Source organism: Bradyrhizobium nitroreducens (assembly GCF_002776695.1).
In the GTDB taxonomy this organism is placed as follows: domain Bacteria; phylum Pseudomonadota; class Alphaproteobacteria; order Rhizobiales; family Xanthobacteraceae; genus Bradyrhizobium; species Bradyrhizobium nitroreducens.
This window is the reverse complement of the sequence record NZ_LFJC01000003.1, coordinates 5653394-5765466: the sequence shown is the minus strand read 5'-3', so window position 1 is coordinate 5765466 and position 112073 is coordinate 5653394. Positions and strand designations below refer to the sequence as shown.

The 112073-nt window shown below is 58.4% G+C and carries 105 protein-coding genes, 1 tRNA gene and 2 pseudogenes; 63 read left to right on the top strand and 45 right to left on the bottom strand.

Translation table 11 applies throughout. The annotated features are described in order from the left end of the window. Nucleotides 1-889: 889 nt before the first annotated feature. The 4 genes from TSA1_RS27635 to TSA1_RS27620 all read left to right on the top strand — a co-directional run bounded on the left by TSA1_RS27635 (nucleotide 890) and on the right by TSA1_RS27620 (nucleotide 4747). Nucleotides 890-2452 (top strand): 2-isopropylmalate synthase, encoded by a 1563-nt coding sequence (locus TSA1_RS27635; protein WP_100179104.1) that lies wholly within the window; start codon nucleotides 890-892, stop codon nucleotides 2450-2452. A 224-nt stretch (nucleotides 2453-2676) separates the two neighbouring features. Then, nucleotides 2677-3681, top strand: a complete 1005-nt coding sequence (locus TSA1_RS27630) for a TRAP transporter substrate-binding protein (protein ID WP_100179103.1) — start codon at nucleotides 2677-2679, stop codon at nucleotides 3679-3681. A gap of 209 nt (nucleotides 3682-3890) precedes the next feature. Continuing rightward, nucleotides 3891-4502: a Spy/CpxP family protein refolding chaperone gene (locus TSA1_RS27625; RefSeq protein ID WP_100179102.1), complete on the top strand. Its 612-nt coding sequence runs from the start codon at nucleotides 3891-3893 to the stop codon at nucleotides 4500-4502. A gap of 169 nt (nucleotides 4503-4671) precedes the next feature. Then, nucleotides 4672-4747 (top strand) — tRNA-Lys (locus TSA1_RS27620). A gap of 312 nt (nucleotides 4748-5059) precedes the next feature. Here TSA1_RS27620 and TSA1_RS27615 read toward each other — a convergent pair. Then, entirely contained in the window at nucleotides 5060-6586 is a 1527-nt protein-coding gene (locus tag TSA1_RS27615) for a site-specific integrase (RefSeq protein ID WP_145984380.1), read from the bottom strand. A gap of 850 nt (nucleotides 6587-7436) precedes the next feature. Between TSA1_RS27615 and TSA1_RS27610 the strand changes: the two genes are divergently transcribed. The 6 genes from TSA1_RS27610 to TSA1_RS27585 all read left to right on the top strand — a co-directional run bounded on the left by TSA1_RS27610 (nucleotide 7437) and on the right by TSA1_RS27585 (nucleotide 12386). Beyond that, a complete protein-coding gene (locus TSA1_RS27610; RefSeq protein ID WP_100179100.1) occupies nucleotides 7437-8162 on the top strand; it encodes a hypothetical protein in 726 nt (241 codons plus the stop codon). A gap of 83 nt (nucleotides 8163-8245) precedes the next feature. Next, nucleotides 8246-8449: a helix-turn-helix domain-containing protein gene (locus TSA1_RS27605; RefSeq protein WP_100179099.1), complete on the top strand. Its 204-nt coding sequence runs from the start codon at nucleotides 8246-8248 to the stop codon at nucleotides 8447-8449. After that, nucleotides 8442-9584, top strand: coding sequence for a ParB/RepB/Spo0J family partition protein (locus tag TSA1_RS27600; RefSeq protein ID WP_161497266.1), 1143 nt, complete (start codon nucleotides 8442-8444; stop codon nucleotides 9582-9584). Before TSA1_RS27605 ends, TSA1_RS27600 begins: the two co-directional genes overlap by 8 nt. A 114-nt stretch (nucleotides 9585-9698) precedes the next feature. Beyond that, on the top strand, nucleotides 9699-10505 hold the full coding sequence (locus tag TSA1_RS27595; RefSeq protein ID WP_145984379.1) for a hypothetical protein: 807 nt from the start codon (nucleotides 9699-9701) through the stop codon (nucleotides 10503-10505). A 69-nt stretch (nucleotides 10506-10574) separates the two neighbouring features. Continuing rightward, nucleotides 10575-11147 (top strand): hypothetical protein, encoded by a 573-nt coding sequence (locus TSA1_RS27590; RefSeq protein ID WP_145984378.1) that lies wholly within the window; start codon nucleotides 10575-10577, stop codon nucleotides 11145-11147. 738 nt (nucleotides 11148-11885) lie between these two features. Then, complete coding sequence (locus TSA1_RS27585; protein ID WP_145984377.1) at nucleotides 11886-12386, top strand: hypothetical protein; 501 nt, start codon at nucleotides 11886-11888, stop codon at nucleotides 12384-12386. A gap of 319 nt (nucleotides 12387-12705) precedes the next feature. Here the strand turns inward: TSA1_RS27585 and TSA1_RS27580 are convergent. The 3 genes from TSA1_RS27580 to TSA1_RS27570 all read right to left on the bottom strand — a co-directional run bounded on the left by TSA1_RS27580 (nucleotide 12706) and on the right by TSA1_RS27570 (nucleotide 15774). After that, a protein-coding gene (locus TSA1_RS27580; RefSeq protein ID WP_100179094.1) for an IS630 family transposase occupies nucleotides 12706-13654 on the bottom strand; the annotation gives its coding sequence in 2 pieces (ribosomal slippage) (nucleotides 12706-13317 and nucleotides 13319-13654; 948 coding nt in all). Between the two features lie 763 nt (nucleotides 13655-14417). Beyond that, entirely contained in the window at nucleotides 14418-14759 is a 342-nt protein-coding gene (locus tag TSA1_RS27575; RefSeq protein WP_145984376.1) for a hypothetical protein, read from the bottom strand. 43 nt (nucleotides 14760-14802) lie between these two features. After that, a complete protein-coding gene (locus TSA1_RS27570; RefSeq protein ID WP_145984375.1) occupies nucleotides 14803-15774 on the bottom strand; it encodes a dienelactone hydrolase family protein in 972 nt (323 codons plus the stop codon). 554 nt (nucleotides 15775-16328) lie between these two features. On the opposite strand from TSA1_RS27570, the gene TSA1_RS27565 reads away from it, so the two are divergent. Then, nucleotides 16329-16538, top strand: coding sequence for a helix-turn-helix domain-containing protein (locus tag TSA1_RS27565; RefSeq protein WP_245448429.1), 210 nt, complete (start codon nucleotides 16329-16331; stop codon nucleotides 16536-16538). 10 nt (nucleotides 16539-16548) lie between these two features. Here the strand turns inward: TSA1_RS27565 and TSA1_RS27560 are convergent, their stop codons facing one another. From TSA1_RS27560 to TSA1_RS27545, 4 genes are all read right to left on the bottom strand, one after another. Then, entirely contained in the window at nucleotides 16549-16881 is a 333-nt protein-coding gene (locus TSA1_RS27560; RefSeq protein WP_100179090.1) for a DUF3768 domain-containing protein, read from the bottom strand. Nucleotides 16882-16981: 100 nt separating this feature from the next. Next, on the bottom strand, nucleotides 16982-17569 hold the full coding sequence (locus TSA1_RS27555) for an SH3 domain-containing protein (RefSeq protein WP_145984374.1): 588 nt from the start codon (nucleotides 17567-17569) through the stop codon (nucleotides 16982-16984). 222 nt (nucleotides 17570-17791) lie between these two features. Further along, nucleotides 17792-18730: a hypothetical protein gene (locus TSA1_RS40755; protein WP_245448428.1), complete on the bottom strand. Its 939-nt coding sequence runs from the start codon at nucleotides 18728-18730 to the stop codon at nucleotides 17792-17794. Between the two features lie 133 nt (nucleotides 18731-18863). Beyond that, nucleotides 18864-19439, bottom strand: coding sequence for a tyrosine-type recombinase/integrase (locus TSA1_RS27545; protein WP_100179088.1), 576 nt, complete (start codon nucleotides 19437-19439; stop codon nucleotides 18864-18866). Nucleotides 19440-19619: 180 nt separating this feature from the next. On the opposite strand from TSA1_RS27545, the pseudogene TSA1_RS40750 reads away from it, so the two are divergent. Further along, nucleotides 19620-19838, top strand: a pseudogene (locus tag TSA1_RS40750) (transposase); the annotation flags it as partial. Between the two features lie 234 nt (nucleotides 19839-20072). On the opposite strand, the gene TSA1_RS27540 reads toward TSA1_RS40750, so the two are convergent. The 6 genes from TSA1_RS27540 to TSA1_RS27520 all read right to left on the bottom strand — a co-directional run bounded on the left by TSA1_RS27540 (nucleotide 20073) and on the right by TSA1_RS27520 (nucleotide 26318). Then, nucleotides 20073-22880, bottom strand: coding sequence for a hypothetical protein (locus TSA1_RS27540; protein WP_145984373.1), 2808 nt, complete (start codon nucleotides 22878-22880; stop codon nucleotides 20073-20075). A gap of 27 nt (nucleotides 22881-22907) precedes the next feature. Continuing rightward, nucleotides 22908-23450, bottom strand: a complete 543-nt coding sequence (locus tag TSA1_RS27535) for a hypothetical protein (RefSeq protein ID WP_100179086.1) — start codon at nucleotides 23448-23450, stop codon at nucleotides 22908-22910. Further along, nucleotides 23447-24481 carry a hypothetical protein gene (locus tag TSA1_RS27530; protein ID WP_100179085.1) on the bottom strand — a complete coding sequence of 345 codons (1035 nt, stop codon included), beginning with the start codon at nucleotides 24479-24481 and terminating at the stop codon, nucleotides 23447-23449. Before TSA1_RS27530 ends, TSA1_RS27535 begins: the two co-directional genes overlap by 4 nt. Next, nucleotides 24429-25040, bottom strand: coding sequence for a hypothetical protein (locus TSA1_RS39010; protein ID WP_145984372.1), 612 nt, complete (start codon nucleotides 25038-25040; stop codon nucleotides 24429-24431). The genes TSA1_RS27530 and TSA1_RS39010 overlap by 53 nt, the downstream gene beginning before the upstream one ends. Nucleotides 25041-25135: 95 nt before the next feature. After that, entirely contained in the window at nucleotides 25136-25903 is a 768-nt protein-coding gene (locus TSA1_RS27525) for a hypothetical protein (protein ID WP_100179084.1), read from the bottom strand. Between the two features lie 127 nt (nucleotides 25904-26030). Next, a complete protein-coding gene (locus TSA1_RS27520; RefSeq protein WP_100181364.1) occupies nucleotides 26031-26318 on the bottom strand; it encodes a hypothetical protein in 288 nt (95 codons plus the stop codon). A 1084-nt stretch (nucleotides 26319-27402) separates the two neighbouring features. On the opposite strand from TSA1_RS27520, the gene TSA1_RS27515 reads away from it, so the two are divergent. Next, complete coding sequence (locus tag TSA1_RS27515) at nucleotides 27403-27603, top strand: hypothetical protein (RefSeq protein WP_100179083.1); 201 nt, start codon at nucleotides 27403-27405, stop codon at nucleotides 27601-27603. Nucleotides 27604-27662: 59 nt separating this feature from the next. Continuing rightward, on the top strand, nucleotides 27663-27821 hold the full coding sequence (locus tag TSA1_RS39365) for a hypothetical protein (RefSeq protein WP_161497265.1): 159 nt from the start codon (nucleotides 27663-27665) through the stop codon (nucleotides 27819-27821). A gap of 337 nt (nucleotides 27822-28158) precedes the next feature. Here the strand turns inward: TSA1_RS39365 and TSA1_RS27510 are convergent, their stop codons facing one another. Then, a complete protein-coding gene (locus TSA1_RS27510; RefSeq protein ID WP_145984371.1) occupies nucleotides 28159-28785 on the bottom strand; it encodes a hypothetical protein in 627 nt (208 codons plus the stop codon). Nucleotides 28786-29017: 232 nt separating this feature from the next. Then, on the bottom strand, nucleotides 29018-29656 hold the full coding sequence (locus TSA1_RS27505; protein WP_100179081.1) for a hypothetical protein: 639 nt from the start codon (nucleotides 29654-29656) through the stop codon (nucleotides 29018-29020). Between the two features lie 44 nt (nucleotides 29657-29700). Here TSA1_RS27505 and TSA1_RS27500 point away from each other — a divergent pair, with 44 nt between their 5' ends. After that, a complete protein-coding gene (locus tag TSA1_RS27500; protein ID WP_100179080.1) occupies nucleotides 29701-30201 on the top strand; it encodes a hypothetical protein in 501 nt (166 codons plus the stop codon). Between the two features lie 354 nt (nucleotides 30202-30555). On the opposite strand, the gene TSA1_RS27495 is transcribed toward TSA1_RS27500, so the two are convergent. The 4 genes from TSA1_RS27495 to TSA1_RS27480 form a co-directional block, all read right to left on the bottom strand. Continuing rightward, nucleotides 30556-30738, bottom strand: coding sequence for a hypothetical protein (locus tag TSA1_RS27495; RefSeq protein ID WP_100179079.1), 183 nt, complete (start codon nucleotides 30736-30738; stop codon nucleotides 30556-30558). Between the two features lie 15 nt (nucleotides 30739-30753). After that, on the bottom strand, nucleotides 30754-31098 hold the full coding sequence (locus tag TSA1_RS27490; protein ID WP_245448427.1) for a KTSC domain-containing protein: 345 nt from the start codon (nucleotides 31096-31098) through the stop codon (nucleotides 30754-30756). Between the two features lie 86 nt (nucleotides 31099-31184). Beyond that, nucleotides 31185-32669, bottom strand: coding sequence for a tetratricopeptide repeat protein (locus tag TSA1_RS27485; RefSeq protein WP_100179078.1), 1485 nt, complete (start codon nucleotides 32667-32669; stop codon nucleotides 31185-31187). A 130-nt stretch (nucleotides 32670-32799) separates the two neighbouring features. Next, complete coding sequence (locus TSA1_RS27480) at nucleotides 32800-33381, bottom strand: DUF6998 domain-containing protein (protein ID WP_100179077.1); 582 nt, start codon at nucleotides 33379-33381, stop codon at nucleotides 32800-32802. 28 nt (nucleotides 33382-33409) lie between these two features. Here TSA1_RS27480 and TSA1_RS27475 point away from each other — a divergent pair, with 28 nt between their 5' ends. The 3 genes from TSA1_RS27475 to TSA1_RS40745 all read left to right on the top strand — a co-directional run bounded on the left by TSA1_RS27475 (nucleotide 33410) and on the right by TSA1_RS40745 (nucleotide 35194). Next, nucleotides 33410-34072, top strand: a complete 663-nt coding sequence (locus TSA1_RS27475; RefSeq protein WP_430649778.1) for a recombinase family protein — start codon at nucleotides 33410-33412, stop codon at nucleotides 34070-34072. After that, nucleotides 34069-34293: a WGR domain-containing protein gene (locus TSA1_RS27470; protein WP_100179075.1), complete on the top strand. Its 225-nt coding sequence runs from the start codon at nucleotides 34069-34071 to the stop codon at nucleotides 34291-34293. The genes TSA1_RS27475 and TSA1_RS27470 overlap by 4 nt, the downstream gene beginning before the upstream one ends. Nucleotides 34294-34561: 268 nt before the next feature. Beyond that, complete coding sequence (locus tag TSA1_RS40745; RefSeq protein ID WP_245448426.1) at nucleotides 34562-35194, top strand: hypothetical protein; 633 nt, start codon at nucleotides 34562-34564, stop codon at nucleotides 35192-35194. Nucleotides 35195-35269: 75 nt separating this feature from the next. Here TSA1_RS40745 and TSA1_RS27460 read toward each other — a convergent pair whose 3' ends face one another. Next, nucleotides 35270-35917: a hypothetical protein gene (locus TSA1_RS27460; RefSeq protein WP_100179074.1), complete on the bottom strand. Its 648-nt coding sequence runs from the start codon at nucleotides 35915-35917 to the stop codon at nucleotides 35270-35272. A 396-nt stretch (nucleotides 35918-36313) separates the two neighbouring features. On the opposite strand from TSA1_RS27460, the gene TSA1_RS27455 reads away from it, so the two are divergent. Beyond that, a complete protein-coding gene (locus TSA1_RS27455) occupies nucleotides 36314-36610 on the top strand; it encodes a nucleotidyltransferase family protein (RefSeq protein WP_100179073.1) in 297 nt (98 codons plus the stop codon). Continuing rightward, a complete protein-coding gene (locus TSA1_RS27450; protein ID WP_100179072.1) occupies nucleotides 36610-36972 on the top strand; it encodes a HepT-like ribonuclease domain-containing protein in 363 nt (120 codons plus the stop codon). Before TSA1_RS27455 ends, TSA1_RS27450 begins: the two co-directional genes overlap by 1 nt. Here the strand turns inward: TSA1_RS27450 and TSA1_RS27445 are convergent, their stop codons facing one another. From TSA1_RS27445 to TSA1_RS27435, 3 genes are read right to left on the bottom strand one after another with little or no spacing between them, the layout of a single operon-like run. Next, the gene (locus TSA1_RS27445; RefSeq protein ID WP_100179071.1) at nucleotides 36973-37971 is read right to left on the bottom strand and encodes a hypothetical protein; all 999 of its coding nucleotides are present in this window, start codon (nucleotides 37969-37971) and stop codon (nucleotides 36973-36975) included. It abuts the gene before it with no gap. A gap of 48 nt (nucleotides 37972-38019) precedes the next feature. Continuing rightward, the gene (locus TSA1_RS27440) at nucleotides 38020-39492 is read right to left on the bottom strand and encodes a UvrD-helicase domain-containing protein (RefSeq protein WP_100179070.1); all 1473 of its coding nucleotides are present in this window, start codon (nucleotides 39490-39492) and stop codon (nucleotides 38020-38022) included. Further along, entirely contained in the window at nucleotides 39482-41245 is a 1764-nt protein-coding gene (locus TSA1_RS27435; protein WP_100179069.1) for an ATP-dependent nuclease, read from the bottom strand. The genes TSA1_RS27440 and TSA1_RS27435 overlap by 11 nt, the downstream gene beginning before the upstream one ends. Before the next feature lie 103 nt (nucleotides 41246-41348). Here TSA1_RS27435 and TSA1_RS27430 point away from each other — a divergent pair, with 103 nt between their 5' ends. The 3 genes from TSA1_RS27430 to TSA1_RS27420 all read left to right on the top strand — a co-directional run bounded on the left by TSA1_RS27430 (nucleotide 41349) and on the right by TSA1_RS27420 (nucleotide 42682). Continuing rightward, on the top strand, nucleotides 41349-41582 hold the full coding sequence (locus TSA1_RS27430) for a hypothetical protein (RefSeq protein WP_100179068.1): 234 nt from the start codon (nucleotides 41349-41351) through the stop codon (nucleotides 41580-41582). Beyond that, nucleotides 41579-41830, top strand: coding sequence for a hypothetical protein (locus TSA1_RS27425; RefSeq protein ID WP_100179067.1), 252 nt, complete (start codon nucleotides 41579-41581; stop codon nucleotides 41828-41830). The genes TSA1_RS27430 and TSA1_RS27425 overlap by 4 nt, the downstream gene beginning before the upstream one ends. Nucleotides 41831-41992: 162 nt before the next feature. Next, nucleotides 41993-42682: an HNH endonuclease gene (locus tag TSA1_RS27420; RefSeq protein WP_100179066.1), complete on the top strand. Its 690-nt coding sequence runs from the start codon at nucleotides 41993-41995 to the stop codon at nucleotides 42680-42682. Between the two features lie 84 nt (nucleotides 42683-42766). On the opposite strand, the gene TSA1_RS27415 is transcribed toward TSA1_RS27420, so the two are convergent. Further along, a complete protein-coding gene (locus tag TSA1_RS27415; protein ID WP_100179065.1) occupies nucleotides 42767-43237 on the bottom strand; it encodes a DUF4411 family protein in 471 nt (156 codons plus the stop codon). A gap of 6 nt (nucleotides 43238-43243) precedes the next feature. Then, complete coding sequence (locus TSA1_RS27410) at nucleotides 43244-44416, bottom strand: ImmA/IrrE family metallo-endopeptidase (protein ID WP_100179064.1); 1173 nt, start codon at nucleotides 44414-44416, stop codon at nucleotides 43244-43246. A gap of 343 nt (nucleotides 44417-44759) precedes the next feature. Between TSA1_RS27410 and TSA1_RS27405 the strand changes: the two genes are divergently transcribed. After that, complete coding sequence (locus TSA1_RS27405) at nucleotides 44760-45452, top strand: helix-turn-helix domain-containing protein (protein WP_100179063.1); 693 nt, start codon at nucleotides 44760-44762, stop codon at nucleotides 45450-45452. Here the strand turns inward: TSA1_RS27405 and TSA1_RS27400 are convergent. Then, entirely contained in the window at nucleotides 45449-46300 is an 852-nt protein-coding gene (locus TSA1_RS27400) for a hypothetical protein (protein ID WP_100181361.1), read from the bottom strand. The two genes, TSA1_RS27405 and TSA1_RS27400, sit on opposite strands and share 4 nt — an antisense overlap. Before the next feature lie 99 nt (nucleotides 46301-46399). Continuing rightward, a complete protein-coding gene (locus TSA1_RS27395) occupies nucleotides 46400-46948 on the bottom strand; it encodes a hypothetical protein (protein ID WP_100179062.1) in 549 nt (182 codons plus the stop codon). 319 nt (nucleotides 46949-47267) lie between these two features. On the opposite strand from TSA1_RS27395, the gene TSA1_RS27390 reads away from it, so the two are divergent. Together TSA1_RS27390 and TSA1_RS27385 are read left to right on the top strand one after the other, a co-directional pair. Beyond that, the gene (locus TSA1_RS27390; RefSeq protein WP_100179061.1) at nucleotides 47268-47606 is read left to right on the top strand and encodes a DUF3768 domain-containing protein; all 339 of its coding nucleotides are present in this window, start codon (nucleotides 47268-47270) and stop codon (nucleotides 47604-47606) included. Nucleotides 47607-47817: 211 nt separating this feature from the next. After that, nucleotides 47818-48177, top strand: a complete 360-nt coding sequence (locus TSA1_RS27385; RefSeq protein ID WP_100179060.1) for a hypothetical protein — start codon at nucleotides 47818-47820, stop codon at nucleotides 48175-48177. Between the two features lie 197 nt (nucleotides 48178-48374). Here the strand turns inward: TSA1_RS27385 and TSA1_RS27380 are convergent, their stop codons facing one another. Together TSA1_RS27380 and TSA1_RS27375 are read right to left on the bottom strand one after the other, a co-directional pair. After that, nucleotides 48375-49151 carry an FtsK/SpoIIIE domain-containing protein gene (locus TSA1_RS27380; RefSeq protein WP_100179059.1) on the bottom strand — a complete coding sequence of 259 codons (777 nt, stop codon included), beginning with the start codon at nucleotides 49149-49151 and terminating at the stop codon, nucleotides 48375-48377. 796 nt (nucleotides 49152-49947) lie between these two features. Continuing rightward, nucleotides 49948-50736 (bottom strand): enoyl-CoA hydratase/isomerase family protein, encoded by a 789-nt coding sequence (locus TSA1_RS27375; RefSeq protein ID WP_100179058.1) that lies wholly within the window; start codon nucleotides 50734-50736, stop codon nucleotides 49948-49950. A 128-nt stretch (nucleotides 50737-50864) separates the two neighbouring features. Between TSA1_RS27375 and TSA1_RS27370 the strand changes: the two genes are divergently transcribed. The 6 genes from TSA1_RS27370 to TSA1_RS27345 all read left to right on the top strand — a co-directional run bounded on the left by TSA1_RS27370 (nucleotide 50865) and on the right by TSA1_RS27345 (nucleotide 59216). After that, nucleotides 50865-51581 (top strand): TetR/AcrR family transcriptional regulator, encoded by a 717-nt coding sequence (locus TSA1_RS27370; protein WP_100179057.1) that lies wholly within the window; start codon nucleotides 50865-50867, stop codon nucleotides 51579-51581. A gap of 258 nt (nucleotides 51582-51839) precedes the next feature. Beyond that, on the top strand, nucleotides 51840-53447 hold the full coding sequence (locus tag TSA1_RS27365) for an acyl-CoA carboxylase subunit beta (RefSeq protein ID WP_100179056.1): 1608 nt from the start codon (nucleotides 51840-51842) through the stop codon (nucleotides 53445-53447). A 5-nt stretch (nucleotides 53448-53452) separates the two neighbouring features. Next, on the top strand, nucleotides 53453-55456 hold the full coding sequence (locus TSA1_RS27360) for an acetyl/propionyl/methylcrotonyl-CoA carboxylase subunit alpha (RefSeq protein ID WP_100181360.1): 2004 nt from the start codon (nucleotides 53453-53455) through the stop codon (nucleotides 55454-55456). Beyond that, nucleotides 55453-56400, top strand: a complete 948-nt coding sequence (locus tag TSA1_RS27355) for a hydroxymethylglutaryl-CoA lyase (RefSeq protein ID WP_100179055.1) — start codon at nucleotides 55453-55455, stop codon at nucleotides 56398-56400. Before TSA1_RS27360 ends, TSA1_RS27355 begins: the two co-directional genes overlap by 4 nt. Before the next feature lie 51 nt (nucleotides 56401-56451). Continuing rightward, nucleotides 56452-57252: an enoyl-CoA hydratase/isomerase family protein gene (locus TSA1_RS27350; protein WP_100179054.1), complete on the top strand. Its 801-nt coding sequence runs from the start codon at nucleotides 56452-56454 to the stop codon at nucleotides 57250-57252. Between the two features lie 8 nt (nucleotides 57253-57260). Beyond that, nucleotides 57261-59216, top strand: coding sequence for an FAD-dependent oxidoreductase (locus TSA1_RS27345; protein ID WP_100179053.1), 1956 nt, complete (start codon nucleotides 57261-57263; stop codon nucleotides 59214-59216). 50 nt (nucleotides 59217-59266) lie between these two features. Here the strand turns inward: TSA1_RS27345 and TSA1_RS27340 are convergent, their stop codons facing one another. Then, nucleotides 59267-60427 carry an acyl-CoA dehydrogenase family protein gene (locus TSA1_RS27340; protein ID WP_100179052.1) on the bottom strand — a complete coding sequence of 387 codons (1161 nt, stop codon included), beginning with the start codon at nucleotides 60425-60427 and terminating at the stop codon, nucleotides 59267-59269. Nucleotides 60428-60587: 160 nt separating this feature from the next. Here TSA1_RS27340 and TSA1_RS27335 point away from each other — a divergent pair, with 160 nt between their 5' ends. The 11 genes from TSA1_RS27335 (at nucleotide 60588) to TSA1_RS27285 (ending at nucleotide 73115) form a co-directional block, all read left to right on the top strand. Then, nucleotides 60588-61397 (top strand): enoyl-CoA hydratase/isomerase family protein, encoded by an 810-nt coding sequence (locus TSA1_RS27335; protein ID WP_100179051.1) that lies wholly within the window; start codon nucleotides 60588-60590, stop codon nucleotides 61395-61397. 17 nt (nucleotides 61398-61414) lie between these two features. Further along, complete coding sequence (locus TSA1_RS27330; protein WP_161497264.1) at nucleotides 61415-62992, top strand: class I adenylate-forming enzyme family protein; 1578 nt, start codon at nucleotides 61415-61417, stop codon at nucleotides 62990-62992. Nucleotides 62993-63027: 35 nt separating this feature from the next. Further along, complete coding sequence (locus TSA1_RS27325) at nucleotides 63028-64248, top strand: AMP-binding protein (RefSeq protein ID WP_100179049.1); 1221 nt, start codon at nucleotides 63028-63030, stop codon at nucleotides 64246-64248. Beyond that, nucleotides 64248-65036: an ABC transporter ATP-binding protein gene (locus TSA1_RS27320; protein ID WP_100179048.1), complete on the top strand. Its 789-nt coding sequence runs from the start codon at nucleotides 64248-64250 to the stop codon at nucleotides 65034-65036. The genes TSA1_RS27325 and TSA1_RS27320 overlap by 1 nt, the downstream gene beginning before the upstream one ends. A gap of 4 nt (nucleotides 65037-65040) precedes the next feature. Then, nucleotides 65041-65934: a branched-chain amino acid ABC transporter permease gene (locus tag TSA1_RS27315; RefSeq protein ID WP_100179047.1), complete on the top strand. Its 894-nt coding sequence runs from the start codon at nucleotides 65041-65043 to the stop codon at nucleotides 65932-65934. 15 nt (nucleotides 65935-65949) lie between these two features. Beyond that, on the top strand, nucleotides 65950-67026 hold the full coding sequence (locus tag TSA1_RS27310; RefSeq protein WP_100179046.1) for a branched-chain amino acid ABC transporter permease: 1077 nt from the start codon (nucleotides 65950-65952) through the stop codon (nucleotides 67024-67026). Between the two features lie 36 nt (nucleotides 67027-67062). Next, a complete protein-coding gene (locus TSA1_RS27305; RefSeq protein ID WP_100179045.1) occupies nucleotides 67063-68385 on the top strand; it encodes an ABC transporter substrate-binding protein in 1323 nt (440 codons plus the stop codon). Beyond that, nucleotides 68336-69199, top strand: a complete 864-nt coding sequence (locus TSA1_RS27300; RefSeq protein WP_100179044.1) for an ABC transporter ATP-binding protein — start codon at nucleotides 68336-68338, stop codon at nucleotides 69197-69199. The genes TSA1_RS27305 and TSA1_RS27300 overlap by 50 nt, the downstream gene beginning before the upstream one ends. 204 nt (nucleotides 69200-69403) lie before the next feature. After that, the gene (locus tag TSA1_RS27295; protein WP_245448589.1) at nucleotides 69404-70129 is read left to right on the top strand and encodes an SDR family NAD(P)-dependent oxidoreductase; all 726 of its coding nucleotides are present in this window, start codon (nucleotides 69404-69406) and stop codon (nucleotides 70127-70129) included. A 59-nt stretch (nucleotides 70130-70188) separates the two neighbouring features. Continuing rightward, complete coding sequence (locus TSA1_RS27290) at nucleotides 70189-71160, top strand: NAD(P)H-dependent flavin oxidoreductase (protein WP_100179042.1); 972 nt, start codon at nucleotides 70189-70191, stop codon at nucleotides 71158-71160. Nucleotides 71161-71174: 14 nt separating this feature from the next. Continuing rightward, entirely contained in the window at nucleotides 71175-73115 is a 1941-nt protein-coding gene (locus TSA1_RS27285) for an AMP-binding protein (RefSeq protein WP_161497262.1), read from the top strand. A 9-nt stretch (nucleotides 73116-73124) separates the two neighbouring features. On the opposite strand, the gene TSA1_RS27280 is transcribed toward TSA1_RS27285, so the two are convergent. Further along, entirely contained in the window at nucleotides 73125-73715 is a 591-nt protein-coding gene (locus TSA1_RS27280) for a DUF2889 domain-containing protein (protein WP_100179040.1), read from the bottom strand. Between the two features lie 52 nt (nucleotides 73716-73767). Here TSA1_RS27280 and TSA1_RS27275 point away from each other — a divergent pair, with 52 nt between their 5' ends. Beyond that, on the top strand, nucleotides 73768-74550 hold the full coding sequence (locus TSA1_RS27275) for an enoyl-CoA hydratase (protein WP_100179039.1): 783 nt from the start codon (nucleotides 73768-73770) through the stop codon (nucleotides 74548-74550). A 25-nt stretch (nucleotides 74551-74575) separates the two neighbouring features. After that, nucleotides 74576-75745, top strand: a complete 1170-nt coding sequence (locus TSA1_RS27270; RefSeq protein ID WP_100179038.1) for a CaiB/BaiF CoA transferase family protein — start codon at nucleotides 74576-74578, stop codon at nucleotides 75743-75745. 359 nt (nucleotides 75746-76104) lie between these two features. Here the strand turns inward: TSA1_RS27270 and TSA1_RS27265 are convergent, their stop codons facing one another. Beyond that, entirely contained in the window at nucleotides 76105-77271 is a 1167-nt protein-coding gene (locus TSA1_RS27265; protein WP_100179037.1) for an acyl-CoA dehydrogenase family protein, read from the bottom strand. Between the two features lie 331 nt (nucleotides 77272-77602). On the opposite strand from TSA1_RS27265, the gene TSA1_RS27260 reads away from it, so the two are divergent. The 5 genes from TSA1_RS27260 (at nucleotide 77603) to TSA1_RS27240 (ending at nucleotide 83400) form a co-directional block, all read left to right on the top strand. Further along, nucleotides 77603-78775, top strand: coding sequence for a thiolase family protein (locus TSA1_RS27260; protein ID WP_283814408.1), 1173 nt, complete (start codon nucleotides 77603-77605; stop codon nucleotides 78773-78775). Beyond that, entirely contained in the window at nucleotides 78772-79197 is a 426-nt protein-coding gene (locus tag TSA1_RS41195; protein ID WP_100179035.1) for a Zn-ribbon domain-containing OB-fold protein, read from the top strand. The genes TSA1_RS27260 and TSA1_RS41195 overlap by 4 nt, the downstream gene beginning before the upstream one ends. 222 nt (nucleotides 79198-79419) lie before the next feature. Further along, nucleotides 79420-80706, top strand: a complete 1287-nt coding sequence (locus TSA1_RS27250) for a CaiB/BaiF CoA transferase family protein (RefSeq protein ID WP_100179034.1) — start codon at nucleotides 79420-79422, stop codon at nucleotides 80704-80706. 177 nt (nucleotides 80707-80883) lie between these two features. After that, entirely contained in the window at nucleotides 80884-81954 is a 1071-nt protein-coding gene (locus tag TSA1_RS27245) for a MaoC family dehydratase (protein WP_100179033.1), read from the top strand. Between the two features lie 237 nt (nucleotides 81955-82191). Beyond that, nucleotides 82192-83400, top strand: coding sequence for an ABC transporter substrate-binding protein (locus TSA1_RS27240; protein ID WP_100179032.1), 1209 nt, complete (start codon nucleotides 82192-82194; stop codon nucleotides 83398-83400). Nucleotides 83401-84654: 1254 nt separating this feature from the next. Here TSA1_RS27240 and TSA1_RS27235 read toward each other — a convergent pair. From TSA1_RS27235 to TSA1_RS27200, 9 genes are all read right to left on the bottom strand, one after another. Further along, nucleotides 84655-85968 (bottom strand): tyrosine-type recombinase/integrase, encoded by a 1314-nt coding sequence (locus tag TSA1_RS27235; protein WP_245448424.1) that lies wholly within the window; start codon nucleotides 85966-85968, stop codon nucleotides 84655-84657. Nucleotides 85969-86384: 416 nt separating this feature from the next. After that, nucleotides 86385-86513, bottom strand: coding sequence for a hypothetical protein (locus TSA1_RS40960; RefSeq protein ID WP_283814389.1), 129 nt, complete (start codon nucleotides 86511-86513; stop codon nucleotides 86385-86387). A gap of 83 nt (nucleotides 86514-86596) precedes the next feature. Continuing rightward, the gene (locus tag TSA1_RS27230) at nucleotides 86597-87520 is read right to left on the bottom strand and encodes an SIR2 family protein (RefSeq protein ID WP_100179031.1); all 924 of its coding nucleotides are present in this window, start codon (nucleotides 87518-87520) and stop codon (nucleotides 86597-86599) included. Continuing rightward, on the bottom strand, nucleotides 87517-88098 hold the full coding sequence (locus tag TSA1_RS27225) for a hypothetical protein (protein WP_100179030.1): 582 nt from the start codon (nucleotides 88096-88098) through the stop codon (nucleotides 87517-87519). Before TSA1_RS27225 ends, TSA1_RS27230 begins: the two co-directional genes overlap by 4 nt. Nucleotides 88099-88103: 5 nt before the next feature. Beyond that, a complete protein-coding gene (locus tag TSA1_RS27220; RefSeq protein WP_100179029.1) occupies nucleotides 88104-88637 on the bottom strand; it encodes a hypothetical protein in 534 nt (177 codons plus the stop codon). Between the two features lie 102 nt (nucleotides 88638-88739). Beyond that, entirely contained in the window at nucleotides 88740-90287 is a 1548-nt protein-coding gene (locus TSA1_RS27215; RefSeq protein WP_100179028.1) for an E2 ligase fold family C protein, read from the bottom strand. A 1-nt stretch (nucleotide 90288) separates the two neighbouring features. Beyond that, nucleotides 90289-90777 (bottom strand): Mov34/MPN/PAD-1 family protein, encoded by a 489-nt coding sequence (locus TSA1_RS27210; protein WP_245448423.1) that lies wholly within the window; start codon nucleotides 90775-90777, stop codon nucleotides 90289-90291. Next, nucleotides 90774-91367 (bottom strand): putative metal-binding protein, encoded by a 594-nt coding sequence (locus tag TSA1_RS27205; RefSeq protein WP_245448422.1) that lies wholly within the window; start codon nucleotides 91365-91367, stop codon nucleotides 90774-90776. Before TSA1_RS27205 ends, TSA1_RS27210 begins: the two co-directional genes overlap by 4 nt. Nucleotides 91368-91384: 17 nt before the next feature. After that, nucleotides 91385-91825 (bottom strand): DUF2604 domain-containing protein, encoded by a 441-nt coding sequence (locus TSA1_RS27200; protein WP_100179026.1) that lies wholly within the window; start codon nucleotides 91823-91825, stop codon nucleotides 91385-91387. Between the two features lie 164 nt (nucleotides 91826-91989). On the opposite strand from TSA1_RS27200, the gene TSA1_RS27195 reads away from it, so the two are divergent. The 12 genes and pseudogenes from TSA1_RS27195 (at nucleotide 91990) to TSA1_RS27135 (ending at nucleotide 110128) form a co-directional block, all read left to right on the top strand. Then, complete coding sequence (locus TSA1_RS27195; RefSeq protein ID WP_100179025.1) at nucleotides 91990-92595, top strand: hypothetical protein; 606 nt, start codon at nucleotides 91990-91992, stop codon at nucleotides 92593-92595. Between the two features lie 10 nt (nucleotides 92596-92605). Continuing rightward, entirely contained in the window at nucleotides 92606-92998 is a 393-nt protein-coding gene (locus TSA1_RS27190) for a hypothetical protein (RefSeq protein ID WP_100179024.1), read from the top strand. After that, nucleotides 92995-93768: an ImmA/IrrE family metallo-endopeptidase gene (locus TSA1_RS27185; RefSeq protein ID WP_210421904.1), complete on the top strand. Its 774-nt coding sequence runs from the start codon at nucleotides 92995-92997 to the stop codon at nucleotides 93766-93768. Before TSA1_RS27190 ends, TSA1_RS27185 begins: the two co-directional genes overlap by 4 nt. Before the next feature lie 631 nt (nucleotides 93769-94399). Beyond that, a complete protein-coding gene (locus TSA1_RS27180; protein ID WP_145984370.1) occupies nucleotides 94400-95506 on the top strand; it encodes a hypothetical protein in 1107 nt (368 codons plus the stop codon). Nucleotides 95507-95636: 130 nt separating this feature from the next. Further along, nucleotides 95637-98204 carry a PD-(D/E)XK nuclease family protein gene (locus tag TSA1_RS27175; protein ID WP_245448421.1) on the top strand — a complete coding sequence of 856 codons (2568 nt, stop codon included), beginning with the start codon at nucleotides 95637-95639 and terminating at the stop codon, nucleotides 98202-98204. After that, nucleotides 98201-101482, top strand: coding sequence for a UvrD-helicase domain-containing protein (locus TSA1_RS27170; protein WP_245448420.1), 3282 nt, complete (start codon nucleotides 98201-98203; stop codon nucleotides 101480-101482). Before TSA1_RS27175 ends, TSA1_RS27170 begins: the two co-directional genes overlap by 4 nt. Before the next feature lie 256 nt (nucleotides 101483-101738). Next, nucleotides 101739-103294, top strand: a pseudogene (locus TSA1_RS40085) (ISL3 family transposase). Between the two features lie 264 nt (nucleotides 103295-103558). Continuing rightward, entirely contained in the window at nucleotides 103559-105532 is a 1974-nt protein-coding gene (locus tag TSA1_RS27155; protein WP_100179019.1) for an ATP-dependent nuclease, read from the top strand. Between the two features lie 2 nt (nucleotides 105533-105534). Continuing rightward, nucleotides 105535-107439 (top strand): UvrD-helicase domain-containing protein, encoded by a 1905-nt coding sequence (locus TSA1_RS27150; protein WP_100179018.1) that lies wholly within the window; start codon nucleotides 105535-105537, stop codon nucleotides 107437-107439. Nucleotides 107440-107460: 21 nt separating this feature from the next. Then, nucleotides 107461-108111, top strand: a complete 651-nt coding sequence (locus tag TSA1_RS27145) for a hypothetical protein (protein WP_100179017.1) — start codon at nucleotides 107461-107463, stop codon at nucleotides 108109-108111. Then, the gene (locus TSA1_RS27140) at nucleotides 108111-108659 is read left to right on the top strand and encodes a hypothetical protein (protein ID WP_100179016.1); all 549 of its coding nucleotides are present in this window, start codon (nucleotides 108111-108113) and stop codon (nucleotides 108657-108659) included. Before TSA1_RS27145 ends, TSA1_RS27140 begins: the two co-directional genes overlap by 1 nt. Before the next feature lie 188 nt (nucleotides 108660-108847). After that, the gene (locus TSA1_RS27135) at nucleotides 108848-110128 is read left to right on the top strand and encodes a hypothetical protein (RefSeq protein WP_100179015.1); all 1281 of its coding nucleotides are present in this window, start codon (nucleotides 108848-108850) and stop codon (nucleotides 110126-110128) included. 26 nt (nucleotides 110129-110154) lie between these two features. On the opposite strand, the gene TSA1_RS27130 is transcribed toward TSA1_RS27135, so the two are convergent. From TSA1_RS27130 to TSA1_RS27120, 3 genes are read right to left on the bottom strand one after another with little or no spacing between them, the layout of a single operon-like run. Then, entirely contained in the window at nucleotides 110155-110874 is a 720-nt protein-coding gene (locus TSA1_RS27130; protein ID WP_100179014.1) for an SOS response-associated peptidase, read from the bottom strand. Between the two features lie 3 nt (nucleotides 110875-110877). Continuing rightward, on the bottom strand, nucleotides 110878-111327 hold the full coding sequence (locus TSA1_RS27125) for a hypothetical protein (protein ID WP_100179013.1): 450 nt from the start codon (nucleotides 111325-111327) through the stop codon (nucleotides 110878-110880). 46 nt (nucleotides 111328-111373) lie between these two features. Further along, nucleotides 111374-111769, bottom strand: a complete 396-nt coding sequence (locus TSA1_RS27120) for a hypothetical protein (protein WP_174719098.1) — start codon at nucleotides 111767-111769, stop codon at nucleotides 111374-111376. 145 nt (nucleotides 111770-111914) lie between these two features. On the opposite strand from TSA1_RS27120, the gene TSA1_RS27115 reads away from it, so the two are divergent. Continuing rightward, nucleotides 111915-112073 (top strand): Ku protein (locus tag TSA1_RS27115; protein ID WP_347338567.1); only part of this gene is annotated, 159 nt, incomplete at its 3' end.

Below are 112073 nucleotides of genomic sequence, written 5' to 3'. Positions count from 1 at the left end.
TGTGCGGTCTTTTTTGCGCGTGCCTTTCGCGCAGCAGACCGCGGGTGCCAGCCGGCACCCGGCCTTCCCTGCGCCCTCTTGGATTTGAGGGTGGAGTGACCAAGCAAAGCTCGGGCGTTTCAAGCCGCGAGAACGAGAAAGTATGCCTGCCACCACACACACGGTGTCATCGCCCGGCCAGTGCGCAATTGCGCACAGGGGCGGGCGATCCAGTATTCCAGAGGCCGCAGTGATCGAACCGAGAGGCCGCAGCGTACTGGATTCCCCGCCCCAATGCGCAATTGCGCACAAGGCGGGGAATGACAGCGTCGCTTCGCTCGCAATGACGCGGCGGAAGCATGCCCCGTACTCCGCTCCCGTGCCCGGACGCATCCCGGCGATGCGAAGCATCGTCCGGGGGACGGTGCGCTGCAGAGCCGGGGCCCATCCATCCGCATCGCGCCATGCCGCCTGGGCCCCGGCTCTGCGCCGCAACGCAACGCTGTGCGCTGCGGCTTGTCCGGGACACCAAGGCCAGCGCTTCAAACAGGTCAGCCCCTCTGACCATCTTTTGGCGTTGCGGTTGCGGGCATTTCTCGTCTAGAAACAGGCCAATGAGCCCTCTGGCAACCAACCGTCAACGGTTTTGGCCGAGGATTTATGGGCTCAAAAGGGTATGGCAATGCTGATTCGCGGCCAAATCGATGGGATTTCGGGGGAGGTGGCTCTGGCCGCCGCCACGATCCCGGCCGCGCTGCTGCCCACCCTCCTGATTGGCGGGCTTCTTCTTACTTGCCCCTGAGGGCCGGCTGGGCGCCATGCGCCTGGGCGCTCAGGGGTTGGTCGAGATCACCGGACACCTCAAGCGCCTTTCAGACTGACGGCGCGAAAGCTCAAAAGGAAATTTGCAATGGCCCCCGCGAACAAGTCCGATAAGGACCGCGTCATCATTTTCGACACCACGCTGCGTGACGGCGAGCAGTGCCCCGGCGCCACCATGACGTTCGAGGAGAAGCTCGAGGTCGCCGAGCTCTTGGACGACATGGGCGTCGACGTCATCGAGGCCGGCTTCCCGATCACGTCGCAGGGCGACTTCGAAGCGGTGAGCGAGATCGCGCGGCGCTCCAAGAACGCCGTCATCGCCGGCCTGTCCCGTGCCCATCCCGCCGATATCGACCGCTGCGCCGAGGCGGTGAAGTTCGCCAAGCGCGGCCGCGTCCACACCGTGATCGCGACCTCGCCGCTGCATATGCGGGTGAAGTTGAACAAGACGCCGGAGGAGGTGCTCGAGACCTCGGTCGCGATGGTGGCCCGCGCCCGCAACCAGATCGACGACGTCGAATGGTCGGCAGAAGACGGCACCCGCAGCGAGATGGATTTCCTGTGCCGCATCGTCGAGGCCGTGATCAAGGCCGGCGCCACTACGGTGAACATCCCCGACACCGTCGGCTACACGGTGCCGGAGGAATACACCCACTTCATGAAGACGCTGATCGAGCGCGTGCCGAACTCGGACAAGGCCGTGTTCTCCGTGCACTGCCATAACGATCTCGGCATGGCGGTCGCGAATTCGCTGGCCGGCATCGTCGGCGGCGCGCGCCAGGTCGAGTGCACCATCAACGGCATCGGCGAGCGCGCCGGCAACGCCGCGCTCGAAGAGATCGTGATGGCGATCAACGTGCGCAACGACAAATTCCCCTACTGGAACAAGATCGACACCACGCAGCTGACCCGCGCCTCGAAGGTGGTGTCGGCGGCGACCTCGTTCCCGGTGCAGTACAACAAGGCGATCGTCGGCCGGAACGCGTTCGCGCACGAGAGCGGCATCCACCAGGACGGCGTGCTGAAGGACGCCTCGACCTACGAGATCATGCGGCCCGAAATGGTCGGCCTGAAGCAGTCCTCGCTGGTGCTCGGCAAGCACTCCGGCCGCCACGCCTTCGTGCACAAGCTGGAGGAAATGGGCTACAAGCTCGGCCCGAACCAGCTGGAAGATGCGTTCACGCGGATGAAGGCGCTGGCCGACCGCAAGAAGGACATCTACGACGAGGATATCGAGGCGCTGGTCGACGAGGAGATGGCGGCGTCCCACGACCGCATCAAGCTGACCTCGCTGACCGTGATCGCCGGCACCCATGGCCCGCAGCGCGCGACCATGAAGCTGGACGTCGACGGCCAGATCAAGATCGAGGAAGCCGAGGGCAACGGTCCGGTGGACGCGGTGTTCAACTGCATCAAGCGCCTGGTGCCGCACGAGGCCAAGCTGGAGCTGTACCAGGTCCACGCGGTCACCGAAGGCACCGACGCGCAGGCGGAAGTGTCGGTGCGGCTGTCCCAGGACGGCCGTTCGATGACGGCGCGCGCGGCGGATCCGGATACGCTGGTCGCTTCGGCCAAGGCCTATCTCGGCGCTCTCAACAAGATCGTCATGAAGCGCCAGCGCGATACCGTCACGACGGCCGCGGCGAGCTGACGCGCGTCAGCGCGTCGTTCCGGGGCTCGCGAAGCGAGAACCCGGAATCTCGAGATTCCGGGTCTGGTCCTTCGGACCATCCCGGAATGACGGCGTGTGTGGCGATGAATGGCTGCCCTGCTAAGGGCCAATAGCGGCAGTGTAGGCGAGCCGCTATTGATGCAGTCGGCATGAGGATTGGCCGCCCGCACGCCGGGCGGCCCAAAGAACATCAGGGAGAGATTATGCGCACCTTCGCGATCGCCGCATCCATCGCGGCATTGGCACTCGGGCTTGCCGGGCCGGCATCGGCCCAATCGCCTGTTATCATCAAGTTCAGCCACGTCGTCGCCACCGAGACGCCGAAGGGCAAGGCGGCGGAGAAGTTCAAGGAACTCGCCGAGAAGTACACCGGCGGCAAGGTCAAGGTCGAGGTCTACCCGAACTCGACGCTGTACAAGGACAAGGAGGAGCTCGAGGCGCTTCAGCTCGGCAGCGTGCAGATGCTGGCACCGTCCAACTCCAAGTTCGGACCGCTCGGCATCCGCGAGTTCGAGGTGTTCGATCTGCCCTACATCCTGCCCGACCTGAAGACGCTGCGGAAGGTGACGGAAGGTCCGCTCGGCGCGCGGCTGCTCAAGCTGCTGGATGCCAAGGGCATCACCGGCCTTGCCTATTGGGACAACGGCTTCAAGCAGATGAGCGCCAACAAGAAGCTGGTGACCCCGGCCGACTATCAGGGCGTCAAGTTCCGCATCCAGTCCTCGCGCGTGCTGCAGGCCCAGTTCAAGGCGCTCGGCTCGCTGCCGCAGGTGATGGCGTTCTCGGAAGTCTACCAGGCGCTGCAGACCGGCGTGGTCGACGGCCAGGAGAACACCTGGTCGAACATCTATACGCAGAAGATGCACGAAGTGCAGAAGTACATCACCGAGACCAATCACGGCTATATCGGCTACGTCGTGATCGTGAACAAGAAGTTCTGGGACGATCTGCCGGCCGACATCCGCGACCAGCTCACCAAGGCGATGAAGGAAGCGACCGATTTCGGCAATGCGCAGTCGCAGAAGGAAAACGACGACGCGCTCGCCGAGATCAAGAAGAGCGGCAAGAGCGAGATCGTCAAGCTCACGGCTGAGCAGAACGAGGCGATGCGCAAGGCGATGGAGCCGGTCTACAAGGATGCCGCGGGCCGCATCGGTCAGCCGCTGATCGACGAATTCCTCAAAGAGGCCAAGAGCACGACGAACTGAGCACGACGAACTGATCGCCTCAAGCGAAGAACCAAGGCTTCCGTGCGCTCTGCACGGAAGCCTTTCTGTTGCGAATGATTTCCAGGTTGCGACTGAAGGTAAAATCGCGCGTTACATCTTGGTAACGTCGCGCTCCCTGACCAAGTTGTAAGTTGCGCGTCAGCCACACTGCGCCCATCTTCACGGACATCCTTCCAGAGGAGGTTCGGATGAAGAAGTTCACCATCGCCGCCATCGCCGTGCTCAGCATCGCCGGCTCGGGCGCGGTCTATGCCCAATACCATCGCCCGTGGATGGAGCGCATGCGCCACCACATCCGCATGAACCCGGAAGACCGCGCCGCCCTCGTCGACGCGCGGATCGCCGCCGTCCATGCCGGGCTGAAGCTCAACGCCGATCAGGAAAAGCTGTGGCCGCCGGTCGAGGCCGCCGTGCGCGACTTCGCCAAGCTGCGCATCGACCGCGCCAATGCGCGGATGAATGCCGGCCCCGGCGACGCCGGCAAGGATGCCGACAGGCCGGAGGATCCGGTCGCCCGCCTGCGCCAGCGCGCCGAGGACATGGGCGCCACGTCGGCGGCCCTGAAGAAGATCGCCGACGCCGCCGATCCGCTCTACAAGACCCTGGACGAGGGCCAGAAGCGGCGCCTCGCCGTGCTGACCCGCCACCGCGGCCCGTTCGGCGGCGGCGAAGACGGCCCGCCCCGCCACTTCATGGAGCGCGGCATGGGCCGCATGATGGATCGCAGCATGGAGCACTTCCATCATGATCGTTTCGACCACGATGGCGGCCCGGACCGGGACCGCGAGGGCCGGCTCTGAACATAGCGGGCTTTTGCGGGGATTAACCCCGGAATTAACCTTGGCGAAGCCGCTGGAATCCAGCGGCTTTTCGCATTTTGGGGACTGTGCAAAAACCTTCGCCGCATCGCTTGCCAGACCCGGATCGCTTTGCTAAACGACCCGCCTCGCAAGGCATTGACCGCCTTTCGGGCGCATAGCTCAGTTGGTAGAGCAGCTGACTCTTAATCAGCGGGTCCCAGGTTCGAGCCCTGGTGCGCCCACCACTCTCAAGAGATTGGCCCGCAAGGGCTTTTTTCATTTTCACGACAGAACAAACCGGGTCTCGTGCGACGCTTTTTGTGGTCGTACGTCGCACGCCGTGCGACGAGTCGGATAATTGGGGTGCGCTGACACCGGGCGCAGGCGATCGTAGATGGCAAACCTTGCACGTTCACAGACGACCCACGGCTGAGGGCGCGGCTCTCGTTCAAATGAGGCGAAACACAGAATGCCGGATTGACCGCGCGCTGCGCGACCTTAGGCCGTAGCCCATGCTCCGTTGAAACGCGAGCCAAATGAGAACTACCGGTCTGCGTTCAGCCCTTCATGCCCTCCTTACGCACCTGCAATTCAAGCCTGTCGATGCCGGAATCGGCGCGAGCCGCATTCCGGGCGCGGTAGTGCTTCACGATGGTCTGCGCGCTTCGATATGAATGCCCAGTGATGTCGCAGATCGTCAGCAAGTCGCAGCCAGCTCGATCGAGAAGCATGACGCAGGTATCACGTAGGTCTTGGTCGTGCTTCTGGTCGAGTTCGCCAGCGCCGTTTACAAACATCAGCTCAGGACAGGGCTTCAGGCGCCATGCTGTGTCATCGCCATTGCTGTCGCGTGCGGTCTGCGCATCCAACCACTTAGCCAATGTGCTCTTGCGCTGATCGACCGCTCGAGCGCGCTGCGCCTTATTCTCCTCATTCAGAGGAAAAGGAGCGAACAGCCTGTCGACATTTTTAATCAGTTCCGCGCTCAGTCGCTCTGCGCGTACAATTGCCTTGCGCGCATTGTCGCGCGCGAGAAAGCCGAAGATCGCGACGGCCCGGGCGGTCGACACCCAATGGCGATAGGTACTCTCGTCATAAGGCTCGCCATTGTCCTCATTGACCACGAGTTCGGGCGGCACCTTTTCCAGTTGAAGCCGAAGCTTGAGTTCCTTTACTCGTGCACGCGAGGCATTCAGCCGCGCGCTGAGTTGTGGCGCCTCTTTGATGTCGACAAGTTCGCCAGTCTTGCTCTGCCGGAACGCGTGCCGGCCCTCAACTTCGCTCTCGTTGCGCATAATTAGACGGTCAGTCTGGCGCTGCCCGGTGAACAACGCCAGATGAAAGCTATCACCGACCGAAGGCCGTTCGATCGCATCGGCTGCTGCGACCCAGGCCGAAAATTCGGGCATCGCAACCTGCACGATGCGTCCCTCTGGATGATCGAACTCCATGCCTTCTCGTGGGTTGGGCCCGAGACGCCACAGGATACTTTCCTGTCCCCAAGTGAATGCCGCTGAGAGTGTCGCTATCATCGAGAGCGCCATATGATGGCCGCGAGCCGATTTTGCATAGTTATAGAAGGCTCGGAACTCCGGTTTGCCGATTGATGTCGGAGTGGCAGTCGCGATCGCCTCGCGTTCTCGGACGGGCTCGGCTACGCCAAGCAGCTTGGCGGCACGGATTTCGGCGCGCATCTTCGCCGCCAATTCACGTGATTGCGGTCGGTACAAGATGGCGGAGATACATTTGCGATAGGAAGCTTGCGAAGCGGACGACAACGCCTTGAACTCGACCGACTTGCTCCAATCGTCCAGAAGATCTTCGACCGTGGAACGCTTCCGGATCGTAATTTTCTTCGGTAGCTTCCCGGCGCGGCGCGCCGCCTCGATCTCCGACTTTCGCTTGTCTGAAAAGTCTGAGGCTTCCTGGAGATTGTACCACGCACCGACCGGACGGCCTTTTTCATCGTACGGCGGATGGCGCAAGTCGGCATCGACAAAGCCGAGAGCTCTGGCATAAGCGCCGTGCGAAGAGCGAGGACGGCCATCACGCCACTTCACATGGGGAAACTTGGGATCGGCCATCAAGAGCCTCAGTGCCAGTAAGAGATGGCACCCATTGGAATCTAGCGCGATCTAGTCTGTCAAGCGTCGTGCTGTCCGTAAGCCCTCCGCAGCCGCTCCCGGTGTTCCTCGTCGCTTGCTGCTGGCGGCGGCGCGAATGCGTCATTAGCAGTCGTCTTTGGGCGCATAGGATGATGTCGGGTAAGCCAAGCATCGAAGCCGGTACGTTCCCATTTCAGCGGTCCTCGCTCGCTGATCGGCCAAGGCAAGCCATCGCGCTCGTGCCTGAGGCGGCGCGTGCGATAGAAAGTATCCAGAGAGACGCCAATCGCCGCTGCGACCTCGGTCGAAGAATAGGGTGGCTGCATGCTCTCGGGGCGCAAATGCATAATGCCTCGCCGCTCTTGGCCTTTTGACCAGAGTCTTGGTGAAGCAAAAATGAGCAGATAAGATTACAGGCGAAAAGCATTCTCCGTCGCGCGGAGGGAATTCGGCTTCTTTAGAGTACGAATAGGATGCCTCGATGCTAATATGTCCGACATTCGTCCGCCGCTTTCGGGATTCGTGCAACTGGGGCGGCGAACGACCCGCGCATCATGAGGGCGAAGATTCCACTGGCCGGTCAGCGGACTCGAAAGTCCATCGCAGGACTCTTCATCAAGCGGATCGAGTTTCCCCTCTCAAGGCTGAAACAGGGGTTCGATTCCCCTAGGGAGCGCCAGCAAATTCAACAGGTTAGATCTTATTAGGACGCCTGCTTGGTTGCCTTCTTCAACTTTTCTTCAAGTCAGTCGAGAGATCCACAGCACTAGATTTTCCTCATCAGGGTGCAGTGGCCGAGCCTCGTTTGAGATTGGCTGAAGGAGGAACAGTGGCTGACGATCTGATCAGTTTAAGCGAAGCGCTTAACGAGCTCGAGAACTTCATTGCCGCCAAAGAACCGAGCTGGACCGATCATTGGCAGACCGAGCTGGCCAAGGATCTTGCCTCGCTGTTGAAGCCGACCGATCAGGCAAATGAAGACGGGCTCCCTGATAAGTATCCACCACCAGTCAGGGCTTGGCACAATGGAGACAGCGCTGCGGTTTGGCACAATTACAAAAAGGCGGCCTTGTTTCTTCGTCTGCACATGGAGCAGGGGCACTTGCCCCTCCATGTGAGAGACCCTGCCGAGGATCGGTTGTTGCCCCTCCTTCCAGAGGATTGGCTTCCGTGGACGCCCAAAGATCGACTGGCCGACGATTTTCTCCAGACCGGCAATTATGGCGTCCGAGGGCGTGACGGCAGCCGTTTCTACGCGCAGTTGGAGTACGCGCTGATCTACCGGAAGGAGTTTGACCAGTGGCTCATCAATCACCTTCTATATCCGTCAACCAGAGCTGGGGAGAGAGAAGCCATCAAGCGAGCGGTCTATGCGATGTGGAACGGCTATCCTCCGTTTCAAGGCAAGGCACGCGACCGTAAAATTCACGAGTGGCTGGCTAAGAACGAAGAAGATTACCTCCCCGAAAAGTATTCCAAAGCAACGATCAACCGCGCGCTGGCGGAGATCCACGAGGAGCAATTGGACCTATTGAGATACAAGTCGCCGCGGTGAGCCCAGTTGAGCCCGATATGGCGTTGTAAATAGGCCGCTTCAAATGATGTAGTTCCGCGAACCCTCTGGTCGGGACTAACACTATGAAGCTTGCTTATAGCATCCAAGAAGCGTGCAGCCTTTTGAGCATTGGACGCACGACGATCTACGCACTGATTGGTCAAGGTGACCTGGTTATTCTCAAGATCGGTCGCCGAACCCTGATTTCCGCAAAATCCCTTGATGCATTTATCCAAAGCATCGAGCGCAATTCCGGCCGCGACAGCTTGGGAGAAAACCGTGGCTGAAAGCTTTCTCGTTCTGAAGAAAGATGATGCGGTCAAGCGGCCTCTGCTGACCCTCAAGCAGGCCGAACGCGCAGGAACGGTGATCAAGTTAGCGATCGCCGATATCACGATCGGCGAACGCCTCATACCCGAGGACCCCAAGCTCGTCGCGCAGTTGAAAACCTCCATTCGAGAATTCAGGCAGACAACGCCTATCTTGGTTCGTCGGATTTCGGATGGCGGCTACATGCTCGTGGATGGGCTCAACAGGCTTGGTGCTTTGAAGGAGCTCGGCCAAGCAGATGTGTCGGTATCCGTGTTGGATGTGACGACCGAAGAGGAAGCCAAAGCGTGCGAGGCGATAAGCAACCGTCACCGGCGGTTGCGACTCACTGCTTTGGACCGTGCCCTAAGCGATTACGCGATGGTTCAATACATTGCGCTGAAGGCACCGCAAAATGCGGCACCTCGCGGCGGTCGCCAACCGAAGGAAAAATTTTACGCGAAGACGGCGCGAGAGCTGGGTGTTTCACCGGACCAGATTGCGAGGTCGTGCAAGATCGCAAAGATCCTTCCGGGCGTTCAGAAAGCGATCCGCAACTATAGGCAGGAGGACAACCAAACCCTTCTGCTTGAGGTCGCCGCCTCGGGTGATAACTCTGTGGCACAAGTTCATACCCTAGCTAGGCTGACGAACAAAGTCCCAGAACCATCGGATGAACCGAGGTCTGACTCACCTCCTTCGCCGGCGTCGCGTGTAGTCGTCGAAACAAGCCCGGCCGGCCGGAGCCAGCCACCGTCCGCGCATCACGATTTCGAACGATCAGAAGCATCCGGCCGAAATGCCGAGCAGCCAGTTGCAGCTGCTGCGCCAAGGCAGCCGCTCAGAAAACCGGGAGGGTCGCGTGGAGACATTGGAGAAGAGGAGGGCCAGGCAACTCCGCGGGACATGAGATCTCGCGCACCGTCTGGAATAGACGCCGAACCAGATACACGGGTCGCGTTCGACATCCCCCAGGCGCTTCGCGCAAAAATTGCTGGCCTCGCCGACGGATCTGAGGTCGGGATTTTTGGATACGCGCGAATAAAAGTTGGCGGTGCGCCGACGATTGACGTCCAGGAGGTAATCGAACTGCACGAGAACGAAAGCGACTGATCGATTTAGTGTTTCGGTTTGTACAAAACACAGGTCTCCGCTGACCGTGCCCCGCACGTGCATCGCTCGCGCTGCGCGGCTGTGACTATGAGCATGGCATGTATGGAAGCCCAAATGAAATTCAACTTCTACTCTCTCGATATCAACGAAGACTACGACCCTGCAAAACAACTGAAAAAGTTCGAGACGATGAGTGAAGCTCACGTCCGGCGTCGCAGGCTGGTGAGAGCCCTTCCAGATTTTGGAGAGCCCGGCCGCGCTCTGGCCGAGCGTCTTACCGGGTGTGGTTTTTTCAGGTGTCGCTCGGCCGGCTGTCCGGTCTGTCTTCGCGCCTTCCGGCGCTGGTGGGGGTCGACGTTGGCGGCTTACATGTCGCGTGACCCCGACTATTGGTTTACGGTTAGCATAGTGCCTCCGGACCTCTTCGACGTCGGCCACCTTCACCGTTTCAGATGGAAGCTACTCAAGGATCGTCTGCGCAACCAAATCGCGAGGAGCCAAGTTAACAGAGCGATCTTCCTCGGTGGCATGGACTACAATCTGGTGCATTTTGCTGATGACCGAGCGCCGAGGTGGCGCCCGCATCTCTACTTTCTCGTTGGCGGCGGTGGGCAAGGTCTGATTGAAGGGGCTTTCCGCAGGCACTACCCGAGAGATGAAGACACGCCAAGGCCCGTGGTCGTCACCCCGCAACGGACCGAGGACAAAGACTTGATGACCACGGCCACATATACTTTCAAAGCGCGCTTCGAAAATCGAAGGCCGTGCAGGGACAGGCGTGGGAACGTAGATACCGAAACCGATGAATTGGCGCTGCCCCACCAGGCGGAACTCGCAATCCTTTTAGATCGCCAAGGCTTCCTGGGGCGCGCGATTCGGCACGGAGAAGACCGATATTTACCTGCGCTTACTGTGCGCTGAAAATCGAGCGCTTCCTAAACGCTGTGTGCGTAGTTTGCCGCACATCGAGTTGGCGTACGGAGCCGCGTCATGAGGCCGATTCCGAACGAAGCAGCGTGCTCATGGAAAATCAGTAGTCGGCATTCTCTGAACGCTGAGATTCGGCCGTCTTGTAAATCCCCCTTTGTGACGCTCGGTCGCGATCCTGCGGCCAGCTATAGGAGATCTGTGCTGCCATTAGACGACATCCTTGCGGGACAAGATGCGAGCATTGACGCCAAACTGCTAGAACAAGACTCGAAATGTAGGCCGCAGCTGATCCAGGAGCTTGCTCACGCCATAACGGCTTGTGAGAGAAGTCCCTTGCTACCTGATGAGGTCGAAGAACTTAGCGAAATTGTTGCGGATGGTGAAAGTTTGCGGCTCGAGGCCCGCAAGATAAAAGACATTCTGCCGTTCCTCTTACGGACAAGCTCGACAGAGAAGCTATCTGAGTTATCAGTAAGACTATGGGCATGCGCGGGCCTTGCCCGAGAGGTCGCGGAGCTGCGAGCGGACCTGCGGGCCGTGCTTCAACTCATTACCAAATTTGACGATCAAATTATGGATCTAGCGGGGCATGTCGAGGATATGGCGGCGGAAGCCGAGATTTCGTTATCTTGAGTTCCCCCCCCCCCGCTGGGCTGTTCGCGGTGACCAGGATGCATCGCTCATTGTTAAAAAGGGGCGCCAAAATGCGAGCCTTTGTGACCGTTGAAAAAGACGCTCGCCGCCGGCCGGCTGCCGTGATGCTTTCGCTCCGTCGAGATTCAGCACGCGGGCAATCGAACGAGCGAGTTTTCAGCTAAACCGACCCGGAGGCGTTGGTGCGGGTTGGATCAATGACCTAGCAGTGGTGTCGATCCGTGTTCTTGCTCGGCGGCCGGGAGACCGAGCTTACGCGCGCCCAGCAGGCTCTGAAACTCGCGATGTTTGGCCGTGGCGATGAGCTAGATATTTGCAGGCTTATAACGATGCCCCGATCTGCAATACAGCGACTCCGGTGCTAGACACGCCAGAATTACCTAATCAGATCGCGACTGTGACCGAGAGCCGGTCGCGGACGAAACGCCAGTCACGGACTTGTCCATGACTGAAATCGATGAACCCACTTGGTGAAATCTCTCAAAAGTTAGCTGAGGGGAGCCGCCGAACTGCAGTGTATAATGTAAATTACCGTCAGCGTCATATGAGTCCCCCAGAACAAGAAATCCGATCACCTGATGGCTTACACGCCAAGCTCCTCGTGGGGTCGGAGAGAGCCCGTTAGCTACGATGAAGTCGGCAGCGGAAGGGGCGTATTGGCAAACTAGTAAATGCTCCTTGTACGGCCGCGATGTTGCGGCCAACAAGGAGCATGAGATGAAAGTTAGAGTTGACGCCATCGTTGCGGAGATCGCCAATGTTCTCGACATCAGCCTGTTGAGGCACAACCCTGAGTTTGCGGACCTGCCGCGATCTAACAGAATGCATCTGATCATGTCTTGCATGGCACGTCGGGGTATCGCCAGAGGTGAGAAGTACGGCGGGCGCAAGGTTCGATACTGGAAGCCCTCGCGTCACCTGGACACAGATGTCGGCGTGAAGGGGCACGGAATTCCAAGCGAACTCGAACGGATTGAGGCTCCGGTGGTGTTCTCGACTCTCGCCGACGATCTTTCTGATTTTTTGGGCGCCAACGGAGAAGCGGTTGATGAGGTGGCGTCCTTCGTGGTCCACCTATTTGGGCAGTATGCGTTGGGATTGCTGGATTACCGCGGGAAAAAGGACGGTCTGTGCCAGTTCGTCACGTCTTCGAGGCGAGTTGACGTGGTAGATGGAAGGGGAAGTACGACCGACTTTGTCGAGAAGTATTTGGCCTAGGTGACCTCCTAGACATCTCTATCTCGTAGAGCCGCCATAACGTTGAATGGAAATGGAAGTCGCCAATCGGGGCGCGGCTTCAAAGCCCCGCCCTTTTTGTCCGCCACGCCGCCAGACAATGGCCGTTCAATGAGAGAGTGCCATCCCGGGATTGACCCAAGCGGTCGCGAAGCCCGACTGCGTCCCGCCTAATCTCCGAGGATGCATCCGATTTCTCAGGCGAAATTCTTATATCGGCCATTCGCTCTTAGCGATCTTGCGCAGAGAAGACGGTCAGTTTTGAGCGATTTCGAAACTTGTAAAGGCATCCTAGAGCTTTTCACATTTTGATTGAAGCATAGCCTGCGTTGGCGAAGTAGTTTGCGCATTCGCGCGGCTGGATGTCCTGGACGAGGTGACCGATATGGCGCCAAGTGTCCTCGCTGGTACGCTTCTGAGCTTGCCGCATCCAGTGTTTGATCTTGGAGAAGGCCTGTTCGATCGGGTTGAGGTCGGGCGAGTATGGCGGCAGGTACCAGAGCCTGGCACCAGCTGCCTTGATCATCTGCCTGACGGCGTTCGACTTGTGGCTTCCGAGGTTGTCGAGAATGACGATGTCGCCCTCGCGCAGGGTCGGCAGGAGAACGTGCTTCACGTAAGCGCGGAAGCATTCGCCGTTGATCGGACCGTCGAAGACGCAGGGTGCTGTGAGCTGGTCATGGCGGAGCGCGCCGAGGAATGTGAGGGTACGCCAGTGACCGTGTGGAGCGAAGCCGCGCAGGCGAGCCCCTTTGGGTCCCCAGCCCCGCAGAGGGGCCATGTTGGTTTTAATCCAGGTTTCGTCGATGAAGACGAGCCGGCCCGGATCGAGCCCGGCCTGCCAGGATCGCCAACGCAGGCGTCTACGAGAGACGTCGGCGCGAGCCTGTTCGAGGGCGAACAGTGTTTTTTTTGAACCGCAGCCCCTCCCGGCGCAGGAACAGCCAGACTGCGTTGTGGGAGACCTTGACCCCACGGGCAGCCAGCTCCGCCTTCAGGCCATGCAGCGTCAGGTGCGGCGTCTCGGTGATCCGCTCGACGATGAAGGCGCGGTGCGGATCAAGCACAGGCTTGCGGTGACCACCCATCTTGTCGGGGGCTACCGAGCCGGTCGCTCGATAACGCTGGGACCACTTCACAACCGACGAGACTGCAACGCCAAACCGTTCCGCCACAGATCGGCAGCTCTCACCTTTGGAAACGGCCGATACCGCGCGCTTCCGTAAATCGTTGGAAATTGGTCGGACCATCGGATGCTGGCCTCCAGCCCAGCCAGCATCTTGAATCATATTCGCCCGGGTTCCGGAATCCCTTCCGCTTCAATAATTACGTGAACCGCTCTAGAGATCGCCGGACGCATACCGCAATCGGGATTCTCTTAGGAGAAACTTCTATGGCTAAAGTAAAACCTCTCAAGCATTCGTCCCTGTATTGAACGCCAATTCTAGCAACTGCTCGATCAAGTTTGACCACCACTTGGGAGCGTTCCTCAGCGGGACGCTCATCGAGGATCCAGTTGAACAAATGGCAGTCTGTGAGGCGCTGTGCAACATTGGGCTCGCGAATCATAAGATGTTCGTAGACGACTGTTCTGGATCTCGCATCACTTCACTTCGACGAAGCAGATGATAAAGCTCGCAAAGGAATAATTGTACTCGACGAAGCATTGGCCGATACCGGGTCACTGCCAGTTCGAGCGGGTATCGGCAGGCGTGACAGGTCGCGGTGGAGCTGGTGACCGTTTTCTGGTCGGAGCGGGCTTTCGAGCCCGTTTTTTTATGCGCGGCGCGAACTGATGGCGGATCAACTGCGGCCAGTCTATTCAAGAGGACGGCTCGTACATGCCGGGATCAGCGAGCGGATCCTTTGACAGTGTTCCGCTCCAGTCAGGCACAATGGCCCAAACCACAAAATGAACCCCACTGCTAATATCTGTCTCAACATTAGCACTCGGTCGTAGCTGGTCCGACGCTCCCAAGTCGCATTTTCGTTCGTTTTGAAGGCCAAAAAAACTCAATGTGCGGTCTGAGAAAGTGCGGCACCTAATCTGGTTTCCTCATGAATTCTGGCAGTCTGTGCGGCTTCCAAAACCTGCTGGTAAAGACGAGGTCCGATTCTCGGGATGAACAACCTGACCGTCTTCCCGGTGCCGAGCACGTAGCCCAGCGGCAGTTTTCTGGCGACCGCGCCCACCTCCGGCGGTTGTCGGATCAGGATTCGGCAGCTCAGGTCCATGGCGGCGGAGACGATGCTGTCCCTCAAGATGTTGAAGCGGGCACCGCATGGATATGCATCAGCGTCTAAACCGAGGATGTAGACCTGATGTGCCCCCGATGGTTCATCTTTCTGGCCCATCTGAATACTCATTGTCTGACACGGCCCCGAGAGGCCCTAAGTGCTATCTCAATTCGTTGCCTCTCATGAACGTCTTGTTCTTGATGGCGGAGACGATGGAATGCATCATGTTAGTGTCGGCTCGCCGGTTGTAGCTCAAGGTCCAATTGTGAACCTTGCCGTGGCTGTCCGTGTAGCCATACATTGTGCGTGCCTTGTAGTCCTCCATGAAGCCGTGATCGGCGTCCTTGTAGATCACGACTTGCACCGGAGTCTTACGCTTCTTCTTGCTCAGTTCGACGCAGTTCTTCGGGCTGTTAGCGTCGTCCTTTTCGCCGGTGAACAAAATCAGCGGCGCGTAGAAATCCGAGCCGCGCACCGAAGGGTAGGAGCATTGCGGCACGACCGAAAAGCCAGCGACGAACTTGTTCTTGCGCTGGTCTTCCTGCTTGGAGATCGCCACCATCGTGGTCAAGCCGCCGTTGCTCTGGCCCATGATGGAGGCTTCGCTCGCCAGCTTCTTTTCGACAAGATAATCGAGAGCGGAGTAGGCGTCGTTGACGCGACGGCGGCCCCAGTGCAAATCAGGCGGGCCGCAGCTTTTCTCGACCTTGCGTGTCGTGTAGCTGTCCACGACCATGACGCCGATGCCTTCGGTGTTGAGCGTCTTTGCGAGCTTGTGCGCCCAGTCACTGGTGAGGCTGCTCATGCCCATGCGGCCATGCATGAGAACGACAAACGGGATCGGGCCGGTGGTGCCATCAGGCTTGATGGTCTCGACCCAAAGCTCGCCGTCCTTCTGCACCTTGCCGCCTTCTTCCGGCGCGCCGTTCAGAAAGTTGTTCGAGACGCCGGAGTCGTCCTTGTTCTCGGGGGACCACGTAGCGGTGGGACTGTTGGCAGAATCGCCGTGATACGGGATCTTGAACTGGTCGGCATTTGCTGGCGAAATGCAAAGCGAAATGATCAGAGATAATAGCACGCGCATTTCAATTGCCACTAAACGTGTAAGTTCGGGATCCTTGGTCTGTTTCAACCCTGGCTCGAATTATTCGGCATGAAGGGCTCCAAAGTTCGAGTTTGTCACCAACCCTGAGGTCTGCCGGTACACCTTTGGAGTCTTTGAGAAGGTCATACAAACCAACCTTGCAGTCGGGGCGGTCATTAATTGTCACGTTCGTGATTCTTATGGGCATAGCCCCAACGTTGATGATTTCGATCACTGTACCGTCGCTGTACTTCCGCGTTAATTCCAAGTCGATAGAGGTTGAACTGGAGCTGACAACAATCTTGGAAACGAGGACGGCACCGAGAACGATGCCGGCCGCTATCTTGAGTCCGCGCCATCTGCTCTTTGGCGCGACGTCGGTTGTTGGTATCGGAGGTGGCGAGTTGGCAGTTTGGTCACTCATTTCTTGGTTTCCCTTTCCTTGCGCGGTACGAGCCTTTCTGTACCGCTCCTAGGTTGTAATGACCTGTAGTAGGTAATATCTGGTTTTTAGATAATCTGTAAATCGGATTATTTGGACGACCTCTCTTTTTGAGCGGTCGGTCATGTCGCGAACACTGCAGTCCTCAAGACACCAAGCCTTGAAGACGTTCTTGATTATGAAAAGGAAGAAGGCGGGCATGACTCAAGCGGAAGTCGCGAAGAAGCTCCGCCGGTACCAGTCTTTTGTCGCCACCGTTGAAGGCGGACAAAGAAAGATTGACGTGGTTGAGCTTCTTGCTTTTGCCGAAGCTATTGGCTTCGATGCCCGCGAGGCGATCAAACACCTTTCCAGCGTCAAGCCCGACTAGTGGCGGAAAGTCAATATTCGTCTGCCCTCATCAGGGTGATGACTCGCTCGGTGACCGACGGGTCAGCAGGGTTGGACGAGTGATGGGTTAGGGTCTTGTCGTAATAGTCTATTTTGAAGAAGACCCTGACGCCCTCGAACTCGAAGGCCCCGAAATCGTGTTCTTCGTGTGGATCGTTGGCGTGGCAAAAGTCGTCAAATACGGCGATGGTCTTGACCAACCGTTCAACGGCTTCGGGGCCTAGCTCGGCTATTCCAGCGGTTATCACGGCGCCGCCGCCTAGGAGGGTTTTCCGTAGGTCGTCATTGAGCGCGCGAATGCGATCCTTGTCCGTAACAGACATGGTTGTTCTCCACTATTGATTTGAGAGCGAGCCTGAAGCGGCTCTGCCAGATTTAGGGACGAAGCCCGGGCCGTAGCCCGAGCTTGCGATCACTGCGGCCCTAGGCGTCGGGTCCCGGGTTGATCAACGCCACCTGCGAAATATGCCGCTGGAATTTCGGCTGCCGGGGATAGTCCCGGAATCGCAGTGTGAGAATCTCGTCCTCGCGCTCAACCACCGTTGACTCCCACCAGCCGTCGGCCGGGCTTTCGTGAATCAGGACCACGTGGCCCGGCTGGATGCCGTCCCAGGTTCGAGGTAGGCCAAACGTGATAGGTGAAGTCGTTTGCACCCTTGGCTCACCGGGATTTGTTTCGTCCGTAGTGGGCTTGGGCGGCTTATGCGTCTGGCTCTCATCGCCGGGGACAACCAGGGCTGCCTCAAGCTTCTCGACTAGGTCCCGCCGAATGTTGGCCACGAACGCCTTGCCAGAAGAATAGAGCCTCCCGGGCGGGAGCTTCGTCGCGATCTCCGAAAAGGCCGGTGATGCGGGAAAGACACCGGTCAGTTTCAGTTCGTTAGCGTAACTCAAGGCTCGTTGGTTATACTCCGCAAAGCGGGCCCCGCGCGGCTTGCCGTCGTTGTCGATGCCGAAGACGAAAAACTTGTCGGTCGTCGCTGTTGCCTTCTTGTCTTGTTGTTTTCCCATCTTTTCCCTCCTCAAAAGCAGACGGGGCCCGAAAGGGCCCCGTGATCTGCATTCTCTGTGATGTTGTTGTTCGGCCGGAGCCGGCAATCAGGCGGTTGTAGAGTAATCATGGAAGCATCTCCAAGTTTAAAATGCACAAAGTCGTTGTCTGACCTTGCAAGCCAAGTATAGCTAGATCATTCTCTTGAGGCAAGCCAAAATATACTCAAAAATACTCATAAATCATTGATTTTTATAGAGTTTTAGAGGTGTGCGATGGCATTTTTGGCGTAGATAGCAGTAGCTGATTTCGCATGCTTTTCGGTCGTCAATTCGATTGCCGTTGCAGAGGTTAAGGCCGTCTGCAGCGCAGAAACGCCAAATCGCGTGCTGCACAAACCTGGGGAAGACGACCGGAAATCTCGGGTTCAGTGCGCGTGCGTCGATACGTTCTGAGATCGCTCTGATGATCTCTGCGCAGCCGTTTTGCTGATAGCAGGCCGGCCCGTAAGCGTGGAAAGCGCCACACTCACCAAGGATACCCGTCCTGTGAAGAAAGTTATGGACGAGCGTGTCTACGGCCATCATCACCTTGCCCGCTTCGTACCAAAGCGGTCGAATAGTACGTGCTCCAATGAGCACCGGTGATAGTGCCATTTTCAGGATCTTGTCGGACACACCATAGACGTTGCGAAGCGGCCCGATCAGAGCTTCCTGCCGAGCCGCTTCTAGATCGCTTGCGGAAACGGCCGCCGCGGTCGCTAATTGGCGGTCGATCCAGCCAACGAGGTCGCTGTCAGTCAGATCGCGAACAAACAGGAAAAGGCTGTAGGCGGTCTGGTTGAGCCTACCGTTGCGCAGTCGGTGGCGCGGCACGGGGCAGCCATCGATATGGTCTGGCTCCGAGCAGCTGCGGCTGGCTTGGTCATACCGGCACGCCTCATAGGCCCAGTAGCGCTGTAGGCGAGGGCAGGAGGGGACGGTTTGCAGGCTGGTCGCAATCTCGGCCCACGTGGCTGTGCCGTGCTTTGCCATATAGTCGCGTGCCACGCGGTCGGAGATGCCTTGGTAGCTAAACGCCGCGACGAGCCAATCAAATATCGGCGGCGTTTTGCCGAGCGATACGGCTGGTAGCAGTCCCATCTGCCGTGCTTCAGTGTCGATTTCGTCAAGCAGGGACATGGAGCCCGCAACTTTACAGACGGTCCGTACCAGGGTGACTGCCCGATTAAGGGCTTCTGGCGGGTAAAGTGTAGCCATTTCGCGCGGCTCTCGCGCCGTCATTGGGATGTGAACTGCCGCCAAGATGCTTGCTCTATATTAGTGAAACGAGCTTTCGCTGCGTGTCACTATCGCCATCGATGTAGCGCTGGGTGGTTTGAATGGACCGATGGCCGGCGAGCAACTGCACATCGCGCAGCGACCCACCTGCCTTGTGCACCAAACGTGCCGCGCGGGTGATGAACGTCCGGCGTCCTGAATGGGATGAGCAGCCGTCAAAGCCGAGTGCGCAATAGGCTCTGTTGAACCAGACTACGATACTCATCGGAGTCATTGCGCCGCCGCGTTCCGAGACGATGATTGGCCCATGGCCTTTGCCGAGGCGCAGTGCCTCTTTCAGAGCTGGGCGCAGGTCAGGGTGAAGCGGAATCGACCGCCCGCCGCGCTTTTTGGCGATCCTGTCCTGCAGCTCGAGGATTGGGCCGACCTCGCCACTTGGGTTGAGGACCATGTCCCAGCTTAGCTTGGCGATCTCTGCGGCGCGAAGGCCAGCTTTGACCGACAGCAAGACAATGAGGCGGTTACGAAGCGGATGCCGAGAGCGCTCGGCGAAAAACAAGAGATCGTCGATGTGGTCGGCGGATAAGGTTTTGGCTTGCTTGCCTGCCATGTCGCTCTATTCGATTGCTCAACGAGTCTAGAACATTCGAACTTACGCGCAACGGAAATCTCGCGTCGCGCAAACTGATAAGGTTTTCAGAATTTTCTTATCAGTCGCCTATCTGCGCCTTCGGGGCGATACGGAAGGATGGCGGCAGGTATAATTCGCAACTGCTCCTATAAGCATTAGTTGCGTTCGAAAAATTCGATCGAGAGGCTCAACTGCGAGATCAAACGGCGCGACTGAAGTCGTCGGCATTTTCCCCAACGAGATTGCTAACGTCCGTCCCTTCGGCGTGATTTCGCTCGAGCAAAACGGCGAGTGGACCGTCCTGCGTGCCCGCTGCAGACGCCGGATACGATCGCGCCGTTGAGCATCGATCTAACTGTCAGCCTCCCGCCAATCAGCGGCGGACTGATCGGGCGCTCGCCGGCGAACGCGGTGACCCACCGCCAGCTACAACCACCACGCGGGGCACGATCTCTTCACTGAAATTCCAAAGCGCGGAGGCCTTGGTCGGCATGAAGGATATCACCCGTATTAGGTGGTTGCTGTTGTGGAGCCTACGCCAAAGCCGTAGGGATAACCAGAACTGACGCCAAAAAAGCGAGAACCGTGATGCGAAGCATAGTCTGTACCATCTTATTGGCGTGAAGTGTTTTGACTTGAATTAGAGGGCACTGTTGCAAAATCATCTGAAATGGGAGGTGGTCGTTGATAACCGTCCAATCGATCTGGTGTTCGCCGCGGCGCAGGCATGGTTGCGAACTCATCGCTCGGGACAGTCTTGCGCGTCCCCGCAGCCAAAAGGCTGTTTGCCTTCTCTAGCGTTTCAAACTGTTCTGGAGTGGCGGCATCCCTGTCCTGCTGGTTGAGACGAGCGACGGCGTCGGTAAGCGATCTCCAATAGTCCGCAGGCGACTGGCGTGCCGCTGCTGCCGTCAAACGCTCGACAAGAGCCCACCGTTCCCTACTCGCACCAAGGCCCTTACGAAGCGTCGAGAGCTCTGCTTGGGCATTCCGCGCCTCCGATGAAGCCAGCCGTCCACGATCGAAGTCCGACAGCTGCCCCGCGCGATCGAAAGCCACCGCGTTGAGCTGTGTTGGGCTTGCTCGCCACTCTCTGTATTTCGCGAGGAACGCAGAAATGCGAGCATCGCTGCCTTTGATCAATTCCGAAGCTTGGGCCGCAGTACCAAGCAGTCTGTCCTTTTTAGTGGGGTCGAGCCGCCTGACATCCGCAGACTGAAGGCCTGCCCGCGCCGTGGCAAGCGCTTCGATGCTTCCGACATTGGAAGGCGCGTATGCATCCGACGCGTTAAGAAAGGCGCTAATTCGGCCGTCACTGCTATCAATCTGTGCCGTACAGGCGGTCAGTTTGTCGTAAGCGCCACCCGGCTTGGCCTGAAGTCGCGCGACATCTTGATCCGAAAGCTGACGTCTCGCCGCGATCAAAGCCTCACATGCGGAAAGATCCTCGCGTGAGGCGACGACTCCCGCGGCTAGACGATCAAAATCCGCAAGTTTCTTCTCACTTTCGGCAAGCAGCGGCTTGCAGGCGTCGGCGCTTGAAAGCGCCTGCTTGTGAATGTCGCCCATACGTTCCCGATCGAATGCCTCCAGATGATCGGCGGCGACCGCAAGCGACGTACACGAAGGCAGAGCCAAGCCGCCACTGACGATCTGCCGCTTTGCATCTGCGAGTTTGGAGAGTCGCGCGTCGCTATCTGCAAGACGCCTTGTGCATGCCGATGCTTCCGTCAAAGCGGCACTCGCTGCCACATCGTGATGTCGCGGCTCGATCCCAGCGACGGCCCGCGCAGCCCTCGTCAACAAGTCACATTCCTGGGCCGACATGGTCGGTGCCTGTCGTCCAGCATGCGCCTGAACCAGATCGGCTATCTTTTGCGCCTGTTCCGGAGTCAGACGATCCCTGTTAATGAGACTGGCCGCCAGGAACACGGTGGACAGAAGGGCAGCGGCACCGAATGCCGCGAACAGAACAATCGCGGCAAGCGACATCCGCTTTTTTGGTTCGACCCGCTGTGACGAGCTAAGCTCTAGCCCAGACGGGATGTCCTCACCCGGTCGATCGATCGTCGTGAGCGGTTTCCTTAATTCAGGCTGACTGAAGAGATCGTCGAGTTCCGAGATCTTGTCGATTGCGCGGATATGCGTTCTTTTTGCATTTTTCAGATGCTCGAGAAGGGCTTTTTCGGCTGCATTGGCCGCACGGACATTCGCCGCCGGGCAAACGAAAATTGCATCTTCTGACAGCTCGCGGTCTAGCAGCCTCAGCTTCTCGAGAAAACTATCGACTGCTCCGACTTCTCCGGCCATCGCGCGCGTTATGACGCCGGTCGCGACGATCCGGCATTGTCGCACCGATTCCGCCCACTCATAGCGTGCACTTCGATCTGCGAGCGCGGCGGCAAGCCCAAAGCTCTCGCCGCCAAACCCGCCTGGGTCTATGCGGCTGTGCGTATAAAGATTTGCTTTAGCGTGATTGGTCTCTTCCTCGCGAGCATCCATGACGATGCGATAGTAGGCATCGGAGCGACCATGTCCCTCAAAGCCAATCACGCGCGAGAGGAAGTCTTGCCTGCTTTCAGGTTCGTAGCGGGCGCACGACAAATAACCCAGCTCACTATGTTGGTCCGCATCGGCGCCTTCAGCTACGATCGGAAAAGCGACCAGCCCATTTCGTGGGGCAGGTATGGGTGTCCGCCGGCGGGTGCGACGGGGGCCCGCCGCCGGTGAAGCCGAAAGTGACACCGGAGGTGCTGCTATCTTGTCAGCAACCGAAGGCTGGGCGATCAGGCGCTCGTCAAGCACCTTCGCGACGTCTTGAAGCATCGCCCGAATTTCTGCGAGCTCAGCCTTACTTGCAGTTTCCGCCTCGGTTTCGGGTCGCCCGGCTTCCTTCCGTTCGGGAGTCTTTTCAGGAAGCGGCTTTTGCAGCAGGTGGTTTAAGAGCCGCTTGACCGGCTCCATGTCTTGTTCGCCAAGGAGAAATCGGGCTAGCGCAATCAAGCTCTCAATGTGAGCTTTGGCGAAGCCGACGTTATTTCGATCGAAGCCGGCCTTCTTGTGCGCAAGCTGGTTGCGTCCCTGGATGAGGCGTGAGCAAAGCCCGCGAATGGGCCCAGTCTGTTTGGACAAGCTTGGAATGGCGTGGACATTATCACTCAGCGCGTGAAGCATCTGGAGAAAGTCCCACTCGGCCTTTCCGTTTACGACCTTGAATAGAATGCGTCCTCTGGATTCCGGATTCGATCGCTTCCTGTCATTATCGGTCTGCTTCATCTTGTCGAGGACGAGCTGAGGCCATTTCGATCCCCATTGCTTCTCGAACAATGCCTCGACGCGCGCGCTTAGAATCCCCGCGGCTGTATCTTGCGCTTCCAAGGCGTATGCAGCCGGCGACAAGCCAAAGTCAGTCATCGCCATGACTTCGCCCCCCAATCCCAGCGCATCTTACGGCTCCAGAGCGAGGCTAAATCTTTGCAGCCGGCTTCGCGGTGACTCCGTGCTCAACTCCCAAACCACGCTGACGCAACCCTGGGAATCCGGTAGGCCAGACACCCAAACGTGCCCTCCAGAATCGCGCAAAACGATAGCGGTAGAAGATCCGATGAGAGCGAGATATTCGGGAGCCAGTTGAAGAGACACAGACCATTCTGCCCCTGGGATATCATCTCTGAAGACAGTCACGGTGAAGCCGTTACCCACGATCTCGTCGGCATTGCCCCCGCTGGCGGCAAGACGCCGTTCAGCGGTGCCCAGGCCAGCGTCGCGAACCCGCTCCATTGCGTCGGCCCGAACCTGCCGGCGCACAGCCAGAAAAACGTCCCGCGCATCAGGCGACATCCAGATCAATCGCCGTTCATCAGGGCTTAGCGGCGGTCCCACGGTCAGCGCCTGGCGCGCGCGCTCCTCAGAGAGAGCTCCGGTGGCCTTGCGCTCATCCTGGGTACCCAGGATGGCCGACAGCAGACGAGTATTGTATCGGTTGGTCATCTCGACCTCCGGAACTGAAAGTCCAACGAGTTTTCTATACAGTCTTTGAGCATAGCGGCCGCGGCCTTCCACTTGCTCTCGAATGCTCGACGCGACAAACCGACCCTGGCCATGAAGTGTTGCCGTGTCTCGGGCTCCACGTCATCGAATGTCTCGGTTTCGATCGCCAGCGCTTCCCAAAGGGACAAGTCCTTTTTCTTCAAGGCGTCGACGCACGGATCCATCGCTGGCCACACGTCCGTTTCGAATTCCAGCGCGCGCAAATCGGTCTGTTCCTGATAGGGAATGATTTCACACTCTGCACAAAATTCGTCGAAATAGGCCCGCAACGTCCCGAGCGAAAGGTTGATGTTCTTGTTGGTCGGGTATCGCTTGCGCAACTCGTCCCTGACCGCGAGAAGATGTTCATCCGAGTTGCGCGATTCAATTGGCGTACCGACATGCTGACGTGCAATGTCGAGCGACACGCGATCGATTGCCTCCCAATTTTTCAGCCGTTGAGCGCTTGAGGGGCTCTGCAAGCGACGCGAATTTTCGAGGAATTGACGAAGGATCTCCAACAAGGCTTGCTGCGGCGTTGTCTTGCCCCCTGATGCACTTAAATTGCCGGCATCCTTGGTAAGGGCGTGGACCAAAGGATCGATTTCGCCGAACAAGGGAAGCGCATAGGCCCATGAGCTCGATGGGCAATCCTCGTCATCTTTGTTCGACAGCTGGAGCCGGATGGCCTGGTCCATCCGTTTGGCGATATCGCGCGTCACATTCTCTACGAATCTGGCGGCGGCATCTCGAGGTATGATCGTCACTTCGGCCAATTCTGCAAACAGCTGCTGCGACCGATCTAATGCGACTTCAAATATCTGCATGCGCATGCGACGCCAGCCGATGCCGTACCAATGGTTTTCATCATATGAGCTGGGCATAATCTTCTCGGGTGAGATCGGGATCATTCTTTGGAAGGCTGCGCGAATGCCGGCCTCATGGCGCAACGTGAAACAGCTCGCTTTGTGCAAAGCTTCTTGGGCTCGCATCCGTTTCGCCGCGAACTGCAATCGTATACCTAGCTCGCGTCACGTAAGGGCAGCTGATCACGTATTCCAATCGATAGTAACCAGGATCGGGCACGGCATTGCCGACCCCTGGCCCTCCTCGTTCCCGCCCGCCCGGACCTCTTGAATTGATCTGCGTGCGAAGAATGTCCTGGCCTGCAAGGCGCAGGATGAACTCACACGATGTGAATGGCACGGTTGAATCGATGATGTCACCAGTCACGACGAACGTCAGTGGCCCGCCACGATCGACCTTGAGAAAAGCCCGCCCATATTGAACTGTGTTGCTGTCTCGGCCGGCCAAATACTCCAATGAACTTGGAGCCGCCGATATTGATTGGGCGCCTCGCGAGCCAAACGACCGGGCCAGCGCTGCTCCCTCCGCATCAATCCGGCGAGGATAGCTCACCTGATCAATCAACCAGCCGGAAATGCGACGCCCTTCCGGCAACTGATCGACCGGCGTCAACCGCTGCTGTGCGTTGGAAGCGGTCCCGGCAGCGACAAAGCAAAATAGCGTGACAACAAAAAAGCTTTTCATAACAATCCCTTACACCCAGTTCGACCGTTGTCAGCCGAGACATCCCTCAATCCCTAGACCCCCATCTTGCGGGTCTAGGGATGCTAGCACCTGTTCTAGTTGTGAAGAAAGTTCTGAAACGCTTCGGCAGTAGCGCGAGAGGGATTTGCGGTGGATTTCGATGGCGCGGCGAGATCACGCGTCGTTCGGATCAACTGTTCGCTCTGATTGATGCCGGCCTCGCTGCCGCGGATGATACCGTCGATCATCGCGACGTTTGCGCCGAAATCGGAAAGCACTTGATTGGCCCTGACGAGCTGCAACTGCCCAGGCACCATCCGTTTGGCCAAACTGATCTGTCCGGCCTGGATCATGAGCGCCTCGAGCCGCTCCTTCAACTTCCTGCGCAGTTCGCGGGCCGACGCCAGACTTTGCTCCAGTGCTGTCTTTTCCTGAAAAAGCAGCTCGAGCTGGGAGCGGAAAATGTCCAGGCTCGGATAGGTTTTGCCGGCAAATATGATCGATTGATCGGGGAAGCCCGCCTTGTCACGGTAGGCTGCACGTCCCTGTTCTAGGAAAGCGGTGTTCTTGCCTGCCAGGAGCTCCTGGTCGGAAACCAACGAAGTGACCGAGTTGAACTCGACCCTGACCGCCTCGATCGATTGTCCAATAGACCGCTCCAGCTGAGACAGCTTTTCGTAGCGGTTGTTGAGGCATCCTTCGGCGTTGCCGAGGCAGGCTGACTCACTCCAGCCAAGCGCCCTGTCGCGGACGAAGCTTTCGATGGTACTGGCGGTGGTCGGTGATACGACCGTCAATCCGGCATAGCCAGCGGCGGTGAGAGCGGAGGTCGTGGTTAAGATAGCGAGCGTCTTGATCAGCATTTTTCAGTTTCCTGGTTCGGCCACTTGGCCCGTTGACTTCAATCAATCTCTTGGAGGGAGCTCGGAGCTTTTTGCACGGCGGCCCCAAAATATTTCTTCGGCGACGGTCTAGACCGAACGTGCTAGGTCAGCGGCGCCGGAGATGGCGCCTACCTTGATGGGCAACAGTAATAAGCGAGCCGTCGTCTGCGACCACCGCGTAGACATCAAGCCAGCGTTCGATGACCTTCATGCCGCGCGGCCCGCCCATGTCTCGCGTCAATTGCTTGACCGCGCTCTTGTCGAAGAACAAGACATCTGCGTGATGTGAGCGCGCCGACCTGCCGTATCGATGCAACAGATCGACAACGATGTACGGAATGGCACGTTGCTGCATCCGGCTTGAAGCGTGGGACGTAAAGGCAAGCTTTGACATTGTGGTCTCCCCGTTTTCCGGACGAAGGAAAGTCTCGTCCGCCACTCGTTTCTTGGAGGGGGAAACCGTGGAATTGCTTTTGGACTCCAGCAAATTTATGCCGGTCCGTTGCCATGGTCGGAGCTAGGCAAGGCCGGCAATCGTATACAAGCAGATCCGTTGACGTGTGTCGGCCTGGTGGGTCATTCATAATCGCGGGTGGGTCTACTGCTCCCGTTCAGCGCAGCCCTCAATCGCCGCAGTATGTCTAAGCCAATCAATCAGTCTCCGATGCGTGGAGACGGGACACCTATGCATTCCGCATCCTTCGGCGAGTTCGCGACGGGCGGGTCAACGCGGCGAGCGACGCCGCATTGCCTCGTTCTGATCTGTAACCGGTTCGCCACCGGGAATGCTGCCCGTCCTTCCTTGCTGGGCATCGGCATCGCCGTCTTTGTAGCGTTTCCTTGTCAATACGTTCCTCGTTTGGGTACGCGGCCGGCATTGCCCGTGGGGTTGCACTGGCGGCGGGATTGCTGGGTGGCGCCCAGCACGCTTCTGTCTTGTCGACATCATCTTGCTCCATTGAAAAGGTCGTGGCCGGTTGGCCTGGGGTGGTTCCTTTTTTTGTCGTACAAGCCTGGCGAAATTGCTTCTGGCACTCGCCGGCACTCGCGCAATGCAGAGGCCGTGCCTATTCCGCATCGGCTGCAGAATCTTTGGGCGGATTTGGGCCAAATCTGTCGGACAAATTCCAACAGCGTGCTTGGGGATCGCGCCCTCACTACTGACGTTAGACAGTAGTGAGGGCGCTTTCAGCACCTGTTGCCGACTTGTCGGCATCGGGGAGGGGGAGCCTCCCCGAACCCTTCCCATGGCCGCTTAGGGCTGCGCCACCCAGCGGCCAGCGGAGCGCACGCGCTGCGCTCCACACCTCTCCGCGGCCAGGGGCACCCCGGCACCCCACATTCGTACATCGGGTACATTCAGGTGCCGCCTCGCTAAGCAACAAACCGGCCTGACAGCTTTACGTCCCGTGACGTTGCGTCAGCATCGGATCACAGCGTTTCGCTGGAAACACCCTCTCGTTTGAAAAGGAGTACCCATGGCCGAGAGTAAGATGCCCTCACACGACGCGTTCGTTGTTAGCGGCGACGGCAGGAAGGCAACGTGGACGCGGATCGGCGCCGCGTGGCCGAACGACGACGGCAAGGGCTTCAACATCGTGATTGCGCCGGGCCTTGCGGTCTCGGGCAAGATCGTGCTTCGCGAACCGAAACCCCAGGGCGACCAGGAGGGCGACTAGAAGCTGCTTCGCTCGCCGAAGCGGATGCGCTCCTGGACGCGATCCACGCGCATATCGAGATGACCTCGTGGCCCCAGTGGCGCAAGGATCAATTCATTCGAGCTGTCGAAGCGTTGGCCGAAGCCCAGCTTGTCATCGAAAAGGCAATTGAGTTGCCACAGGACGCGGAATTCCGGCAGCGCTTTGCCGCCGCCTTCATACTGTTTGCGAAATGCTGAGGCTCTCCTACGGGAGGGCCTCTTTGGGTTTGGCGTGCCCTCCGGGCCGGGCTTTCAGGCTTCGCCCGGAGCCGCTGCGCCGTCTCTGCCCATTCGGGTCTCAATCCCTCACGCGAAGCCATAATGCACTCCTCGCCGGAGGCACTCGGTCAAGCCTCTGCTTGACGGCACCGCTATCACTGAGGCGTGCGCCGGGTGCCATTTTTAACCGGTCTCGTCGCCGCAGTCGGTCCCGCGTCCCGCTACGCGGCGCTATGCTGACGCTCTTGCGGCTGCATTGTTGCCGGCCTCTGCTTGTGCGTCGGCCTTCGGGCGGTTCAACGCCGTAGACAAGCGGTCAAACCAGCTTCTTGTGGAAGTTCACGCGCGGCGGAAAGGCGTGTTCCGCGATCCGCACCTTCTGCATGTAGTTTTGCATGAACTGAACGGCCGGAGATTGCATCAGCCGCGTCATCTCTCGTTCCCGCTCTCGCCAGGCTTTCATCGCGGGGGAGTTGAACGTCTTCTCCATCAGCTCGACTTGCTTTGTAAACGCCGAAGCCTGCCCCAGACCGAATCGAGGCTGATTGCCCCTGATCCACGCTTGCAGAGCAGGATTTTCCAGGGCCTTCTGCATACGGGCAAGGCTGTCGATCGACCGGCCGTATTTCTCGACCAGCGATTGGGCGCGAGCCGCGCCCGCGAAGATATCGTGTGCGGGCTGGGGCATGGGGCGCTGGGCTCGACGCTCGCGAACCAACTCAAGTAGACCCGGACCGAAGACTTTCCACTTCCGTTGCAGCCGGGTGAGAATGGCGTTGTCTGATGCTCCCGTCCATTTGCGTGAGCGCATGACCTGACGGATGGCCGCCGCTGGGCGCAGATGGGGCCCGTCGGTCAATATGTTGGCCACCAAGCCTAGGGCCTCAAGGTCTTCCCGGTAGTCAGTTCCCGAGGGGCGTCCTCGGCGTTTTGCGCCAGGCATCGGAAAATCTCCAAATTTGACATGCCCATAAGATGGAGTTCAGCCTGAGTCCCTTCAACCAACATGAATTCCTGTCTGGCGGAAAAGACCAATAATAAATCGCTCGATGAGGCAAAAAGACCAACAATAATTCGATTCCATGCCGCACAGCCGCCTCAAGGCGGCGAGACGAGGGCCCGACATCGTCAAGCCGGGCCAACCCGGTCACTCAGCAGCTTGAAATGTGCCGGCCCTAGACGTAGCGGCGGGCCATCCGTTCGATGTCCTCGCGGATCTTGCCTCGCCGCATATGGCCGCTACGCGTCGTTTGTGGCGCGAACAGCGCCTTGCCATACCGCCGCCCGGACTCAAGCCCCCAGAAGTTCGCGGCCCTCATGCAGACGACCATCCGGTCGCCCAGCTCAGCCTGCGGAAACAGGATTGACTGCGCCCAATCGAGCATCGCCCGGCTGGAGGGAAGGGCCGCGAGGATATGGTGATCAGTGAAGGTGCGGGAGTGATAGGCGCCGATGTTGGCGATGGCGACCTTTTCGTTGACGACGTCCGGTGCGCCCAGCCAGGCCAGTCGCTCTTTGCGCCACCTTGCGGCCTCCGGATGATGATCCGTGAACCCAAGCCGCCCGGTCCGCTGTTTGACATACCGCTCCTGGCCTTCTTTCGATCTGGCGACGCGAACGTCGGTTTCCGAAAAGCCAGGCGACAGGTAAAGCAACACGACGGGCGCGGTTCGCAGCTTTCCGCCGAAATTCGACGGCAGGCAACGCAGGTCGAACCCGTGCGAGTCGTTGAGGCGCGCAAAGACAGGGCGGTCGAGCGGATGGATCGTTTCGGCCTTGCCGATGATCGACCAGAACTTGAAGATGTCCGTCATGGAAATCCTTACTTAACACCGAAGCGAGCAATTGGGCGGGGGCGATGATTGAAGACGTAGATCTTTCACCAAGAGACCGCGCTCTTTATGAGAAATTGCACGCCTCACACGGCGACCTGGGCATCGCGAGTTCTTGCGCCCACTATATCCTCAAGAAGGGTTGGCACACCCTGTCGTTCTTGCGGCGGGGAAGCGTGCCACTTCAACAGACCGCTTTTACGACGACGATGATCGTCGCCTATGCCCGTCCGTTTGCCGGAGGGCGCGGAAAAGGCATCAGTTTCCCGGAGAGACTGTTGCAATACGATCCCGGGCAAACCGCCTTCCATAAACGGCTGCTCAAGCTAAGAAGCCAGGAATACGCTCACACCGACGCCTCAACGATTTCGGTGCGGCCGCTGAAGGGCAGCGTTGTCACCGATATCCAGTCGATCCGTGATATCTCGTTCTCGCCGGACGAATTGAAGCTTCTAATTGACATGACGCAGGGCGTGTCGGGCCGGATTCGGCAGCGGCTCGATGACATACGCCGCAGCGGAAGCTAGGGCAGGGCAGCCGAAGCTGCCCCGCGACCTGGAATCAAGAACCCAGGCTTAGGATGAAAAGGATCAGGTAACCCAAGGTCACCAGACCGTAAGCAAACGCGTGCACGTTTACCTCCTTTGGTCAGAGAGATTTGGGCCCCAAATCAGGGGAGACGATCACCGATCGTTCCGATTATTTAGCCAGACGCAGATCTTTGACCGTCCGGATTCGGCAGACTTTTACGGAAATATTTTTTGCCGCAGGTACCAGAAAGCCCGGTGACGCAGCATAAATAGCGCGTTTGTGCGGTCGTAGCCGTTGGCGAACCGGAGGCTCACGACCTGGCACGAAGCTGGCGGGGTATCTGCGGCCGACTACTTGCTCGGCTCGTCTTTCTCTTCCCAGGTGACCTGGGCAACCGCCAGCACCTTGCCTACGATCTTCGGGTCCGATTGCGCGGCAACCGCATCATTGGCTGTTTTGTGGATGCGTCCACTCGGATATTTGATGCCTTCTTTGTTGATGAAGATGTTGGTGAAGCCGGTGAAAACTGTCATGGCGCTTCCTGTCTGTCAGTATTTGGGGAGCCGGTGGGTGCGGCAATCGAACGGGCCGTCCATGCCCGTGCCCTTGATGTTGGCGTTGTAGAATTTGCCCATTGAGGGGGCGTTGAGGAAAGCCTCAAACGACGCGGAAGGCATCTCGCAATAGGGATGATAGACCGACCTCAGCTGCACGACCATGAACTGCTGGGCCTTGTCATAGCAGGCGCGGTTGATGAAGCTGCTGCGGGTGATGTCCGTGCAGGCGAGGGGCGCCAGATCGAGCTTGCCGTAGTATTTGACGTCAATGGTTTCAGCCGCCGCCCAGGTCGTGCCGGCGACGAGCGCATTGACCACTGAAATGAACCGCAGCACCTGAAGCTCCTGTGTTCTTGGCGGCTGTTCTTACAACATGTACCGCCGGTTGCGGGGGGCGCGCAAGTAAGTAAGCGAGGTCCTCGCTAGCGAGTGCCTCTGCGAAGCTGTGCCGCCGCATCAAGGTCCTGCCGTGCCAGTGAGCTTTCGCCGAGCTGCGCGCGGCACCGACCACGTTGTTCATACATATTCGCGATGAACTCCGACGAGGCCAAAGGCGAAGCTGCAGCTATACTCTTGCCAAAATCGGCGACGGCCTCGGTATACCGCTCAAGCTTCATTAAGATTGCCGCGCGCGTTCCATAAAGGCCTGGTGGTCCTTTAGGGTGGTATGCTTCGGCCGCATTCAGATCATCAAGCGCCAGCTCCAGATCTCCGAATTCATGGTGCGCGTCTGCCCGAGCCATGAGCGCCATGAACTGATCTTCGCGGTCTCCAGTCTGTATCGCCCCAGCAAAGTCCGCTAGCGCGTTCGCCTTTCCGGCTTCCCCAGTACGTTGCCATAGCAAACCACGACAATAGTACGAGCTTGAGGCCTTGTGGCCTCTTTCGATTGCCATGCCGTAGTCCGCGATGGAGGCCGCATTTTCGTCCTTGGCAGATAGAAGGCCGGCGCGCTGGAAATATCCCTCTGCAAACTCAGGATCGATTTCAATCGCCCGTGTGTAGTCTTCCACGGCCCTGTCGAGGTCTCCAAGCTTCTTCCCGCGATTGTAATACGAATTGCTCCACGCGATGCCTCGGTGGAAGTAGATGTCACGGTCATTTGGCGAGATACGGAGCGCCGCAGAAAACGCGCTGATAGCGCTGTCGAGCTTTTGCTCACGAATGGCCTTGTGACCCTGTTCGAGAAGTCGATCTATGGGATCTCGACTATGATCTTCCTCATCTGTCTGACTGTTCAGGCTGCTCTCAAAACGCTTTATATCCCAGTTGGACCGCAGATAGTTGACGGTCGAGCCTTTGCTCAGAACAAATGTCCTATCGTTGCTGATCGTGATCATAAAGCCGCTCGATTCGGCACGAAGCAGGATCTTGATTGATTCTTCGGTGCAGGTTTCTCCGCTCGCGGTTTGCCTGAATTGCTCCGCGTGATACTTCTCCCGTAGCCTAGATATCTCCCTGCGCAACATGCCGACAATCAGCAGGTTGTCCTTGTCGATCGCCTTCGCCAGCTGATGGGAGACAGCCGACATTGCACGGCCTATCTCGTCGAGGGAGTAGCCTCTTTTGGAAAATGAATCGGCAAAATCTGCGAGCCGATCAATCGCGATGTCGGTATGCTGCCGTGGCAGCTCAGGGACGCCAACGTCCATTATTGCTGAACCTAGCGAGCCAAGCGCCTTCTGTTCTTCTTCGAGCTGACGGCTTAACCGGTTGATCTCTTGCGCGAGCCCTTGAGCGCCCTTGCCTTCCGTTGAAAATGAACTCCCAAGCCCCAGCATCGGCAAGGTAATTGCCAGATAGCTGATACCCGCCGACTCCTGTATCTGAACGACGCGGCTCTTCAGCTCCGGAATAAGTTCATTGTCGACGCTTTTCTTGGGCTTGTTTCCAAAGAGACCAAACACCGGCCCGCCCCCGTCAATGCCAAAAGGTTAGCTTATCATGCTGCAACTAGGCCGGGAATGGCCTTTTGCCCTGGCTTCCGGTCTTCTCCGCAAGCTGGCCGTTGCACAAATCAAAGCAGGTGCGACAGGGCTAGATTGGTTCGTCTGTGCCGAGCGCTTCAGTTGCCGCGGGCAGAGGACCGTTGACGACGTATCCGGCTTTGGCAATTTTTTGCAACGCGGAGATCGCCACCATATGCTTATTATCGCGGGCGGAGTAGCGCGCTACGCTCCTCACCAGCGCAAAGTCACCGTAGTAAATTTCCGTCCAATCGCCGGTTAGGTCGATTTTCAAGCAAAGCAGCATATCCGCTTCGCCACGAAAGCCGATTTGGGATGCAGCGAAGTTTGCCTTCACTTGCACCTTTTTGCCATCCGGCGCCACGGCGTCGTAGCCGTTCGCGCCACGCGAGGCTTGCTGAAGGCCGTACACCTCAGTCGCAATAAACTCACCGTAGTCGCCCAACAAATTGCCGAGACCGGCCCATTTGAACTGAGGGGCGAGCGACTTCAAGGTTCGCTGCGAAGCAAAGAGAGAGGCCAACACGCCCTTCATGGCTTCGATTCGCTGCTCTTTGCTGATCATGTTCAAAACTATGCGTGGATTAGAGGCAATATCAAGCGTGCTTTTAGGGTGCACCCGAATGCCACAGTGCTCGCCTTCAAAGAACATGTGTCACTAGGGTTCGTTTCGGATTTTCTTGACACGTGAGGCATCGGCTCTCAGACTTCCTGCCACGAAAAGAAAGCGTAGGAGTTTGACGGGACAGGTTGTCGGTTATGTACGGGTGAGCACACTCGACCAGAAGACCGATCGTCAGCTCGTCGACATACCCCTTCAACGTACCTTCACCGATCACGCCTCTGGCAAGGACACCGATCGCCCCGCACTGGCACAGATGGTGGCTCATGTGCGGGAAGGGGACACGGTCGTGGTCCACTCCATGGACCGGCTCGCCCGCAACCTCGAAGATCTTCGCCGCCTGGTCAGAGAGCTCACCGGCAAGGGCGTTCAAGTCCAGTTTCTCAAGGAGAGCCTCACGTTCACGGCAGAGGCCTCGCCGCTGTCCCAGCTCTTGCTCAACGTCATGGGCTCCTTTGCGGAGTTTGAGCGGGCTCTCATCCGCGAGCGGCAGCGGGAAGGCATCACGTTTGCCAAGACCAGGGGCGTCTACACGGGTCGACGGCGTTCGTTAAATGCAGAACAGGTGCGCGAACTTGTCAGGAGCGTCCGGGAGGGTGCCAAGAAGGTTGCCATGGCGCGAAAGTTCGGCGTCAGCCGCGAAACCGTTCATCGCTATTTGCGCGCGGCCCAGGCTTCTACGCACGTCCCTGATAAACAAGAAGAGGAGAAAACCGCATGACCGCCATCATGCTCACCCGCATCGACAACCACCGCAACCTGGCGCGGTTCTACAAGCTAGACATCCAGCCGACGCTGTTTGGCGAATGCTCGCTGGTTAGGGAATGGGGGCGTATCGGCCGCGCTGGCACGGTTCGCATCGAAACGTATCGGAGCCGGGGTGCTGCCGACATCGCTATGGCCTCGAACTGGACGAAGAAGCTCAAGAGAGGCTATCGCTAGGCCTCGAACAATCCGGGGTTGGCCGATGGGCGAGGCGAGACGAAAACGAGAAGCGGTTCTGAACGGCCCCTGTCCATGCGGCTCGGCGAAGGTCGCGCGCCTTTGTTGCTTCAATGGCAAGGAGTGGCACAAGCCCGCCTGCACTCTCGGGCCGAAGTCGCTTCCACCGTCGTCGAGTGTGGCCAAGTGCTACATGAAGGAGTTGGGATCTTGTGTCGCCCCCATCTCGGGCGAACACATTATCTCGGAGTCGGTAATACGAGTTCTGATGGGAGACGGTGAGTTCTCGATTGGAGGCCTGCCGTGGCTTGCGCCAGACGAGGAGAAGATACTGGCGCCCCAGAGCCTGCGAACGAACTGCCTATGCACCAAGCACAACAGCACGCTGCATCCGCTCGACAACGCAGCGCGCTACTTCTTTGCGTCGCTGAAATCATATCTCGAACGCGAAGAGGGGATGAGGCACGCCCTTGTTTCGGGGCATGACGTTGAGCGCTGGCTTCTAAAGACCGCCAAAGCCGCCGCCGTCTCAAAGAATCTCGCGAGGGGCCGAACACCCCTTTCCGGCGCGTTCTCGTGGGATTCAGCGATACTCGACATGCTCGACGACCCGCGCCATTGGCCGGAGGGTGCTGGACTGTATTGCACCATGAACGCGGGCGACCGGATGTCGAATCATCCGCGCTTCCAATTGCAGCCCCTTACAAACGCTCAAGAAGACATCGAAGCGGTGGCCTTGAACATCCTGGGCCTGGGCTTCGTGTTGTTGCTCGAACCACTTGATGTCGACAAATATCCCTTCTTGCGAGGGGCAAACTATCGGCCAGGAAGAATCATCATATCGTACCCGACCTCGACCAGCTGGCTCACGATGAGCTGGGAAGACGGGAGGACGCATTAGGCGTTGACGGTGCAGTTTGTGCGAACCGTGCCGTGAGCTAGGCCGGCACAATAATCAAGCAGCCGTACCAGCCGCTCAGTCTGGCGCGGGACCTTTCGGCCAAACCCAGTCGTGGCCGGTTTTTGCCTTGAGCCTGGCGAGCAGCTTTTCTATCTTTTCGACGGTCATCACGTCGAGGAATTTGGCCAAATCTTGCCACTCTGGGGCGCCTCCAACTTGGAATTCGAGCGTGAGATTAAACCCGACAATAAAGCGCTTGTCCTCAAGCCCGATCTCCATCGCGTTCGAGATAGAGCGATGACCGTCGTTATGAGCGAACCTCTTGTTCCTCATATCGATGATCTGATCATGGGCTCGCCGGAGTTTCTCCGGAAGGATGTCGCGAGCGAACCCGCTGCCGATTCCACCCTGATGCAGGCGCACGTAGGTCACGACGAATGCCGTCGTGAGCATGTCGAGTTCCAGAAAGGCCTTCATGTCGGCCGCGAATTTGTACTCCGACAGGCGTTCCGCCGCATACTTCAGTGCCACCAACGAGGTGAACGAGTTCGATATCCTGATGAGTTGCGACAGTTCCTTATCGACAGATTCAAGGACGGCACGTCCGTCGTCCGCCATAGCCTGGAAATGGTTCCGCCACTCTTCGGGAAGAAACTGAATCGCCTCTTCGGGCAGTGAGTAGTATTCAGGCTCTTCCTCGGTTTCGATCGGATCGTTTTGCACTTTGCTCCTTTACCCGCTGGGCTATGCCGACACATTGAGATGTAAATAACCGTCTGCGCCGAGATTGACCAGGAATGCATCCCCTATTGCGGTAGACGTAAGTAAGAGATTGCACTTGCCTTCCCTAGAATACACCACCGGCTGGGCTGCACCATTCCGGCCGCCCACGTGGGTCAACAGGAACCTCCCGACGCGCGCCGCTGCGTAAGCCGTGAGTGCACTCCGCGGCAGCGCGCGGGTCCCTCCTATTGACTACGGGGACGGCCTCATCGCGGCCAATAGCATTTGCGATTTTACGACGATGCGTGTCGCGCAAGTCAGCACCGCGACCGCAATGAGGGAAGATGTCAGCAGGCGCTTTTGCCGTCATCCATATCTCTGTGGTATTGCACGCGCATGCAGACGACAGAAGTCATTTCGCGCCTGAGGGCTATAGAACCGCAGTTGCGGGCCTTTGGCGTGGACGGACTATACCTGTTTGGCTCTTATGCCAGAAACGAAGCAGGCCCCGATTCCGACGTCGACGTATTTATCGATCGGGCCCCCGGCACCGAGCTGGATCTCGACGCCTTCATGGGCGCCTACGACCTCCTAAAGGCGGCACTGCCGGTCAACGTCGACTACGGTACCCGGACGGGTCTCTCCAAGTTCATCCGGGAAGATGTTGAACGCGAGGCCATCCGCGTTTTCTGATGGCGCCCAGCAAAACGCCCGTTATCCGTCTTTTGCACATTATCGATGAAGCCGAGGCCATAAGCCGCGCGCTTGTTGGGATATCGAGCTTGAGCTTTCAGGATTCTTGGGTGCTGCAGCGGGCCGTGGAGCATGGATTGCTCATCATCTCGGAGGCCACCAAGACCCTGCCTGCCGGACTGAAGGAAGCCGCACCGGATATTGCCTGGCGTAAGATCGAAACCCTGGGCAACTTCCTGCGACACGAATATCGGGATGTCGATCCGGATCTGATCTGGAACATCACGCAAGAAAACCTGCCAGGGCTATTGGAAGCTGCACGCAGGCTCGCTGAACGATTGCGCGAACCTGAGCCAGTTTGATCACTTGCCACGTGCACGATCAATCAGCATGTCGATCTCCCGTTCAGCCGCCGCCTCCGACTCGTCGATGGCTTCGCGAAGATCCTGTGTCGACGCCATAAAGGACTGATACGTCGATAATGCAGCGTGCGGGTTTTTCCCGGCGCGCAGACGCCTTGCCTGTGCTCTCCAGGATTCGATGGGATCAGATCGAAATTTGTGAGGATAGTTGGATCGGAGAAACTCGATAAACTGGTGCATATTGCCGTTCCAGCTGCGTTCCGCAGCAAAGGCCCGACCTTCCTTCGAGAAAGCGAGGCGCCAAGCCTGGGTATCGAGAACAGCAACGTCGCGCGTCGTCTCCTGTCCTTCGTAAGCGCCGCGCGCGATGATGCCGATCCCGACGTCCTGCTGCTCGATGACGTCATTTATTTCATCGGCCAGAGAGGCGATCGTTTGACGAGGATCGTGATTGCATGCCTCACGGAGCACTTTACAACCGTTCGAGAAGTCGTCGAATCCCACCGAAAAGAATGGGTCGCCCTTGAAATACTTCTTCGACCGTTCTGGCAATTTCTGGTTTGAACCCCAGCCCAGGCGTTTTGGCCTGTACGAACTCAGATAGCCGCACGCGACATCAAAATAGAACGGCGCGAGCGCCGGCAGGAGCTTTTCGTGTTTGAGGCCGACATGGTAAACCTCATTCCGATAGCCGTGCATGGTCGTAATGGTCTGCGCGATCTCGTCTGACAGGCCGCCCGCGATCTTCGCGAATTTAACTTTCGCATCGAAATTGCGCCCCAGCGCGTTATCCAATGCCGTCTGATGCTTATATGTCTCCTTCTGCCAGGCGTACATTTTGAGATTCGACGCCTTGTCCTTTGCAATTTGATGAAGGATCAGTTCGACGGCATTGTCCGTAAGCATCATGCCAAATCGGGCGTAGTGAACGTCTCCCTTGGAGAGTTGCTCCAGCGCGAGATCGAGCTGTTCGATGACTGAAGCGAAAAATGGAAGCATCAGAGCGGCGCCTGCGCTGGCGGGTTGAAGGGGCGGTGGAGGGACGGATTATTCATGTCCTTGGCCCCGTTTGCTTACATTTTGCTGCGGCGTCGCCTTTACGATCAATGTTGGTGTGGCCGAGACTACAGTAATTGTCCGCGAAGCACGGGTGAGCGCGACATACAGGTCGTTGCGGCTCAGCTTCTCCGGCGCAACGATAACGGCGTGGTCAAATTGAAGGCCCTTTACCAGGAGTGTGCTCCCGACAGACCGCCGCGCCAGGCGCCGCCCGGCGTGCCGCATCTTGTTCTGAACATGCCAAGCGGCCTCTGCGAGAGTTGAATGCTCTCCACGGACCACCAGCCTGAGGGTATTCTGCACGGCTGATAGCAATTCTCTTCGGAAGGCGACCACGCCGGACTGCCGGCGTAAGCACTCCAGGAGACTGAGCACGTGGGCGAGTTCGTTTGATGCGAGTAGATCAAGCGCCGCGCGCTCGGATTCGGTGATCTTATTTCTCGGCTTCCATCCCCCCGCCAGGCGGACCACGCGGCGCTCGAAGGCGGCTCTCGCCAAGCCCGACATTGCACCGGCCGCGAGATCAAGGACCGCAGTAAGCCGATCCCGTGCCGTACATACGTCAATTTCCGCAAGGAAGCTGCCCAGGGTCTGACAAGCTACAGGTTCGATTGCGGAGCATTTCAGCTTTGCCGCCAGTGATCCGCGGATAAGCTCGCTGGCCTTATCGCCGATCACGATCAGCGTCTCTTCGCCTCGAAGCTTGACCGAACGTCCTGCCGACATATTCGCCTTAAGTAGATCTTGCTTGGTCAACGACTGCGGAATGACGCGTGACACGCATCTCGGCGCCGCGGCCAGGTCGACGCGGTTTAGCTGTTCCAGCTGGTCACGGATGCCGATGAGCCAGCACCCGAGCTTGTCGTTCTTTACCCGCTTCCATCGCCAAGGCTCTTTGAGCGCGCCGATCTGTGGAAAGTCAGTGGTGACGGCCTTCCAATCTGCTAGCTGTTCATTGCGAAAGCCGAAGATGGCCTGCAGCGGATCGCCAAATATGCAAGTCGGTAGATGCTGCGACAGCGCGAGGATCAAAGCGTGCTGCTCGGCCGTGCAGTCCTGATATTCGTCTACGAGCACCCGTTGGTAAGATGCTTTTAGAACGCCTGTGACGAATCCGCCGCGAATCAGTTGCGTGGCAGCGGCGTATACGGCCGGCCAATCCTCACCACGCGGCTCGCGCGTTGCGAGACCTGACCTCCGTGGGAAGGCTGCTGCAAATCTCAATGACCAGCCGGCAATCGTCTCCAGGTCCGTGTGATGAAGGCTGACGTCTTTCTCTTTCATCCGCTGACGCAGTGAATCCACGCCAGCCAGGGTATGTGTGAGCACAAGGCATTTGGCCGGGCCGCCCGCGGCCTTCACCACGTCAGCAATGCAATCGGTCTTGCCGCAGCCGGCGGGCGCAACGACGGACCCGAGCCTCGAACTCAGAACCGCGTCGACGATAGGCTCATTGCTCACGATCTACCCAAGCCCGAATTTCAGCGATTGTCTCCGGAAACTTGCCCTTCAGCTCGTCGAGATGCGGTCCGACATGCTTACGTCCGATCCACTCGGCATGGCTGATGTCCTTGAACCACCCGCGCTCGCCTGGTTTGCCCTTCGATTTTGTGAGTTCACCCATGGCAATGCGGAGTTCGGAATCATCCGCAGCCTTCTGGACTTCCGCGACCGATTTAAAACGCTTTTTAGAATACTTGCTGGAGAGACGGTCGAGGAACGATTGATCGCTATCCTGAATGGCCGCTGCGGCCTTGATGAGTGTGGCTACCGCATCGGTCGGAAGATCCCGGAAAAGGTGATCCTCCGTCGCGTGGCCTGGGGCCCAGCGGAAGATCGTCACTCCCGCTGAGGTGAGTTCGTTGAGAATCTTAGCGTCCTTTGGCTCGCAGTCGTTGTCGAGCAGGAGGCCGACCCGATAGCCGAGCGCGTGGAAGTAGCCGGCGATGACCGGTGCCTTGTCGACGCCGCCGCCGGACACCGGCACGATCCCGGCGGTGGAGAACGGCAGGTGCCCCTTGCCGACCCAGTAGTCGTCGAGACCCCTGACAAGCCCAACCTCAGTCTTTCCTTCACAGACCAGAATGGCCGGCGCCAGATAGGCCTGCGGGTTGGCTCGTGGCTGGCTTTGGGCATCGAGTCCCGGATAGGGCGTGTTGGCAGGGACGACTATTGTGATCCCTGTTCGAGGGTCACGTCTGACGACATTCAGCTCGGCAATACTTAACTCCTGAAGCACCACCGGCGAATGCGTCGTCATAAACACCTGGGCTTTGGTAGTGCCGCCTGCTCTTTCTTCCTTCAATTGTCGCAACAGCCTCGATATGCGGTGAGGTTCAAGCCCGTGTTCAACCTCGTCAATTAGCGCCACCGACGCCCTGGCACGGGCGTAATCCTGCAGCGCGGCCGTAAACAACCGTGACGATCCCACGCCAAGCCGGCGAAGGGGCAGATTGCCATCGTGTAGCGAAATGCCGCCACCCGACAGTCCCATGGCCTGGACGTCAAGCATCGCGTGCAACGCGTCACCGACCGGCACGCCCAGCAGCCGCGCCGCTTGTTTGACCTCTTCAATGGTCTCCGCGAATAAGGTCTTCGAGTCCCGCGAGAACTCTTGGCGCGCGACCCGGCCTGCCTCTGCCATCAGGCCACGGGAAGCCGCTGGCCCCTTCGTGATCCGGTTGAGAACCGATTGACGGCCCCAGGCCAGGTGCCGGTCCGCGTAGGGGCCTAGTCGGCTTGGGGCGATGTCCTGGCGATCTTGAAAGGCTAATGCGCGTGAACTCTGGTCGCCTTGCGCTACCCGTTGATTGAAAAGCGTCCACTCCGCTTCAAGGGTGTGGTCCCCAGTGAGCCTTATGGACAGCACATCCTCGAGCCCACGCGCTTCATCAGGCTCATCCTCCAGTCGTTTGGCGGTATCGTCCCACCCTCGCAGGTAATGACCGTACCGATCCTCCTTCAGGAATTCCGTGGGGAGATCGCCGATGGTGACTGTGATCGCGATCGGGTTGGCTTTTGGGTCAACAGCGTAAAAATCGGTGTCGTCGAAGGTGACGCTGTTGCGCGGAGCAAATGCCAGCTCAATGGCATCGAGAACAGTCGTTTTCCCCGAATCGCCCGGACCCACCAAGCAATTGGTGCCCGGTGCCGGATGCCAAGAGAGCTGCTTGATTCCTCTAAAATTGACTACCTCGACGTGGACGATTCGCAAGCCGTACCTCCCCCTGCCGCGAAGAGGCTACCATGGAGCCGCAACTAGTGGTAGCCGGTGAGGCCTAAGCCCGCGTCAGGACGTCCTCGAGAGAGTCCATCACATGCAGACCAACAACGACGATCGGGAGGCAATGCGCATTCCGATAGCTTCCCTTTACAAGCACTGGATCACTGCCGACTCTGTGAAGGCTCGCATGCACCTGGAAATCACAATTCCAGAAGACATGCCGCCGCAGTTGGCCGCAGAAGGCCAGAAATGGTCCCAAGTGCAGACCATGGCCGTTTTCTACGGTTGTTCTACGTCGTCATCGAGGGATATCGCGAACTTCGATTGAAAGATGAGGCCATAGATGCGCTGCTTGGTGCAAACAACTACGAAGCTCGTCTCCGTCGATTTCGCAATGCGGTCTTCCACTACCAGGAAGATCCCTTTGACAAGCGCTTGATCGAGTTTCTTGATGCCGAGGACAGCGAGCACTGGGGCAAGGCGCTCTATGAGGCGTTTGAGAAGTTTTTCGAGAAGGTGCTCCCGATCAGACAGATAGTCGAGCGGCTCCGCAGCCCGGAGGCGGATAAAGCCTGACCAATTGTCGAGAGTGTCTAACCATCGTAAACGCTTCTGTCGGCGGAATCGGGCTACGTCTGCGGGAACGCAAGTCAAACCTAAACCGCCGAGACCCCGAAGGCTCGGCGTCTACGTTCTCCCAGCGTGATCCACCAACAACGAAGAAGTCGACATAGCCAGATGCCCACGCGAAAGCAACTATCTCGCCCGGAACGCTTCGGACTCTGGAAGGCTTGGGATGGTTGCTGCGCCTGGTGCGCCGAGAAAGTCGTATTTAAAGACGTTCAGATCGACCACCTGATCCCGCTGGACGCTGTAGCTTCGGATGAAACGCGCGAGGAGATAGTCAGTCGATATTCCCTTCCAGCCGATTTCGATTTTTCGGGTCTTGAGAACCTGGTTCCCTCATGCTCCAGGTGCAATCGCCTGAAATCGAGCCAGGTCTTTGAACCTTCGCCTGCCCTTATCCTCTTTATTTCGTCCGTTCGCCTCAAGGCCGGCCTGGCGCGGCACATCGCGAACGCGTTCAACGCCGATGAGAAGAAAGAAAAGCTACTGGCGAAGGTCGAGGCCGCCATGCACAGGGGTGACATAACCGAGTCGGACATTACCGAGCTTCTTGCTTCGCTGCCTGTGCTCGTCAGAAAGGCCGCGGTCGCACAGCCGGATGTGTACCTCCAGATCGCCCCTGGTTGGGAAGTGGTCGAGCAGCGCGGTCATCTCGTCACGGTTAGGGCATCAAGCGGTCGAACCGGTATCACGTCGACATCCGGTCATGCGAGCTGGATCTGTCCGTCCTGCGGACAAAATGGCCCGTGGAACGGCGTGATCTGTTTATCTTGCGGCAGGATGAGCGATCCCGGTGATTAAAAGCGAGGCGGCGTTATCTTGTTGGAAATGTCGAAATTGAACTGCCGACGGCGAGATACCAAGACTACTGGCGTTCAATCCAGATTAACCTAGCACCCAATCCTCTTCGTCGATCAGCTGCATGAGGTTCAGCCAGTCGACCTTCATCGCGTTGCAAACACCAGGAATCTTCGCGAGGCTGCCGGGGCCGGTTTCTTCGGTGATGACGGTGTAGTTGTTGACCTTGGCGAGCGCGATGACGAACGGGTCGGCCTGGAATTTTTCCTTACCAGCCGATATGAGGCCCGTGTAGGTGTTGACGATGTGATCCACCTGTTGCTGCACCAGTTCATCCGGTGCAATGAACATCGTTTCTCGCGGCTTTAGCCAGCCGTGCAGCTCTTCAGAGCGTTGCTTGTTGCATTCGCGGAGCACCAGTGTCGACGAGACCATTCGACCGTCTGTCACCAGCTGGTCCAGTTGCTCCCACAGTTTGGGAAAGCGATTGGGCTTGTAGCGCTCGTACCAGGCGGCGATCAGCGCGCTTGTATCGATGCAATAGATCTTTTTCGGCATGCCGGCTTAGCCCGTCATGCCAAAGGCCGCCTTTTCCATCACGGGAACGGTAGCAACCTTCATGTTCAAAAGACCTGCGACATCGCGCAGTGTGAAATATCGATCGTGATAGCCCTGAAAAATCAGCCGCGTGAAGCTCCGGCCGAGCTGGCTCAGCACCACGTAGTGGTACTTGGGGCCGCCTTCAGACGGTTCTTTCTTCTCGTCGAGCTGGGCATAGATCTTCTGGAATTCGGCGCGCTTGCTGTCATAGAAGGCCTGCGTCGTGCGGCCGAGCGTCAACAGGCGACGCAGCACGGCTTCCTGACTCACGCCGAACCGTAACGCGAGAGCGTCCAACTCATCATCCCGCCAGCTCTTCTGGCTGCCTTTTTGCGTGACCAGTTTTTCACTTAAAAGCCAGTCGCGCGGCATCAAAGCCGCGGCAGCCACGGCGTTGCAGAATTTCTCGACATCGGGGTGCGGAGCATCGTTCCGGTCACCGCCCATGTTGCTCACGCCGCTTTGGCGTAGCGCAAGATGGCAGAACTCGTGAAGAAGTGTGAACACGCGGCCGTTGCCGCGATCCTTGCCGTTGATGAGGATGACGGGCATCTTCTGCTCGGCCAGCGCGGTACCGCGCATCTCGCGGATTTTCAGCCGTGGGACCACGAAGACCAGCACGTCTTTGGCTTCGATCGCCATTCGCCAGCCATCGAACGCCTTGCGACCGAAGCGCTGTTGCTTGGCTTCGTTCACATCGAGGTACTTCCGGATCTCGCCACCAAACTCCTCGACATCACTCTTTAGGGTCGCTTTGAGGTCAAAAGTCTGGACCGGTTCGCCAAGTTCGTCGCGGACCGTCATCGCAATCTCGCGCCGCTCTCTGGCCAAGCGAATGCTGTAAGTCAGCTGCGGAGAAAAGCCTTCTTCGACGCCCGGAAGCCGGCGGAAATCCTGGATCGGCTGCCAGCCCTTCGGCGGTGCCTTGAGATAGAACAGGCTGACCGGACGCTTGTAGAGGTCGGCGATATCGAGGAGCTTGGCAAAGGTCGGCGTCTCATCGCCCTTTTCAAGCGCGCTCAAACGCTCGACATCAAGGTGAAGACGGCGTGCGGCCTCGTCCGGGCTAAACCCGGCTTGCTCCCGCGTCCATGCAAGCATGGCCGGGTTGATCAAGGCCTTTACACTCTTCGCCATCTTCGTGCTTCCCCGGCAAGATTCTACCCCGACCGTCAAGGGGCGGGCAGAACTTTCAGCAGTACCGGGCTAAAAAATCGTTCAGGTGTGCTCGCGCCGCCGCCCTTACCGGCAGGACGAATGCGAAGGGCTGCGCTGCTCGCCGAGACCCTTGCCGGTCGAGATAAGTCCTCCAGCACCCCGGTCAATAGGTGGAAGGTGGGATGAGTCAAAATCACCACGCAATTTCAATGAATTAGTGACCGCGGCGACGCGTGGACGGAAATCTGGCGGTGTACTGTCGGCATTCTGCCGTGTTCGGCTTGGCGGCGCAGGCCTATGCTTCGGAACATAGGAGGACGACATGACCACGACCGTACTTGATCCAAAGCTACTCGGCTTCTGGGCCCGCTGTGTCCGTGAGGCGCAGCACCTGTCCCAGGAGGCCCTGGCCGCCAATGCGTCGGTTAACATCAGGACGATCCAGCGCTTCGAGGCCGGCCAGCCTATCAACGTCATGTCGCGCCGGGCCGTGGCGAAGGCGCTCGGATATAAGAACCCCGACACGTTCGAGGACCCGCAGTTCATCACCGGTGTATTGTCGTTTTTCGATGGGCTCAAGGACCTGCAGCAGAAGGGCCTTGATGACCAGCACCCGGACCATGTGCGGATCGACGCGCAGCCGCTGGTCACCGGCGACGCGGCCGCCCATTTTGCCGGCGTCGTCAACGCCGTGTCGTTCACGATCGACCCGGCTCTGACCGACGAGACCAAACAGGTCGCTGCCAGCTTCTGCGACTATGTCCAGGATCTGATGGACGTGGATGATTTTCCGGTTTCCAGCCGCCTTGGCTTCGCGAAGGATCTTGATGGCGTCCTGCAGGAGCTGCGCGGACTGGGTGCCAACGTCTATTCGGCCACCCGTGATCGCAAGTTTCGAGGAGCCGACTGGGGGGACAAACCCTCGTGGGAGATGACGGTAGGCTACCTCGCCATTGTTCCGGCCGACCGCGAGCTCACCCAACTCTATATTCCGCGCCGGATGAAGCTCGCCTAGCGCGAATCTCTCAGGTTGTCGTACTCGTCCAGGAGGAAGTGCAGGTAGCTGCGGATCAGATTGCAGAACAGGCGGGCCTCATGGGCCGAAAGCTCAGACTCGGCCGACAGCGTTGCCCCGTGCCGGACACCACCGCCCGTGGGCGAGGAAAGATAGCCATGGAGGGTTTTCATCCAGCCGATGGCCTGCTCTGCGACTTGGCCCTTGCGGTGGGTACGCAGCTCATCCGCGATCTTGTTGAAATACTTCCCCTGGATCGTGCCATCGCCAACGGGAATGCCCTGAAACGCCGTCGACACCGTCTCCAGCAGCCAAAGGATCTCCTGCACGGCCGCGCGGTTCTTCCCAGCCGTTAAATATTCCTCGGCTTGCTTCGTGGATTGCTGGATTTTATCGAGCGCCTGCGCGTCCAGCGATGGCGGCAGGATCTCCATCGCGACCGGCGAGGGTGCATTGCGAGCGATCAGCTGGGGCGGGTTCAGCTCGTAGCCGGCCTCGTGGGTGCCCAGCACATAGTTGATCATCGCCGTATCAGGCACTACCAGCTCCGGGTTCTGGTTCTTGATGGCCTGGCCAGCGTCGAAGAACGCTTCGATGAACATCGGCGCGTTGTCCCCAGCCTCACGCATGTAATCGTCGAGATCGCTTTCAGCCCAGCTCAGTGAGGAGCTCTGGTGCGCGGGGCGGCCCGCCGCATCCGCAAAGTAGCGCTTGTAGTGCTCGATAATTGGCTGACGCTGGCCGTATTGGCCCGCAACCCGCTTGATCAGGACGGCGAATTCATCGATCACGCCCCTGGCGATTTTGCCAGGAGATCTAAAGCGCCAGGAGGGGTCGAAATTCAGCACCGTTCTGCTCCGCGCCGCTGGGTAGGATGTCGATTTGCCACGCATCGTCGCGAGGCGCGTCGTAAAATCGCATTTGTGCTTTTGCGACGCTACTGAATATTACCGGTGCGCGGCGTTCAGCAGCTCCAAGAACTGCGTGTCGGGAAAGCAGACGATATTGGCGAACATATCGTCGTGGGCCTTCTCGATCTCTCGCAGTTTCGCCGCATAGGCGCAAATGCGCTGGATCTTGTTGATATAAGCCGCGGGGCCAATCATCACGCCGATAGAGCCGAGCAAGCTGGCGTTGGTGATGCCACCCAGGATGTGTTTTGACGAGGTCGAGTACTCAAGCTCAATGGCCAGCAGGCAACGGGGGTTCGGGTTGTAGTAGAACCCGCCATGGTTCTGACGGGTGACCTCGTTTCTCAGGTGGAGCAGCAACGGATGTTGCCCATAGCGGTCGATGCTCTCCAGGTCCGCATCCTTACGCTCACGCGTGACATTGAATGGCCCAACGGCAATATCCAGCCGTGGAGCATAGAGCGTTCGGCCGAACACGTCGTCGGTCGCATCCGAGCGGACGCTCCATTCAGATTTCACCAGGTCCCGAGGAAACACAGCACCCAGGGCATTCTTGATCGCCGCCTGGACTTCCTTCGCGCCCACAGGTCTTCCCCCATCCGATGCCAGTCTGTGGCAGCATTTGCCGTGCGTAAAGCCGAATCCTCACCAGAAGTTGGGTCAGGGCCGCGGAACGCTCGCTACTGCTACACATCCACTCTATTGGTTCGAGCTTAGCTTCCCCATTGAAGATCTGCACCACCCGGCCGGCAAGGTCGGGTGAATAGGTCTGCAGCGCAACCCGTCAAGGCATCCACGCGGCTTTGCACGCGGAGCCTCCTTGACTGGTCGCTCAGGCCTGCTGCCCTCGGATTCTCCCGACCGGCCGCGATGGCGCAGCCGATAACCAACGGGAGAAACTCAAATGCTCAACGACACCAACACCGCAACAATCCGCAGCCTCAACGATGGCTTCAGGCGCAACCTCGTGTTTGGCGGCACCGTCCTGCTTACCCAGGGCGTAACCTGCCTCGAACCGGATCGTCTGGCCGAGCTGCTCGAAGCGGTGCGTACGTTTGACAGCTTCACGCCCGATAACGACCCGCACGGCGAGCACGATTTCGGCGCCATCGACCAGAATGCCGTCCGCTATTTCTGGAAGATCGACTATTACGATCTGTCCAAGAAAGCTTACTCGCCTGATCCGGCCAACTCGACCGTTACCCAGCGCGTGATGACGATCATGCGGGCCGACGAATACTAGGAGGCGCCGACATGACCAAGAGCGACGAAGCGACGTTGCGCTCGTGTCACCAACAGAAAGCCCCGCTCGACAACGGGGCAAAGCCACCATAGCACAAGAGGGGGATGGGTATCTAAGGAAAACAGTCGGCGCATGCGTTCGGCCGCGCTGCGGCCTCCGCAAGCGCCCGACAATCCCCTGGGTACAATAGAAACCAACGAAAGCACATTCCATGGCCTCGACAGCATGGCTCTCCACCATCACCATCAACACCGATAGCGCATCACTGCGACGCATGCGCGGCTCTCTCCGGCGCGACGATACCGTTGTGCCGTTCCGCGACAGTGACGTCATCGCCAAGTACATCAACCACGTCCTCGACAGTAATGGCGCCTGGGACGGCATTGACGCAGGCATAACCGTTACCCGGGCCAAGCCCGTGCGACAGCCGTGGCAGAAGGGCCTGCAACAAGAACTACAGCCCTTGCTGGCCGAGTTCTCCCCTAAGCGCCGCCGCCAGCTCAACGGGCTCGCCTGTTGTGCCTTCGGCGCCCTGATACTGCTCGCCTGCTTTGTCACGTTCGCGCTTTGACATGCAGATCCGATTGCCCGACTACCCTGCTGCTTACCCAGCACGAAGGGTGCCGGTCTTTGCATCGCAGCTCTTGCCCACGGGCAAACGGCCTGTGATGTTACATAGGTATCTTAGGAAAAGAGAGCGGCTGCTGCGCGCGGGCCGCTGGCGCGGCCCGTGCTCGCATCCGCTGGCGTGTCCTGCTCTCCCTTTGGTCAAAGCAACTCTACCCCAGGCACGATGTGTGCCTGCACACGACGCAGAGCGCCGGTCCTGGTGTCGTAATAGTAGAACCGGCCATCAGGCAGCTCGGTCGGCCGTTCACTCAGCCGCTCGTAATCGTCCCCGATGTCCAGCATGGACCGCGCCATCAGGCTGCTGCCGCAACGCAGCACCAGCCTGCACCCGAGGAGATTCCGCAGGGCGCTTGGTATCGCGTCGTCCGTAGCTTTCTGAACCGCTATTACGATGATGATGCCGTAGGCGCGCGCGCGCCGGGCAAGACTCAGCAGGTTGGTCATCAGCCGCTTCGCCTTGGACTTATCCTCCCGTTCGGTCGCCGCGTCGATCGCGGTTTGCAGTTCAGTGAATTCGTCGACTATCAGCGCGACGCGACCACCCCGCCACAGCTGCCAGCGGTTTGCCCGCATGACCGCGGAGCGCTCGCGGGCGAGCTCGGCGAGCCGGTCAACGACCGTCACCACGTCGTCGAACTCCCACACCACCGTGGCCTTGCCGTTCTCCCGGTAGCGGTCGAACTCCACGCCGTCCTTGAGGTCTGCCAGGATCACCTCTTCGAAGTCCGGCAGCGCCAGCATTTGTGCGCATAGCAGATGAAGCAGAATCGATTTGCCTGCACCCGAGACGCCACAAATCAGCGTGTGCTGCAGGTGCTTCAGCTCCACCTTGAAGAGGTCGCCGGTTTTTACCTCCGTACCAAGAATAAGACCGCCAGGAGCCACGACAGTAAAAGGTATGGGTCCTGACAGCAACTTGAGCCGGGCTTCCTCTTTTGCGGCGGCAACCTTTTGTTCGGCTTACCTCTCTTTGCGCGGGAAAGGTGCACCGCATCGATCGGCCGTAGTTGATCTCACTATATTGCTCGCCGCTACTTCCCCGTACCCATCGTGAGCCGTTAAGCATGCGTCGTTCAAGGAAGATGCCGACGATGACGAGAGGTGCGATCGCGGCCGTCGACGGCGCGGCCGCTGACGACCGGCTGACGCCTCCGCCAGCTTGAATCGCGGACCTTCGCTCGGCAGCGTCTTCACGTCGGTGCTGGTGAGCAATGCGGCCAAGAAATATTCATTTCAACGCCGGACCAGCGAGAGGACAAAGGCGGTGACCCGGAATCATCGATGACGAAAAGGTTCGGTCGCAAATGGAGTCAGATGGAGGACTAATCCAGAGAACCGATAAATGGGGTCAGTCCGCTAACTGATTAGCTTTGGTCGCACACGGAGTCAGTTCTTCGACTGATAAGGTTTCTAACAAAACGGAGTCAGTTCGCGGACTGATAAGGAAAACAGCGAAACCTTATCGGTCGAAAGTTCAACTGCTGAAATCGATCCGAGTCAGGAGCAGCGCTGGGCAGCGCCTGCTAGTTTGCTCAACCGGGGGGCACCGGGGAGCCAGAAGAACTTTTGGATCACCAAAGAAAAAGCCGGGATCCATCAGATCCCGGCAAGTCAGGAGGAAACGCCGCTGACGCGACTTCCATCTTTCGCTTGGAGCAGATACTCGTTCGCCCGCAGATGGCGTGCGGTATCGAAAGCGTCGAGGAAGGCGCTACCCTGACCCCAATCGCGTCAAGAGCGTCTTCAAGCGATCCTTATGTTCGTCCCTGGTGAAAAGGAATGTCTGCAGATAAACCTCATAACTCAAGCAAGTCTGCAGATCCGCATCCTCACCCCGGTTGATTGCGAGTTTAGTGACTGCGGCAGCTCGACGCGGTGACGCAGCTGTCACGCTCTGGGCAATTTCAAGGGCTCGATCTATCAGCCGGTCTGGCGGGGTGACCTCGATAAGAAGGCCAGCCTTGTAAGCCTCGTCAGCTGAGACTGTTGCGCCCGTCAAAAGCCAGTGACGTGCCCTCGCGGCGCCTACCAGCTTCGGCAGAAAATAGGCGCAACCCATATCGTTGGCACCCGCACCGACGCGACCGAAAGCAAAGAAGTAAGTCGCTTGGTCGCTTCCAATTGCGATATCGCAAGCTAACGCGAGCGCCGCACCGCCTCCGACTGCAGGACCATTGAGCGCTGCGACGACTGGCAGGTCCAGGTCCCGAAGACGCTGCACAACCTTGCTAAATCCACGGATATTTCGAAGTTGAATCTCTGAATCGATCCCGTCGATGCTTACGACTTCGCCTAATTGAGCTCCAGAGCAGAACACGGATCCTGCCCCGGTCAAAACGATCACGCTGACGCTATCATCGCGCTCGAGTTCGTCTAACAGATCAAGCAGACTTGCGGCGAAGGAGAGCGAGAGTGGATTTCGGGCTTGTGGACGATTGAGGGTTATCAGCGCTACGCCCGCCCGCCGATCGCAAGTAATTTCGGAGGTATCAGCCTTCATCGGAAGCCATCATTGCATGTGTCAAATCATTCTACTGAATGATTGATAGGTTAATAGATTGCGCATAAGGTGTTTGCAAGGGCCGTATTGGCGAAAATCTACCGGTGATGTTAGAGGGGTGTTAGGCGGTGGCAGATCTTGCGCAAGGTGGCTCGGTGAGAAGTAAGGAAGGCGGCACGACCACAAGCAAGCAGGACAAGAGGGTCGGAAAGATCAGGCGATCAGAACAAACTCGTCGCCGAATCCTCGATGCTGCAGCTTTGTGGCTCAATAAGAAGGGCTTGGCCGAGACAAGTCTCCAAGATCTCGCAGACGAAGTCGGTTTACAAACGGCCAGCCTATATTACCACTTCCCCTCGAAGGATGCGCTGATCGAAGAGGTCCTGCACAAGGGCATCGAGATCGTGTACGAGGACGTGCGCCGCGCGCTCGACGCGCTGGAGCCTTCAGCAAGCTACCGTGAGCGAGTTAGAGTGGCGATCGCAGCCCACCTGTCGAGCCTACTTGAGCATGGCGACTACACCTCGGCCAACATTCGGAACTTTCCGCTCGTGCCGGAGAATCTGCGAGAGAAAAATCTTTCGATTCGGCGTCAGTATGGCGACTATTGGCGTCAGTTGCTTCAAGATGCGCAAAAGGCGGGTGAAGTCGCGCCAAACGTCGATCTGTCCCTCGTCCGCCTATTTCTCGTTGGCGCAATGAACTGGTCGACTGAATGGTTCAATCCTCGTAAGAAATCTATCGACGCGATCGCCGATATGATCTGTAGTATGATATTTGACGGAATCGGCCCCAAAGAGCAGAGGCCTTCCGATGGCGGCCAGAAGCGCGTCACTCGTCGATAACGCGCATTGCCTCGGGTGAACTGAGGTCCTCTGATTTTAGGACGGCATTGGTGTGACGTGCCTCTAGCGGGGACGCTTGCGCCGTCCGGATTTGCCAGCTGCAAGGGCCTCTCTCCCCAGCGAACCACAAGAGATCGTCGATCCTACCCGTCGTGGGTGAGCCTAGGTGGGGCGCAATCCAAGCTGCGCAGACTTGACGTCGTGGCAGACTAACTAATATACGGTAGGTAACTGGCGAGATGGATTTGGGTTGGGAACATGGCGGTTATCGGATCAAAGGCGACCATCGGATCAGCTGCCTACCAGAAAAACGCGGAGAACTACCGCTTGCTCCTTGCAGATCTTCGTGAGCGACGACGCCGGGCGCGCCATGGAGGTGACGACAAGGCTCGAAAGAGGCATGAGGCTGCGGGAAAGTTGTTGCCTAGGGATCGGGTAAACAGCTTGCTCGATCCGGGTTCGCCATTTCTGGAACTGGCCACGCTTGCGGGTGACGGGCTCTACGATCAGTTGCCGCCTGGTGCTGGTATCGTAACTGGCATCGGTAGGGTAAGTGGGCGCGTTTGCATGATCATTGCGAACGAAGCCACGGTAAAGGGTGGCACCTACTATCGGTTGACCGCAAAAAAGCATGTTCGAGCTCAGAAGATCGCATGGGAGCACCGCCTCCCAAACCTCACGCTAGTTGATTCCGGTGGCGCGTTCCTTCCCGAGCAAGCAGGGATTTTCCCCGACGAAGGTCAATACGGAAGCGTCTTTCATCAGATCGTGCGCCAATCAGCCGAGGGGATTGCGCAGCTGGCTGTTGTTCATGGAGCCTGTACGGCAGGCGGCGCCTACGTGCCGGCGCTTTCTGACCAGACAATCATCGTCCGCAACCAGGGATACGTTCATCTGGGTGGCCCCGAAATTGTGTTCGCTGCGACCGGAGAGGTCGTCGAGCGCGAGGCATTGGGAGGGGCTGAGATGCATAGCAAAGTCAGCGGCGTCACAGACTACCTGGCGCACAATGACAAGCATGCCCTGCTCATCTTGCGCGAACTGGTCGGTGATCTACCGAAGACATCGCAATACATTCGCCCACCACAAGCCGCAGTTTGCCCGCGCTACCCCGCCGAAGAGTTGTACGGACTCATAAGCGCGGATACGCGCGTCCAATCCGATACGCGCGAGATCCTTGCGCGTATCGTCGATGACAGCAGATTCGACGAATTCAAGCCGAATTTCGGGGAGACGTTGCTCTGTGGCTTTGCGCATATCGAGGGTTTTCCCATCGGAATACTGGCCAACCAAGGCCCGTTGATGTCCGACAGCTCGATCAAGGCTGTCCACTTCATTGATCTATGCTGCAAGCGAGAGATACCGCTGCTGTTTGCTGCGGACGTCACAGGCTACATGGTCGGTAGAGAGGCTGAGCAGCGCGGCATCTCCAAGGATGGCGCCAAGATGATAACGGCAATGTCTTCCGCGAACGTACCGAAATACAACCTTATCATCGGGTCGTCCTACGGCGCAGGTTATATGGGAATGTGTAGTCGGCCATTTCAGCCGCGCTTTTCTTTCGGCTGGCCTAATGGTCGCGCGGCCTTGATGGGGCCAGAGCAGGCGGCTACCACCCTTGCGATGGTGCAGCGAGCCAAGCGTCAGCGAGACGGCATGGAATGGTCGCATGACGCAGAGGAGCGATTCAAGCAGCCGATCCGCGAGCAATTCAGTGCTTTCGCGTCAATGAACAACTTTGCGGCCAATCTCTGGATCGACGACATCATCGATCCGGCGGAGACGCGGCAAGTGTTGGGGCTGGCGCTGGATCTTGCGGCTCGGGTGCCCATTGAGGAAACACGGCAAGGCGTGCTGCGGATGTAATGACCATGGTTCAGGCACTGAAGAAGATACTGATTGCAAATCGGGGCGAAATCGCCTGTCGAATTCACCGGACGGCTACGCGCCTGGGAATTCCGTCGGCCACGGTACATTCAGTTGTCGACCGGGAGGCGCTGCACGTGCGCCAGATCGGAGAGTCCATCGAAGTCGGGGGTGCCGAGGCTGCCGATAGCTACCTTAACATCGATGCGATCATCGCAGCGGCCAAGAGGGTTGCTGCGACAGCGGTCCATCCAGGGATCGGCTTTCTCTCGGAGAATGCTGACTTCGCGGCGGCAGTCGAGGCGGCCGGACTGACTTTCATCGGGCCCCGTGCCGAGACCATGCGACGGTTTGCTGATAAGTGGGATGCAAAGCGTGAAGCGATAGCCGCGGGCATACCGGTCATCGGAGGGAGCACCGGCATTTTCGGCAACCCATCGGACGTCGAGAAAGCCGTTCGCGATTCTAGGCTGCCGGTGCTGCTGAAGGCTGCCGCGGGCGGAGGCGGTCGAGGTGTTCGCGTCGTGTCGAGCCTTGTTGGTCTGAGAGAGACGATCGAGTCGGCGATGCGCGAAGCCCACTCGTCGTTTGGACGGCCTGACATGCTCATTGAGCAATTCGTCGATAAGCCGCGCCACATCGAGATCCAGGTTGCGGGCGACGGCGAGGGGCAGGTAATCCACTTGTATGAGCGTGAGTGTTCGCTACAGCGCCGTTTTCAGAAAGTCGTTGAGGAAGCGCCTTCATCGGCCCTCCATCCGGCTCTTCGCCAACGTCTCTTGGAGGCAGCGATCCGACTGGCGCAACGCGTGTCGTATCGCAGCCTTGGGACCATGGAGTTTCTGGTCTCGGACGACGAGTTTTTCTTTCTCGAGTGCAACCCGCGGCTCCAGGTCGAGCACACCGTCACGGAGGAAATAACAGGGCTCGATCTGGTCGAAGTCCAGCTCAGCATCGCGGCCAATGGAAAACTACCAGTTCAGCAGCACGATGTACGCGCGGTCGGGCATTCGATCCAGGCACGAATCTATGCTGAAGATCCGCAGGCTGGTTTCCTCCCGTCGACTGGTCGGATAGACGCAATTGCTCTGCCCCAAGCTGCCGTTCGCATCGATATCGGGGTCGACGCCGGTTCTACTGTGACTCCCTATTACGATGCGATGATCGCAAAAGTGATAGTAAGGGCGTCGACGCGAGACGATGCATTGCAACAATTGAAGGCAGCGGTCGATGCCACGCTGGTGTCCGGAGTTCAGACGAATCTCGGATTCTTATCCCGGCTACTGAGTAATCCGACCGTCATAAGCAACGGCGTGGATAATCGCTTCATTGATCGCGAACTTCAGTTCTTGGTGAGCGAGGCGGAGCCTCCGTCTGAGGTCGTGGCAATCGCAGCAAAAGTCTGGCTGGAATTGAATTATCCCCGGATTGAAGGCGATCTTTGGAGTGGTCACGCCGCTTGGCGACTGCGCGACGACAATGATCATCCGGCGAAGCAAGCCTCCTTCTTCCTTCTCTCGAGCGGCCGACGCTATGGCATTCGTATCGGACTCGAAGACGGGGGAATCACCATGCTCGCGGTCGACGAGCAGGTGCATTCGTTTGCGTTCCGTGAGGTAGCTAGAGGTCGTTGTGTGGCCGCATTCCCGGATCGCACCATCACGACATCGTATTTGGCGCAGGATCAGCAGATTTGGATTTCATGCCCTCTTGGGCGGTTCTCGTTTTCCGCGGCGCCGTTCCTGACGGATGCAGGAGGCGGTGAGCAGGTCAGTGGAAAGCTTTCCGCCCCCATGATCGGCAAGATCATCAAGGTGAACGTCGCGGTAGGGGACTTCGTGAAGGAACACGACACGCTCATCGTCCAGGAGTCCATGAAAATGGAGCTCAGTATCAACGCGCCATACGACGGCCAAGTGATGTCAGTTGACTGCGCATTAGGCGACCTTGTCGAGAGAAACTCTGTCGTAGTGACCCTTGAACAGAACCAAGGTGGTGTGAGCCGATGAACGATTTCCCATCTTCAGTCGAATTTCACGAGGAAGGCCCGCGAGAGGGCTTTCAAATGGAAAAGACGCACTATCCGCTGCAGCAACGCAAGATTTTGATCGAGATGCTGGCCGAAGCGGGATTGCGGCAAATTCAGGTCGGCTCCTTTGTCAGCCCCAAAGCCGTTCCGACGATGTCCGACACAGCTGAACTCTTCGCGGCGATCGATAAGAAGGCGAGCACGCGGTATACCTCTCTATGGCTTAACGAGGCGGGTTTCAGGCGGGCAGTTGCGACGCCCGGTGTCACTCTGGATGGGAAGCTCTTGGTCTATACGACGGACGAGTTTTGCCTGAAGAACAATAACTGTACGGTGCAAGAGTTGCGGGAAAAGCAAAAAAAATGGATCGCGCTCTATGATAATGCCGGCGTTGCTCTTGAACAAGCCTACATCATAACTGCCTTTGGCTGCAATTACGAGGGAGATGTAGCCGTCAGCAAGGTCGTCGATGCGGTTCGGTTCTTGGAGGACTTGTGCGCTGCTTCCAAAAGGCCGCTTCCTCATATCTACCTTGCGGACACGGTGGGATGGGCCAATCCGGAAAGCATCAAGCGTCGGATCGCAGCCGTTCGCGATGCCGTACCCGCAGCGCGCATCGGGACGCATTTGCATGATACCCGCGGCCTGGGTGCCGCCAACGTCTATGCCGCCCTGCAGATGGGTGTAGACCTATTCGATAGTTCGGTCGCTGGTCTCGGCGGTTGCCCGTTTGCAAAGCACGCGAATTCTCACGGTGCTGGCAACATTTGCACTGAGGACATGGTCTTCATGTGCCACGAACTCGGCATTGAGACCGGAATAGACCTCGAGAAATTGGTCGAAGCAGCTCTCTATGCGGAGCGAATGATCGGGCGACCACTTGCCGGCAAGCTAATGCACGCCGGAATTCCGAAGAGAATGTGACAGTAGGGTCGGTTCTCGGATCCGAGGACGTCAACCAGAAAAGAGAGAATAATGACAAACCAGCCAGCAGTCTCTGAACCACCCGTCATCTTCACGAAACAAGATGGTATCGCCACGGTCAAGATCAACCGACCGAGGGCTCGCAATGCATTCAACGTCGAGACATCCGACACGCTTCTCCGGATCTGGCAAGAGATCGATGAATCTCCGGACGTGCGCTGTATCATCTTCACGTCTTCGGACTGCGGCACCTTCTGCGCCGGTATGGATCTGAAGGAGGCGGCACGACTCAAGGCTGAAACCGGCCGCGACATCCTGAGCTTCTACAAGGATCCAATGCAGGCTCGGATGCGTCGCGTCAAGGTACCGATCGTTGCCGCCATGACAGGTCATTTGGCCGCCGGGGGTATGATGCTTAGCCTCAACTGCGATATCCGGGTTGGGCTGAAGAACACGAAGATCGGTATCACCGAAACGAAGATCGGGCGTGGCTCCCCTTGGGGCATGCCATTGGTCTGGATGTTGCCGCAAGCGGTCCTCATGGAAATGACCATGACCGGCGATCTGTATCCAATCGAGCGCTTTCACGAGCTCGGGTTTATCAACTATCTAGAGGAAACGCCCGATAAAGTGCGGTCCCGTGCGACGAAAATTGCGGAATCGATCAGGGACAACGCACCACTGTCGGTGATTGCCGGAAAGCGAGCGATCCTCAACGCGATGAGCGTCGGATGCGACGCTGGCATGGAATCTGCGTTCCATATCTATCGTGAGGCGTACAGCAGTGAGGATGCCCAGGAAGGTCCTCGCGCGTTCGCTGAAGGGCGTAAGCCAGTCTGGAAAGGCCGCTAGGTGCGTCGATGTCGGAAGGGAGAGCAATAGGAGTTTCGGCCTTCTCTCCTGGTCGGCTTGGTACACTTGAGATCAAGAATCGGTTCGTCCTGGCGGCGACAAGTACCGAATTGGCCGACGATGCCGGCTTCGTTACCGATGAGATGATCGCATTTTATGCTGAGAGGGCGCGGGGCGGTGCCGGGCTCGTTATCGTGGAAGCGACCTACGTTCACCCTGCAGGCCGCCGCCTCCGCTTCAACAGCATGATCCACGATGACAACTACGTTCCGGGCCTACGAAGGCTTGCCTCGGCTATAGCCGACAATGGTGGCGTACCAGCTCTACAGCTCGCGCATGGCGGTCGTGAAAGTCGACGAGAGCTCACTGGCTATTCACCGATCGCGCCATCGTCGATACCCTCGCGACACACGTCTGTTGGTGCGCCCGATCATCCTCTTGCAATGACGAGGCAAGACATCGCCGAGGTGTCGTCGGGCTTTGTCGCGGCGGCGGGCCGGGCGCGCGAGGCCGGATTCAAGGCGATCGAGCTGCACGCCTGCCATGGTTATCTTCTAAGTCAATTTTTATCGCCGGACAGCAACCGTCGCATCGATGAATACGGCGGTTGCATCGAAAACCGGGTCCGGATCCTGTGCGACATCGTGCGGCGTATCAAGGCGGAGGTCGATCGTGGGTTTCCGGTGATTTGCAGGATAAACGCCAGTGACCGCGTCGAGGGGGGCCTGGATTTGTCCGAATCGGCGGAGATTGCGGTGGCGTTGCAGGCGTCGGGAGTGGATGCGATAAGCGTGTCGAATGGCATTCACGCATCGCGTCCCTATGCGATTGTCCCTCAAATGAGCGTAGAACGCGGCTGCTATGCCGCGGACAGCGCTCACATCAAGGCGCGCGTGAACGTGCCGGTCATGGTCGTTGGTCGGATCAATACGCCCGAAGTGGCTGAAGCGATGGTTAGGGACGGAAAGGCCGACTTTGTGTGCCTCAGCCGCGCCTTGATCGCAGATCCCTTCTTTCCGATCAAAGCCGAGCGCGGTCTTGTCCGAGATATCGTTCCCTGCATAGCATGCAATGAGTGCTTGGCCACCGTCCATGGTCATACGGGGGTGGCTTGCACCATGAACCCCAGAGCCAGCCGAGAGCTATGGTACGAACGAAACACGCTCAAGGCCTCGAAGTCGAAGACAATCGTCGTCATAGGAGGAGGCGTTGCAGGGATGGCGGCCGCAAGAACCGCCGCCAATCGCGGACACCGCGTTCATTTGATCGAACGTAGTGATCGGCTGGGTGGCCAGTTGTCGTTGGCTCATAAGCCTCCTCATCGCGAGGAACTTGAGAATGCATTGAACCACTTCAGGCATCTGATCCATCGCAGTTCAGTCATCGTTCATCTCGGACGGGAGTGGACGCTGGAGGAGGTGGCTGGCCTTCATCCGGATCACGTCATCATTGCGATAGGCGCCACCCCGCGCAAACCGGTGCTTCCGGGCCTCGACCTAGCTCGGGCCTATTTCGGCTGGCAGATCATCTCGGAGCAAATCGACCCAGGAAGGCGCAACGTTGTCGTCGGAGGCGGGCTGGTGGCGGTTGAGGTCGCGGACTTCCTTGCAACCCGCGGTCACCACGTCACGATCGTGGCTCGATCAGGCCTGCTGGGTAAGGCGGTGTGGGCCGATCGAGTGTACTTTACCGATCGGATCGAGATGCTCGGAGTTGATGTGCTAACTCATGCGCGCATCGTTGAAGTGGGTAAAGGATGGGCACGCGTCGAGGTCGAATCTCGGGAACGCAGGATTGACGATGTCGACAGCATCATCGTCTGTGCCGGCTACGAGCCCGAAAACCATTTAGCGAAAGACCTTCAAGGACTCGGATTGGATGTTCACATGGCCGGGGACGTTCAAGGATCAAGGAAACTATTTCAGGCCATCGAAGAGGGGACTTTGGTTGCGCTAGGGCTGTAACGAACTTCAAGCAAGAAGGAGGGTGCCTCACCGGGAGGCACCCGGTCGCGTCAATCCCAATACCAGACGTCATCAAAGCGTTTCGCGATCTCATCGAGCATGACTTCCGTGGCTCCGCCGCCGATCGCATGCAACCGAGCGTCGCGCACCATCCGCTCGATAACTCCGTCGCGAAGATATCCCATGCCGCCATGGAATTGCTGGCAATTGTACATGATCTCGTTGGTGATCTCCGGGCAGAGCGCCTTCACCATCGATACTTCGCGGATCGGCCTTTTACCCTCGTTGGCGAGGTGCGCCGCGTAGTACAGAAGCTGTTTGCCAGATTCGAGCTTTGCATGGAGCATGGCGAGGCGCTGCCGAATGGCCTGTTTGTCCATCAGGGTACCGCCGAATGCCCTGCGTTGACGCACATAGTCAATAGTGCGCTTTAGGACGACGGCCGCTTCCCCTGTGCACATTGCCCCCAATGTCAGGCGCTCACCCTGAAGGTTATGCATCAATGCATAGAATCCCTTGCCTTCCTCGCCTAGCAGATTGGAAGCCGGCACTCGCACATTCTCGAAGTTGAGCTCAGCCGTATCGCTACACCAGATGCCCATTTTCTCCAGCTTGCGACCGACCGTGAAGCCTGGAGTGCCTCTTTCGACAATGAAAACGCTGATCCCTTTGGAGCCCTTGGCATTGGGATCCGTGCGCGCGGCCACGAAGAACAGGTCACCATACGCCCCGTTCGTGATCCAGAACTTGCTTCCGTTTATTATCCAGTCGCTACCGTCTCGATGCGCCCTCGTGCGTATGCCCGAAACGTCCGAGCCCGCGTCGGGCTCGCTTATTGCGATGCCGCAGACCTTTCGGCCTGCGACGATGTCGCCGGCGTATCGACTGAGCTGGTCCTCCGTCCCGGCGTGCACAAGATGCGGAGAGGCCATGGCTACGTGTACCATCACCGCCACCGTTACGCCGCCATAAGTGGACCTGGCGAGCTCTTCCGCCAGCACGATCTGACCGAATACACCGAGGTCGGAGCCACCCCATTTTTCGGGATAGATAACTCCCAAGAAGCCGAGATCACCCATCTCGCGAAATAGTTCGCGGGGGATCATCTGATTGCGTTCCCACGCATCGCCATAAGGCACAACTCGCTCTTTCACGAAGCGGCGAACCTGTTTTCGAAATTCCTGAAGTTCTTCAGTAAAGTGGGGCACCATCCCCTTATCCTTTCAAGTCTTGGACGAGCTGACGTTTCTCTGGATTTTGACCGTTGGCGACCAACGGTCGCTCTTGCGGACCGTTGCGTCAAAGAAAAAACTACCGTATAGTCGTTAGAAATAAAACTGGGTTTGTGCCCATGGGGAGTGGAGACCGGTCATGACCGACGCCTATGCGAGCAAATACAAGCGCCTTCGGTTCGACTACCCGGCTCCAAGGGTTCTCAGGATCAGCATGGCGAACGGCAAGATGAACTCCGCTGATAGTGTCATGCATGCGGAGCTGGGTGCCATTTGGCGCGACGTGGATGCGGATCCCGAAGTGTCGGCCGCGATCATCACCGGGACCGGTGCGAATTTCTCAGCAGGCGGCGATTTCGAGATGGTCGCAGGGATCATAGACGACTTCGAAACGCGCGCGCGAAACTGGAAGGAAGCGCGCGATATTGTCTACAACGTCATCAACTGCTCAAAGCCTGTGATCAGCGCAATTCGAGGCCCCGCCGTTGGCGCGGGTCTTGTTTGCGGTCTGCTTGCGGACGTTTCCATCGCGTCCAGAACGGCACGCATCATCGATGGTCATACACGTCTGGGTGTTGCTGCCGGTGATCACGCGGCGATCGTCTGGCCGTTGCTTTGCGGCTTGGCCAAGGCAAAGTACTATCTGCTCCTGTGCGATCCTCTTTCCGGAGAAGAAGCCGAGAAAATTGGTCTCATTTCGCTTGCAGTCGAGGATAGTGAGCTGGATGCAAAGGCCGTCGAGATTGCAACGCGCCTTGCTGGCGGAGCGCAAAGCGCCATCCGCTGGACCAAGTACTCCCTCAATAATTGGCTTCGTCAGGCTGGCCCAACCTTCGATGCGTCACTCGCACTCGAATTCCTGGGTTTCACGGGGCCGGAAGCGAAGGAAGGGCTTGCCTCCTTCAGGGAGAAGCGAAGCCCGTCATTTCCGCCCTTTTCCCCTCTTTAAGCATGATGGAGAGCCTCATGAACAGCATGACCATCGACTCGATCTTCGCGTCTGCAGCGGAGCGATCTCCCCAGGCTCGGCATCTTCAGTTTCTCGACGGAAGCTCCGCGACCTACTCGGAGACATACGAACGAGCCCGCCGCATTGCGGGAGCTCTCTTCAGCGGGGGGGTGGGGAGGGGTGACAGAATCGTCTGTCTGATGGGAAATCGCCGGGAGCTGTACGAGTTCTTCATTGCGGCGAGCCTGCTTGGCGCGATCGCGGTGCCAATAAATACGCAAAGTACCGACTACGAGATTGGGCGCTTGATACGCGACTGCGGCGCGAGCGCTGGTATAGTCGAGGGTACGCGAATTGGCGTGTTGTCGGACGATGTCGCGGCGAGGCTGAAGTTCAAGATCGTGGTTGGATCGGATCAATCGGGATGGTCCTCCTACGACGGTCTGGTTGAGCGAGCGGATGCCATCGCCGCTCCGCTTAGTCGTCCAGAAGATCCGTGCCTCATCATTTATAGCTCTGGTACGACCGGTGAGCCGAAGGGAATCGTGCTCAAGCAGGAGTGTCTGGTGGAAAATGCCGCCAGAGTGATCGAGAGGATCAAATACAACGATCGCGATGTGTTTCTGACCTTGCTCCCGTCATTCCATCTCTTCGGCTACAGCTTCGACTTCATGTACAGCGCGATGGTGCGGGCATCGCTGGTCGTTTTGCCGAGCTTTGAGCCGCAGAGCGCCCTGGACACCGTCCAGCGGTTCCGCGTCTCGATCCTCAGTGGCGTTCCAACGATGTTCGCGCGAATGTTCGATGCAAAGGCGCTCGAGGGGCATGACGTTACAAGCGTTCGCATTCTCGATGTTGGTGGCGGACCAGTCAGTCCGTCGCTCAAGCGCCACTTGCGCTCGAAGGGCATTGAGGCTGTGGAGTGCTATGGCCAGACGGAAATCTCCACGGTCGCTGCGATTCAAATGCCTGGCGTCGATTGTCCTGAGGGATCGACTGGGCCGGTGCTGCGGGGGTTTGAGCTACGCGTCCTCGACCCCGACGGAAAAGAAGTGCCGGTCGGAGAGGCGGGCGAGCTGGTATTTAGGTCTCCAACCTTCATGCACGGATATTGGAACCAGCCGGAGTTGACGACGCGTACCCTCCATGGAGGCTGGTTATACACGGGTGATATCGGCCGAGTGGATTCCAATGGCAACGTCTACATAATGGATCGCGTCAAGGACATGATAGTTGCCAATGGCTTCAACGTCTTCCCGAAGGAGGTCGAGAACGCCATCAGCCTCCATCCTGCCGTGATGTCGGTCGCCGTGGTAGGGCTGCCGGATGAACTGCGCGGCGAGGACATTCACGCCTTTGTGGTCCTCCGTCCGGGGCACGTCGTTGACATGACTGCGATGGCAGAACACTGCGCTGCCCACCTCGCCAAGTACAAGCTTCCGCGTACATTCAGCTTCCTGGACGAGTTGCCACTGACCGCAAACGGCAAGATCCGGCGGTTCAAACTCCGAGAGATGGCTGCGGCAGACATTGAGAGTGGCCGAGCCGTCAGCACGAGAGCGTCCACCAAAAGGTCTGGCGAACAAGTCGCTTGATTCAGTTGTGTCCCAATCGCCGAGAAGTAGCGGCCATGGCATTTGCCTCAAGCTCCGACGGTCAAATCGCGTCGAAAAGCGTGCTACAGCTATTTGCAGATCACGCAATTCGGCTCGCAGATCGCATCTGCATGCGCGAGAAGAATCGGGGAATATGGCGGCAATGGACCTGGGGTGAGGTGTTCGCAAACGTTCGCGCGCTTGCGGTCGCGCTTCGCGAGTCTGGGATCAGGTCCGGCGATCGGGTGGGGATCATCGGCGAGAATCGACCTCGCCTGTATTGGGCGTTGTCGGCGGCGCAATGGCTTAGATGCGTGCCGATGCCGATGGCCGCAGACACGCCGGCTGATATGCTTGTGCGGCTTATTCTTGAACACGACATTTCTGTCGTGGTGGTGGACGGCAGCGGCCAATATGAGAAGCTCGCTCATGCAGCCGAGGCGGTTAGACCTGCACTCAAATACGTCATAGTCGACAACGTCGCTGACCTCGAAGTCGATGAGTCACTCACGGCAAAGTCGCTGGATGAGGTCATCCTCTCGGGGAAGCGGGACAATTCGACGTTGGGACAGGAGTTGGACCAGGAGCTACGATCACCACAGCAACGCGATTGCCTGGCCTATCTGCCGTTTCCCGACGTTACGCTTGGTTCGCCTCCCGCATCCTGGACGCGGACCGAGAGCGTCTGGGTCGTGCAAGCCGATGCGGTCGGAAAGTCGTTGGCGGACTCGAGAAACAACAAGATTAGCACGGCAGATGGCGCGGTTGCTTATCTGCCATTCGGCTGTTGGACCGATCTATACGGCTCGCATATCCTGCCTCTTTCAACGGGAATGACTGTCAATTTTCCCGAGGCCGCGGATACGGTGTCGGCAGATGTTCGCGAGATCGGTCCGACGATCCACTTCGTCCCTGATTGGTTGGTCCCGAAGTTGAGAGATGCGACGCTTGCGCGAGTCGGCGCCGCGGGTCGCGATCGACTTGTTCGGGCGCTAGATCGTTGTCGAGAGCGTAACATCTTATTGACCGTTGTTGCGCGCACGGTTCTGCTCTGGCCATTGCGAGACGTGCTGGGATTCTCGCGAGTGAGAGCCATGTTCATCGCGGGCGTACCAAGAGATGGGACTATTGAGTTTTTGGCTGCGCTGGGGATTAAGGCGGTATCCGCACCGGAGGCGGGGCCGCGGACGGCCGTAACGTCCGCGGTGTCGCCAGTCGTAGGTGCCAAAGTGACCGCGTCATCGGTGGTGCATTGATGCAGAACGCCATCCCTCCACTCCTCCAACTCAGAGGTATATCGCTTCGCTTTGGGGGAGTTGCAGCACTCGCCAATATTTCGTTCGATGTGCAGGAGCACGAGGTGCGTGCGATCATCGGGCCGAACGGCGCCGGCAAGAGCTCCATGCTCAATGTGATCAATGGCATCTACTGTCCGCAGGAAGGAGAGATTGTCTTCAACGGCGAAAAACGTACCCGCATGAGCACGCGGATGGCCGCGGCTGCGGGCTTCGCACGGACGTTTCAGAATATCGCTCTCTTTCAGGGAATGACGGTCCTGGAGAATGTTGTCGCGGGACGAAACCTGAAATTCAAGGCGAGCCTATTGGAGCAGGCAGTCTGGTTTGGGCGCGCTCGCCGAGAAGAGGCCGCTCAACGGGAGAAGGCCGAGGAAGTGATCGAGTTCATGGAGCTCGAGCGATACCGTAAGAAGGTAGTTTCGCAACTACCGTACGGACTGCAGAAACGCGTCGAGCTGGCGAGAGCCTTGGCTGCTGAGCCGCGGATCTTGCTCTTGGACGAGCCGATGGCCGGCATGAACGCCGAAGAGAAGCGGGAGATGTGCAGGTTTATCCTGAACAGCAATCGCCGAGACGGCACGACGATCATTCTCATCGAACACGACATGAGCGTCGTTATGGACATATCGGATCGAATCGTCGTGCTGGACTATGGCAGAAAGATCGCTGACGGGCAGCCTAAATGTGTTCGGGACAACGACGAAGTGATCCGGGCCTACCTCGGCCGAAGTGAGCGGGTGGGTTAAGCCAATGGCGTTCTTCGTGGAAGTTCTCGTCGGGGGCCTCCTTGCCGGCGTGATGTACGGTCTCGTGGCGCTAGGCTTCGTGTTGATCTACAAGGCATCCGGCGTCTTCAATTTCGCTCAGGGCGCGATGGTCTTCCTAGGGGCGCTGACCGCGACCGGGCTTGAGCAGCAAGGCGTTCCCTTGTGGCTCGCAATTGCCATGACCGCCATTTTTACCGTCGTTCTCGCTATCTTGATCGAGCGCCTAATTCTCAAGCCGCTATTGGCGCAGCCGCCAATATCGCTCTTCATGGCGACATTGGGGCTCGCGTTCGTGATCGAGGGCCTGGCGCAAGCCGTCTGGGGAAATAACGCGCGAGCACTCGATCTCGGTATCCCCGATGTTCCGCTCGAGTGGTTGCTAGACAGCACTGGGGTAGGAGTGTCGACCTTTGATCTTGTCGCGTCCATCATTGCGCTCGCCTTGATAGGGGTGCTCTCGGCGTTCTTCTCTCTGACGAAGACGGGGCGGGCGCTGCGTGCAGTGGCTGATGACACCAAGGCGGCACTGTCGGTCGGCATTCCGCTAGAGCGCGTTTTGATCATCGTTTGGAGCGCAGCGGGGCTGGTGGCGCTGGTCGCGGGTCTTCTTTGGGGAGCGCGCAACGGGGTCCAGTATTCACTCACACTTGTCGCATTGAAGGCATTTCCGGTTCTGATAATCGGCGGCTTCAGCTCTATACCGGGTGCCTTCGCCGGAGGCCTGATCATAGGCGCCTCGGAGAAGCTCGCAGACGTGTACATCGGACCGATGATCGGTGGCGGAATCGAAAGCTGGTTTCCTTACGTCCTTGCCTTGCTGTTTCTGCTTGTTCGGCCGGAAGGATTGTTCGGCGATCGCATCATTCGGCGCGTCTAACGAGGGGAATGGGACATGTTTTACCGGTTATCCGGCCAATTCAGGACCTCGTACTATGAGGACAACAGACTAATCGGCGAAAAGCTGGAGCGCACAGTATTCATCGCCACCATGTTGGTGGCGTCGATTGCTATTCCGCTAGTTGCCTCGCCCTACTTGCTGTCGGCGGTGCTAATTCCGTTTTTGATATTCTCGTTGGCGGCGCTTGGCTTGAACATCCTGACCGGCTTCGCAGGACAAGTGTCGTTCGGTTCCGCTGCGTTCATGGCGATCGGAGCATTCGCATCGTTCAATCTGCTGTTGCGGGTTCCAGCAATCCCCTCGTTGTTGGCGTTCTTGCTGGGTGGAATGTGCGCGTCGGCGATCGGGGTGCTCTTTGGCTTGCCGTCGCTTCGGATACGCGGTTTCTACCTGGCTGCTTCGACGCTCGCGACGCAGTTTTTCATCGTGTGGTGCCTCAGCAAGGTCGGCTGGTTCACCAACTACGCCGCATCTGGTGTGATTACGGTCCAGCATGTCGCACCACTCGGCTTCGCACTGGACAATCACGTCAGCAAATATCTGTTCGTGCTTGTGGTCGTCACGACGCTAACCGTCGTGGCGAGCAACTTAATGCGGTCGAACATAGGGCGATCCTGGATGTCCATCCGGGACATGGACGTTGCGGCAGAAGTCATTGGTATCAATCCGCTCTACGCCAAGCTCACCGCCTTTGCGGTGAGCGCGTTCTATTGCGGCATTGCGGGCGCGCTCTATTCATATGCTTACGTGTCGACTGTCGAACCGGATGGGTTCAGTCTCGATCTTTCGTTCAAGATCTTGTTCATGATCATCATTGGCGGCCTGGGAAGCATTCTGGGATCCTTCATCGGTGCAGCATTCATTGTGCTGCTTCCGATCTGGCTGAACGTATTCTTCAGTGCGATGGAGCACTTCAGCGGCCTTAAGGCCCCGTCTGGCATCACCTCGAACGTCGAACTCATCATATTCGGGGGGATAATAATCGTCTTCTTGGTGGTCGAGCCGCACGGCTTGGCCCGGCTGTGGCAACGCGCCAAGGAAAAGCTGCAGATCTGGCCTCTGTCGCACTGACGTCACAAGGGAATTAACAAAGTTGGGAGGAACATTATGAAGCACTTCTATAAGCTTGCGACGGTGCTGTTGAGCGCAAGCGCGCTATTAGCGGCTCCTGCCTGTGCCGATCAGCCCGAGCAGTACATTCCCGTTCTTTCGTACCGCGTCGGGCCATTTGCCGCGAATGGGGCAAGCATGTTCAGTGGCTTGATCGATTACCTCAACTTGACGAACGCGAAGGGAGGCATCAACGGCGTTCGGATCACGTTCGAGGAATGTGAAACCGAATACAATACGTCAAGGGGCGTCGAATGCTACGAGCGCTTGAAGGATCGCCAGGGAGGAGCATCCGTCATCGAGACCGGCTCGACCGGGATCGCCTATGCGCTTCTCGATCGTCTGCCGCAAGACAAGCTCCCGATGACCACCATGGGATATGGTCGGGCAGATGCAGCTGATGGGCGGGTGTTTCCGTGGGTCTTTCCGTTGATCTCGACGTATTGGAGTCAAGCTGCGGCGATGGTCGAGTATATGGCGCAGCAGTCCGGAGGTATGGATAGACTGAAGGGCAAGACTATCGTCGATCTCTACCACGACTCGGCCTATGGGAAGGAATCCTTCCCGGTGCTCGACCACTATGCCAAAGAGATTGGCTTCAATCTGATCAAGATAGCAATTCCGGCTCCTGGCATCGAACAGCAGGCGCAATGGCTTCAGATCAGACAAGCAAAACCGGACTACGTCATTTTGTGGGGATTTGGAGTGATGAACGCCGCTGCGATGAAGGCGGCCGCGCGGGTAGGCTACCCGCGCGAGAAGATGATTGGATCGTGGTGGGCTGGATCCGAGGTAGACACCGTTCCGGCTGGGGATGCCGCGAAAGGGTATCTGTCCATGACGTTCACGGCTCCCGGATCGTTCCCGGTGCTCGAGGATATCAAGGGGACGCTGTATGACCGTGGCAAAGGAAACTTGAGCGGTGATGCGAAGTTCGGAAGCGTCTCGCACGTTCGCGGGATTGTCATCGGAATTTTGATGACTGAGGCAATTCGCGCGGCTCAACAAAAATACGGGATTGGAAGGCCGGTCACTGCGGAACAGGTGCGTTGGGGATACGAGCATCTTGTCCTCGACGAAAAGCGCCTAGGGGAGATCGGTGCGCTCGGTTTGATTCCCCCGATGAAGACCAGCTGCGCGGACCACGAAGGATCGGGCGCGGCAATGGTGCAGGAGTGGGATGGAACGAACTTCATCCCGAAGTCGAAGGGGTGGGTCGCTGGCGATCGGGCCCTCGTCCGGAAGCTCGCCGAACAGTCGGCGGCTCAATATGCCGCAGACAAGAACATTACGCCGCGCGACTGTGGCAAGGAAGACTAGAGTGGACTATCTGAAACTCGACAACGTTCAGGTCGTCTACAACGGCATGATACTCGTATTGCGAGGGGTGTCGATGCGCGTGCCTTGCGGCAAGATCGTAACCTTGCTCGGTGCCAACGGCGCCGGCAAGACCACAACGTTGAAGGCCATTTCAAATCTCTTGGCTGCGGAACGCGGGGCCCTCAGCGGAGGTTCCATTCATTTCGAAGGACGGAGAGTCGACGACCTCGGTCCGGAGGCACTCGTCCGCTCTGGGCTTATTCAGGTGATGGAGGGACGGCGATGTTTCCCTCATTTGACGATCGAGGAGAATCTCTTGACCGGTGCGCACACCCGGTCGGCGCGGCGGAGCGAACTCAATGCAGGTCTCGAGAAGATATTCCACTATTTTCCGCGTCTCAAAGTCAAACGCCGCTTGAGCGCCGGCTATGCCTCGGGTGGAGAACAGCAGATGTGTGCCATCGGCCGCGCCTTGATGTCGAACCCTAGGATGGTCCTGCTCGATGAGCCATCGATGGGGCTTGCCCCTCAGATCGTGCAGGAGATCTTCGCAATCGTGAGAGATCTCAATCAGCGCGAGCGGGTGACCTTCCTCATCGCGGAACAGAATGCGACGCTAGCGCTCGACTGCGCCGATTTTGGCTACGTCATTGAGAATGGGCGAGTTGTGATGGATGGTACGGCTCAAACGCTGAAGGACAGCTCGGAGGTCAGGGAGTTCTATCTGGGTATCGGCTCGGGAGAACGCCGAAATTTCGCCGATCTCAGTAAGAGCCATCGCAGGAGAAGGCCGTTTCTTTCGGTGGAGGACTGAACAAGCGACGCAGACCGGAGCCGATCAGCGTCATTGTAACATGCAGGGGGAATGTTCGAGGGGGTTGCATTGTTTGGGCGCATCGCGGCCATAACATGGCCTGAAATGTCCTGCGCTGCGCTCTCGAATGTTACCCGCGCCAATTGTGTCCGAGTGACAGGAACTCAAATGCCTAAGTCTAGTGAATTAAGGACGGGTACCTTGGTGGTGACGGGCGGTAGCCGAGGTATTGGAGCTTCAATCGTCCGAGCGGCGCTTGATCGCGGCTTCCGGGTTGCGGCCCTTTCGCGTTCTGGAGAGCTTCCCTCCGGAGTGGAGAGTTACGCCGATCGCGTAACTGCAAGGGCGTGTGATCTCAATAACGAAGCGCACGTTAGGGAGTGCCTCGCTGCGCTCGATGCTCGCTTTGGGCAGATCAGGGGACTTGTCAACAATGCCGGTATTCATCGTGCGGGTGTAAGCTCGCGTATGAAATCTGATGAGTTCGATCTGCTTCTTCAAACGAACGCTGTCGCGTCATTCAAGGCCATGCGCGAGTGCTATCCATATCTAAAGCGCGATGGCGGCGTGATCATCAATATCGGTTCGATCTTTGAGACGCTCGGCGCAGCGCAGAATGCGTTTTACAGCGCATCGAAGGCGGCGCTGAGTGCCATGACGCGATCCCTCGCCAGCGAGTGGTCACGAGACAAAATTGCGCTGCTCAATGTTGCTCCTGGTTATGTCGCCACCGATATGAACAAGGAATATTTGGAGCGGCCCGAGGTGATAGATTACCTCAGGCGACAGACGCTGATTGCCCGACCGGCCTATGCGCAGGAAGTTGGGGAGCTCATTGCAGGTCTTCTCGATCTCGATCTCATGCTTTTGACCGGGCAAACGCTGCGGGCTGACGGCGGACATAGCGTTGCGCATGGGAATTGGAACTAAATCATTTGCCCGAAAAATCTAACGAACATACAGCAGAACTGTAAGGAGACGATCGGACGATGGCTGTGCCAAACCAGCTCGTAGGGAGGCTTTCAATCCCGGTAATCGTTGCGCCCATGTTTCTGGTTTCAGGGCCAGATCTCGTCGTGGGTTGCTGCCTCAACGGCATCCTCGGCACCTTTCCCAGCTTGAATCTGAGAACGGCAACTGCGTTCGAGGCGTGGTTGGAGCAAATCAAGTCACGGCTTGCAGCGCATGATAGTGAGCACCCTGCGAACCTGTCGGCTCCCTACGGTGTCAACATCATCGCGCATCGCACGAACACCCGCCTTGAAGAAGACATGGCGCTGGTTGTTAAGCACCGCGTTCCCCTGATCATTACGAGTGTCGGGAATCCGCGAGATATCGTCGAGCAAGTCCATTCTTACGGTGGGCTGGTGTTTCATGACGTTACGACCGTTGATTGGGCTAAGAGGGCGATCGATGCGGGCGTGGATGGGATTATTCCGGTATGCGCGGGTGCCGGCGGTCATGCGGGGCTGATGAATCCGTTCGCGATCGTGCCGCAGATTCGAGAATTCTGGGGCGGTGCCATTGCGCTGTCTGGCTGCATTTCGGACGGTCGGTCGGTCTATGCCGCACAGGCACTGGGGGCTGACTTTGGATATATCGGAACTCGGTTCATCGCGACGCACGAGAGCCTCGCCGGTAAGCCTTACAAGGACATGCTGATCGACTGTGACGCCAAAGATCTGGTGTATACGCCGGCATTCTCGGGAATCCCGGCGAATATGCTTCGGCCGAGCATCGTCGCAAACGGCATGGATCCCGATCGCCTGCCGCGAAAGGACCACATCGACCTCGGTGAGGAGTTCAATCACGAAGCCAAGGCATGGCGCGATATCTGGACGGCTGGTCAGGGTGTCGGCTCAATTCACGACTGCATAGCAGTTTCCGATCTTATTGACCGCATGAAGTGCGAATATCAGTCGGCATCTCTGCGCAATCACGACTCGAAGGTGGTCGCGTGAGTGCGGCGGGGCCTGTGGTCACCTGGCGACCAACTGGCGAAAATCTCGTTTCGTCTAATCTTGCGCGATTGATTCGGCGACTAGGGCTTGCCGATTACGATCAGCTGCTCGACTTCGCGAAGGATCATCCGGACCGGTTCTGGTTCGAATCGCTGAAGGATCTCGGCATCGCCTTCGATGATGATCCGACAGGATTTCTGGATCAAAGTAAGGGCAAACAGTGGCCGCGATTCTTCCCAAACGGGAAGTTTAATCTTGCTGCGGCGTGCTTGCGCGCTCCTTCTGAGAAGCACGGAGAAAAAAGGCTCGCACTCGTCTGGGAAGGAGAAAGTGGTAAGACGGTTACGCTGACCTATGCAGAGCTCAATTCGCGTGTTTTCCGCGTGGCGGCTGGGCTTCGATCAATCGGCGTGGCTAAGGGTTCTCGGGTCGGGCTCTTGATGCCAAATATTCCGGAGGCCGTTGTCGCGTTTCTCGCTATTGCGATGATTGGAGCGATCGTGGTGCCGCTCTACAGCGGATTCGGCGCGGCACCTGCGAGCCAGCGTCTGGTCGATGCGGGGGCTGACGTTCTCATCACGTCCGACGGCTTCGTCCGTCGTTGCCGTGAGGTACGGTTGGACGGAGTCATTGGCGACATTGCCGCGACCGTGCCTGCATTGAAATGCATCGTCGTCTGCTCAGTGCTTGGCTTGTCGATCGACGTCGCCAAAACGATTCCGTGGACGTCACTGGAACAGGCAGGACCTACCACCGGCGACATCGCTGCTACGGCGACAGACGATCCATTCATGATCATGTACACGTCGGGGACGACCGGTTCGCCGAAGGGAGCGCTGCATACCCATACAAGCTTTCCTTTGCGCGTTGCTCAGGATTGCGCGTATATCTTTGATTTTCGGCCTGGAGATCGCATGATGTGGGTCAGCGATATGGGCTGGATGGTGGGCCCTCTCACGATCATCGGCGTGCTCATGCTAAAGGGTACATTGGTTCTGTATGACGGTGCGCCCGATCAGCCGACCGTGGGTAAGCTTCGTGAACTTGCTGCCATGCATGGTGTCACGCACTTCGGGTCATCCCCGACCGCAATCAGAATGATGGCTGCGGCGTCCGACCAGGCTCTTGCGGTCGCTTTTCCCACGTTACGAATACTCATAACGGCTGGAGAGGTCATCGATCCAGATACGTTCAACTGGTATAGTCACGAATTTGGCGGTGGGATGGTTCCTGTGATCAATTACACGGGTGGAACGGAGGTCTCGGGTGCAATTTTGACGAATGTCGTGCTGCGGCCGATTGCACCATGTTGTTTCAATAGCGTTGCTCCTGGAATGAATGCTGCCGTCGTAGATGTCGAGGGCCGACGCATCGTCGGTGAGCCAGGCGAACTCGCTATCCTCGAGCCGTTCGTTGGGATGACAAACGGGTTCTGGAAAGCGTCCGACCGCTATATCGAATCTTACTGGTCAAAAATTCCTGATGTCTGGGTGCATGGAGATCTTGCCATCGAACATCCCAATGGGCAATTCGAGTTGCTCGGACGCTCCGACGACGTCATGAAGATCGCCGGAAAGCGGGTCGGTCCATCCGAACTCGAGGCGATCGTGATAGATAATCAGACCGTGAAGGACGCCTACGCTATCGGTGCTCCCCACCCTCGCTCCGGAGAAGCAATCGTCCTGTTTGTCGTTCCCAGCCCAAATGCGAAGACTGCCGGAGAGGCGGCTGTCTATGCGGCGCATGCGCTTGAGAAAGCAATGGGAAAGCCATACAAGCCGAGCGCCGTGATCGAGGTCGCGCAGCTTCCAAAAACGAGGAATGGCAAAGCTATCCGTCGCCTGGCGCGTCAAGCCTGGCTCGGATTGCCCCCAGGAAACGTTGGGTCCTTGGAGAACCCGCAGATCTTTGATGATCTGCTCAAAGCATGTCGCCAGTATCGAGGTGAAGCGTGACGTGCATCACTACTTCTTTCCGGTATAGTATTCTGGCCAGCGGCTGAAGGTCAGCTCCTTGTCGCTCGCCATGGCCCAGCAGGAATTGAGAAGGAAAGGGCGGCCGTCTCGGTCCAAGGTGTCTGCCTGTCCCTGCCTCTCGTTCCACATGGCCTGATAGGCAGCGGTCGCCAACGGCGCCAGCATCTCCATCAGGTGCGTGCAGCTCTTGCTCCCTCCAAGCTTATCCCGCACCTCTCGGTTCCAGCCGCCTCCAATCCTTGAACCGACCAAGACAGAAAGGGTGGACGAGGCACCGAAGCAGTCTCGATATGGAGCGGCGTCAGTGGACGCCGCGACGTCGTGCACGACAAATTCCTTGTCGATGGTCAATCTGATCCACATTTCGTGGATGGCGTGGTGTGCCGGAGTCGTAGCCCCGAAGGGAACGGCGCTCTCGAACGGCTTTTCATCTCGGATGTGTCCCTCGACGTCGTAATAGCCATCGTCCCGTCGAAATACCTGCATGTCTATACCGCGGAGATGGATCAAGGATCGCGGCGCGGAATCTTGAAGGGGCACACTAAATTCCTTTTCGCAGCTTCGCAGATGGAACGTCATTGACTGAGAAAACTAACGATCGTACAATAGAATACGGAGCTAGGAAGGTCAAATGAACAGTTCGCTTTTGAAGGTAGACTACCCGCTGCCAGGTTGTACGCGACTGACGTTAAACCGACCTGACTCAAAAAACGCGCTGTCGCGCGCGCTTAGAAAGGAACTCACCTCAGCGCTCGATGCGCTGGGTGGCGATGATCGCGCCAGGGTGGTGATCTTGACCGGCGCCGGCACCGCCTTTTGCGCTGGTCTCGATTTGAAGGAACTCGGTTCGGCAGCTTCCAGCGACGTGCTCGGCTTCGATGATCAATCGCTGAACCCCGTAGCCGCTCTGGAGAGACTAAGTTGTCCCATCATCGCGGCGGTAAACGGACCTGCGATCACCGGGGGATTCGAAATCGCACTCGCCTGCGATATCATCGTTTGTAGCCGATTGGCTCGATTTGCCGATACCCATGCGCGCGTAGGAATTCTGCCGGCATGGGGACTCTCACAGCGCCTCTCCCGCGCTATCGGACCGTATCGCGCCCGCGAACTCTCTCTAACCGGGAATTTCCTATCGTCGGAACGTGCGGAGGCATTCGGACTGACCAATCACGTCGTTGATCCAGAAGCCTTGCAAGCAGAGGCAGTTGCCCTCGCAGAGGCGATGCTGTCGGTCGAGCCCAACACGCTCCGCAGGTATAAGAAACTGCTGAATGAAGGGATGCAACTCAGCTTGCGCGAGGCGTTGGCGCTGGAAGCGCAAGTCGCAGTTCTCTCAGCTCAAGACGTCAAGATGCAGGAGGTCGAACAGCGCCGGCTCGACGTCTTGGCGCGCGCCAAGCGGCAAGCTTGATCGTCTACACAGAGGCTACAACAAGATGAAAGCACCTGGTACGCAAGGTGGCCCGCTCTTCGGACTTAAAGTCATAGAATTGGCTGCTATTGGTCCCGCACCTTTCTGCGGCATGCTCTTGTCCGATCTTGGAGCCGACGTTATTCGCATCGATCGCAAGCAGCAGTCAGACATCGGCCTCTCCATCGCGAACCAGTTCGACTTCACTAGCCGCGGCCGCCGGAGCATCTCTGCCGATCTAAAGTCGGAAGACAGCATAGCTTCGATCCTCTCGCTTGTTGAGCGGGCCGATGTCTTGATTGAAGGATTCAGGCCCGGGGTCCTCGAAAGGCTGGGACTCGGCCCCGACGTGCTCCTCGCACGCAATCCACGACTAGTCGTTGGACGTGTCACGGGGTGGGGGCAAACCGGCCCGCTCGCCCAATCGGCTGGACACGACATCAACTATATCGCGCTAACCGGCGCACTTGCTTGTATCGGGCGCGAGGGCGAGCGGCCGGTTGTCCCCTTAAACCTGATTGGTGACTACGGGGGAGGCGCCCTGTATCTCGCCTTCGGCATCGTCAGTGCACTGATTCATGCTTCAAAGAGCGGGAAAGGACAAGTCGTAGATGCCGCCATGGTCGATGGAGCGACTTCGCTGATGACCCTGTTTCACGGGCGCCATGCGGCTGGCCTGTGGAAATCCAATCGCGCCAGCAATGAACTCGATGGCGGCGCGCCATGGTACGATACGTATCAAACCAAGGACAAGAAGTACATCGCGATTGGCGCTATCGAGCCGAAGTTCTTCCAGGAGTTGCTCAAGCGCATGGGGATTGATGCGGGGAAGTGGAAGCGTCCCGACGATCGAGCGTGCTGGCCAGCTCTTCGGCGCTGCTTGGAGCAAGCGTTCGCCGGGTACACACGAGACGAGCTGGATTCGATGCTTCTGGGGTCCGATGCCTGCTATGCTCCCATCCTGGACTTGTCGGAGGCCGCGGCGCATCCACACAGCGTGGAACGCCGGGCGTTTGTAGAGGTCGACGGAGTGTCTCAGCCAAACGTGGCTCCAAGGCTTTCTCTCACGCCAGGCGTAATTCAACGATCCGCACCTCAGGTGGGCGAAGGTGGGCTTGAGGCATTGAAATCGTGGGGGTTATCCGACGCAGAGATCGATGACTTGAACCGCAAGGGCATCAGTTGGTGTTCATGAACCGGACGGCCGCTCCAAGGTACTTGACCTCAAACGCTCTTTTCGACGCGCCGGTATTGGCGAGGCGGCGAGCCATGTTGATCTCCCGTCCATAACCCATTGCGAATTAGTGGCCTCCGAAGCGTGAGCGTGCCCCCAAAGCATTGGAGGGCTAGTGGTACCAAGCGTGCGCCCGTCACTCTCAAAGCGATGCACGACAAGTACGATTACTGTCGTTGGATGTTCGTCGGGTTACATGTTGTAGCCAAACGCGCCTAACGGCAAATGCGGGATCGTTTGCCCATCAAGTGCGCGAGTTCTCGATGCCTTCATCAAAGGGCACAATTTGGCGGTGAACCCCGCCGGTCGATCGCTCTCAATCATAAGCCAAGCCGCTTGGCGATGATGTTTCTTTGTACCTCATTTGTGCCACCGCCAATCATTCCAACTCGCGAATCCCTGAAGTACATCTGAGTATCGTACTCCATCGCGAAGCCGGCACCGCCAAAGGTTTGCAAACCAAGGTTTGCGCACGTGAAGTTATTCTCTGTTGCGAGAACCTTGGCCATGGAAGTTTCCATAACGGGGTTCTCGCCTGCATCCATCATATCTGCAACGCGATAGCTGGCCAGGCGAGCCGTCTCGGTCAGCATCTTCATGTCTGCAATCCGATGCTGAATGACCTGAAAGTCGGAAATCGATCTCCCGAACTGTATCCTCTGCTTCGCATAGTCTATCGTGTAGTCGACAATCGCCTGACAATTCCCAGCGCCCGATGCTGCAATACAGAGTCGCTCCAAATTGAGTCCCTTCATGAGAGATCGCCACGCGGTATTTTCCTCGCCGATCATCATGGAGGCTGGAACGCGCACATCCGTCAGGAAGAGTTCATTGGTATGGGTCGTCCGGCGCCCGAGCATTTCCATCGGTCTGACCGTGAGCCCGGGAGATTTTGCGTCGACGAGGAACATCGACAGCCCCTTATGGCCGGCGTCGGCAATGGTGCGACCTACAACTATGATGTAGTCGGCGACATGCGCGTTGGTAATGTAAGTTTTGCTGCCATTCAGGGTGTAATGATCCCCCGTCCGTTTGGCGCTCAGACGGATATTGGATACGTCCGAACCTCCTTGAGGTTCGGTGATTGCGATTGCTAGTCGAACGTCACCTCTCGCGATGCGAGGGACGAACTCTTCCTTCAGCGCGTCGGACCCACTATTCAGAAGATGCATGCCCGCGTACACCGTCGTCACCAGGTATGCCGCTGCGATTCCCCCATAGAAATAGCCCAACGTCTCCGCGAGGATGGCGAGATCCTTGTAGGAGCCCGCGCTACCTCCGTATGCTTCGGGGTAGGGTAGGCCCATCCAGCCCGCGCTGGCGAGTGCCTTGAAGGCCCGCTCGGGAAACTCACCTCCCTTATCAAGCGCACGGATCTGCTCCCGGGACATCACGCCTTGAAGTAACGAAAGCACGTTTGATCTGATCATTCGCTGATGTTCGTTCAGCCCGAAGGTGTTGAAGCTGGTTTCAACAGCAACGCTCATACCGTTCTCCAACGAAATGGATGACCTAGAACACAGTGGGCTCGGCAAAGCAGGAGACAAGATTGTCGACCGGTTTCCGAACGCGAGGAAGAAGGCGTAGCGGATGCTGACAAACAAATCTAGTAATTATTCGATAGAATTCGCGCGGGCTGAGGTGTTGGCCGCAATTTATGGGGCTTAAAGCGCATGTAGATCGGTTGACAAACCGGTATCTAGCGATTAACCGTTAGAAAATCGGCGGCTTTGGCTTGGGCTTGGGCTTGGTGCCCTCGGCTAGCTGTCAGCAACAACTTGTTGGGAGGGGGAGATCTTGTCGACCTCGGTCGTAATAGTGGCGGCGAGCGCGATTCCAGTCGGAAAAATCCAGACTGGGCCCTTGGACGACTATCAGGTGGTCGAGCACGAGGTGCTGTCCCGCGTAGTGACTGCGGCGGTAAACGAAGCTGGGATCGACAAATCGTCGATCGATTCACTCGTGTTTTCCGAACCGCACATTTACACGCAGCAGCGCTATTTTTCCACGTTCATGACGTCTTATCTCGGGCTCCAATGTCGTGGGGCCGTCATGGAGGTGATGGGTAACGGCATGACCGGAGGCTTTGCGTTCGAACAGGCCGCCGATCAAATCCGACTTGGTCGCGCCAAAGTCGCCCTGGCGCTCGGCGTAAACATGGAGACGGCAACGTCTGCTGCCCAGCACATGAACATGTCGATGCGTGCGACGGGCGATATTGACTTCCACAGTCCGGCTGGCTTCACGCCGATATCTTGGTATGCCATGGATGCCACTCGCTACATGCACGAACACGGCGCCACGCGGGCCGACTTGGCATCTGTCGCAGTAAAGAATCGGCTGCACGCGAGCCTGAACCCCCTTGCTCATTTCCGAAAGCCGATCACTGTCGAGGATGTGTTAAATTCGCGGCCGGTGGTCGAGCCCTTATCGCTATTGGACGTTCCTCCGCGTGATGATGGCGCAGTATGTCTAGTTCTCGCAGAGGAGGAGTATGCGCGCACGCTCGGCAAGCCGTTCGTGAGGATTCGTGGCCGCGGCTCCTATCACGAGGGCATTCACCAAGTCGGTGATCGACCTTACGACATGATAGCCTTCAATTCTGCTGCTAGGGCCGCGCAGGCGGCCTATCAGGACGCCGGCATAAGTGCTGCGGACATCGACCTTGCTGAGCTTTATGCGCCGTGCACGATCGTAGAAATTCTAGTCAGTGAAGCGGTTGGCTTGACCAAGAGAGGTGATGGGGCACGGGCTGCTGCGGCTCGCGAGACTGCTTTGGGCGGTCGGATTCCGATCAACACGTCTGGCGGCTGCCAGTCGCGCGGACATCCGGCCCGCCTGACACCTCTATACAACGCCCTGGAACTCTTCGAGCAGCTAACCCAGCGGGCCGGCGCCCGACAGGTTGCCGATGCACGATTGGGGCTGATGAGCTGTGAACTTGGCAACTACAACGCGGCGCTAATTCACGTACTGGAGCGCGGGCAATGACGAGGATCGCCATCCGAAAGTATCCGACAGTCCGGCCGTACCCACCGCGACTTACGCGCTTCAACCAGCCATTCTGGCGTGCTCTTCAAGACGGCGAGTTCAAGACGACGCGATGCGCGAAATGCTCCGAGAGTACCTTCCCGCCGAAGCCCATCTGTCCGCGATGCTGGTGCATTGACATGGAATGGGTGGATCTGTCTCCAGACGGCGAAATCTATTCATGCACCACGATCCATGCAGCCCCCGCAATTTTCGAAGCAGACGCTCCATATGCCGTAGCCATTATTGACCTCGATCAGGGGGTGCGGCTTGCTTCGCGAATACTGAACAAGCCCGATAAGCCGGCTGTAGGACTTAGAGGCTCGATAGTGGCAACGCATCATCCGGACGGCCCATACTTCGCGTTTGAGATCGGGAGATAGCCAGCCCGACGCGCAGAGTCGCTGATCGATCACGAAAGGAAGACGGGTTGGTGTGTCGTAGGCCTGGCTGTAAATCGGGACCGCTCGGTGCATATCTCGGGGTGAGCCTGAGTGGTGGAGCTCATACTTGTCTACGTAGAGATGGAGTCGCTTTCCAGGCCTTAAGCGAGATTGTGCCGTTGAACGTCTCGCAAGACATACCGCGCTTCCGGGAGTAACGACATGTTCGACAAACTAAAAATCTCGGAGCTTCCAGTTCTTACACGTGAAGCGCCGTCCGGCCCAAGTGCTCTTGACGGCCTGAGGGTCGTGGATTTCACGCATTTCCTGGCTGGACCACTCGCAACGCAGATGCTGGCTGACTTCGGTGCGGAGGTGATAAAAATCGAGCCACCAGGCAGAGGAGAGGACTTTCGGTTCTATCCACCTCATGATCGCGAAATGGGTGCGTACGGAGGCGGCGCGCCGTTTCTATGGGCCAATCGCAACAAGAAAAGCATTGCGTTGGATATCAAATCTGCAGCTGGTCTTGAGGTCGCCAAAGATCTCATTCGCTCCGCGGACGTGCTGGTCGAGAATTTCTCTACGGGGGTCATGGAGCGCTTCGGGCTCGACTATGAATTCTGTGCCAAATTGAATCCACGACTGATCTATTGCTCGATCTCCGCTTACGGGCGCCAGGGATCGTTTTGCGATCGTAGTGGCTTGGACGCCGTTGTCCAGGCCGAAAGTGGTTTCATGTCGATGAACGGATATCCGGATCGGCCAGGCGTACGATCTGGCCCGGTTGTGATGGATATGGCGACGTCGATGATGGCGGGTAACGCAATTCTCCTGGCCCTGTTTGCGCGTGAGCGCAATCGCATGGGTCAAAAAGTCGAGATCAGCCTCTTCGATACTGCGATGACAATGACAGGTTTTGCGACGATGCAACACCTCACGTCCGGCGCCGAGCCGCAACGTCACGCAAATGTAAGCCCAGACACCTGTCCAACCGGCGTCTTTGCCACTGCAGACCGCGAAGTCTATATCGCTTGCGGAAACGACAAGATCTTTCAAAGATTGTTTACGAACGTCATCAATCGTCCCGACATCGCTAACAACATCGAGTTCTCGAGCAATGCAAAGAGGGGCGCGCATCGCGATTTCATCTTCTCCGTCATATCCGAGGAGTTTGCAAAACATCCTTGGGATTATTGGAGTCGTAAGCTGCGCGCGGCAGCGATTCCCTGCGGACTCGTTCGAACCCTGAGCGAAGCTCTCGCGTCCGACGAAGCACGGGAGCGGAATCTTGTTGGACGCATAGAGCATCCGCTGATCGGTTGGATCCCGAATATCTCGTCACCGCTGCGCCTTGAAGGGACGCCTGCACTGGATGCTCGGGCGGCGCCTTTCCTGGGCCAACACACGCTTGAGGTCTTCTCGCAGGTCTTGGGATATGACCAGGAGCGGATCGCGGAAATTGAAGCGTCAGGGGCGTGCGGCAAGCGTCAACACCTGACGTCGTGACCGACAGTGGCGGGTGCGGCTGCTGGTGACGCATTCACTCGACGTGCAGGGGATCGGACTTGAGCGAGAACATTGCGCCGAAGGTTTGCGGGCGCGGTGAAGCTGCTTGTGTCCGACGAGTATCGAACCGTCTGATAAGGGCCAACCGTCGGCTGGGGAAATTGAGTGAGTGTGACAATGAACAGGTATAAATCGATTGTTTGGGAAGAAGTGCAAGCGGGCGATAGGCTTCCTTCTTACGAATACGAGCTCAGCCTCTTACGGCTTGTCGCTTTCGTGCGTGCAAGCGGGCTCTACGACTACGTCCATTTCGATGGCGACTATGCCCGTGCCGTCGGGGTGCGCGATGCCTTTATCGCAACGCCTCATGTCGCGGGACTGTTCGGACGATTATTGAGCGATTGGTCGGGTCCCGATGCGGCTCTTCGCAAACTCGCCTTCAGTCTGAACAAGCCAAGCTGCGTCGGCGATGTGCTCACAGTATCGGGCAGTGTCAAGAGAAAGTATCGCGGAGAAAATGGTGAGGCACTCATCGACATCGACGACCTCAGTATCTCCTACGCGGGTACGGAGGGAGCCGCAACGGGACGGGCGACTCTGTCTCTGCCATCTCAGGATGGCCCGCCGACACCGATGAGAGTCACGACCGCTTCACGAGCAGCCACACGCATCGACCCGGCGATGCCTGAGGTGGCGAAGGCGAAAATCGGTGTCGTTAGCGAATGTAGTCAGGGTCGTAGCGTTCCTATCTCGGAGGATGAGCTGCTTCTCTGGTGCGAGGCGATCGAGGACTGGAACCCACTTTACTGGGACAGGGAATATGCACGCACAACGTCGCATGGACGATTGATTGCTCCTCCGTTCGGCATGCTTCTCGGACCAGGATCGTCGGTCCAGTTGGGGCTCGGCTACAAGCGTCCAGGGGCGACAACGCCACTGGGTATCGCGAAGGGACTGCGAGGGTTGCCGTTGCTTCAGTCGATGCGAAAAGGATGGGCGGATAGTTCTCGTCCACTATCCATTCCAGGCTACCCCGAACTGGCGGTCGTCAAAGCCGAAACGGAATTTTATGCCCCATTGGGAATAGGCGACACCATTCGTGTTACCGAGGAGCTGCTTGACTGCTCCGGAATAAAGAAGACCAGGCTGGGCGAGGGATACTTCGGGACGTACGTGAAGTCGTTCTTCAATCAATCAGGTGATCTCGCAAAGCTCTACACGTCGACAATCTTTCACTACAGGGTCTGAGTTGCGGCGTACGCTGCTCGTGCTGGAGAGGCCCCCGAGGCTTGAAACTGTCGATCTCTGTTCGATGAATCTCAGACTTTCCAACGTGACTTGCCGGTTGGAATGAAAGTTCTCGCGCACCTTCCGACAGTCGTATCCGTGCCGATGCCAGTTGCCGACGGGCGCTTGTTCGCAGGCCGAGGTCTGTGACAACCGAACCGTCCTTCGAAAACATAATGATAGATAGGGAGAGCAGCAATGCGAGTTTTCGGTTTCGTTTTCTTCCTTGCGGGAGCGTTACTCGCCGCCGTCGACGTCTCTCAGGCGCAAAAGCAATACGGACCGGGCGTCAGCGACACGGAAATCAAGATAGGACAGAATGCTCCCTTCTCCGGTCCAGGATCGAGCTACGGTTTTCAATACCGCGTCATGGCAGCCTATCTGGATGCCTTGAATGCGCGGGGAGGGGTCAATGGACGCAGGATCCTTCTGATCCAAAAGGATGACGGTTATAGTCCTCCAAAGACTGCAGAAGTAATCCGCCAATTGGTCGAGAACGAAGACGTTCTCGCGATCGTCGGCTCATTCGGAACGCCGACAAATGCGGCGATCCAGAAATACCTGAATCTGAAGAAAGTACCACATCTCCTTATCCAGAGCGGAGCATCACGCTGGAACGATCCCGAGCACTTTCCCTGGACCACCCCTTACTCCCCTTTTTATGTGGGAGAGGGACGAGCTATCGGCCATTTTCTTTTGGAAGAGTACGGGGGCAAAAAGATCGGCGCGTTGTATCAAGCTGACGACGTAGGAAGAGACTTCATGAAAGGCTTGCGTGAGGGGCTAAAGGCTGAGGCTCCCACGATGATTGTGAAAGAGGCCAACTACCAAGCGACGGATCCGACGATTGACTCCCAAATCGTGGCCTTGAAATCCGCGGCGACTGATATTGTGTTTCTCGCCGCTCAGAATCGCTTTGCGGCGCAAGCCATACGCAAGATCGCTGAACTGGGCTGGAAACCCCAGATCATCTCAACCTCGATAGCAAATTCCGTAAAGGAAGTTCTTGTCCCGGCGGGAGAAGCTGCCTCGACCGGCCTCATTAGCACGACGAGCTACAAGACGCCTAGCGATCCCGCTTTGCGGAGCGACGCAGGCGTTCAAGAGTATCTGTCTTTTCTGAGCAAAGCGTTTCCCGGCCATGACCCCGATGACATTGCAGCAATTCGGGGATTCTCAGTGATGGAAGCGGCTGCCGAGATCCTTCGGCGCTGTGGAGATAATTTGACTCGTGAGAATGTGCTGAAGCAAGCGACGAACCTACGTGGATTACGATTGTCGTTGCTCATGGAGGGCGTTACGATACAAACCGCTCCTGGCGACTATTCAGCCATCAGGCAAATTCAACTGATCAGGTTCGATGGAGAAAAGTGGGTCAAACTCCGCGAGTTGATCGATGACGAATGATGCAATCGCGAGCCCGTCGTGAGCTAAGGCGTGTTCAGATCCGCCGTCTTGGTCTACTGGCGGGATTATTTATCAGCAGGCAGCTTGAGTAGCATCTTGCAGGTCAAGAAGGTTCGTGATCGCGTCTGCCGTGAGATGAGCAAACAGCTACGATCTATTGTTCGGGTCTGCGGACTCGGCGGTCTGCGCCATCAACCATTCTTGGTCCTTGGTCAAAGCTCAGCACGCGGTCTCAATACCTCTGAAACTGGCTGCATTCTGGCGGTTTTGTGGCGGAGTCAGCCTCCGCTAGGACAACATAGAGTTCGAGATCAGGGTTCAGCGTCGTGGTACGTTTCTCGTGCGCCTTACAGAGCCAAGCCTGATTAGTAGCAAGCGAGCGTTGAATTTGATCGGAGCGATGCCGACGAAATCCTTGTGGATCGTGGTCTCATCGGCAAGCGAAACGATCCTGCTGCATCGGTAGCGATCCGGGGCAGCAAGCGCCTGGAGCTTGCGAAATGCCTCGCGACAAACCCAAGCGGATCGCATGCTGCTTTTGAACTCGGCGAGTTGATCATGCAGGGCACGTCGGTCGTGTCCCGAGGAGTGGTTTTGCTGATCAGCAAAGCCGCCCGGTGGCGCGCCTTCACATGGCGCCGTAGCGCGCGGGCGGCTTTGCGGGTGATCCACCAATGGTTCGTCGGTAAGATCTGGATTGCGAGCGTGAACCTGGGCGGCTCGTCCATGTCTCCTGCAAAGGCTCCGCGCCCGCCGTTACGGATCTGCTCGGTAGCACCATCAACAGTGGTCGGGATCAGCAGCTTCCTCGAAGGAAAGCAGCTTCGCGCCCTTGCGACGCGGGCAAGGAGCGCCTCGCCAGTCTGCCCGATGTCCCGACCTTCCAGGAGAGGGGGATCAGCGAGGCTTGCAGCCGCTCTCTTTGCTTCTCCCACCGATCATCCTCGGCGCGTGACCGCTTCTCAAGCGCCTCGACCTCGGCCTGGATGGCCGCTGCTTTTCTTCTTGCTCGCGCTAGGCCTTATCCAGCGCAGCTTGCGCTTTGGCCGTCGCCGTGTCTCGCCGTTCGCGCTCCCTTTCACGGGCAACCTCTTCCCGCCGGCGCTGCGCATCGCGGCGTTTTTGCTCCTTCTCGAAGTCCGCTGCGGCCTTTCGGGCTTCTCGTTCGCTGATTTTCGGAGCAGTTCGCTTCGTCGGCTTCGGCCGCCGTCTTCCGCGCCGGGCCCGGTTCTCGCCGGATCCCAGGTCGGACGGTTAGGCGCTGCGCTTGTGCAGTGGGATTACTTGCCTCGAGCTTCCAAGTTCGAGAACCGGAAAATTCTCCCGAATGGTCTGCGCTACGTAGCTCGGGGCAAGGTGAGCGTAGTGCTTCTCAGTCATCCTCGTATCGGCATGACCGAGTTGTCGGGCGATGACCGCCATCGGTACGCCAGCCATTGCAAGATATGAAGCGTGGGTGTGTCGTAAGATATGAAAATTTACCGGCGGTGAGATCGTGGCTCGCTGGCTTGCTTCATCGAGCGGCCGCTGCTGGTGCGAGGTTCCCCAGATCCGGCCATCCCTTCTCAGGAAGATCCGCTGGCCGGGCTGCAGGACCTTTGTCCATTCCCGGAAGGCAGATTTCCCTTCTTCCGTTAACACGACGTGTCGGTTCTTGCCCTTGCTCAAACGAACGGACAATGTACCGCTGTCGTCGTTGTAATCTTCATACTTCAAACGCGTCAGCTCTGCGTATCGACAGCCTGTGTACAAGGCCGCTTCTATCAACTTTCGAAAGTCTTCCGGACAGGCACTCACGAGCCGGCGGATTTCGGCAATATTGAGATAGCGGACGACCGCCTCATCGACCCGCTTGAACGGTTTCACCTTTCGCCAGGCGGTGTCGGATGAGACGCGATCTGCGAAGAAGGCTCGGTTGAGCGCCGCCTTTAGTATCGTGAGGATGCGGTTGGCCGTCGCCTTTCGCGCACGTCGTGCATCATCGTCGTCAGGGGTCTTGCGCCTGGCGGCTTCGGTGGCGGTTCTTTTTGTCCGCACTCGCTTTGGTTCGGTCGCGATCTTGTTACGCCAACGTACCAATCGCTCCGTGGTTAGCTTGTCGACTTCGAGAGATCCCAGATCAGGCAAGATCCAGGCATCGAAAACGTATTTGGCGCCCTGAACGGCCGCCGGCTTCTTCTCGGCAGCGATCTCGGCGAGATAGTCCTTGACGGCATCCGCAACCTTGTAAGGGCCGGTACGAACGACACCGGCCGCGAAGAGGCGCCGCCGCTCGGCCCAGTTCCGGGCTTGGACTTGCGCTTGCCAATAGTCAAAGACCGTTGCGCCGTCGGCGTCAGTAGTGTCGTCAGCCGCGCCGATCGCCTTGGTGTCATAGCCTTCCGCGCCGCGATAGAGGCTTGCGACCCATGATCCCGAAACCGCTCCCCGGTAGTAGCCGAGCCGCAGCCCTTTTGCGATCTTCGCGAAGTAGGGTGTTCGACGCACCGGTAAACGCGCGCGAGCTGTTCGCGTTTCGAGTGACGAGTGTCGCGCTGCCCGTGCCAACGACGTGCTCCACTTCTTCAAGTTTTCTTCAAAAGGCGTTCGAGAATTCAGGCACATAGTACCGAACGTGAACGAACTAAGCAATTGAAAATACAATGTTTATTTATGTTCGCCGATGTTCGCCAGCGTGCGAGATGCAATTCTCTCAAGGTTGAAACAGGGGTTCGATTCCCCTAGGGAGCGCCAGAGATTTCAACGACTTACGGCTCCGCTCGAAAAGTCGTCGAATATCCGTCGAATAAGCGCCAGCGAACATCGGCGAACTCCTCCACACCATTTCAGTGATCCGATTGCCTAGCTCTCTGACCGTCAGAAGATCTGAGACTTGTCAAAGGATCGGCTTGAACGGATCGAAGGCAACAAGGCTCTTCGCGGAGCGGGCCGAACAAGCATGCATCTCAATGGACAACACCGACGTGTGGTGCGCGGTGCTAGCTTTAGCCGACCTCGATTAACGAACGGATGATGTCCGCGTGCTCGGCGCCGAGCATGTTCGTGCCGTTCGCCCCTGAAAACGGCTTCTTGAATTTCTTCGCGGTGACGGCGACGGCCAGCTGCTTCCTCAACTGTTCGTCGTCGCGCCGAGTGTCGAACCGAGTGACAATTGCAGGAGACGAGCCACGACGAGAATGCGCCGGATCTCCGGACTTCAGCTAAAGAACTTCGAGATCTCGGTGTGGGCGTAGCGGTTGCCGCCGAAGATGTCTTTCAGCGGCGTATTCATCATCCCTATAATCTGCTTCCGGTCGATGCGCTTGTCTCGATCGATGGCCTGGAATGGGGTGGGATCGACGACGAACAGTTTCAGATGAGAAGCAAGGCCATCGACGATGGCGTCGTTGATGTGCTCGTCGCTGAAGCTGTAGCCGATCACCATCAACCGAGCCGATGGTCGTGCGAGCATTCTGCGAAACTCGTCGTGGTACCAGGTCAAAACCGGAAAGCGGCCTATGCTGATGGCTTTTGCACCACCCATGATGATGATGCGCTTGCCGCGATTGGACTCTACCCAATTCACGGAACCGTGGAGTTTCACGTAAGGCTGCGCGCCGCTCCCGGGGATGGTGGCAAAGGGTGGATGGGGCTCCATAATCGCGAACTTGTCGTGTCGCGAGCCGGTCGGCGTATAAGGCTGCAAGTAACGCATGCCGGGACATTGGAGATGACCCCAGTTCATCGGCGGCCCGATGTGCGGATTGTAATGCTGCTCCAACAGAGTGTCCTGATTGAGCGTGAAGATGGCGTGAAACCGGCTCAGGAAAGCAGCCATGGAATGCTGGACGCTTGGCGGGTTCTCAAATTCGAACTGGGTCTGCATGAAGGATTGGTTCATGCCGTTGAAGATCCCGACCACCGACGTGAGCAGCGCTTCGTAGCGCTTCTGGTCCTCGGGATCGCTCGAAATCTGAAAATCGGCCATAACGGCCTCGAATGCGCCGCCCGAAGCAATCAGCCTCTCGCGCGTCTCTCCATCGATATCGCGATCGCTCAAGACCGAACTGAACACCTGCGATGCCAGCGGTGCGCCCCAGTTATGGGAGAACCCCGCGCCGGTGAGCAGCATGAAGGTCATGGCCTATCCAACATGTCCGAAAAGAATCTGTAGGTGAGCCTATCAGGAGCGTTGTCGAGATACACCCGCATTCGTTGCCGGCTCTGCGCAAGTCCCGCCATCATTTCATGCTCGGTGCGCTTGCTCAGAACGACGCCGGCCGATCGCGGCTGGGCGAGCCACTTCTCCTCCAACGCAGTTGCCGCCTCCGATTTGGTGATGTGATAGGTGTACTTGTGCCCCTGCCGAACAGGAAAATCCAGGATCAGTACCTCGCCGAGCGGATTGAGGTCGGGGCGCTCGGCCCGCGCAAGGGTCAAATCGGTCTTCTTTCCTTCGTACCCGAGCCACGCGTGGGATATCATCGCGTCGTCCGTCCCGTCGTTGACGTAGCCCACGACCGGCGTCGTGCCGATGCCTAGCTCTGCGAGGTACAGGTGCAGCAGGAACGTCATGCGATAGCACATGCCGGTGGCTTCATCGGGCTCGATGAAACGCTCGAGCAAGCGCTGCGCCGCTTCGGCGATCTGGACCTCGGTGGGCGAGAGGGTGGCTTTCCAACCGTCAATCTGCGTGCGCCGGTGCTTCGCCTGGCCCATGATCCCTAATCCTTCCGGTCCAGCGTCTGATTGCGGTACCAGTACGCGTTGCCGGGCTCGTCGCGAAGCCTCTCGACCGCGGTCCGATAAAACGATTTCCAGCTTGCGGCTTCCCGCACGATCTCAATGACGGTTGCCTTGCGGACCAGATGCTCCGAATATCTGGAAGGGCTGCATCCGGCCCAATACTTCTCGACGTTGACGGACGGTTTATTCCCCGCTGCGATGTCCTTCGCAACGCGATCGAATGTATCCAAGTCCCCGGTGTGGAGCAGGTCGTCGTCCTCGAAAGACACCTTGTAGAGGGTGCGCACGCCTTTGCCGCGGTGCCGCCAGTCCTGTTCGGCCATTTGCGGATCCGAGTAGAGATAGAGCGCGTTGGCGCGGATATCGCTATGCTCGGGGCTGTTCCGCAACGCCATCTCGGCTTTGCGCGAGATGTCCGGAAAATCGGCGACGTCGAGATGGTCACCGCCCGTTTCCATGACGTCCGCGCTCTTGAACGGTTTCCGATGGTCGGAACGATATGCGATCTTCATCGCTGATTCCTGTCGAACGATTCGGCGCCGTGCGCATCATAGAGCGTGAGATCGGCAAGCGGCTATCGGCGTGAAACTGCTCTCGGCCCGAAAGGGTCGAGCTTATCTCTTCCGCCGCGTTGTACCGCCCGGCGGATACTTTCTTCGATAGGCGTCCAGGAAATCCTGGTCGCGGCAGATGCACCTGCCTGACGTGTCTTGAGCGTGCGGGTCGGCAAGAACGGCGGCGAACGGCCGCATGAGATTGATCCGTGTGCTGGTCGCCGATGGGACCGGCAGACCTGCGGCATGCTTGACGAGGTCCGCGGCCAGACCCAATCCCGCAAGCGCGGATTGAAACGCCATCGGAACGATGGCCGTGCCGGCATTGCCGATGCCGGTCAGCCCGATCATGAACCCGCCGCAAATCGCCTTCTGGTAAAAGGTGCGCAGCGGCTGACCGACGAACGACGATAGATCGGCATAGGGGACGTTGAAGGCGGTCGCGACCCTCTGGACAAAATTGTCGGAGACGCCGGCGCTGTTCTGCAGGAGCGCGCGTACCTCCATCTTCGCTTCGGGAAGTCTCAGTTCTTCGGCGACCTTTTCGTCTTCGCTCTTGATCGTCCCCGTCGGCATGTAGAGGCAGGCGAGGCACGCCTTGCCGTCGTCGAAGCCGTGTCTTGAGATCCCGAGGTCGAGCTGCTGGGTCCAGGCGTTCACGATCCAGCGGGGCAACGAAGCCTGTACGCCGATGCGGTCCGGCCCGTTGTCGAGCGCGACCGCGACGCGTTCGAAGTGCCGCTTCTGACGGCTGCCGACGTAGTCGCTCCATGTCATGGGCTGCCCGGCGACGCTGAGGCCTTTTCTCTTGAGGATTCGTTGCGCCAGGCGGGATTTAGGCTGACCGACGTCCTTCTGAACGGCCATGACGTATCGCTGCAGGTTCGATAGATCGATCGTGTCATGGTCGACCGCATGGAGAGCTCCCGTGAGACCAGGAACGCGGCTTAGCGCCCACATCGCACCGTGTCCGATCGCACCGAGTCCGACGAGATACGCGTCGCCGAGGTCGATCTCGGCGGGGAGGGGCGGATTTTGCGCGCCGGCTTGGCCGTAGTCGAACAGAGAGACGTCGATCCACTGGTCCAGCTCCCCGCGTGTAAGCTGTCCGGCAAAGACGAACCGAAAGACGTTCGCGGTCGCGAAGCAGGCAGCAGCGCCGGCGCCAAACGGGTTCGTGGTCGCGCCGGAGCCGAGCGGGCCGTCTGCGGAGATCAAAGCGCGCCAGCCGTCCGATCCGGCGAATATCTTGGTCATGGCGCCGGCGGTATCGGTCGAGCCGACGACGATCGCGATGCTCGAGCGCGTGATGTCGCGCTCGACATCGATACGGTCGTTGATCTTGCGAGCCAGTCCCTCCAATTCTTTCCGGTATTTCTCCGCCTCGCCGCCGGCACATGCAATGGAGATCGTCGGGTAGAGCCGCGCGAGTATCCTGACGCAGAGGTCCAATGTCGCGCGTCCTTCCGGCGACGCGGCTGCCGCCTCGTCGAAGGCCAGGCCGATCACGTGTCCGGACAGCGTCGCCTTGTACGCTTCCAGATTGAAGTTCAGGAGGACCTGGGACGCGGCCGTAGCGGTCCGGTCGAAGAAATTCGCGAAGGCCATTCTAGTCCTCGATCACGATCGTTTGGGCGGCGCGCGACGGCGCGATTTCCCGCCAATGGCCCGAGCCGTCCAGCCGATAGGACGCAAGCCGGCCGATATCGAACACGCCGGAAGCGAAGTCCGGCACCACGAGCGAGAAGCACCCGACCGTGGTCGCGACCGCGAATTCGTCGTCGGTGCTCGAGTGGTAGGCGCGGCCGGGGTGGCTGTGGATTTGCGCGATCAGCGACAGGCCGTTGCGGTATAGCCAGACGTTGATGCGATGGAGCTCCTCGGCGCCGGTGATGACGCATACACCGTCGGCGGTGCGGATGTGGCGCTGCGCGGGAATAACGGCCTGATCGACCTGAAATACCGCGCCGTTCTGTCTTCCGACCCAAAGCCCGAGGCCTTCGTAGCCTTGCCGACCGACGTCGCGCAGGTGCTTGTGGACGATTTGGGCGTCGCGCCGCTTGACGACGACCTTCTCGACGTCGACCAGACGCATCATTCCGGGATTCCCATCGGGTTCGGGGCGAGGCCCTGTATCTGAATCTGGATGTTGTACGCAGCGAGAGGATCTGCCCCGTAGATCCAGATCTTTTCCAGAATGAAGACCAAGGAGCCTTCGCCAGAACCCCGATGCAGTAGCCATGAATCCCCCGTGTGGGCTGGATTGTCGTGATATTCGCGGACCCCGGGCAGGCACAGGAAGGGAAAATCGTCCGGCTTGTTCGCCTGTAGCATCGCGGACAGCTGGATCGCGCCTTGCTGAATCATCGCCGCGATCATCTCGGGCGGAGCACCGGGCATGGCAGGACGCCTGAGCATCTGGAAGCCGACGTTCGACGCCGTCAGCCGCTCGCGTGTGAAGGGGTCGACAAAGCGGACCGATGGGGGTTGCAGATCGTAATCGGTAAAGTCGACGATCACGGCGGCGACGATCGGCGCCGGCTTGATCTTGGTCGCGGCGAACGCGACGAAGACCTCCGGAAACGTGGCGCCGAGCAGAAGCCAACCGCGCTTTCGGTAGGTCGCCTCCAGCATGCGGTAGGCGGCGACCTCGCGATCGAATTTGGCTCGCGAGACCTCGGGATCCACGACCTGTGGCGCTGCGGTCAACCGGCCACCCCCGCTTTCAGGCTCAGGAACAGGGTCGTTTCCTTGCCGAAATGATATTCGCCCACACGCTTTTCGGGATCGAGCAGGGTGCCGGCCTCGTTCTTGATCTCCCAGTTTTCCGGCGGCTGGGCCACGTTCTGGGTATCGTGCAACGCCTTCTTGCGGACCTCGGCCAGCGTTTCGTCTTCCTTGGCCTCGACGACGGTCGGCTGACCGTTCACCACCACGGTGATCCGGACGCGGTGGTCGTGACCGTGATCGTGGTCCTTCTCGCGCTCGCGACGAGCCTCTTCTTCAAGCTCGTGCTCGCGCTCTTCGAGATCGTGCTTGATCTTCTCCTCTGAACGGATGACCTCGTCGACGCCTTCGATTTCCTTCTTCAGGAATTTCGCCTCGCGTTCGAGCTCATCGGCGGTCTTGTTTCCGTGTTCGGACATGGGTAGCTATCCTCTCTGGCCTAAGCCCAAGGTTGCGTGGACAGCGGATTGGCTGCCATCTACAAAGATCTGCGCTCGCCGAGCCGGACTCGGACACGAAATTTTTCGTCCGAATTCGGCGCCGGTCGCGCATTCGAAGATAGGGTTGCCCAGCTGGGGGCCTCATGAGGTCCGACGATATCGATGGAGAGGGCCCGGGCGGTGCCCGCCACACGGCGGAGCAGATCCGGGCGATGCTCGAAGGCCTGACCGACGACGACCATCGTCGGTTGACGGCCATCGTGCGCTATTTCGCGCCTCGCACCGATATGACCGAAGACGACCTGCGGCAGGAGGCCTTTCTCAGGGTCCTGTCGAGCCGGACCTGCAGCGTCGACGTCGGGATCGTCGAATTTCTGGCCGGCACCGTCAAGAGTATCGCTTCCGAGATGCCCCGCGCCCGCAAGAGGGCGAGGGATGGGGCCGGGCTCGAACTGGTCTACGTGCCTGAGTATGGCAGCGGCGACTCTTCGGAACCGGTGGACCGTGCTACGCCTTCTCCCGAGGACCAAGCTCTGGCACGGACCGTGTATGCGAAGGAAATCGAGCGGGCGGGCAAGCTCGTCGCCGGAGACTACGAGCTCGAACTGCTGGTCGAGGCGTTGGCCGACGGATACCGCGGAAAGGATCTGGAGAGTGTGCTTGGGACCGACACCAAGGGATTGGCTGCAGTGCGGAAACGATGGATTCGTAAATTGCAGGTAGGCTTTCCAAGCGGCGTGCCACTTTGAGGATGCGACGATGAGCGACAAAGAGCGTGTCGACCGGCTCGACGATGCGATAATCGAAGAGATCTTGGGAATGAGCGGAGCGGAAGCCGCCGCGCTCGTTGGAGCCGCCGACGTTGCTGCATCGCGAAAAAGCCTGGCTCAAGCGAAAGGGATGGTCGGGAAGCTGCGGCTGGCGCGGGCGAAAGCCGACGTCGCGCTGGACGCGGCAGGCGCCGCGGCGATCCGCCCGAGGACGGACGGACACAGGGTGAATACATTGCGGAAGTCGGACCCGGCTCTGGACAAGAAGATGACGCTCGCCGCAAGAAGCGGGACGGCGAACGCGGAGGCGGATGCGGCCAGTTTGGACGAAGACCTGGCGGAGCTCGACGCATGGGAAGCGCAGGATCGAGACCGGTCGTGAGCCGACGCCTGACTCTTCCCGAGCAATTATTGCAGGACTTCGGGATAGAGCGTCCGGAAGAGATCGATCTGCACGCCATCGCTTGGGAGCTTGGTGCGCGCATAAAGTACCGCGAATTGCATTCGTGCGAAGCGAGGATCGTGGGTCAGGGCGGCCGTGCCATCATTACGGTGGATTCCAAGGCAACACCTCGTCGGAAGCGGTTTTCGATAGCTCATGAACTCGGGCATTGGCATCATCACCGCGGACGCTGCCTGATCTGCCGGACGGATGAGATCGGCAATCGACGGCGCTCCGTAACGGATCCCGAACGCGTAGCCGATGACTACGCGTCGGACCTGCTGCTGCCGCGTTATCTGCTCGAGCCGATGCTCAAGGCCTGTCCTCGCCCGACGCTGAAGTTCGTGCGGGAGACGGCCGAGGCCTTCGATGCGAGTGCTACTGCAACGGCCTTGAAGATCGTCGAGACCGATCGATTTCCCATCATGCTGGTTTCCCATTCCCAGCACGGGCGGGCCTGGTTCAGGAGAGCCCCGAGCGTGCCGGAACACTGGTTTCCTAAGCAGGAATTGGATCATGAGAGTTTTGCTTTCGCCGCCCTGTTCGGCAAGAACGAGGACAAAGGTGGCCCGAGGCGCATCGGTGCCGATGCGTGGTTCGACCGCAGAGGCGCCGACGATTTCGAGATTTATGAGGAAACCTTCCGCGTGGCCGCCGATCAGATATGCACGATTCTGTTCTTCAACGACTCCAAGATGCTGCGCGAGTAACCGGTCGGAACGGGGCTTGAGGTCGAAGCGATGGGCGGATTCAAAATGCATTGCGGGCCTTGTGAGGAAGACCATCGAGACAATCCCACTGGCAGCTCAGCCTTCTTTGGCCCATCGCTCATTGCCGCAGTTGCTCAAATGGGAGCATCGGAGTGAAGCGGACATTGCCCGCAATTCACGGGTGTCTGTGCTCACGTAGGGCCGATCGCGTCACGAAAGTGTATGCGACAAACCGCTACCGGTGCTGACCGCTGATTAGATGCTGGCATCGCTGGCGATTACAATGAAGCCGGCGTCGCGGAGCTCCTGCTACGTTAGTTCCATGCTTCGTGCCGTGCTTTCGCGGACAGTTCGGAGTGACGTCTACAATGCGCCAAGGTCGCAGACCGAAGTCCTCGGAAGGGAATCTCGGACGAGCAAAGATCACGGGACAATTCACACTAATTGTTGAAAAGTTCGGCGAACGGCAATAGATTCGCCTCACGCCGCCTTCGTCGGCTAGGCCGCTGCCTCGGCAAAGGACTTTTGGTCCAACGACTACTTCATCATCCAGTTCTCGCGACCGATTCCCCTCATTCGGCCGATGAGACGAGCAGCGCGTCTTGACCCGGCCGAGATGAAGGACGCTCGCATGTTCTCGACCCTCGAAGGCGCGAAGAAATTCGCTAAGAACCTCAAATCTTTATTCGACGACAGCGGGATCATTTTTCCGCTAAATCGTTGCCAGCAAGCCGCCGCGATCGCGGGCGGCTTTCGAGATTGGCACGACCTCAGCAGATCGTTGGCAGGGGCGGAACGGCCCGTCGATCCTGGCGCATTTCGCCGGAGGCTGATCGCGTTTCTGCCCCAGCCATGTTGGATCCCAGCATTGTTTTGGTTGGACGAGGGGAAACTGGAGATATCGGACGGCGACGGACTCTCGCACAACTACTACCGCGCCGTCGTGCCCTACGTTTTTTCATCGTCCGTCATTCACCGAAGCAAGTCCGCTCTGCTTCGGCCTGGCTCCGGTGCAGGACAGCGGTTGCGGGAATCGATGGTCGTCTCTCTCTTGCTCGGAGGAAAAGGCAGCAAGAGATTGATCCCGCAGCTCGAGCCGGACACCTTAGCGCTCGTCGTTTCCGGCGACACCGCAAGTCTTTTCGGCGTCGATGCGGAGCATCCTCGGTTCGAGAAGGATTTCGCCTCCCTCGTGGCGGCCGGCATATTCGAATACGAAGATGGCATCCTGCGGGTCCTGCCGGCGGACAAGGACGAGGTCGCTGCGCACGCGGCCAGAGGGTTCACCGACCGCGCACAGTATTTCGCTGGCGTCGGAGGCGACGAGGCAGTGGAAGCGCTCGCCGTGGCGCTCTCCGCAACCGGAATTGAGCAGCCTACGCGTGTAGCGGAAGCCGTCGCCGACAAAGGTTCGGAGACACAAATCACACCGCCTGGGCCAATCCTCGAACTGTTGTCCAAACTTGCAGAGAATGGAGAACTGGTTGCCGTTTCCCGGGCTTGGCGCGTGTTTAAAATGATCCATCCAGAGAGCGCCGACTTACTGCGCGAATCGGTGCCGGCTAAGATCTTGTCACCCTATCTCGCCCGAAACCGCGGGATCGATGCGGGGAGGATGGTCGGGTGGATGTCGACAAGATCGGAATGGGCAGAAGCGGCGAAGGCCGCCCTGAACGATCCGGCGCACTTCAAGAAGACCGTCGACGAGATGGCTGACGCGATAGCGGCGACACGTTAGACGGCGGGAATTGCGTCGCCCTTAGGATTCGCGATTTCGGCAGCGATCGGGTATCGCTGCCTTCAGTCCGGCGATAGGGCGCGAAATGCTAATCCATACTGTAGTCGTCGATGGGCCTTTAGCGCTGCGAATGCGGCGCCTTGATGCGGCTCGCGAAGGGGCCACGGGTCGGCAGGTCCTGACGCTGCCGCTTCTCGCCGCACGCCTTGCCGGCGGCTTCGTGTCGGCAGCCTCGCACGAGGTCCTGAATCTGGCTATCAGGCAGGCGCTCGAGGCGGGCGGATACGAGGACATTGGCAAGGTTTCCGAACTGCCCGGGTTGCCCGCCGCTGCGCTATCGGCGCTCCGGGACTGGTGGGACATGGAGGCCCCGGCTTCTTTGCCCGACAATGCCCGCCTTAGGGACTTTGTGTTGCTCGAACGCCGCGTCCGAGACGAACTGCCGTCTGGAATGCTGACGCCTCCCGATTTGGTCAAAGCTGCCCTGGCGCGACTTCGTTTCGCTCCAAAAGTACTCGGCGCCGTCACTATTCAAGACGTCGCCAATATCCAAGCCGTTTGGTATCCGCTCATTCAGGCGCTCTGCGATGTCGTGCCGGTGCGATGGATTGCATCGCAGCATAGTCGGCGCGACTGGTTCTCTGGGGAGACCCAAACGCGCCCATCTGGCACAGCATTGCTTGGCTCCGCAGATCTCTGTGCCGATCCACGAAACGAAGTGCGGGAATCATTGCGTTGGGCGCGCGCGCTTGTGGCGGACGGAAAAGCCGCTCCCCACGAGGTCGCCATTTCGGCTGCCTCGCCGTCGGCTTGGGACGATGCGTTTCTGGTTCTCTCGCGCGAGGCAGGTATGCCCGTGCATTTCACGCACGGCATTCCGGCGCTAGCGACCCGTGAAGGGCAGGCCTGCGCTGCACTCGCGGACATCCTGCTACGTGGGCTGTCTCAGGAACGCGTGAGGCTCCTGTTTGCCCGGCTGCCGCGCAGCCCAGCCAAGGAAAACGTGCCCAGCGACTGGGCTAAAGGCTTGCGGCGAAGCGCGGCGCTGACCAGTCCGACCCTTTGGCGGCATGTTCTGGAGCAAACTCGAGACGAAAGGGCAAACGGTGACCTTGCGGAACGGACATTGTTGCCGATTCTTGAAGACTTGGCCGGCGGGATTGCGTCGGCAGAGGGAGTAGGGCGCAGTCTTTTGAATGGGCCGGCGCTGAGCCTGTGGCGGGATGCTTTGCGCATGGCGCCCCCACAGGCAATCGAGCTCTCCTTGCAGGCTCTTCGCGTTGCCGACGGACGCGAGCCGGGAAATTCTATCGCCTGGGGACCCGCCCGTCACGTGGCGGCGGCCCCGCGCGCATATGTTCGCCTCGTCGGGCTGGATGCGAACGCGTGGCCCAGGCGGTCGAACGAAAACGCGTTGCTACCGCAACATCTGCTTGGGCAATTACGACTTCCGTCCGCTGAAGCAGCCGAAATTGACCGGATGACGCATGACATCATTGTCGGCCAATCGACCAACTACTCGCTGTCACGCGCCCATCGGAGTGCGACTGGATCTCTACAAGCAGCCAGCACATTGTGGCCGAGAAAAGCAGAACGTGTCGTCGGGCGGAGCGCGATACCCCCGCATGCTTTCAGCGAAAGCGATCGTCTGTACGCCAGACCTGGCGACGCCGGCAAAGATCCCCAAGTGCGTGCGAGTCGTGCGTGTTGGCGCGCATGGTGGGATGGTGAGCAACACACGGCTCATGATGGGAAGGTTCGTGCCAACCACCCGCTCGTTGTCGATGCCCTTTCCGAAGTCCAATCCACGACCTCTCTCCATCGCCTTCTATGCGATCCGTTGGGGTTCGTCTGGGAGTACGCCCTTCACTGGCGCGAGCCAAATCTAGACCCTCAGCCCCTCGCTCTAAACCATCGCGCCTTCGGCGAGCTCGTTCACGCTCTTATCGCGGGCGTGTTGCGGAATGGCGCGCCAAAAAACATCGATGAGATTGAGATTGCCCTAGATCGAGAGGCCGCCCTTCTTACCGAAAGCTGGCTAATCACCAGAGCCGTTCCACCAGGGCTTCTCTGGCGTCATACAGTGGAGATGGCACGCGAGCGAGCGCTGCAAGGACTCAAAGATGCAATCGATGAACCGCGCGGCAGGAGCTGGACCGAGCTTTCTTTTGGCGAGCCCAATGACGGACCTCATCCGTGGACCACACTCTCACCGGTCCAGATCGGAAAGACCGGAATTGTCTTCCGTGGACGAATTGATCGCCTTGACGAAGACGCGGCACGCGGCGCGGCAGTCGTCACGGACTATAAAGTTGGGACGGCGCCCGAGCGGAAGAAGCCAGTCGTGTTCGATCGTGGCGCAGAACTCCAGCGTGTCTTCTACGGCCTCGCCGTGCGGTCTCTCCTTGCTGATGTTCGGAGCGTGAGCTCGCAATTGACTTACCTAAAGCACGACCCGGCGCGGACTTTAAGCCTTACGAACGAGGAACTTGAGAAGGCGATTGACCAGGCGGTCGCATTCACGGCGGCCGGCGTTCAGCTGCAACGCAATGGCCAGATTGCGCCAGGGCCTGCGCCTGTATTCTTTGATCCGCTTGCTATCGCCCTGCCAGCCGAGCTCGATTCTTACCGTCGCGTAAAGCGACGTCTATTTGCTGGAGCGAACAGCGCGCTAGACAAACTTTGGAGTAGCCCGTGAGCGTGCCTGACCTCGATGCCCGCAGACGCGCGCTCACTGATTTTGAGACCAACATGCTGGTCGAGGCTGCGGCTGGCACTGGCAAGACGTCATTGATGGCCGCGCGCGTCGCGATGATGATCGCAAGCGGGATTGATCCTTCAAAGATTGCAGCGATCACCTTCACCGAACCGGCGGCGAGCGAGCTGGAGGCGCGGATACGCTGGACGGTCGAGGAGCTTCGCCACGGAAGGACTCCGCCCGCACTTGCCGGAATTCTCTCACTGCCGTTAGACCCAGCAGAGCGGGCGCATCTTGATGAGGCAGCACCACGCATCGGAGAAATCACCGCCACGACCATCCACGGGTTTTGCCAAGGAATTCTTCGTTCGCACGGGATAGACGTGGGCCTCGATCCCGGTTCGCGTGTTGTGGACGCGATCATTGCCAATGCACTCTTTGACGAAGTGCTCGCGAATTGGCTGAAGGAGATGCTGGTCTCTGACGAAATAGACGGCGGTCCCATCGGTGTCCTTGCCAAGGATGACCCGTTGGGGGTGGTTGAGCGGGTCCGCGAACTTGCCATCCTCCGGCGAGAGCATCGCAGCGCGACCGTGCCGGCGCCGGATTTCTCAACTCGCCCGGACAACACTTTCGCAGAAGCCGTCTCTGCATTTGCCCGCTGGCATGTCGCGGGACCAGGAGAGCAGTGGACGGCAGATCTCATCGCGGATCTTGAACGCCTTGCTTCGTTCTTCGCTGGCGATCACGACGCCGCGGGTTTTTCCGCGTTGTGGCGCCTGACCCAGCCGCCCCGTGTCAGCATGATGCGGCAAAGAAGCATCGACTTGCTGCCTTATGACAGGATGCGCGCTTGGAAGCAAAGTCTTGGCGAGACGGATGGACGGCGTCGCGCAAATGAAGCGGTCGCACACTACGAGACGGTTCGCGCCGCGTATCGAACGTTGATTGGCTGCATTGCGCAAGGTCTGGCACATGAATTGGCTGCGCATCTGACCGGGGTGATCGAGGCCTACGACCGGCGCAAGCGAGAGGCGGCCGTTCTCGATTTCGACGACTTGCTACGTCAGGCGCGGGCGCTTGTTTGCGAGAACCCCGATATTCGCGCTTGGCTCGCCGGCCGGTATGCCTACCTGCTGGTCGATGAATTCCAGGATACTGATCCCGTGCAGGCGGAAATCGTCTTCTGCCTTGCTGCGCGTTCGCAGCCTGCGACTTGGAGCAGCGCAGGCTTGCGCCCTGGAGCGCTCTTTTTGGTAGGAGACCCCAAACAGGCGATCTATCGATTTCGCGGTGCTGACATTGAGTCTTACGCCCTCGCGAAGTCCGTACTTGGAAAGGCCGGCAATGGCTGCGTACTTTCTATCACTGCGAATTTCAGATCCCGGCCGGACGTCATCACGCACGTCAACCACGTGTTCAGCGACGTTCTTGGAAAGGCGGGACAGCCGGGTTTCGTCCCGCTCACACCGACTCTTACGCTGCCGCCACTGCCGGTCAGTGCGGCGGCGAAGCTGACGATCCATGTTCCACGTGATGCCAACGCGGAGGAACAGCGCGAAGCGGAGGCGGAAGCTGTTGCCAAGCTGTGCGCGCGCCTGATCGGCGCCCTGAAAATCCAGCATCCGGATGGAACTGAGCGATACTTGCGCGCAGGCGACATAGCGCTACTTGCTCCTACGCACACCGATCTCTGGCGTTACGAACGCGCCCTCGAAGCGCAACGCATCGCGGTCGCCTCCCAGGCAGGTCACGCGCTCTTCCGGCGCCAGGAGCTTCAGGACATGCTCGTCTTGGTTCGTGCGCTGGCCGACCCGCTCGACACTCTGGCTTTCGGCGCGCTCATGCGAGGTCCTGTTGTCGGACTCACCGATGAAGACCTTCTTGATATTACGGCGGCTCTCTCGCCTGACCAAGACGGGCGCCGGCGCTTCCAGTTGCGGACCTCAGCGGACGAGGTAGTCAACCCTCTCGCAAAGGATGTTCTGTTGAAACTCCAGGCGCTGCATCGCCTTGCCGCCGAACTCACGCCGATGCAGCTCGTCGCTTTCGCAATCGAGCGCCTGAACCTGAGAGTGATCATGGCGGCTCGGCATGGCCAGCGCAACGCGCGCGCGCTCGCAAACCTTGATGCCATCGTCGAACTCGCCAGACCCTACAATGTTGCCGGGCTGCGCGCGTTCGCGCTCGATCTCCAGCGCGGATGGCAGAGCAAGCGCCGGCATCCGGAAGGGAGAGTCGACGCGTCCGAGGACTCGGTGGAGATCGTCACCATGCACAGCGCCAAGGGGCTGGAATGGCCCGTGGTCATCACCGTGAACTCGTCGACGCAGTTCAAGCCCCAGGATCAGTTCGTCTATAGGCAGTCAGACGATACAATTCACTGGATCGTCGGAGGGATCGAGCCGCCCGAACTGGCTACCGCCCGTGAAGAGGAGGAATTTCGCGAGGCGCGGCAGCGCGAGCGGCTCTGGTATGTCGCAACGACGCGTGCCCGAGATCTCTTGGTAATCCCTGATCTGCCTGGCGCTCCCTCGCGATCGTGGTCGCGGGTGATGGATCTCGGGCAAAAGCGACTTTCCGAGATCCGAGCTGACGCGTTGCCCGAGCCTGTTATGAGCGCTTCGCAACCCATCGCCAACGATCAGACGGTGGCGGTATTTGCTGCAGAAAGCCAGCGACTGGCCGCCGCTTCACCGCAAATCGTATGGGACCGTCCGAGCGACCGCGATGCTGATCGCAGCGCCGACCTTGTTGATGCATTCGTAGTCGATGCGGCGACCGACGTGACGGCGCGGATTGTAGGAGCGGGCGCCCTCCGAGGTACGATCCTGCACAAGCTTATGGAAGAGCTGCTCACGGGGGAACTTGAGCAATTTCGTGAAGAGGCGACCCTTCGCGCGACCGAGCTGCTTGCTCAACTGCAATCCGATGATCCGACGGATGCCGCAAGGCCCGACGCGATCGAGATGGCCGAGACGGCGCTGAGCACATTGGTCCTGCCGGAGCTCGCGCCCTTCCTCGCGAAACTGGTGCCCGAAGTCCCGCTCTGGACGGCAAATCCGCCCCGGTTTCTTGCGGGTCGTGCGGACGCAGCCGCAATCGAGGGAGAGCGCATCACACTCGTCGTCGACTGGAAGTCAGACGTGAATCCCGCGGCGACGACACACGGCGCGCATGTGGCGCAACTGCGCGACTATCTGCGTGTCACGGGTGCCGAGAGGGGCGCGATCGTCTACATGTCGGCGGCGCAAGTGTCTTGGGTCGAACCGCCGTAGCCCCGATTTACCAGGGCGGGTTGAGGATTGGCGACGGCGAGCACACCAAGACCCGGCGCGATCCGCGGGTCATCGCGACGTAGAGATTGCGTGCGTTGAGAGCGCCGGCATTGAGGACGACCGAGATGTCGGCTTCGAGCCCTTTCAGGAGTAAGGTGCTTCCGACCGTGTCAATCGGCGTTCGACTGGGGCTCTGACTCACTTTTGATGCAGTTCGAGGGATGTCTGGCGTTTTGATTGGAGGAAAATCAGCGCCATGCAGCAAGCACTCCACCGCTCCAGTCTGGTGCCGCGTGGGTTTGTTGTAGAGAGTGCGTGCTACGAGGGTGATAAAGCCGTCATCACGGTCCGGGCGTCCGGAAGCGTTGGCATGTGTCCATCGTGCGGAGCGGCTTCCCGACGTGTCCACAGCCGCTATCGGCGCCGTGTGACCGATCTGCCGCTTTCGGGGCGGGTCGTGAAGCTCCTGGTGATCGCACGCCGCTTCCGTAGCGACGCCGTCCTGTGCGGACGCCAGATCTTCACTGAGCGTTTCGCCGACGGGATATTGGCTCCATCAGCGCGGAGCACGGCGAGGCTGGACTCTATCGTCCATCACCTTGGTCTGGCGCTTGGCGGTCGACCGGCGGCAGGCTTCGCAAAACGGCTGATGTTGCCGGTGAGCAAGGACACGCTTCTGCGCGTGGTCCGACGCCGTCACCGTCTGCCGGCTGACCCGCTCAAGGTTATCGGCATCGATGATTGGGCCTGGCGTCGTAAGCACCGATACGCCAGCATCATCTGCAACCTGGAAAGGCGCCGGGTAGTCACCCTGCTGCCGGATCGTGAGCCCGCGACCGCCAGAGCATGGCTCGCTGCGCATCCCACGATCGCAATCGTCGCCCGCGATCGTGGCGGCGGATATGGTGAAGCGGCAGCCAAAGCCTTGCCGCACGCGGTGCAGGTTGCCGACCGCTGGCATCTGATGGAGAACGCCAGTCGAGCCTTCCTTGACGCGGTCCGCAAATCGATGCGCCAGATTCGCACCGTCATCGGAGCGACCACGATTGATCCCCAGCTGCTGACAGCAGCCGAGCGCCTCCAGTATGAGGGCTACTTGTGACGCGAAGAGACCAATGCGGCCATCCTGACACTGTCCAAGAACGGCATACCCATCAAGCAGATCGCGCGTCAGACTGGCCATAGCAGGAAGCTGGTACGGCAGCTGATCCGCGGCGAACGCACCGATGTCTTTCGGACCCGGCAAAGCTCGTTGGATCTGCATTTGCCATGGCTCGATGATCAGTGGGCGTCGACTACCGAAACGGGGCTGAACTCTGGCGCCGCCTAGCAGCGCGTGGCTTCCGCGGCTCGCTCCGCGTCATCAGCGAGTGGGCGACCCGCAGACGACGAGCCGAAAAGGCTGATGCACAGAACCTCCAGCGCATTCCGTCGGCCAGAGCAATCGCTCGCCTCATGACCATCGGGCGGGACCTCCTCACGAAAGCGGAGACCGTCACGGTCGCGGCGATCGAAGCTGGCGTGCCAGCCCTGATCGAGGCACGCGAGATCATCGCCGAATTCCATCTGATGACCCGGCGCAAGACCGAGGCGGGCTTCATCCCATGGATCGAGCGCGCTCGCGCCAGCCTCGTCTCCTCGTTCGCCAGCGGCGTCGCGAAGGATGAGACTGCAGTACGGGCGGCAATCACTTCACCATGGTCGAACGGACAGACCGAAGGTCAGATTACGCGCCTCAAGCTCGTTCGACGTCAAATGTACGGTCGCGGTAAAATCGATCTGCTTCAAGCCAGGTTGATCGGCGCAGAATAGTCGGCGCTGCACCAAACTTGCGTCAGAGCCCAGTCGAACGCCGATTGACAGGCAATAGTTGCTTGCGGGCTGGCCAGGGCCATCCACGGGGCCTCCTCAACGGGTTTAACTCGAATGCTCTACATTTGTTCTCGCAGCTGTAAGAGTCAACAAGATTCCGAAAGTGCTTGGAAATCGCTGCCTTACAGGGCGCGGTGATTGACGTGGGAACCTTTTCGATCGAAAAAAGCGCAACGTTTAAAAGATTCAACGTGTGGAGGAATCGTGCGGATTCAGTCAATTACCGTCTCCGGCTTTCGGTCTTTCGGACCAAAGCCCCAGCAGATCACGCTGGCTGACGATTTGACGACCGTCGTGGGACCGAACGCTTCGGGCAAAACGGCACTGCTTCAAACGTTGGCCAAAATGTTTGGCGTCTCCCGTTCGCAACGTATGCTTCATCGGTCGGATTTTCACTTGCCTAAGGACGTGGCGCCCGACGACCGCACAACACGCGACCTTTTCATCGACGTCGTAATATCGCTTCCCGAGCTGAAAGATGGCTCTGCTACGGCGGAGACCGTTGCACCGACATTTCGGCACCAACAACTTGAGGGGCCAAAGACAATGCCTTTATGCCGCTTGCGGCTGGAGGGGCGCTGGCAAGACGATAGTACAGCCGAGGGCGAGGTTACGCAGGAGCTATTCTGGGTCGACCATCTCAAGGAGAAGGTCGAGGCAGACGACAAGCATGCCGTCTCTCCAGCCGATCGAGGTCTTATCCAATTCTATTACACTCCAGCGTCCCGAGATGCAGCGACACAAATTCGCGCTACGACAGGAGCGCTAGCTGCACGTTTAATCAAGGCAATCGAATGGTCGAAGGGTACGCGCAAGGCGGTCGATGATGCGACCAAGAAGCTCTCGGATGCTTTTGGTGGAGAAGCCGCCATAGACGCCATTAGTAAAGCACTTAGTGCCCGCTGGAAGGAACTGCACGACGAAGAAACGGACACCGATCCAAGTCTCGCGCTGGTCAGCAAACGCTTTGAAGAAGTTGTTGCTCATATTCAGGTTATGTTTCAGCACGGGCCTGCGAAAATCGAGCGCGGCCTCGACGTACTGAGTGATGGGCAGCAATCGCTCTTCTACTTCGCGCTCGCAGCAGCGGTCTTCGATCTGGAACGCGACGCAGTAGCCGCCGAGGTTAAAGGATTCCGAGCGGATGAGCTGCGCATCCCCGCGCTCAGCATCTTCGGCATTGAGGAGCCGGAAAATCACCTGTCGCCCTATTACTTGTCCCGCATCGTGGCGCAGGTCCGTTCCATCGTTGGTGGCAACGCCGCGCAAGCTCTCATTACAAGCCATTCACCATCCGTGCTCAGTCGCATCGAGCCTAAAGAGGTCCGCTACTGCCGTTGTGACGCGGATACTCGAGCGTCTACGTTGCGCGGGATCGATTTGCCATCTGACGCGACAGAGGCCGCAAAGTTCATTAGGGGTGCTCTGCTCGCATTCCCGGAACTTTACTTCGCGCGCTTTGCGGTCTTAGTCGAAGGTGACTCTGAGCGCATCGTTATTCCTCGCCTTGCACAGGCTGCAGGACTCATGCTCGACCCGTCCTTCGTTGCCATCGTGCCAATCGGCGGACGACACGTTCAACATTTCTGGAAACTTCTCGAAAGCTTGTCGATACCGTACGCGACGCTGGTTGATCTCGACCTAGGCAGAAAGGGCGGCGGCTTCGACCGCGTGAGGACCGCAATTGCCGAGCTAATCGCGGTCGGCACCGACGAAAAGGAACTGCTAAAGACCAGCAAAGGATCAACCGATCTAGAGAAGATGAAGACGTGGGACTCCGCGAATTGGGATAGTCTCAAGACGTGGGTCAGCTTCCTGGAAGGATACGACGTTTTTTATTCAGCACCTCTCGATCTCGATATGGAGATGCTCTCCGCGTTTCCGGCCGCTTACGAGGAAATTATTCCCAAGGGCGGAGGTCCGTCCCTTACGCCGGATGAGGCGGTCGATGTTGTGCTCGGTAAGAGTGGCAAAGGCATCGCCGATTATACGGCCGCCGAATTTGCCGGTTACAAAGACCGGATGCCGGCTTATCGCTATCATTTCCTGACGCGCAGCAAGCCCGCAACACACCTACAAGCACTTGCGCAGCTCGACGACGCAGAACTCAAAAAGAGTATGCCTGACGTTTATCGGCGGCTATTAGCGCACATCGACAAAAATCTGAGCCGGGATTGACCATGACGCTCGTCAGCCGTCGAGTGCGCCCCGAGCAATGGAAACCGATTGACGTCGATGCGCTTGAGGCGAATGCGCTCGATGTCGTTCGTTCCACTGATAATCGCTCGGTCATCGCGGGACCTGGTGCGGGCAAGACTGAGCTTTTGGCTCAGCGCGCGTCGTACCTACTTCAATGCGGTATCTCACAGTCTCCGCGGCGCATTCTCGCGATCAGCTTTAAACGTGACGCTGCCACCAATCTCGCGGCGCGCGTTAAAAAGCGCTGTCACCCTGATCTCGCATATCGCTTTGACTCGCTGACTTTCGACGCGTTTGCCAAAAGCCTCGTCGACCGTTTCGGCCAGGCGCTGCCGCAACGCTGGCGACCTCGGCCCGATTATAAAGTTGTCCTAGACGCGTACGACCGCACCTTCGAAGAGTTTTTGCGCTTTTTGGGACCGCCACCGACCCAGATCGGAAAGAAGGCGGATATCATGGCGATCGGCTCGAAGGAGTTCCAGCGCCGCTGGCTGTTCGGGGCGCAACTTCCCGAAGGCGTGCCTGCCATTACTACGCCGGCCGAGTGGGCTGCGGACCAGTTTTGGCAATCATGGATACATGGGCCCGGAGGGTCTTCTCTCACATTTCCGATGATAAGCCGACTCGCGGGCCTTCTTGTCACCAGCAATCCGATGGTTGCCCAAGCGTTACGGCTGACTTACTCGCATCTATTCATGGATGAGTTTCAGGATACTACGCAGGCGCAATACGACTTGGCTAGAGCAATATTTCTCGGGTCAGACACCGTCGTAACGGCAGTCGGCGATAACAAACAGCAAATCATGCGATTTGCCTTGGCGATGGACGATCCATTCAAGCTATTTGAAACCGAATTCAAGGCAAAGCGGACGCCCTTGCTCAACAACTATCGATCGTCTCCCGATCTTGTGCGTATACAAGACGTGCTGGCGAAAGCCCTCGATGCTAAGGCGTCAACGCCCGTTTCGAAGACTAAGGGCACCGTGGCTGGCGATAGTTGCGCTGTGTGGGACTTTTCTACGCCAGCCATCGAGGCTGATAAGCTCGCAGAGTTTGTGGCGAAACAGATGGTGGAACACAAACTCTTGCCGCGCGACTTCTGCATCCTCGTTCGGCAGAAGGCCGCCGATTACTATAAAAAGCTTGAACCAGCGTTCGCCAAGCAGAAGCTACAGCTTCGCAACGAAGTCGAGCAGGTCGGCGAAGTTACCATGCAAGAGTTGCTCGTGGAGGAGGTCTCGGAGCTTGTTATCGTGCTGCTGCGCCTGTTCACGAGCGTACGGGCCGGGCGGCACTGGACGGCTTGCTTGGACCGCATGTGTCAACTCAATGGTCTCGCGTTCGACGATGATTCCGGCCGAGCGAAAGTGGTTAAGAGCCTTAATGCGTTCGAGGTGCAGTTCCGCAAAACGTATCCGACGCCGGTCACAAGCCGCGCAGATGCAATCAAGGTCGTGCAATCCCTTGTCGACTTCGTCGGCAAGCCAAACATCCTTGCCGCATCTCCAGCGTATCGCCAAGGCGACTGGTTCGACAAAGTTTGCGAAGCTGCCGCATTGCACCTGGAAGCAAGCTCGAAGTCGGCGTCAGGCTGGAGTGACGTCCTCGATGAATACGAAGGTGTGCACGCTGTGCCGTTGATGACGGTACATAAGAGCAAGGGTTTGGAATACCATACCGTCATCTTCGTCGGGCTGGACGATCAGGCTTGGTGGAGCTTTGCGAACGATAAGATCGAAGCAACGGCCGGATTCTTTGTCGCGTTTACGCGGGCAAAGCAACGGGTGCTGTTTTCTTACTGTGCGCAACGCGGCGATCGTACCAAAATTGCGGCCCTGTACCAGCTGCTGACCAAGGCTGGGGTCAAGACGGTAGCCGTAGCTTAGCCTAGCCTTGAGGAGTGAAGAGTGGCAGCGGACGAGGAGAACCGAGAACGGCGGGAACGAGCTTATCGCCTCGTGGGCCAAATCATCGATGGGATCGTCTCTCAAGCCTGCGCTCGGCACTATTTTGCGCCGACGCAGGAACATCAGTTCACGAGCAAGATCGCTGACCGCATTGAAAGCGAACTCGACAATTTAACCGTATCGGGCATGCGGGTGTCAGTTCACGCCCAGGACTTTCCGGACAAAGGGCGCGGGAGCTGGGAGAAAGAGTCCGGCGCTGACGTTTACATCTCCGTCGTGATGAACGCTCCCGATCATACCGTCAATAAGGGTATGACGATCCAATCAAAATGGGATGACTCGACCGACCGTGCAGGCCTCGCCGAACAGGTCGGGAAGATGAGGAAGCGCACCAAGTCTTCCTACGTCTGGGTTTACGGACCATCCAGCATCATGGTCGTGCCATCGAGCGACGTCCACGGAGGAAAACTTGATTTCTCGCATGCGATGACAGTCGGCAAACTTATTGCCGACGCGCTACGCTGTCGTGAAGCCGATCCGCGCCTCGGTCGCAATCTCAGTATGCCGATCCCGCAAGGGCTCACGGCTATGATGGAGCAGCTTACGGTACCCAATGGGCTCAGTCTCACCCTCACGGACGGTGTCGCATAATGCTGTCGGAGGCGCAGATCCTTGGAATGAATTCCGAGCAGCGTGCCGAGGCTGCAAAAATTGCGGTGACGCGTGGATGCGAGACGCTTTTGAGGCGTGACCTCATGCTTCTTGCCATCGGCGCACATGAACAGGCGATCTGCCATCGTCTTGCGGTCTATCTTGAGCCGTTTGCCGCATTAAATGTCGATTGCGAGTACAACCGCCAACGGGTCCACCCCAAGTCCATACGCGATGGACGGATAAAGCCGGACATCCTCATTCACAAGCGAATGGACAATCGGTTTAACATTATGGTCCTGGAAGCCAAGGCCAGAGCTGCAACGTCGGTGCGGGATAAACAGAAGCTCGAAGCGATGTTAGCAATACGCGGCATGTATCGATACGCACTGGGGGTCTATCTCCATGTTGAGAACAAACGCAATCGAATCCTGAAAACCGGCCAAGTGAGGCTAAGTCTGCGCTGGCACGGGAGCGACGAGGTCTGCGAAATGGCGCGTGATATACCTGAACCCATTTTGCGCGAACTTGCGGGGCAGCCCGACTAATCGTCTGCGCCATCGTCCTTCTCACTGCGCGCCAACATTGCTAAAATACCGTTTGGTAAGGGCTGCGGCATTTTGAATACGCCCTCGGCTGGAGCCGTCAGCCTCATCTCGATCGCGCCGGGCTTGGCGTACGAGGCGCGGTCCTTGGCTTCATCGGGCTTTTCATTTCGCTTAGATGAGGTGGATTAATGAACATATTTTGGGCATGGCAGTTTGATCTGCCCGGAAAAATTTCTCGGCATTTCATCCGCGGCGCTTTGGAGGAAGCCATTGGACAAGTCAACGCTACAAACGGCATCGACGAGCCGGACGAAGAATTCCAAGCGGGATTACAACTCGACTACGGGCGAAAGGGATTAAAAGGAAGTCCTGACCTCGCTATAGAAATACTTAAGAAGATCGATGCGGCCGCAATATTTGTAGGAGACGTCACGCCGGTTGGGCGGGGTGCACCGCATGTGACGGACGAAAACGTGTCCTCCGAAGGCAAGGCATTGATGAACCCGAATGTCGCGATCGAGCTAGGATACGCGTTAAAGTCAAAAACAACCGAAAACGTGCTGATGATAATGAACGGCCACTATGGCAAGCGTGCCGACATGCCGTTTGATCTCGGCCATAAAGGTGGTCCGATCCTATACACGCTCGCTCCGGATGCGACGAAGGAGCAAATTGCGTCTGAGCGCAAAAAGCTGGTCGCACAGCTTGCCGAGGCTCTCCACGCCTATTCCCCGAGCCCCACCGCCACGCCATTCGTGGAACTGCCGCCGAAGATCGGCAAGGGCATCTTCTTTTCAAGCGGCGAGGTGCTCGGCGCGAACAAGAATGACCGGGATCACGCTACCTATACGATGCCCTTTAGAAGCGTGATGTGGCTTCGAGTCATCCCAACCAAGCCGCTTCCGATGCCCCTTGCACTTCAAACGCTCCTTACCAACGTCGGTCGGTTTGGGCCATTTGGAATGCCCGCAGGCCTCGAACCCATCAGGCAGAATGCCTACGGGGTCGCTTTTTTTACCCCAGCCGGATCGACGGATCGTATCGACAATCTCTCTCAATACACCCGCGATGGCGAAATTTGGGGCGTGAACGCGGACATTTTAAGACAAGGGGAACGAGGTGAGAGAAAGGTCATTTTGTCGCTCCCTATGGAAAATCTGTTCATCACCCAGCTGCACCTTTACCTCCAATTTATGAACCAGGTTTCGAACGTGGCGCCGCCGGTCGAGGTTGAGGCGGGAATTGAGGGTGTCGCAGGTCGGCGGATCATCCACAACGGACAAGCTTTCGTTATGGGAAGTGGGTTTGCTGGTGCGGGTGATCCGATGCACCATGACTGCGTGGTGCATCGCGGGCGACTCCGCACCTTTGATAAAGACGAGCAACAGAAATTTTTGATCGACTTCTTTCGCAAAGTGAATGCGAACACGGGCGTTGAGAGGCCAGCCGGTCTTTATGGGCGCGGCTGACGGTATCGGCCCGTTATCCTCAGCATTTATTCGTCGCCGTCTTCCTTCTTTCCACGGGCAACAATCGTCAGTATCCCATCTGAAAGAGGACGCTGCAATTTCAGCGCTTCCTCTGCCGGTGCTGTAAGCCACGTTTCGATTTCCTCGGGTTCAGTCAGGATCACCGGCATCGCCTTGGGGTGGATAGGGCCGACAACGTCGTTTGGATCGGTGGTGAGAAACGCGAAGAGATCGTTCGTCGTCTCGCCTTCCTTGACCTTCCGGACCGAAGTCCAATTCGTCCAGAGGCCAGCGAATACGGCGAGGGGGCGGCTCTCATCGAGCGCGAACCAGATGTCGCCGCCTTCGGCTTTGTTGAATTCGCTGAAGGATGTGAAGGGGACGACACAGCGGTTTTCGATCCCGAGCCAGCGTTTCCAATGCTTGCTGCTGGTGTTGCGGATGTTTGTCGTCCCGCTGTCCGGCTCCATCCGGAGCAGCTCCTTGAAATCGACTTGCTTGCCCTTGGCTTCAAGTTTCGCTGCGCGCGTTTTGGTCGCTGCGAACAGGGCTGCGTGGGAAGAGGGCATGCCCCAGCGTGCAAGGGATAGCTCGCGGGCACCGTCCGGCGCGTTACGGACGATGGGGGCGCGGTAATCGGGGAAGATGCCCGGCATAACCGGGAGGTTGCCGGTCGTGTCGCGGGTGGCTCGGGCAAACGCGATGATGGCGGCCTGGCCTTTGGTGAGGCTGTAAAGATTGCACATCGGTCAGGATTCGGTTCGAGGGTAGCGCGGCTGCCACGTCAACTGTAGCAGAGTCGCGGATGGACGCCGGCCAGCTTTGGCGCATTTGCGGCAGCGCAGCCGGCTGGCGAGATCGTGCACGAAGGTGGTCGGCGGGTGCTTCATCGCCGCGAGATCCACGTCGCTCGGAGTATTGCAGCGCGCGCATCTGATCTCCAGCCAGGGGAAGCCTCCGTTTACGGCCTGGTCGATGGTCGGCGACGGGTCGATCGGTTCGCCGTCACTCCACATCCGCTCGTTCCAGCTTTCGCAAAGCAGCCTATCGGCTTGCTGAATCATCGCCTCGCCTTTGGCCCGCATCTCCGCCGACTGGGTAGCCAGGATGTTAGCCATTGCGCGTGCCTTGCCGAGCTCTTTTGCCAGAGCCTTGCGATCGCCGCCCGACAGGGGCGTAGGGTGATACTTCGGGGCCATCCGGACATCCAGGCGCAAAGAGATCAGATCGGCAAATCCAGAGCGACTACGGCGTCTCGAACGCTGGCCAGCACCCGTCTTCTTCATGCCTGCCGGTGCGTTGCTGGCAGGTGTTGTCGAGCAGCCGCTGCGCCACGTCCTTCCAGACCGCGTTGGCGCCATACAGGCGAACGGCATCGGCGGTCTGGATTTCCACGGTCCGCTCGCAGCGGCGGCAGGAGACGCGGAGCACCTGCCGCTGAATTTCGGAGAGACGCCGCTGCCGCATTTGGGCCCCGGTCGTCCCGACGCGAGGATCTTTGAGGACGGATTCCCAATATTCGGCCGGGAGCGGCGCATCTGGAGCCGCGACGGGGGGAACAGGCCTGCGCGCCGCGTCAGCTGCCAGTTTTTCCCTCTGCTTTGGGGGCGGCATGCGCCAGCTCGCGGGTCGGTCGGTCATTCCTCGATTAGAACATAAAGTGAACAAAAGTCGAGTCGGTCCAGGGGCCTAGGTGAGAAAAATCGGCGTGTCGGACCGGTCGCGGTGTCGGAACCAAGGCGAGCCGTTCGTCTTGAATCCGGCATCAGTATCGGAGTTCCCCGCCATGGCCCCCCGCGCTAACTGGAAAGGCTTCCTGCGTCTTTCCCTCGTCACCTGTCCGGTCGCGCTCTATCCGGCCACGTCGGAATCCGAAAAAGTCTCTTTCAACCAGCTCAACCGGAAGACCGGCAACCGCATCAAATACGCCAAGGTCGATGCCGAT

Bases quoted from the DNA above. Each gene is read 5' to 3' on its own strand.
- TSA1_RS27635 (WP_100179104.1), top strand. From the start codon at position 890: ATGGCCCCCGCGAACAAGTCCGATAAGGACCGCGTCATCATTTTCGAC.
- TSA1_RS27630 (WP_100179103.1), top strand. From the start codon at position 2,677: ATGCGCACCTTCGCGATCGCCGCATCCATCGCGGCATTGGCACTCGGG.
- TSA1_RS27625 (WP_100179102.1), top strand. From the start codon at position 3,891: ATGAAGAAGTTCACCATCGCCGCCATCGCCGTGCTCAGCATCGCCGGC.
- TSA1_RS27615 (WP_145984380.1), bottom strand. From the start codon at position 6,586: ATGGCCGATCCCAAGTTTCCCCATGTGAAGTGGCGTGATGGCCGTCCT.
- TSA1_RS27605 (WP_100179099.1), top strand. From the start codon at position 8,246: ATGAAGCTTGCTTATAGCATCCAAGAAGCGTGCAGCCTTTTGAGCATT.
- TSA1_RS27595 (WP_145984379.1), top strand. From the start codon at position 9,699: ATGAAATTCAACTTCTACTCTCTCGATATCAACGAAGACTACGACCCT.
- TSA1_RS27590 (WP_145984378.1), top strand. From the start codon at position 10,575: ATGAGGCCGATTCCGAACGAAGCAGCGTGCTCATGGAAAATCAGTAGT.
- TSA1_RS27585 (WP_145984377.1), top strand. From the start codon at position 11,886: ATGAAAGTTAGAGTTGACGCCATCGTTGCGGAGATCGCCAATGTTCTC.
- TSA1_RS27575 (WP_145984376.1), bottom strand. From the start codon at position 14,759: ATGGGCCAGAAAGATGAACCATCGGGGGCACATCAGGTCTACATCCTC.
- TSA1_RS27560 (WP_100179090.1), bottom strand. From the start codon at position 16,881: ATGTCTGTTACGGACAAGGATCGCATTCGCGCGCTCAATGACGACCTA.
- TSA1_RS27555 (WP_145984374.1), bottom strand. From the start codon at position 17,569: ATGGGAAAACAACAAGACAAGAAGGCAACAGCGACGACCGACAAGTTT.
- TSA1_RS40755 (WP_245448428.1), bottom strand. From the start codon at position 18,730: ATGTCCCTGCTTGACGAAATCGACACTGAAGCACGGCAGATGGGACTG.
- TSA1_RS27545 (WP_100179088.1), bottom strand. From the start codon at position 19,439: ATGGCAGGCAAGCAAGCCAAAACCTTATCCGCCGACCACATCGACGAT.
- TSA1_RS27540 (WP_145984373.1), bottom strand. From the start codon at position 22,880: ATGGCGATGACTGACTTTGGCTTGTCGCCGGCTGCATACGCCTTGGAA.
- TSA1_RS27535 (WP_100179086.1), bottom strand. From the start codon at position 23,450: ATGACCAACCGATACAATACTCGTCTGCTGTCGGCCATCCTGGGTACC.
- TSA1_RS27530 (WP_100179085.1), bottom strand. From the start codon at position 24,481: ATGCGAGCCCAAGAAGCTTTGCACAAAGCGAGCTGTTTCACGTTGCGC.
- TSA1_RS39010 (WP_145984372.1), bottom strand. From the start codon at position 25,040: ATGAAAAGCTTTTTTGTTGTCACGCTATTTTGCTTTGTCGCTGCCGGG.
- TSA1_RS27525 (WP_100179084.1), bottom strand. From the start codon at position 25,903: ATGCTGATCAAGACGCTCGCTATCTTAACCACGACCTCCGCTCTCACC.
- TSA1_RS27520 (WP_100181364.1), bottom strand. From the start codon at position 26,318: ATGTCAAAGCTTGCCTTTACGTCCCACGCTTCAAGCCGGATGCAGCAA.
- TSA1_RS27515 (WP_100179083.1), top strand. From the start codon at position 27,403: ATGGCCGAGAGTAAGATGCCCTCACACGACGCGTTCGTTGTTAGCGGC.
- TSA1_RS39365 (WP_161497265.1), top strand. From the start codon at position 27,663: ATGACCTCGTGGCCCCAGTGGCGCAAGGATCAATTCATTCGAGCTGTC.
- TSA1_RS27510 (WP_145984371.1), bottom strand. From the start codon at position 28,785: ATGCCTGGCGCAAAACGCCGAGGACGCCCCTCGGGAACTGACTACCGG.
- TSA1_RS27505 (WP_100179081.1), bottom strand. From the start codon at position 29,656: ATGACGGACATCTTCAAGTTCTGGTCGATCATCGGCAAGGCCGAAACG.
- TSA1_RS27500 (WP_100179080.1), top strand. From the start codon at position 29,701: ATGATTGAAGACGTAGATCTTTCACCAAGAGACCGCGCTCTTTATGAG.
- TSA1_RS27495 (WP_100179079.1), bottom strand. From the start codon at position 30,738: ATGACAGTTTTCACCGGCTTCACCAACATCTTCATCAACAAAGAAGGC.
- TSA1_RS27480 (WP_100179077.1), bottom strand. From the start codon at position 33,381: ATGTTCTTTGAAGGCGAGCACTGTGGCATTCGGGTGCACCCTAAAAGC.
- TSA1_RS27470 (WP_100179075.1), top strand. From the start codon at position 34,069: ATGACCGCCATCATGCTCACCCGCATCGACAACCACCGCAACCTGGCG.
- TSA1_RS40745 (WP_245448426.1), top strand. From the start codon at position 34,562: ATGGGAGACGGTGAGTTCTCGATTGGAGGCCTGCCGTGGCTTGCGCCA.
- TSA1_RS27455 (WP_100179073.1), top strand. From the start codon at position 36,314: ATGCAGACGACAGAAGTCATTTCGCGCCTGAGGGCTATAGAACCGCAG.
- TSA1_RS27450 (WP_100179072.1), top strand. From the start codon at position 36,610: ATGGCGCCCAGCAAAACGCCCGTTATCCGTCTTTTGCACATTATCGAT.
- TSA1_RS27445 (WP_100179071.1), bottom strand. From the start codon at position 37,971: ATGCTTCCATTTTTCGCTTCAGTCATCGAACAGCTCGATCTCGCGCTG.
- TSA1_RS27430 (WP_100179068.1), top strand. From the start codon at position 41,349: ATGCAGACCAACAACGACGATCGGGAGGCAATGCGCATTCCGATAGCT.
- TSA1_RS27420 (WP_100179066.1), top strand. From the start codon at position 41,993: ATGCCCACGCGAAAGCAACTATCTCGCCCGGAACGCTTCGGACTCTGG.
- TSA1_RS27415 (WP_100179065.1), bottom strand. From the start codon at position 43,237: ATGCCGAAAAAGATCTATTGCATCGATACAAGCGCGCTGATCGCCGCC.
- TSA1_RS27410 (WP_100179064.1), bottom strand. From the start codon at position 44,416: ATGGCGAAGAGTGTAAAGGCCTTGATCAACCCGGCCATGCTTGCATGG.
- TSA1_RS27405 (WP_100179063.1), top strand. From the start codon at position 44,760: ATGACCACGACCGTACTTGATCCAAAGCTACTCGGCTTCTGGGCCCGC.
- TSA1_RS27390 (WP_100179061.1), top strand. From the start codon at position 47,268: ATGCTCAACGACACCAACACCGCAACAATCCGCAGCCTCAACGATGGC.
- TSA1_RS27385 (WP_100179060.1), top strand. From the start codon at position 47,818: ATGGCCTCGACAGCATGGCTCTCCACCATCACCATCAACACCGATAGC.
- TSA1_RS27375 (WP_100179058.1), bottom strand. From the start codon at position 50,736: ATGAAGGCTGATACCTCCGAAATTACTTGCGATCGGCGGGCGGGCGTA.
- TSA1_RS27365 (WP_100179056.1), top strand. From the start codon at position 51,840: ATGGCGGTTATCGGATCAAAGGCGACCATCGGATCAGCTGCCTACCAG.
- TSA1_RS27360 (WP_100181360.1), top strand. From the start codon at position 53,453: ATGGTTCAGGCACTGAAGAAGATACTGATTGCAAATCGGGGCGAAATC.
- TSA1_RS27355 (WP_100179055.1), top strand. From the start codon at position 55,453: ATGAACGATTTCCCATCTTCAGTCGAATTTCACGAGGAAGGCCCGCGA.
- TSA1_RS27350 (WP_100179054.1), top strand. From the start codon at position 56,452: ATGACAAACCAGCCAGCAGTCTCTGAACCACCCGTCATCTTCACGAAA.
- TSA1_RS27345 (WP_100179053.1), top strand. From the start codon at position 57,261: ATGTCGGAAGGGAGAGCAATAGGAGTTTCGGCCTTCTCTCCTGGTCGG.
- TSA1_RS27340 (WP_100179052.1), bottom strand. From the start codon at position 60,427: ATGGTGCCCCACTTTACTGAAGAACTTCAGGAATTTCGAAAACAGGTT.
- TSA1_RS27335 (WP_100179051.1), top strand. From the start codon at position 60,588: ATGACCGACGCCTATGCGAGCAAATACAAGCGCCTTCGGTTCGACTAC.
- TSA1_RS27330 (WP_161497264.1), top strand. From the start codon at position 61,415: ATGAACAGCATGACCATCGACTCGATCTTCGCGTCTGCAGCGGAGCGA.
- TSA1_RS27325 (WP_100179049.1), top strand. From the start codon at position 63,028: ATGGCATTTGCCTCAAGCTCCGACGGTCAAATCGCGTCGAAAAGCGTG.
- TSA1_RS27320 (WP_100179048.1), top strand. From the start codon at position 64,248: ATGCAGAACGCCATCCCTCCACTCCTCCAACTCAGAGGTATATCGCTT.
- TSA1_RS27315 (WP_100179047.1), top strand. From the start codon at position 65,041: ATGGCGTTCTTCGTGGAAGTTCTCGTCGGGGGCCTCCTTGCCGGCGTG.
- TSA1_RS27310 (WP_100179046.1), top strand. From the start codon at position 65,950: ATGTTTTACCGGTTATCCGGCCAATTCAGGACCTCGTACTATGAGGAC.
- TSA1_RS27305 (WP_100179045.1), top strand. From the start codon at position 67,063: ATGAAGCACTTCTATAAGCTTGCGACGGTGCTGTTGAGCGCAAGCGCG.
- TSA1_RS27300 (WP_100179044.1), top strand. From the start codon at position 68,336: ATGCCGCAGACAAGAACATTACGCCGCGCGACTGTGGCAAGGAAGACT.
- TSA1_RS27290 (WP_100179042.1), top strand. From the start codon at position 70,189: ATGGCTGTGCCAAACCAGCTCGTAGGGAGGCTTTCAATCCCGGTAATC.
- TSA1_RS27280 (WP_100179040.1), bottom strand. From the start codon at position 73,715: ATGACGTTCCATCTGCGAAGCTGCGAAAAGGAATTTAGTGTGCCCCTT.
- TSA1_RS27275 (WP_100179039.1), top strand. From the start codon at position 73,768: ATGAACAGTTCGCTTTTGAAGGTAGACTACCCGCTGCCAGGTTGTACG.
- TSA1_RS27270 (WP_100179038.1), top strand. From the start codon at position 74,576: ATGAAAGCACCTGGTACGCAAGGTGGCCCGCTCTTCGGACTTAAAGTC.
- TSA1_RS27265 (WP_100179037.1), bottom strand. From the start codon at position 77,271: ATGAGCGTTGCTGTTGAAACCAGCTTCAACACCTTCGGGCTGAACGAA.
- TSA1_RS41195 (WP_100179035.1), top strand. From the start codon at position 78,772: ATGACGAGGATCGCCATCCGAAAGTATCCGACAGTCCGGCCGTACCCA.
- TSA1_RS27250 (WP_100179034.1), top strand. From the start codon at position 79,420: ATGTTCGACAAACTAAAAATCTCGGAGCTTCCAGTTCTTACACGTGAA.
- TSA1_RS27245 (WP_100179033.1), top strand. From the start codon at position 80,884: ATGAACAGGTATAAATCGATTGTTTGGGAAGAAGTGCAAGCGGGCGAT.
- TSA1_RS27240 (WP_100179032.1), top strand. From the start codon at position 82,192: ATGCGAGTTTTCGGTTTCGTTTTCTTCCTTGCGGGAGCGTTACTCGCC.
- TSA1_RS27230 (WP_100179031.1), bottom strand. From the start codon at position 87,520: ATGACCTTCATGCTGCTCACCGGCGCGGGGTTCTCCCATAACTGGGGC.
- TSA1_RS27225 (WP_100179030.1), bottom strand. From the start codon at position 88,098: ATGGGCCAGGCGAAGCACCGGCGCACGCAGATTGACGGTTGGAAAGCC.
- TSA1_RS27220 (WP_100179029.1), bottom strand. From the start codon at position 88,637: ATGAAGATCGCATATCGTTCCGACCATCGGAAACCGTTCAAGAGCGCG.
- TSA1_RS27215 (WP_100179028.1), bottom strand. From the start codon at position 90,287: ATGGCCTTCGCGAATTTCTTCGACCGGACCGCTACGGCCGCGTCCCAG.
- TSA1_RS27210 (WP_245448423.1), bottom strand. From the start codon at position 90,777: ATGATGCGTCTGGTCGACGTCGAGAAGGTCGTCGTCAAGCGGCGCGAC.
- TSA1_RS27200 (WP_100179026.1), bottom strand. From the start codon at position 91,825: ATGTCCGAACACGGAAACAAGACCGCCGATGAGCTCGAACGCGAGGCG.
- TSA1_RS27195 (WP_100179025.1), top strand. From the start codon at position 91,990: ATGAGGTCCGACGATATCGATGGAGAGGGCCCGGGCGGTGCCCGCCAC.
- TSA1_RS27190 (WP_100179024.1), top strand. From the start codon at position 92,606: ATGAGCGACAAAGAGCGTGTCGACCGGCTCGACGATGCGATAATCGAA.
- TSA1_RS27180 (WP_145984370.1), top strand. From the start codon at position 94,400: ATGTTCTCGACCCTCGAAGGCGCGAAGAAATTCGCTAAGAACCTCAAA.
- TSA1_RS27175 (WP_245448421.1), top strand. From the start codon at position 95,637: ATGCGGCGCCTTGATGCGGCTCGCGAAGGGGCCACGGGTCGGCAGGTC.
- TSA1_RS27150 (WP_100179018.1), top strand. From the start codon at position 105,535: ATGACGCTCGTCAGCCGTCGAGTGCGCCCCGAGCAATGGAAACCGATT.
- TSA1_RS27140 (WP_100179016.1), top strand. From the start codon at position 108,111: ATGCTGTCGGAGGCGCAGATCCTTGGAATGAATTCCGAGCAGCGTGCC.
- TSA1_RS27135 (WP_100179015.1), top strand. From the start codon at position 108,848: ATGAACATATTTTGGGCATGGCAGTTTGATCTGCCCGGAAAAATTTCT.
- TSA1_RS27130 (WP_100179014.1), bottom strand. From the start codon at position 110,874: ATGTGCAATCTTTACAGCCTCACCAAAGGCCAGGCCGCCATCATCGCG.
- TSA1_RS27125 (WP_100179013.1), bottom strand. From the start codon at position 111,327: ATGGCCCCGAAGTATCACCCTACGCCCCTGTCGGGCGGCGATCGCAAG.
- TSA1_RS27120 (WP_174719098.1), bottom strand. From the start codon at position 111,769: ATGACCGACCGACCCGCGAGCTGGCGCATGCCGCCCCCAAAGCAGAGG.